Consider the following 115,343-nt stretch of genomic DNA (forward strand, 5'->3'; position numbering starts at 1 on the left):
CAGGCAATGGAGAAGCTTCGCTCCTTCTCTATGAAGGTTGGAAGATTATTTTACGCAATCAGTTCCATGACATCATCCCGGGTTCGTCGATTCGAGAGGTCTACGAGGACAGCAGGGTTGAATACGCAGAAGCGCGTGCCATTGGCGAGAAGGTGTGGGATCAATCCGTTTCCTATCTCACAGACGGCAAACAGGGGCGTGAAGTGGTGGTGTTCAACAGTTCGCCGTGGGAGCAAACAGATATCGTATGCTTGCCGCAAGAAGCATCTGCAGAAGAATGGTTGGATGCTCATCAACGTCCGCTTGAAGTGCAGCGGGTGGATGGGGAGATGTGGGTGAAGGTTGAGAACGTCCCATCGATGGGTTACACGGTGATTCGTCAGGCCGATCAAGCGGACACGTATATGCAAAAGGTTAAGGAGAATCCATTCCAAAAGCTGGATCAGGGGTTAATCACTCCTTTTTACGAAATTGAATGGGATGCTCATGGTCAGATCGAACGACTCTATGATCGCATAGAGAAGCGGGAAATCATCGCTCAAGGCCAACGAGGTAACCGATTTGAAGTGTTTGAAGACAAGCCGAAAGGTCGGCACGAGGCGTGGGATATTGATATTTTTTATACCGAGAAAAAACAGGAAGTGACTTGTGTGACTCGGATGGAAGTGACGGGCACCGGAGCTTTGGCTGCTATCGTTCGATTCGAATGGTCCTACATGGATTCGACCGTTGTACAAGATATGGTGCTCTACGCGCATAGCCGCAGAATAGATTTCAAAACGCGTGTGAATTGGAATGAGCAGCGGAAACTGTTGAAGGTAGCATTTCCTGTGCGCATCCGGGCGACAGAAGCGACTTATGATATTCAATTCGGCAATGTAAAGCGGCCTACGCATTGGAATACGAGTTGGGATTACGCACGGTTCGAGACGGTTGGCCATCAGTGGGCTGATCTATCCGAACGGGGGTATGGCGTCAGCCTCTTGAATGATTGCAAATACGGCTATGATATCAAAGATCATGTGATGAGACTCACGCTGATCAAGTCCGCAAAGGTTCCTGACGCTACGGCTGACCTTGGCGAGCATCACTTCACGTATTCCCTGCTTCCGCATGCCGGCGATTGGTACGATGGTCAAACGATGCAATCCGCATGGTCGCTTAACAATCCATTGACATCTGCATCTGGCGCGCCTGATCAAGCATCATTCAGCCTGTTCCAGCTTTCCCGCGATCATGTCATGATCGATGCAGTCAAACAAGCTGAGGACCAAAACGCGGTCATTCTACGCGTACACGAATTCGCAGGTATAAGCGGGCAAGTGGACATTACGAGCGATGTCCGGATTGCGTCCTGGCAGGAATGTGATCTGCTCGAACGCCTGGAAGGCGAACAGCAGCATGACGCTAGAATAAGCGTTCAGATGAAGCCATATGAGATCAAGACATTTATGATCCATTTTAATTAGCATGCAGGCAAATGAGGCCGCGATTTTTTCGCGGTCTATTTGCTTTTGCCGTGCATTTGTGTGCATTTGCCATGAATCTGCCGCGTATGTACAGCAAATTTCCCGATGTCCTTCCCCTGGGAGGAAGACAGTTGATTTGTCACACGGACATAGTTGGATTACCACTCCCGCCTGCCAGCGCGGTTGTAATATGCTTAATCTACTAATTAAGTCTAAGGAGTAGATCACATATGCGCAAAAGGAACTCCCTTTTCAATTCCTATGTTTTTATTTTTCCAAGTCTGTTTTTAACTTTGGCGTTAGGCATCTATCCGCTTATATGGGCGTTTCGCTATATGTTTTACGATTATCAGGGATATGGCGAAGAGAAATTTATCGGTATCGATAATTTTGCAAGATTGCTGCGCGATACGGAATATTGGCATTCGGTATATAACACGATGATCTATGCGGGTGGCAAGCTGATTATTGTGCTGCCGCTTTCGTTAATCCTTGCCGTTATTTTGAATCGGGGGATCAAAGGGAAGGTACTGCTGCGCGCCGTGTATTTTATGCCGACGATCATAAGCACATCCGTCATGGCGATTGTATTTTTCACCATTTTTAACTCGTATAACGGACTGCTCAATCAATTTTTGCTAAAATACGGCTTAATCTCCAAAGCGATTGATTGGCTGGGACCGGATTACGCCATGATTACGGTAATTATTATGGCCATATGGGGGGCAATCGGAAACTATATGCTCCTTTTCATAGCCGGATTGCAAGGGATTCCAGATGATTTATACGAAAGTGCATCCATCGATGGAGCGAATGTGGTCCAAAAGTTTTGGTACATTACCATTCCTATGCTCGGACCTGTCTTGCAGATGATCGTTATGCTTGCCATTATCAACTCCCTGAAAGGGTATGAAAGTATTATGGTCATGACCGAGGGAGGACCTTTCGGCAAAACCGATGTCATGTATCTATATGTGTACAAGCTATTTTTCCCAGTTTCGGCTGTTTCTCCGACCGTCCAACAAATTGGCTACGGCAGCGCCGCCGGTTTCGTAACAGCCCTGATCGTCGGGTTGATTACCATTGTTTATTTCGCGATGTCCAAACGATTGAATCAGGATTAACAGAGGAGGGTATACAATGACTACTAGCACGAAATCAGGCGGTCATCTCAGCGGCCGCATTATCGGGCACAGCATCAAATGGATTTTTTTGATCGCAGTCGCCTTTTTCACGATATTCCCTATTATTATGGCGATGCTGGGCTCCGTAAAAACGAATGCTGAATTGACGACCGGTGCTACGCTATTGCCGAGCGTCTGGAAGTTCTCCAACTATGCTACAGCCTGGAAACAGGCCAATTTCGCACAGTTTACGTGGAACAGCCTCTTTATCAGCGTAATCGTGACGATCGGCACGCTACTCGTTGCAACAATGTCGGCTTATGCTGTGGACAGAACGAGGTTCCCGGGTAAAAAATTGTATGTAGCCCTGCAAGCGAGCACGATGTTTATCTCGATTGGCGCCGTGGTATTGATGCCGCAGTTCAATCTCATGGTTAAACTTGGTTTAAACAAATCCCTTTGGGGCGTCATTCTCATTCTGATCAGTTCCCACGCGGTCATTTACTTTATGTTGATCGGCTTCTTTAAGGCTATACCGAAGGATTTGGACGAAGCGGCTTACATCGACGGCTGTAATTTCTTTACAGTGTATTGGCGAATTATTCTTCCGCTCTTGAGCCCAGCACTAGGCGTCACTGGACTGTTCACGTTCCGCGGCGCTTGGAATGAATATATCTTGCCGCTGGTCTTCACGATGACGAACCCGAAATTGCAAACACTGACGGTTGGGCTGGCTAATTTACGCTACGGCATTGGCGCCGCGGCCGAGGCACATCTGATGATGGCTGGAGCATGTTTATCTTTCCTGCCCATTCTGGTCGTCTATGTATTGGCGAATAAGTCATTTATTCAGGTGACGGCAGGAAGTGTAAAAGGATAATTGTTACAGGAACATACAAAAGAGTTATTTTCCCCCACCTGGAAAGTTGATTTGTCCTTCACGGTCAAAACGAATATAGCGTTATTATGAAAACAGTTACATGAGGCATGGTTCAGACATTTGAAAGAGAAAAACGGGAGGGTTAACAACATGAGTAAAAAAGTAGTAATGAGCGCAATGCTTGGCGTTACACTGGTAGCTTCACTTGCAGCATGCGGTGGACAAACCAATCAACCTACGAATAATAGTGGCAGCGCAAGCAGCGCACCTGCAGCAAGCGGGCAGAAGACGAAGCTTGCCTACTGGACGATTGACCGTCATGACGCTGACTATATGAAGGAAGTTATCAAAAAGTTCAATGAAACCAACAAGGACAACATTGAAGTTGAGATGACGGTTATGGCGGACAACTTTAACCAGTCGGTCGATATTGCTTTTGCAAGTAAACAAGCACCTGATATTTTTCGGACCAATGATTTCCCCGGCTTTGTGAAGAAAGGTTATCTATTGCCCCTGAACGATATGATGACAGAGGATATGAAGAAACGGTATAATAATCTACTTGTTGAAGATAGCAATATGGTCGACGGAAAAATTTATTCGCTTCCGAACACAGGGCAATATTGGAGATTAATCTATAACGTTGATCTTTTCAAAAAAGCAGGCATTACGGAACCGCCGAAAACGATTCAGGAAATGGTGGAAGACGCCAAGAAAATTACGGAAGCCGGCAAAGATATCGGAGCTTACGGTTTTGCGGAAAACTTCAAGAATCCAAGCTCTGCCTTCTCACGGATTGCCAACCCTATCGGATCCTTCAGCGGAACGTCCGTGTTGGACGGCTATAATTACAAAACAGGCCAGTACGATTTTGCTGCTTATAAGCCTATTGTTGAGGCGCTTCGCCAAATGAAGCAGGACGGCAGTATGTTGCCTGGTGTTGAATCGCTTGACATTGATCCGCTTCGTGCCCAATTCGCAGCTGGAAAAATCGGCATGTATTTTAACCACTCGGGTGAACCTGCTGTGTATCAAAGCCAATTCCCGACCCAAATTAATTGGAGTGCAGCTCTGCCCCCAACGATTGACGGGAAACAGCAAGGAACTGTAGCGGTTGCCAATACGGGGAATTATATTGGAATCAACAAAGACACTCCGAACAAAGATAAAGCATGGAAATTCTTGGAGTACATCTATAATCTGGACTTCCAAAAGGCATACCACGAAAAAGGTCTGGGCATCTCGATTGTGCCGGATGTGAACGCCACTGCGAATAAGCCGGCTATGCCAGGTATTGAAGGTTTCTTGCCTACGAAGTTCGACGCTTTATATGCAACGACTCCGACTGGCGTAGCAGAAACAAAGGTGGAAGGAACAAAATTAGGGAACGTCATCATTAAATACATGCTTGAGGGCGGAGACTTGGACAAGCTTTTGAGCGATTTGAACACTCGCTATAATGCGGCTTTGGACAAAGCGCGTGCCGCGGGAGAAACCAAGATGAAGGCGGATCCGAATTTTGATTCGGGCAAACTGCAGGGTAGTCTTGCCAAATAGGCGTAAAGTTTAATGGATACAATAGGTAAGGGGCGCGCGGCCTAAAGCAGCGCGTCTCTTCCTTATTATTGTGCGGAGAAGGGGGAAACAGCTTGAACAAATGGTATTATCGGCTTTCGCTCCGCCGGAGGTTATGGTTCTTGGTTCTGATACTGACTGTCGTTTCCATCGCAATCACAGGAATGATGTCGTATTGGATTGCTTTCCGTTCAACAGAAAGTGAAGCCTTTATTTCCAGTCAAAATACACTCAATAAAACAGCGCGCGTGTTTGACGAGAAGCTTAGACACATCATTGTTACGACTTCTTCCATGATGCTCAGCGACCCCTTCAAGAACACTATGGAAGATGTTGTTTCGAATCATTCGGCTTCCTATTATACGCGGTTATCTTCTTTGCAAACGCCTCTAGGGCAAATGAAACTCATAGAGCCTTCGATTCAGTCCGTTTTGATTTACACACCTGTTGGCGAGATGTATGCCACGAATGATCTTCGTAACGGACAGATTCGTTTCAAAGATACGCTATTCTCCCAATATCTGAACACAACCGAGCGTGTCGTATGGCTGGAAGATCACGAGGATCCGCTTTTTTCAGGAAAGTCGAGGGTAATTTCGTTGATCATGAAGCCCGTTACGGAAGCGGACGTTCGTGATGTATATGTCGTCGTTAACGTCAAGGAAGAGGCCATTAGCAAGGTTGTCACAGATGGTTTATTGGATCAAACCAAAAACTATTATCTCATATCAAACAAAGGTGAAACTGTCCTTCCGCTAAGCGGCAATACACTTCCCTTTCAAGGTGACTCTTCTTTTTTAGAGCAGCTGAAGAACCAGGATCGTGGATTTTTCAAGCATGACATCGCTGGTAAAAAGTATTTGGTTAACTATTCGAGGCTGACACTGGCGGACAATTGGACGATGGTCAGCGTACAGACGCAGTCGGATTTGCTTCATCAAGTGAATCGCATTAAAACAATCACCCTCTGGATCATGTTATGCTGCGCTATATTGGCTTTCGTGTTATCCAATGTCATCTCGAGCTTTCTCCTGAAGCCGCTCCACAAACTGCAAGGTTTAATGAAGAAAGTGGAACAAAATCAACTCGATGTGCGCTTCACCAGTAAATATGAAGATGAAGTGACGCAGGTCGGGCTGAAGTTTAACCGCATGCTGGAGGAAATTTCTTCGCTGATTGAGGACGTCAAGGAAGCCGAATATGAGAAACGCAAAATGGAGGTCAAAGCGCTTCAGGCGCAAATTGATCCGCACTTTTTGTATAACACATTGAATACAATCATTTGGAAGTCGGAAACGTCTCAAAACCGGGACGTCACGGAGATGATTACGTCACTGTCTCTCTTGTTCCAGTTTGGCTTGAACGGCGGGAATGAGATGACCACTTTAGCGAAAGAGATGGATCACGTAAGGCAATATTTAATGCTTCAGCAAAAATGTTACGAGGACTTGTTCGAGTATTCGATTGAGCTGACGGATCAGACACTACGGGATGTCCCCGTTTTGAAAATTATTTTGCAACCTTTGGTAGAAAACTCCATCTTGCATGGCTTTCAGAGTATGGAAGGGATGGGGAATATTCGGATATCCATCTCCGAATCCGAGTCACATCTCATTCTACTGGTGGAGGACAACGGTGCAGGCATGGATGTCCCATCCGTCGATGCGGATATGCGGAGTGAACAGCCGTCGAAGAAAAGCTATGCGCTTCGCAATGTGTATGGGCGACTGCGGCTTTACTACGGCAATAAAGCAGATATTCGTCTGAGCAGCGAGCCTTATGTCTCCACCACGGTGAAACTAACTATCCCATTGACAGGCGAGTGATGAAGCAATGACGACTGAACTTAGAATGTGTGTGATCGACGATATCAAAACCGTCGTACAGGGCATTGCCAATCAAATCGATTGGACGTCTTACGGTGTGTGTATTTCGGGTACTGCGAGCAATGGCGAGCAGGGGATTGAACTGATCAAACAAACGGAGCCGCACATCGTGCTGACGGACATTCGAATGCCCAAAGTTGACGGGCTGGAGATGACCAGACAGATCCTGGCTTGGTTTCCACGAACGAAAATTGTCTTTTTAAGCGGCTATACGGATTTCGAGTACGCGCAGGAGGCGCTTCGCCTAGGTGCGTTCGATTATATTGTCAAACCGTATACTCCCCAGAAGATTATCGATGTTGTGTTGAAGGCGAAGCAGTCCATTGAAGAGGAAATTCATGAAACACAGCGTTATCGGGAAATGGAAAGAAAGCTCCGGGAGAGCTTGCCATTTTTGCGGCAGGAATATTTTCAACTGCTACTGCAGTTCCGTACGACCCCTGAACAGGCCCAAAAGCGTTGGGATTTTCTGAATATTGGACTTGAACGAGAGCGTTTCATTGTGATGTTGACAGAAATCGATCAGTTCAGCGAGCAAACGGATACGCTGCCTGTCCAGGAGGTCGAACTCATCCGGTTTACCGTTCACAATATTTTGGAGGAAAGCTTGAGGGAGCACACCAAAGGTTTTGTATTTCGGGATCATACGAACCGATTTGTGGCGATATTCAATCCTTCGGATGCTTATCATGCAGACGTCATAGCGGAAAAATGCCGCGAAAATGTCAATAAATACTCCCGATATACGATATCGATTGGACTTGGAGAAGAAGTGCAGGAGATCCATCAGATCTCGTATTCGTATTCCCAGGCGTTCGCGGCCATCTCCTATAATTTCTATACGGGAGGCAATACCGTTTACACGTATCGGGATTTGAGCCCAGTCCATCAAACGTTGCCCCGCTACTCTCCCGAGAAGGAGAAGGAGCTTTTTTACTGCTTGAGGTCGGGTAATTTGCAAAAAGCGTGCAGCCTTGTAGATGAACTGTTTGAGGAAGCCGTTCATGCCTCGACGCCTCCTGCTCCTGAGGTGGTGAAAGGAATGTGTGATGAGCTGGCCTTTCTAATCAATCGGGTTTTTTCTGAAAAGCTAACGCGCGATGAGATGGAAGGGATTGAACGTTATTTGTATTCCATCAAAAATCTCTCTTCCTATAAGCTGAAAGAACTTCAAGAAAACATTAAGGAATTGTGCAGGCTCGGCTGCGAATTCATTCAGAAACGCCACGTTGAAGATGTGAACCAAGTTGTCGAGCAAGTCATTGCGCATATCCGGCAGAATGTCTCTTCCAACATGACCGTTAATGATTATGCCAAATTGGTTTATTTGAGCGGCAGTTATTTTGCCAATCTATTCAAAAAGGTAACGGGGATGACGGTCACCCAATTCGTAACGACGGAGCGGATGGAGCAGACGAAAGCTATGTTGCTTGAAGGAAAGCAGGTTCAAGAGATTGCTCAGGCTCTGGGGTATGAAGACAGGCGGCATTTCAGTGAATTGTTTAAGAAACATACGGGGATGACACCCTCAGAATTTAAACAGCTGTATATAAAATAAAAGTCTAGCAAAAAGAGGTGCTTGATATGCGTCAAAAATATTCCTATCTTCCTCCGAAGAACGGGTATCCCGAGTGGAACAATAATCCGGAGATTTTTCAATTGAATCGAATGAAAGCTCATGCCACTTTAATGCCCTATGCTTCGGTAGAAGAAGCTCTTAAAGGGGAAAGAAGCGCATCCAGATCCACGGTTTCACTTAATGGCATGTGGCAATTCAGCTTTGCCGAAACCCCGGACCAGCGTATTAGGAATTTTTATGAAACGGGTTATGATACCAGCGGCTGGGATACGATTCAAGTTCCGGGGCATTGGCAGCTTCAAGGTTACGATTACCCGCAGTACACGAATGTTAGATATCCTTGGGAAGGCAAAGAGGATATTAAGCCCCCTTTTGCACCGACGAAGTATAATCCCGTTGGCTCTTATACACGAACGTTTACAGTGCCAAGTGAATGGAATAATTTACCTATTTATATTAGTTTTCAAGGTGTGGAATCAGCCTTTTACGTCTGGGTGAACGGTGAATTGGTCGGGTACAGCGAAGACTCGTTTACTCCTGCGGAATTCGACCTGACCCCTTATGTACACGAAGGCGAAAACAAATTGGCTGTAGAGGTCTATCGCTGGTGCGACGCCAGCTGGTTGGAGGATCAGGATTTCTGGCGGATGAGCGGGATTTTCCGCGATGTTTACTTGTACAGCACGCCGAGAGTGCATATTTACGATTTTAGTGCTGTAGCGGATTTGGACGACGAATATCGGCATGGCCTTTTGCACATAAAAGCAACAGTGACGAATGCGTTCAGTGAGCATTTAGACAGGCACACGCTGGAAGTCAGCCTTTATGATCAGGATGGGAATCTTGTACAAGCATCTTTGTCCGCGGACGTTAAGCTGGACGGTGAGAATGAGCAGGAACTTCATCTTCGCACAATGCTGAATGACCCAATGAAGTGGACGGCTGAGACTCCAAATTTGTACCATTTGGTTCTATCGTTGAAAGATTCATCCGGAGATTTAGTTGAAGCGGTGAGCTGCCGCATCGGTTTCCGCAGATTTGAGTTGATCGATGGGCTGATGAAGATTAACGGCAAACGAATCGTGTTCAAGGGTGTAAACCGTCACGAGTTTAACTGCGATACAGGCCGCGCCATTCACTACGACGATATGGTTCGCGATATTCAGCTGATGAAAGCCTATAATATCAACGCTGTTCGTACTTCACATTATCCGAATCATCCGCTTTGGTATGATCTATGCGATGAATATGGGCTGTATGTCATTGACGAAACCAATCTTGAGACGCATGGCAGCTGGTCCAATTTCCAAGAGGAGGAAGGCTGGACCGTCCCTGCGAGCAAGCCGGAATGGACGGCTAATGTCTTAGACCGGGCGAATTCCATGCTGCAGCGGGATAAAAATCATCCTTCAATCATCATCTGGTCGCTGGGCAATGAATCCTGGGGCGGAGACAATTTTATTAAAATGCACGATTTCTTCCGGTCCAACGATCCAACTCGGTTAGTTCACTATGAAGGTGTCACGCGCTGCCGGAAATCCGATGCAGCTTCTGACATGGAAAGCCAAATGTATACACTTCCTAGCAAAGTAGAGGAGTATGCACTTACTAATCCTAAGAAACCTTTTATTTTATGTGAATATAGTCACGCGATGGGGAACTCGAATGGGAATCTCTTTAAATATTGCGAGCTCTTTGATAAGTATCCCATTCTCCAGGGCGGCTTCATCTGGGACTGGATTGACCAAGCCATCCGTACGAAAACCTCAGAGGGTACCGAGTATCTGGCCTACGGCGGGGATTTCGGTGACACTCCTAATGATGGGACCTTTTGCGGGAATGGTCTTATTTTCGCGGATCGCCGTGTAACTCCTAAATTAGTTGAAGTGAAGAAATGCTATCAGAATGTGAAGTTTGAGATGGTAGATTTGGAGCAATGCCGCATTCGTGTAAAGAACAACTTCCTGTTTACGAACTTAAGCGATTATGATTTGAAATGGGAATTGGCGAAAAATGGTATAGGCCTGGATGAAGGGCTCGTTCCGCTAGCGGTGGAAGCGGGTGACACGGCAGAGATTACACTTCCTATTGGGCTGCCAATGAACGTGAACGATGGTGAGGAGTGTACATTGACGATTCAATTGCTAGAGAAGGAAGATAGAGCTTGGACGGATGCCGGGCATGAGGTTGCATTCGAACAGTTTTTGCTGCCCGTTGTGACGCAGGCTGTGCCATCTCCAGAGGCAGGGGAGTTGCGTACGGAGGAGTCGGAGACGTCTTTTACAGCGTTAGGTTCCGATTTTAGCGTTTCGTTCAGCAAGTTGACCGGAGATTTGAGTTCCTATTCGTATAAAGGCGTCGAGCTCATGAAAGAAGCTCCGAAGCCAAACTTTTGGCGTGCCAGTATCGACAATGATAAAGGGAATAAGCTCCCGGAACGAAGCAGGACTTGGAAGGAAGCCGGACAGGAGCGTAAGCTTCATGTCATGCATATACATGCCTACGCGGATAAGGTAGAAATAGCGGTTGAGTACATTTTGCCAACTACACACAGTTCGTCTTGCAAACTGTTCTATGTCGTGAGAGGGGACGGTACGATTCAGCTGAGTGAGGAACTGCAGCCTGGTCCTAACCTGCCGGAAATTCCTGAGATCGGCATGCTGTTTCAGCTGGATGCCAGCTTTGAGAACCTGGCATGGTACGGCAGAGGCCCGCATGAAAATCATTGGGACCGTGCGGAAAGCGCAAGGTTGGGGATCTATCAAGGGAAAGTTGCCGACCAGTATGTACCGTATCTGCGCCCTCAAGAGTGTGGGAACAAAACCGATGTAAGGTGGGCTGAGCTGACCCGTGCCGATGGACTTGGCTTACGGATTGAAGGGGCCAGAGCTGTGGAGCTGAACGCGCTGCCTTACACACCGTCTGAGCTGGAAGCGCACGATCATATGTATAAGCTGCCTCCTAGTGACAAAATCGCGCTGCGAGTGAACTACCGGCAAATGGGGGTCGGCGGCGATGATAGTTGGATGTCGAAGACGCATCCGGAGTTTACCCTTTATGCAAACCGCAGTTACGCATATAGCTTTTCTTTTAAAGGTATAACGCACTAATTGAATAGGGGGAAAAGGCAATGACACTACAAGCATCTATGATTGTCGACAAAGACTTTATTCTCGATGAGGTTGATCCACGGATTTACGGTTCTTTTATCGAACACTTGGGACGTGCGGTATATGGAGGTATTTATGAACCCTCCCATCCAACAGCAGATGAACGCGGATTCCGCCGGGATGCCTTGGAAGTTATTCGGAGATTGCAGGTTCCAATTATTCGATACCCTGGCGGAAACTTCGTATCCGGCTACAACTGGGAGGACGGCGTTGGCCCCCAATCGGAGCGCAAACGGAAGCTGGAGCTGGCTTGGTGGACGACAGAAACCAATCAAGTTGGAACGAATGAATTCGCCGATTGGGCTAAGCTTGCGGGTACAGATGTCATGATGGCCGTTAATCTTGGCACGCGTGGTGCAGATGATGCGCGCAACCTGGTGGAATACTGCAACCACCCGTCTGGCTCCTATTGGAGCGACCTCCGAATATCCCATGGCTATAAGGAGCCCCACCGGTTCAAAACATGGTGCTTAGGCAACGAAATGGACGGCCCATGGCAAATCGGCGCCAAGACGGCGGTAGAATATGGCCGACTGGCCAATGAAACGGCGAAAGTCATGAGATGGGTAGATCCAAATCTTGAGCTTGTCGCGTGTGGAAGCTCCAGCAGCGGCATGGCGACATTCGCCGATTGGGAAGCTACGGTTTTGGATCTGAGTTATGATCAAGTGGATTTTCTATCCTTGCATACGTATTACAACAATAACGAAAACAATTCGGAGAATTTTCTTGCCCGTTCACTGGATATGGATCAATTCATCAGCACGGTTGCTTCCATCTGTGATTATGTCAAAGCCAAGAAGCGGAGCAAGAAGAAGTTATACCTGTCTTTGGACGAATGGAACGTATGGAATTCGATTGGCACCAGCCGTGCTACGGAGCGCTGGCAGATTGCGCCGGCTGAATTCGAGGACACTTACACCCTTGAGGATGCCCTTGCCGTCGGCTGCTTTTTGATTACCATGCTTAAGCATGCTGATCGGGTGAAAATGGCGTGTATGGCACAATTGATCAATGTCATCGCGCCTATTATGACCGAGAACGGCGGGCCAGTTTGGCTGCAAACGACGTATTATCCTTATCTCCATGCTTCCCTTTACGGCAGGGGAAAGGTGCTGCATCCTGTTATCCGATCGCCGAAATACGACTCCAAAGACTATACGGATGTTCCGTATTTGGAAGCCATCAGTGTTTATAACGAGGAACAGAGTCAAATTACGGTTTTTGCTGTGAATCGTCATCTGAGCGAAACGCTTGATCTGGATATCAATCTTCGCAGCTTCCGTGAAGTTAGGTTAGTCGAGCATTTGGTGCTTGAACATGACGATCTGAAAGCAACCAATACCAAGCTTCATCCGGAAAATGTGATCCCTCACAACCAAGGAACTGCAAGAATGGAAGAAGGTCATGTTCAGGCTAGGCTATCTAAGCGTTCATGGAATGTGATTCGTTTGGACGTTATAAAGGAATAAATAAACAAGGTCAGTCGATGTAATGTCGATTGACCTTGTTTGTATTAGCCGTTTGTGAGAAGGATAGTAAGCCTGCCGGCTTCCACCTGGATGTGACATTCTCCGTTATGGTCGGGGAAATAGGTTGTCTTGTCGTGGGGATTCAAAAGTGCTGCTCCAGCTTGGCAGTGGAATGTGTGCGGCTGTTCTGTCCCGTTCACCAACAAGTAGAACATGGTTTGTTCATCCCGGAGTATTTTGTACATCCGTAATTCAGAGCAATCGGCATCCGTTGGCAAAGATTGTATGACCAGTGCGGATGCTTCCCGGGTTTTTGGATAGAGCAGAGTTAGATAATCTTGATTGCAATTAGAGCTGTTATATCGCCCGGCATCATCACCGCCACCGCTGCTGCTAACACCGCCACCCTCACCCCCAAAATCGCTGCGAATTCGGAAGTGTTCTTGCACGGTTAGGGGATAGGCGCCGGATACGGCTCCGTGATCCTTAGATACTGAAATGCCGCTTGGCTCAAGGAAAGTGACTTCCAATTTCATGTCATTTAAACCATGGGCAGTAATCCGATTATTCTCTATATCCGACAAGGTGCTCATCGCATGCAGATTCCAAACGCTATTGTTCTCACTGCGAATACGATCCCAAACCACATAAACATCAACGCCGGCTTTCACATAGGCAAAGTGGCGATGGTAAGTTTCCGCATGGACATCTGGAATTTTACTCCGAACATAATCGAGTTGATTCGAAAAGAAAACTTCCTCACAGAGGCTTTTCAGCGGGCCATTTTGTATGGTTCCTGCCACGTCTATGAATTGAACCACGTTATGCGCGTGTCCGTTTACATACCAGTGACGGTCCCCATTGTAATACCCACCCGTCCCAGGGTCCAGGGTCAGCGGGGTACCGTTCGCCCAGATGGCGAAATGCCCCTCATCGTGATGGGCATGATAGGTGAGCGGCGAAGATTCAAAAATGGCATAGTTCTCACGACCCCAAACACCGGAATGTTGGCGGAAAATAATATAGCCCATCCCTGGATAGTGGACAGAAGTCAGCGCAGGTGCTTCTTGAGGAAGCTCTGGCTGTGGGTAGAGAAGTGCGAGCAGGGTGCAAGGATAAGCACCCGTATCTCGGACCACGCCACCCCCATGCTGCCATGCCCACATCATTTCCCTACTAAGCTGTGAATCCGTTGTGGTATAAAAGGGCGCTACGTAAGCAAACATACGGAACCATTGGTCGTCAACCGTTGAATCGCCAACAGCAGGAGACAGCAGTTTAGGCTCCGAATCCGGCCCACCCTGAATGGTATCCTTCGGAGTCACTGTGTCGATTAAGAAGCGGTACATCTTTTTTATCTTGTCTTGTGACCAGTAATCCACGCCCTTAAGTCGCTGCAGCAGCGTGAAAAATAGAAAGTACCTATGCAGCACAGCGCCATGGTAACGGATATTTTCAGGCCATGCGCCGTCCTGGTCTACGACATGTTCCAGCTGCCAATCGACGACAGCACAGGCATGGGCTAGATAGTCATCAGCGAACTTCTCCTGGGGGAAAATGAGCGCGTAGATCCCGAGGCCTGTAGCGCGGTCCGCGTTCCAGTTGCTCCGTTTGCCTCCCTTTTCATCCGGAAACTGCTCCAGATCGAACCGATAATATGCAGTGTCCATCATCATTTCAGCTATATAGCGGAAGTTAGCATGAATGTCTGCGTTCTCATGTGGAGGGATGATGCCTGAGTCAGCAATCTGGTCGTATATGACCGATAACACCGCGATGCCTCGGCCTATATGAACGGCTCCGTAAGTATCATCCTCATGCCAGCCAGTCGCTTTTAAAATATCCATGCCTTGGCACATATCGGGCAGCATGTACAACATCTTTCGTTTGGCCTGCTCTGCGTACTCCGTATTCCCCGTTACCATATAGACGTTTGCATCCGCTCCAGCTGTCTCCAGCAAGGCAGCCCAATTGGTCGGTGTTTTGCGGTTATAGGAGGGAGAAATATATACCGCATCCACAGGCTGACCGGCAGCGTCCTGGAACTCCACTTCGATCGTTACACCGTCATCCGAGAAGTGTTGATCCAATCGAAGATTCGTCTGAATATTATAGTGCTCCTTGGCATGCACAGGAATCGGATCTGTAATTGACAGTTGCATGTGGTCGTTATTTGACAAGTTCTTCACGTGCAAACATTGCCCTTGTCCGGGGTTTTCGGAAGGCTCAAGGGAGGCTGAGCTTGTGACGGAGTGCGACGATGCTGCCCATCCGAGTAACCCGTGATCGAACCTGCCGTTCTCGAGCGGAATAGGCAGCCCTTTTTCCGAATGGGTAAGCTGCACTTGGTTGATCCAAACTTCCCCTGTTCCCCGAATATGTAAATTGAACTTTAGATAGGCAGCGTTCTCCGGCGTTCGGAACACAAAAGGAACGGTTCGGAAAGCGTATATCCGTTGAATAGGCAAGGACAATTCCTCATTGGCAAATGCGTCGGACAACTTCCATTGCCGCTCATATTCCTGCCGCAGCTTAGGCTGCATGAAAATCCGATTGCGAATACTCTCCAGCTGCTCCGCACTGTAGCAGGCGAAAGGACGATTGGCCGTCGCGATCTTAGATTGGTTTGTCATTTCAAGTACCCCCGAGTGGTTAATGCTTACTTATATAAACACTATATCACCTGCTCTTTTTTTAGTGAGGGGGACAATTCATGTTAGGAAGGGGGGCAAATCAACTGAAATGATAACGTCAATAATTTCATTAATTACATATCTATCAATGTTTAATATAATGAACTATAAATAGAAACAGGGTGGGATAATTTCACTAATGAGCACGAATATTGAAATTCTTGAAACAACAATATGCCCAAATTGTATGGAGATAACTCCCGTTCTCAAAGGCTTTATGACTTGGTGCGATAAATGTGAGTGGAATTTGAAGGCCGATGATAAAAAGGGGAAACCAAGAAATGTTTTTGAACGAACCTATTTGCAGGTTGGCGAGAAAATGGGTTCCGATTTACTACAGACTTTGATTCAAAAAGGTAGTTTACACACAACGTTTTCATGGATGCGCCTGTTTACTTATCTTGCCGCTTCTGCTGTTCATTTGTTCAGTTTGTTTCTTTTTGTAAGTGGGATACTCCTGGTCGTTTTCAATGTTCAAAATATCATTATTCTGATTCTTGGTTGTATATTATTGCTATTTGCATGGGGGACTAGACCTCGCTTCCATAAGTTGAATGAGAAAACATTGGCGAGAGAGGCATTTCCAGCCCTATATCGCGCGATGGATGATATCGCTAAAGCAATGGGATCAGATCGTGTGGAAGGCGTTGTGATAAACGAAAAGTTTAATGCTTCCTACAGAGAAATTGGCTTGGGCCGGAAAAAAATCATTACATTAGGACTGCCGTTAATTCAAATTCTTGATGAGAAGGAATTAACTGCATTAATTGCACACGAGTTAGCTCATGGTATCAATGGGGATCAAAATAGAAGCTACTGGGTGGGGGCCGCTTTTTATACTTTAAATTACTGGTATTCCGTTATTCGGCCTGATCGGCTTTGGGATCCTGGTTATCGGCTTCTTGCTTTTTTCATGTTTTTTGCGAATGTGGTTCTGTTAGCAGTATCTCAATTCATTTATTTCCTTCTTTATGTCCTTTGCCATTTGTTTTGGCAAGATTCGCAGCGTGCTGAATATTTAGCCGATCAACTCGCGGCTCAGACGGCAACTCCTAAAGCCACGATATCCTTGTTAAATAAACTGCATCTGGACGCCATGTTCGAATTTACGATTTTAAAAGTAATCAATTCAAAGAGAATAGGTCATTTCTTCGAAGATTTTCAGGAGCAAATCAGGATTTTACCGCTTCGGGAAATGGAAAGGTTGAAACGAGCTTCCGTAAAAGCTGGGGCACGGCTAGATGCTTCACATCCTCCGACTGCAAACAGAGTCTCTTTCATCTCCAATTTAGAGCAAGATGAGCCGTTATACAGAATGGATAAGGAAACTTTTGAACAACTGAATGCTGAATTAGATCAACTAAAATCATCTATGGAGCAGAAGCTTATCGATTATTATAAAAGATATGTATTATTGCAGTGATGGTTATTGTGCGATCAGGGGAGTCATTTCTAATGTCAAAGAGACCCATAACTCATTGTTGTGGGTTTTTATTTGCAATTATAACTTCACAAACGAACATATATTCGGTATCATAGAGGTGGATTATTATTCCAAAATGAATTGGAGACTTCGCTATGATTAGCTTAGATAGAAGTACGATTCTTCAGTATAAGAAATTTACAGAGTGGACGGATACCTTACATGATTTAAACGGAAGCATCTGGTTACAACCTATCGCTGAAAGAAAAGCATCCGTAGGAGAAATCATTTCGCACCTAAAAAATTGGGATAGTTACCTCATCACAACGGTTATACCAGCAATTAAAGCTGGGGAAGGCATCGTATTTCCGGATTTCGATTCATTTAATCATTTAGCTTATGAATATGCCAGATCAGGAATTTCCCAAAATCGTCTGCTCGATGAATTTAAGCTAACTCGTCTTCAGTTAGTTGAAATTCTTTTAGCTGAAACAGAAGTTGTACTTAAACATGTTACAGTGAATGGAGTAGAAACTTGCCCGCATACAGGCACACCCTATTCTTTAATTTACATCATTCACGAATTTAATGATCATGACAAGCACCATAAAAATCAAATTTTAACGGTAATATAATTTTATAAAGCAAACATGTTAAAGGGTGGGGTAAGTGGAGATATACCTAATTGCCGCAATGGACAAAAACAGAGTCATCGGTAAAGACAATGACATTCCATGGAGGATCCCCAATGACTGGCGGTATGTTAACAAAATAACAAAGGGGCATACAATTGTATTGGGGAGAAGGAACTTCGAATCCATTGGAAAGGTACTTCCCGATCGTAGAAATATCATATTAAGTAGAGATACAGAGTTAAACATAGAAGGTTGTGAGATGGCGCATTCCATCCAAAAAGTTTTTGATCTATGCCAGCATGATGAGAAGATATTCATTTTTGGAGGAGAACAGATTTACAAATTATTTATGCCATATGTTAAAAAAATGTATGTAACAAAAATTCATCATGAGTTTGATGGAGATACCTATTTTCCGGAAATAGATTTTAGTGAATGGAAGGAAGTATCCGTTGAGAAAGGGATAACTGACAGTAAGAATCCTTTCACTTATTTTTTTCATATTTATGATAGAAATTAGGGAGGAGTCAAATATGATTCAATCAATAGTTCATATTGCTCTAGTGGTAAAAGATTATGATGAAGCAATAGACTTTTATACAAAGAAGCTGAACTTCACTTTAGTAGAGGATACCTATCAACCTGAGCAAGATAAACGATGGGTAGTAGTATCCCCGCCAGGTTCAGTTGGCACCACGTTATTGCTTGCGAAAGCATCGAAAGAGGAACAAGATAGGTTTATCGGAAACCAGACGGGTGGTAGAGTTTTTCTGTTTTTAAACACGGATGACTTCTGGAGAGATTATAATGACATGTTGGCAAAAGGAATTGAGTTCGTTAGAGAGCCCAAAGAACAATCCTATGGAATTGTCGCCGTGTTTAAAGATCTATATGGGAACCTATGGGATTTGCTTGAATTAAATGAGGACCATCCTATTCATAAGAGAATAAAATAATTTCCATTGGGGCTACCTGCTAGTGAATAGCGTTAGTTCAAATAAACCAGAGCAGATCGCCGCGGCAACTGCTCTTTTTGTCATTGAGGATTGCAGGGTCAAACTCAACGAAGGGACGAAGCTTTTAATTTAAAGCCGTTCATACACGTATCCCAAGCTTGGTTAGATCCTCTCCAGTCTTCCCCTTGTGGTAGGAGCACCGAGCTAATTCCATCTAGCCCCCAAGACTCGTAAATCACATCTTTGCTGTCTTTCTGGTGGTTATTCACGATCAGAAGGTGGAATTTTCCATGTTTCAGCCTTTTTAATGCGGCATGCAGCTCTTGTGCTTCCTTTTTTGTAGCATTGGTTCTAATAAAAAGAAGGGGTTGACCTTGCATAGTTTTCATAAACCGATCTACGCGTCGATTGAGCTTTTCTTTAAACGCGGGATAAGCATCACGCCATCGCTCCGCAGTAAGAGAAAGAGGGAAGTCATGGAAAGATGTTACGCCACTTGCGTTATCTCTTATAACAAAGCATTCATAGGTAGTGCCAATGAGTTCAAGCTGGCTAAGTTCCATAAATCCTTTGAAACGATGATTTATCAAACGAACCACTTCCCCGCTCGAATCGGAAATAAACCAATCTAAGGGCCCCGCATATTTTCGTAAGCCCAGTCTTCTAAGCTGATGGGCTGTTTGACATGTTGAACCTAGACTAATGTAGGCTTTATAACCACCTAGGGAATCGCGCGATTTCATAACTTTCACTCCCTTTTCAACAACGATCTCCTTCACCATGATGAGTAGAATTAAATTATGCAAAAATAAAATTTCCGCTTGGGCAAACGTGTAGTGCAATTTGTTATTTCACTACCTCAGAACAATAATTGAAAAATGAAGCAGAATATAGACTTATGCCCAAGCAATGATCACGTACCCAGCGTATGATTATACCGTAGTTAAAATTCACTTGAGGGGAATGACTAGATATGAGTGGTGCAAGTTGTGCTGGATATGGTGTTAACAACGCAGCAGCTGTTCTGGTTCTTTTTATTCTTTTGGTTATTATCTTGATGACTTTTGCAATCTAACCTGACATCGCAAAAAACAAAAAGCGGTCTTATCGCGAGATAGAAGCGATATAGACCGTTTTTTTGTCGTTTAAATAAAGCTGACAGGTGAGTTGGGTACTGGCTGGAAATATCAAAAAGGCCGCCCTTATTTTTTATCGAAGGGTGACCTTTTTATGGCTAATGAAGGTGAAATTTGAGTTGCTGTGGTGGGGTAATATATAAGATTCAACTTTAAAAATAATGCGTGGGCACATGGCTGGAATTTACACTATTTTCTGGGATGTTTTAAAAAAGGATATGACCCGAAAATCTTTATTATAAATGCCGGTTATTTATACTCAATTTGGTACATACGTCCAATCAATCATTACGTAACCAACATATTTTATACCGTAGTGACATTTCACCAGAGGGGAATGAGTACACATGGGAGCAGTAGGTTATGGTGGTAGTTGTGCAGGTTATGGTAACAATGCAGCAGCAATTTTGGTTCTCTTTATTCTTTTGGTAATCATCACATCCGCATTTGTATGGTAATTTCTTAATTTAATTGAGAAAAACAAAAAAAAACGGCCCATTCGCGATACAGTCGCGAACACGGGCCGTTTTTTTTGTTGTTCACCCTTAATTTTAACGGGAGCCTTGAGACAAGAATGTATGCCCGGAAAATAAAGGAACCTAGAGCCGTTATTCTGGGAAAATCGGCCGTTTCCGCGTGTTGAGGGAACTACAGGGCTCTATTTACCTGCCAATCTCCATTTTCCCTGCCAAAACGGAGAAATAACGGACGCTAGTTCCCTTTAGCTCCGAAATGGACACTTTACAGCAAAATAGGGGCCTGTAGTGGCGTTAATTGTAAGTACACGGTAAGATTCGAAAGCTTCTGTGTAATTCTCATTAAATTCTCATTTTTTATTGTTAAAGTCGTTCAATGGGATGATACTGTATAGAAAAACATCTTGATCTTCAAACTACTTGGAGATACATGCACTGGTAAACTTTAACTTATGGATCAGGGAGATAACGATGAAACGAATATTGCTCATTGAAGATGAAAAAAACTTAGTCCGATTTATTCAACTGGAGCTGGAGCATGAATTGTTTGAAGTGCAGGCCGCTTATGATGGGAAAACCGGATTGGAATTAGCGCTTCAAGAAGAGTGGGACTTAATATTGTTGGATCTCATGCTGCCGGGACTTCATGGCATTGAGGTGTGCCGACGGATACGTGCAGCCAAGAAGACACCGATCCTGATGTTGACAGCCAGGGATAGCGTTGTGGATCGTGTATCTGGCTTAGATAGCGGTGCAGATGATTATATGCCCAAACCATTTGCCATTGAAGAATTATTAGCTCGAATAAGGGCTATTTTTCGACGCACGGAGTTAGAAAGAAACGACACGCATGAGAAGCTTTCTTTTCAGAATATTACTGTCGATGTGGATGCCCGTATTGTATATAAGGATCAACAAATTGTTGCGCTTACGAAACGCGAGTTCGATCTATTAGTTATGTTCATGAAGAACCATAATCTTGTATTAACACGTGATATGCTTTTGGATCAAGTATGGGGGTATGATTCTTTGGTTGAGACGAATGTTGTCGATGTCTATGTGAGGTATTTGCGAAACAAACTGGGTTATAACGGTGAAACAAATTTAATTCACACAATAAGAGGAATAGGATATGTAATGAGATGATAGAACGTCTAACCGTGATGATTCGGCGCCTTCCGATCAAGTGGAAGCTCATGTTTGGGGCTACCGCGTTAATCTTTTTGATATTTGTTACCTATAATTTTGCTCAATACATAGTGCTTAAACAATGGATGCTGAAACAAGAGAAAGATCAAATTCAAGTGAGTATGATTCAGCTTGAAGACTATTTTAACGAGAAATTGACTAGGACAGAGACTTTGCAAATTTCAGATAGCCGATCTTATTTAGAGAAGATTATTGGAAAAAATCAAATGATACGCATCCTTGATAAGGAAGGGACATCATTACTGACTGTTTCAAACCATTTTGACGAGAACTGGGTTTCACGGAAACCAACTAGCTCTCAAGAGCTAACCGACATTACCCATCAGGAAGAGCACATTTTAATTTACAGGAGTCCACTGATTACCTCTGCCTTTGTTGGGACTATTGAGCTGGCAAGTAATTTGGAAACATTCGATCATTTTAGCGAGACGATTTTGTGGGTAATGGCAGTCGGGGGGGTACTGGCTATTTTTATTAGCGGACTCGGTGGTTTAGCCATTGCGCGGCAGTTCATGCGTCCGATTCGAACGTTGGCATCAACTATGCAGAACGTCCAAGAGAATGGGCTTAAGGAACGAGTTGTGCAGATAGAAAATGGGGACGAATTATCCAGTTTGGCGAAACTTTTTAATGAATTGATGGATCAACTGGAAGTTTCCTTTCGTCAACAGAAACAGTTTGTTGAAGATGCTTCCCATGAGCTTCGAACGCCCATAACCATTCTGGAGGGGCATTTATCGCTCTTAGATCGCTGGGGCAAATCCGATCCTGTTGTGCTCGACGAATCATTGTCAGCATCACTGCAAGAGGTTAGGCGTTTGCGAGGTATTGTTCAAGAATTACTGGCATTAACGAGAGCAGAGTCTCAATTCTCATATGAAAATAGAGAGCCAACCCAACTTGAACCTACTATTCATGAGACGATAAAAAGATTGGAGCTACTCCACCCGGATTTTGTATTTGAGATGAATTTGGTGAAAGTTAGAGATGTTTTCATATCAATAAACCCACTGCATATGGAGCAGATTCTCTTAATTATTTTGGATAATGCCGTCAAATACACGAAAGAAGATAAAAGAATTTTAATTGAAGGAACAACATTTAAAAATGAAGTTGAAATAACCATCGTAGATCATGGAGTCGGTATTCCCAAGGAGGATCTGGCGCATATCTTCGATCGATTCTACCGTGTGGATAAAGCAAGAAGCCGTGAATTAGCAGGAACTGGACTTGGGTTAAGCATTGCTAAGCGTCTCGTCAATAATTATCAGGGAGAAATAAAGGTCAGCAGTCAGGAGAAAGTTGGAACAAAAATAAGTGTGAAGTTTCCAAGATTGTAAATTTATATAGGGATGTTTCTCATTTTCCTCTCATTTTCATCATGTAAAGTTATTGTAATGTCGTCTATGCGGCATCTACTATAATTAAAGGATTGATGAAAATGAGTTTCGCTCAGTTGGATTATCAGTTGTTTCAGATGGTTAATGGATTAGGACGCACGATGGATGTTCTAAATCCCGTTATGCGTATGTTTGCTTCTTATGCTGAGTACGTATTTTACATTGGCATAGTGATTTATTGGTTTACTAGGCATCGATTCCAACGCCAAATGGTTGCGCAATCGCTTCTTTCTGCCTGTGTAGCATTTGCATGCAGCGGAATTATCGGACATTTCTTCTATCGAGACCGTCCTTTCGTAACGCATACGGTGCTTCAATTGATTGAACATCCAGCGAATGCTTCATTTCCAAGTGACCATGCAACCGGGGCTTTTGTCATTGCGGCTTCCATTTGGATTTTCCGTAGAAAAGAAGGAATGGTTTGGCTTGTCTTAGCGGCGTGCATTGCTTTTTCGCGAGTATGGACAGGGGTTCATTACCCATCAGACGTTTTGGCGGGAGCAGTGCTTGGCATAGCTGCCGCGGCTGTTGTACATCAATTCTTAAGCAGGGTTCCAAAAGCGCAAAATATGCTATTCCGAGTTATTCATTGGTATGAAGTTGTGGAGAACAAAGTTTGGAAGAAGAAACTCGTAAGCGAATATTCAACGAAACTATAAGTCTCTATAAATCCGTTCAAGTGATGAGCGGATTTTTATTTTTTTGAATAAATGGATAGTTAAGAAAGTTTTAAGAATTGGTTCATAAGCGTTTCATTTTTGTTGCCTATGATTTAGTTGTAAGCCCAATACCAAAAAGGAGAGACTTTGAGCTCCACTCAAAGATCGCTCCCTATATTAGGAGGAAATCATGAAAAAAAAGTGGATCATGTTTGGCAGTGCTGTTGGAATTAGTAGCATCGTTATGGTGACAACTGGGTTTAGCGCAATGGCGAGTACATCAGGGTATGAAGCCTATAAATCAGCGCTTAAAAATACCAAAACGGTGCAAAATGTTGCTGTACAAGCAGAAGCGGCGTTACAAGATAATGGAGCAGTGCTTGCTAGTGCGAGTGGAAATTTTAAAGTGAGTCTAGATTCGAAAACAGCAAGCGGAAACGCAGATGTTGCAGTGGGCGGCACACAGCAAGCACTTAGCTTTTATAAGGAAGCGAACCAAACAGTACTTAAATCAGCTGCCAGTGATGTGTATTTCGTGAAACAAGAGAACGAGAAGAAACATAAAACCGAGAATAAGCTGAATGAAACGGAAATACCTCAGCAAGTTGAAACGGTCATTGATGCGTTAGTCGGGAATCTGAAAGATTATGTAGCTGTTGATACGAAGGATGATGGTTCCAAAGACATTTCGATACAACTGGATAACGCGCAAATTCCAACTGTAGTCAATGCATTGGCGCCAATCGCAATTAAAGAAGCTACTAAGAGCGAACACGACGGCGAAAAAAGTGATGATGCTGTTCAGGCGAATGCCCTACCATTTCAAGAGGATTTTCTGAAAAATGCAGCTCCTCAACTGACCCAAGACATCAAAATTGAACATGTATCGATTAAAGCAACAGTTAATTCAAGTAATTATCTTACTCATCAAGAAGCAGATCTAACCGTATCTGGCAAAGATGATGCCGGCACAGCACACCAAGTGACTCTGCACCTTCAAGCGAATCTATCAGATTATAATCAAACAACACCCGAAACCGTTGATCTTACTGGAAAAACGGTGCAAACGTTGAAGCACGATCACCAAGGTAAGCAAGAACATTAATAATTTACTAGGTTAGATGCTTATGCAGACAGGCTTCCCTGTTGAAGCTTGTCTGCTGTTCATGAATGGGGGAACCAAATGGATATTATTTTAGAAACAACTAATCTATGTAAAGAATATGGCAATAAACGCGGAATTCGCGATATGGCGCTTCGGCTATATGCTGGTGATGTGTATGGTTTGCTCGGGCCAAACGGTGCAGGGAAAACGACTTTTTTAAAATTGATAACGGGTTTAATTCGACCGGATCAAGGAACAATTACTTTGTTTAATAATAGAATCCCCGAATATTTTGAAGCGGGTATGCAGCATGTAGGCACGATGGTTGAATCGGCGGATTTTTATGATTTTCTTACAGCAAATCAGTATTTAGCATTAGTAGCTCGTTTCTACCCAGCTGTTGTATCGAGACGAATCGAAGAAGTATTGGATCGTGTAGGCTTACTTAAAGTACGCAAAGAAAAAATTAAAGGCTATTCAACAGGGATGAAACAAAAATTAGCGCTTGCCGCGGCTATATTACCTGAACCAAAACTCGTCATACTAGATGAGCCTACGAATGGATTGGATATTGAAGGAACCGTGATGTTTCGGAAATTAATCAAGCAGTTGTCCACGGAAATGGGAACCTCATTTCTAATTTCGAGCCATATGATTCACGAGTTAGAACAGTTATGTAATCGAGTTGGGATCGTTATAGGGGGGCAGTTGAGAAGAGAAGGATATGTCTCTGACTTATTGCAAAAAAACCAATCCTTGGAGCAATTCTATATCGATGAGCTTCAGCTTCCAAAGGAGGACAACGCGAGTGCATAGATGGCGTGCTGCTTACCTTAATGAACTTTACCTAATGTTTTATCGAAAAAAAGTCGTGATGTTTGCTATTTTTTCAGCTCTATTGCCGATCGTACTCGCTGTTTCACTTCAAGCATTACAGCCTTTTCTTGGACTTTTTGCAGTTAGCCAGTCTTTTCCGATTGAGATGCTATCGATTTACACGAGCATTTGGATCCCGCTCTTGATTTTAACCATTACGGCTGATTTATTTCCTGGCGAAGTAGGATCCAGAACGATGAAACTTGCTTTACTACGACCCAATTCACGGTTTCAAGTCTATGGAACAAAAGCGGCTGCTCTTGTCACCTGTATGGCTGGAATCCTGATTGTACTTGGTATCGTAACCTCTATTTGTAGCTTTTTTGCTGGAACAACATCTAGCTTCACGGAAACATTGGGAATGTTGAAAGCCTATGTAGCTGCTTTTGTTTCTATGGTAGCCATATCGTCCTTGTTTGTATTTGTTTCCCAGTTTTTCAAATCAGCCAGCGGATATATGGTTTTTGCACTCATTCTTTTTGCAGCAGCTAAAATAGCACCCTTCTTACTGCACAATTTCGCTGCCTTTTCACCAACATCGTATACAGATTGGCATATGTTATGGTTAAGTCCGTCCGTTTCCAATAGTAAATTAGTAACGACTTCACTTTTCCTGATTTCAAGTTGCATGTTGTTTATGGCACTAGGTTACTATAAATTCGATCGAAAAGAAGTATAAATAAACGGGGTCTGCACATGTCAATTCGTCTGAAATTATTACTTTCCTATGCAGCCATGCTGCTAATTCCACTCGTAATGATGATGATCACAGCCATCTTATTAATCGTGGTATTCCGTGGAGACTTCCAAGGTATTCGCGAACAAGTGAGTTCCGGGGTCGGACTATTCGAGAATCAGAATCTGGAGCATACGTTCAAGGAGATGAAACGAACCTCGGAGAAAAATCCGGCCATGCTTGCCGATCTGACTTATCTGGCAGACATCGATCAAGAACTGCAAACCAATAACTCAAGGATGATTGTACGAAAAGATAATACGTATGTGTATGTATCTCCAACCTTAGAAAATTCGGATGTCCTTCAGCAATTGCCCGCATTTAAGCATCCTGGCCATCCGGAACACGAAGATGCCAAACATATTGGGAATGAATTACTGGAGATTAGTTCTTTTGATTTTTATTTTACTGGCCAGCAGTCTGGAAGTGTCTTTATTATTACGACTGTTAATCCGTTAGTTAATTTTGTACAGAAATTTTTCCCGGCTCTTTTTATAACGCTCCTTATTATATTAGTTCTGACGCATAGCTCATTAACTTATTTTGTTTCTAGAAGTATTATTTCACCGCTAAGCAAGTTAAAGAATGCAATGAAAAGGATCCAATCCGGTGATCTGGATTTCCAAGTTCAGATAACAAGCACGGATGAGATCGGGCAGCTCAGTATAGCCTTCGAACAAATGCGTAAGCAGCTGAAAGAATCGATTCAAACGCAAGTTCAATACGAAGAAAACCGAAAAGAATTGATTTCTAACATCTCGCACGATATTCGGACCCCGCTTACGGCGATTAGAGGTTATATCGATGGACTAGGTGATGGAATTGCGGATACCACGGACAAAAGACAAAAATACATCGAAATCATTTCATCCAAAGCGGAAGAAATGGATCATTTAATCGATGAATTATTTCTATTTTCTAAACTGGATTTAAAGCGAGTGCCGTTTAACTTTGAAGTCGTCAACTTCTCCGATTTTCTAGTGGATTGGTCGGACGAACTTGAATTTGAACTCCATAAAAAAGGAATTCATTATAAGTCAGATATCACAGTTGACCAGCAGACACTGGTTTCCATTGATCGAGACAAAATAAGACGTGTTTTTTCTAACATTGTAGACAATTGCTTAAAATATATGAACAAAACGGAAAAGTCCATCACTTTGCAAGCAAAGAATGCAGGGACAAGTGTCATTATAGAAATTAGGGATAATGGGGCTGGTGTAGAAGCAGAAGCACTCCCATACATTTTTGATCGCTTCTACAGGGCAGATCCTTCTAGGAACAGCAACAATGGGGGAAGCGGGTTAGGGTTAGCGATTTCCAAACAAATGATCGAGGGGCATGGCGGCGCCATTAGCGCACACAGTATGAAAGGCGAATGGACTTGTATTACGATAAAATTACCGCAAAAGTTGCGTAAAGACGGTGGAAATGAATGAAACGGGTACTTATTGTTGAAGATGAACAGCTCATTGCAGAACTTGAACGTGATTATTTGGAGGTAAATGGGTATAAGGTCGATATCGCAACTGACGGTGAACAAGGACTTAGATTGGGTCTTAGTGGAGAGTTCGACTTAATCATCCTGGATGTCATGCTGCCTTTGTTAAATGGATTTGAAGTATGCAAGCAAATTCGTGAGAAATATCAGATTCCAATCTTGATGGTAACCGCCAAAAAAGAGGATATCGACGTTATTCGCGGACTAGGTCTAGGGGCAGATGATTATATTACGAAGCCCTTCAAACCCGGTGAATTAGTAGCAAGGGTTAAAGCACATTTAGCACGATACGAACGATTAATTGGTACCAAAGAAAATAAAGATGAGATTCGCATTCAGGGACTTTTAATTGATAATAGTTCCCGTCGGGTATTTGTTCATGATCAGGAAGTCAATATAACAACCAAAGAATTTGATTTGCTCTATTTTCTAGCTACGAATCCAAATCGAGTATTTAGTAAAGATCACCTATTTGAACGGATTTGGGGATTTGATGCTATGGGAGATGCCCAGACGGTTACGGTCCATATCCGTAAATTAAGAGAAAAAATTGAAGTCGATCCATCCAATTCGCAATACATTGAAACGGTATGGGGAGCAGGTTATCGGTTCCGGTTATAAAAGTATGTGATGAAAGGTGGTCGGCATATGATACCATTTAATCCTCGTGTTTTAATCCTTACGGCTAATTATGGGAATGGACATCTCCAGGCTTCTAAAGCATTGTTACAGCAATTCAATCAGCAAGGTGTGGAGAACGTGAAGATTGTGAATCTAATGAAAGAAGGCCATCCATGGATTCATTCGATTACATCTACGTTGATTAGCAAAAGCACGAAAGTTTCGCGGCTAGGAATTGACTATTATGGTTGGAGCTATTATTTGACACGGGAAACCAAAGAAACGGCCTTATTTCAGAAGTCGATGACCTATTTAGGGCAAAAGAAGCTGAGAGAGATTATACACGAAGAACGTCCGGATGTAGTTGTCAATACGTTCCCCTTCGGTGCATCTCCAATCGTTTGTAGTTCCATGGGGATTAAGAATTATACCGTGCTTACGGATTATGCATTACATGCTAGTTGGCTTCACCCGAAAGTCGATCGATATTATGTGGCAACGGAAGACCTAAAAAAGCAAATCATTGAAAGAGGAATTAGCAAGGACCGAATAGATGTTAGTGGAATTCCGCTCAGGCAAGAGTTCGCCAATACGAGGATTCGTGCAAGAAATCAGCCGAAGAAAATCATTCTTATCATGGCCACAGATAGCGGTGTAACAAGTTATATCGAGGAAATGATGCGCACGCTTTTTCATTTGGATAATTGTCAATTGGTTGTTGTTTGTGGTCATAATGAGAAGTTAAAACATAGATTGGAAGTGGAGTTTGCAGCTTATAACGGGATAACCATTCATGGGTTTGTTGATAATCTTCATGATTGGATGGCGCAAGCTAGTTGTATGGTAACGAAAGCAGGCGGACTAACGTTGACAGAGGCCATAGCCTTAAGAGTGCCGGTTTTCGTCTTCAAGCCTAATGGCGGTCAAGAGAAGGAAAATGCTCTATATTTATCACGCCGCGGCGTAGCATCAATCTCAAATAAAATCGAAGAACTTTCGAAAAGCATTCAATATTTCATTCATCATCCTCAACAATATGAAGAAATTCGGGATCATATGGAGGGATTGCACCGAAATCATGCAGCAGCTCATATCGTAAAAGATATGATGCATCATTGGAATGGCCAGTTCATGTTAGCGTCAATTTAGGGGAGATAGGATCCAGATGAAAGTCCAAACCAAAACCTCCAAGTCCTAAAACGGGTTGGAGGTTTTCAATTTGGGGATGGTAACGATGACTTCTGTTCCGTTATGCCTATCGCTGGCTATTTGAATTGTGCCATGATGCAAACTGACAATACATTTAGCTATGGCTAGACCTAAGCCTGAGCCGCCGGTTTGTCTGCTTCGGGATCGATCTACGCGATAGAATCGTTCGAAGACGAAAGGCAATTCTTTTGTGGGAATGCCAATGCCATCATCAACAATGCGCATACAATGATTTGAATCTGTTTGAGAGAGGTAGATCCGGGTGTGATGTTTCATGTATTTCATCGCATTATCCAAAATAATGAAGAGGACTTGTTTGATTTGCGGCCGATCTGCTTCCATCATGATGCTGCTTTCGGTGGGGATAAGTATGAATTCTTTGTCGGAGAGTGGCTGAAGAAGTTGAATGTTCTCTTTACATAGTGTGACAAGATCAAATAAGGACAGCGTTAATTTAGGTTCGTGGTCGAGTTCAGCCAATTCAAGCAATTGATAAGTAATGTGTTTCATACGCTTGCTCTCGTCATGAACAGCATTAAGAGCTTCCATATGAAGGTCTATGTTTTCAAACCCCCATCTGCGAATGAGAGACGAGTAGCCTTCAATAATCGTAAGTGAAGTCTTAAACTCATGTGAGGCATCAGAAATAAACTGCCGCTGTTTCTTCATACTTATCTCGATCCGGTCCATCAAATGATTAAATGTCTCAGATAATTGATAGAGTTCATCCTTTGACTTTCGATTCAAAGGTAGTTTGGTAATCGCAAGACTCGTTTCGATCTCTTTCATCGTCTGAATCATACGGGATAGCGGTAAGAATAACAGTTTGGACAATAAAAAACTAGCAGATAGAGAGAGCAGCATAGCAGCAAGCGTTACGATGCCAATAATACCAACCAATCGGTATAAGCTTTGGTCAAGCTCTATTGGTTCCGTAATGATTTCTAACGTTCCGATGACTTCTGTTCCTTGGCGAATAGGTGTTCGAACAATCATAACGGTCTGTTCATTAAGTTTTTGCGAATAAGCCTCTTGTGTATCCATGTGTTTTGGCGGAATAACGGCTAGTTCGTCATTGTTGGCTGTTTGGTTTATCACCTTAGAAGAAAGATTAAGTGAGCGAATCATAGAGTGATCGGGTAGATACCTTCTTAATATTCGGTAGTTATCTTCTTGAAGCAATTCCATAGGACTTATATGTGTTAGCATTTGATTAGCTGTAAATTGAAGCGTTTCGAGCTCTTCCTCTTTTTCATACTGTGCATAAAGATAGTAAATAATGAAGGTAAGCGGTATTAGAATGCTAATTAACCAAAAAAATGAAAGCAGAGAAGCTTTAGTCTTGATTTTCATATCAATTAGACCTCCAAGAGGTACCCAATACCACGGATTGTGCGAATGTTCGGGGAAGGTGCAAGAAGCTTTTTGCGGACATACCTTATATATACATCTACCAGATTTGAATTTCCTAGAAAATCGTAACCCCATACATCGTTCATGATTTGTTCCCGACTAAGGATTTCATTTTGATGTTCGATCAAATAGACGAGGAGTTCAAATTCTTTTGGTGTAAAGTCGATCTTAATGTCATTCTGTAACACTTCTCTGGAGCGAAGATTCACGTTTGTTCCTTTCACCGTATAAATCATGGAGTCGTGCTTATTAAGCTCATCATCGGGTTGTTGGAATTGATTTTGGCGGCGTATACAAGCGCGAATCCGAGCAAGCAGCTCTTCCAAGTGAAAGGGTTTCGTTATATAATCCTGGCCCCCCAAATCAAGTCCATTCACAATATCCGCGGGGGTGCCGCAGGCAGTTACCACAATAATAGGAGTTTCAGAATTCTGCTTGCGGAAGGATTTAATCAGTTCAAAACCGTTGCATACAGGGAGCAGAATATCTAGAAGAATGAGGTCCCACTTAGCATTCAATGCTTTTCGTAGTCCTTCTGAGCCATCTGAAGCTAGTTCCACATTATACCCGGCATGTGTGAGTTCTAATTGCAGCAGCCTTGCTATTTTCTCTTCATCTTCGATGACAAGTAATTTATGTGACATGAACAGCTCTCTTTTCAAGGTATTTGAAATGAATCACCTTACATCTTATGTACCTAGAAAGCTGGATGTTCTGGCATAGGAAAAGGACCTCCTTCAGTTGGAGAACTGAAAGAGGTCTTCTGAGCTTTCAAATAAAGCTTTAGTGAATCACACGACGGGCTGTTTTGTAATTTTTGCTCCACCACCCAGAGTTCATATCTGAAATCGTAACACCAGGGCTGCCGTAGGTGTGCAAAACCTTTCCATTCCCCATGTAGATACCAACGTGATGAATTGGTGAGTAGAAAAAGACAAGATCACCCGGTTGAAGCTGATTTCTAGCAACAAAAGTTCCTACTTGTGACTGCTGCTTTGACGAACGGGGAAGATTAATCCCATTTTTGCCATAAACATATTGTGTAAAAGAAGAGCAATCAAAGGCGCTAGTGCTGCCTTTTTGAGAACCGAATTTATACCTGACACCTAAATATTGTTTACCAGTTGTAAGGATACTATTTGCTTTCCCGGATATCGATGTTGATGTCGAAGCTGAAGCTGCTGTTGTAGAAACATTGCTTGCAGCATGCGCGGATTGCGGCGCCAACATTAGGTTAGCAGATGCAAATAAGGATACACTAAGTGTAATACCTAATAGCGATTTGCTTAGGCGGTTCGTTTTCATGTTGTTCATGATTGGATATCCCCCTTCAGGATCGTGTTTTAGGTTTTCACCTGAGATAACCTTAACATATCCGGAATTCCCTATAGATTACCAAACATGCGGGAATGCTAGGTCCTGTGAGGCTTACAGGACAATTATTAGAAGATCATGAGAATCGGATGAACGGAAATACCTTGACAATCCAAAGACAAGATATCTTCGTTTTCAAAGAATTCTCTCATGTGATTTTCACATTCCTATGATAGGATCAATTCGAGGCAGGTGAAGAAAGATGAATCATCATTCAATGATCTTGTTTATCACGCATTACGGTTATGCCGGTATCTCTATAGCACTTTTCCTTGGCATTGTTGGCATCCCGTTACCGATTGAAATTATCCTGCTAGGTGCAGGCTATATAGCCGTTAAGACGAATTTACATTTAGGTGGCATTATCGGCTTCGCTTGGCTAGGAGCGTGTGCTGGAATGACAGTTAATTACCTCTTGGGGAAAAGTATAGGGTTGAAGCGGATTAGCAAAGTAACCAAGTGGATTAAGCTCTCTGAAAGCAGATTAGAAAATTGGGCAGAGCATTTCAAGAAGCATGGAGCTATCTTACTATTAGTAGGCTTTTATGTGGCTGGTCTTAGGCATGCTGCACCGTTTATTGCAGGGGCAATCAAATTGCGGTTCACTAAATTTATAAGTATCTCGTATTTGGGTGCAATGGCCTGGATTTTAGTTATTGTTTTTCTAGGTCAAAAGCTTGGTAAAGCGTGGGACCACATGTTTATGCATTTCCATCATCCAATATGGCTGATTGTCGCGGCTGGTGTAGTCGCTCTGGGTTTATTAGGAGTTAAAATGATGATACGTCAACAAAAATTGCCCTCTTAAAACGAAAGCAGCTCCAATCCCCTGTTTAAGAGAATTGGAGCTGTTGTACGCTGATCAAGGAATAATGACTATTTGCGTTTTGCACGGAGGAACCGTCCGTTTGCTCTCGCATACCGTAGGACTTTGAAGAACATTTTTTTATCTTTTAATTGGTTGAAAATAAAAGGGTCAGGCGCTGTATTGACTTCCAGCACCCACGGTTTTAAATTTTTATCAATTCCAATATCGACACCAATTTCTTTAAATCCGGGATAACTCTTCTGATAGTGCGTAGCAATTCGATACCCTAAATGCCTTAAGCTTTGGATATAACCACTTTTCTGTGGATTCTTTAAATGGGAAGCAAGTAATAATTCTAAAGGCAGCGGTTTGCCGCTATTATGAAAGTTCGTTACGATCTTGCGAGGATGAGCAACTCGGCCAATATAACCAGTTGTTTCCCACTTCTTATGAGGGTTTTTTTGAACCATGATACGTGTGTCGAAGATTCGCTTCTGGTGCGTTAAGAGATGAATACCTTGCTGTACAAGATAGGATCTGTTTAACTTGGCTTTGCTTAGAGCAGCGAATAAGCCTTGAAACGTCCTAAATGATTTGGCATTTCTGCCAGCCTGATAACGGTATTTATCATTTTTCTCTACACGAATAACGCCTTGTCCGCAAGAGCCATTGATTGGTTTGACATAAACCATTTTATGCTTATTCAGCATTTGAAGAAGGTTCGTTTGACTGTAGACTCTTGTTTCCGGTACAAATCTGCGAAGTTCCTTGTTTAATAAGAGCACCTTTGTTTTGACCCATTTGCTGCCAACTGTTCGAGCTCTATTCACCATTCCAGCACCTCTTGTTTTCGATATCATTCGATTTATCATATTCAAATGAAGTTGAGGGACTTGGAGTAGAGTTTAGTTCAAAAATTAAATTTCTTTAATTGATAAGGGGGATTAATTCATTAGTGAATTTGAAAATACAACTTACCTGGGCTTTTTTTATAAGCCTTTTGAGTGCAATTAGTTTTGGAGCCATAGCGCTCTTGGTAACCGATCATAAGGCAGCTCAATTCGACAAGGTGATCATTTCGTTTGTTCAAGGGTTAGAAACACCACTTCTAACAAGCATAATGAAATTCTTTACCTTCCTAGGAGGAGGATTTCCAGTTGTCGTTGTTACGCTAATTATTTTGTTTTTCTTGTATAAGGTTCTACATCATCGAAGTGAATTGATTCTATTTATAAGCGTTGTCATCGGATCGGTGATTTTAAACGAAACTTTAAAACTTATCTTTAAACGTGCAAGACCAGTATTACACCGCATCATTGATGCAAACGGTTTTAGTTTTCCAAGTGGGCATTCAATGGCCGCTTTTAGTTTATACGGTGTTGTTGCTTTTTTGCTTTGGCGGCATATTTCAACTGCTCTTGGTCGTAGCGCTTTAATTGTAATTAGTATAACTATGATTATGGCGATAGGAATCAGCAGAATTTATTTGGGCGTACATTATCCAAGCGATGTTCTTGGCGGTTTTCTAGCAAGCGGTAGTTGGTTAGCCCTCTCTATTTGGTATTATCAGCGATATCAGGAAAGACGGTATGAAGATATGAAGATATTGGAGGAGTTAAGATGAACTCTCAGCAAAATCTAAAAGTGAAACAACCGTGGATTCCTGAAAAAGAACGCATATGGGTATTTGGTGCGATGGCAGTGTCCACAATCTATCTAATATGGCAGCTTTGGAGTCTTATTCATTTACCATCAACAACATTGCACAGCCGCCTTTTTGAGCGTACATTCAAGGCTTATGGCTCCAATGCCCGTATAGCTCTATTCGTGGTCGTATCGAATTATATTTTAGCTTTTATCCTTAAACAAGGCATATTAGGGAAATTCGCTCATCTAAAAAAAGGCTTGGTTATGCTGCTTCGTATTGTCAAGAAATATCATGTTACAATTGCTATTCTCGCTATCGCACTTATAATACTCCATACGGTTGCTGTGTTTATGTTTGGTTTTAAATGGGATTTCAACAATATTAGCGGGCTGCTTGCATTAATTGTCTTATTACCGGTACCGATTTCGGGTTTATTCCGCTACAGAAGGCTCGATAAGAAATGGCATTTAAGATGTGGACTAGCGTTTGCAGTGTTATTTTTGATTCATGCATTTTTATAGTGGTTGCTGGTTCTAACCTAGTTGCCGCAAACCTTTGAACCACACGGATTTGATTGATAAGGTATCCGAAATATTAGCAGTCGGATCACCGTGTATGAGAATAAGATCGGCGCGCGCACCTTCGGTAATCCGGCCGCGATCATGGAGACCAAAGCAACGGGCCGGTTTGGTTGTAGCCGACTGAAGAGCTTCGATCGGAGTGAAACCGGCCTTTACCAGAAGCTGCATTTCGTGGTGGACACTGGCCCCATGAGCAAGGCCACCAAGGTTCGGAACGGGAACCGGCGCGACATCTGTTCCTACAAGAATATCAACTCCAGCACGGTGAAGATCCATCACATTCTTAAAGCTGTTTTCCATTTTGCCTTGTGGGAACGTATTGAAGCTTGAGTTCAAAATATCGATCCAATCCGGACTTAATTTGGCATGAACCCGCGGGTCATTCGCCAATTCCGAAGCTGGATTTCCGATAATCGATGAATTCAACACCAAACATGGTATAACAAAAGCTCCTGAATCCGCTATGGACTTAACTAATTCGGCCGTGCTATCGGGTCTGTCGATAAACAAGTGGCCCAAACCGTCGACACCAAAATCGATGGCTGCCTTCGATGAAAAAGCTGTCAAGACGTGGGCGATGACCAATTTATCGAACTTGTGGGCTTCAGTCACAGCTGTTTTTAGAATCTCATCGCTTAGAAGAGGCAGGCCAGGTGCACCCATGACCGTTCCTTCTTCAATCATGATCTTAATATAGTCGGCTCCATTCTCCACTTGGGCATGCACATGTTTGACCGCTTCTTCAACCGTCGTCACTTGAGGGATTTCATCGTGATCGTGAGCGTATGCGGCCAGCATTGCCTCCCTGTCTTCCTCGGATAACTTCTCCAGTTCCTTTAATATGAATTCCGGTATTTCATCTCCATCCGGCAATAATTCATCAGGGTGTCCGCCAGGAGCGGTAATCGCTGTACCAGCAGAACGGACGTCCGCGGCGTCATCCACATTTTTCAACTGAATTTCGCGACCTCTTTTAGTAAAATCGCCGTTCATTTCGAGTTCCGTTGTAACGCCGAATTTTAAGGCATCTTGTAATCCGCCGATTGAGGTATGGACATGTGCATCAATCAGACCAGGTATTAGTGTCATATTTTCGCCATTTATAATTGTTGCATCGACTGGAATGTCTCCGCCCACGGAGATAATGGATTCCCCTTTAATGATAATGTGTCTGGGAGCAATAATTTGATAGCCATCAAAGATTCGTACATTTGTAATCGCCGTAATTTGTTCTAATACAGCATTGTGGTTTACTTTCTCCATTTTAATTTCCTCCCAATGTGTTTGTGACTCAACACTTCGGAGTATAACTGTTAGAATTCTAACTGTCAATGTGCTAATGTTTAGTTGACAATCCAATAGGATCACTGTATATTTTAGCTACTTACAATTAGTTTCCTAACAATTACAGAGGGGACGATGGACGATCATGCATTCCCGAAAAGATACGCCTTATATGGATTTGTTTCAAATTATCGGTCTTAAATTAAAGAAAAGAGCGGACGAGAGTATTAAAGAGCTAGGATTAAGTTCTCAACAAGGAAAAGTAATCGATTACATTTATGAGAACCAAAATAATCAGATTATTCAAAAGGACCTTGCAGATCGGTTTCATTTACGCGGGGCAAGCATTACAAGCATGCTTCAAGGTCTAGAGCAAAAAGGGTTCATCGAGCGCAAAATTCCGGCCAATAATGAACGGCAAAAAAATATATATGTATTACCAAAAGCGGTTGAATTGATTGAAGGCTTTAATGACTCCTTCCAAAAAGTGGAGGATGAAATCGTTCAAGCCCTTAGTGACGAAGAGAAGATGATCTTAAAGAAATTACTGATCAGAATTAATGAACGCATTTAAAGGAGCCTTTGGGTTGGATGCCGCGGAGGAGCTTAAGGGATGGGGTTGCAAGGGGAATCTATGCCTTAGAGCTTGTAGACGAAACTTATAATGAGGAAAACATGAAATGCCGCGCGGTTGCGGTATTTTTTTATTTTAAGATAAATATAAATTGTTGTTAAAAGTGTAAAATCGCAAAAGAGGCGTTCGGATTAACTGATGCCTCTTTTTACTGGTTGACGGAAAAACCATGCATAATGAACCTAAACTATAATCATCCTAGGGCAGATCTTTAGGTACCAGGTTAAAAATTTCTTCTGTTTCAAAACTGTCAATTAGCCGATCCAGCCATTTGTAATATCGAATAGCTTCGTCGATTTTATTCATATCTGTTTGTAGAATGCCTTGCAGCGCAGTATCGTCAGGATATAGCTGACTAAGTTGATTAAGCTCAACTTTTGACTTGCGCAAAGAGCTGAGATTGATTTCCAATGCTTTACGCCACTTCAGTGAAAAATAATCCGAGAAAGTTTGGAACCAATCCATTTCTACTTCATAAAGGTCTTTCCGCGATCCTTTCTCCCAAACTTTATTGACCATTTTCAAATCAACCAGCGTACGCACGCCAGTGCTCATGCTGGTTTTACTCATTTCCATGGCTTCTCTCATCTCATCTAGGGTCATGGGCTTGTTTTGGAAAAAAAGCAATCCATATAGATGGCCGATCGATTGAGTTATGCCATAGAGTTCCATATTTTTGCCCATAGATTCAATGATGCGTTTGCGCGCTTTTTGAATAATCAACTCTTGTTCGGAGCTTATATTGTTTAGTTGTTCCATTCGAAGTTCACCCTGCCTTTATGTGTACAACGTTATTGTAAGAAACAATTTCGATAAAGTAAAGAAAGTCATTGAATAGGATGCTTAAGTATGTAGTAGCATTCAAAATGTTTCGTACAGTTTTTACTGTATAAACAGATTAAACAGAATTTATGGTTGACATAACCCGCTTTAGTTCTTTACACTTAAAAGGCAAGAGGGCATTAACGCATACAGAAAGGAGTGAGCGTGTGGCAATTATTGATGTGCATCAGGTAACCAAGGTATTTGGGCCTGATCCCGAGTCTGTTCTTCCGCTATTGAATAGTAAGGTCTCCAAAGAACAGATATACAGGGAAACGAAACATACAGTGGGGGTCAACGAAGTCAGCTTTTCCGTAGAACCTGGTGAAATTTTTGTCATTATGGGACTGTCAGGCAGCGGGAAGTCAACACTTGTCCGGCTGCTAAACAGGTTAATTGAACCTACGAAGGGGATCATCAACATTCACGGCAGAAATATTGTCGAGATGAGTGAGGAAGAGCTCCGCCTTGTTCGGAGAGAAACGATCAGTATGGTATTTCAGAAATTTGCCTTGTTTCCGCATAGAACGGTTGCTCAAAATGTGGAATACGGGCTTGAGATTCAGGGGAAAAGTAAGGCGGAGAAACGAGTAAAGGCCTTGGAGGCCTTGAGTCTTGTAGGATTGCAACAGTGGGCGGACAGTATGCCGTCGCAATTAAGCGGCGGTATGCAGCAAAGGGTAGGACTTGCCAGAGCGCTGGCTAACGATCCTGATATTTTATTGATGGATGAGGCGTTTAGTGCACTAGATCCATTAATCCGTAAAGATATGCAGGATGAGTTGTTAGAGTTGCAAGATAAAATGAAGAAAACAATTATTTTTATTACACATGATTTGGATGAGGCGCTTCGTATCGGTGACCGGATCGCATTGATGAAAGATGGCAGTGTCGTTCAGATTGGGAAGCCGGAAGAGATTATGATGAACCCCGCTAATAAATATGTTGAACGATTTGTCGAGGACGTAGACCTGTCTAAAGTACTGACAGCCTCATCGGTGATGCGAAGGCCAGAAACGGTTGGCCTTGACAGGGGGCCGAGGGTAGCTCTTCAGCTTATGCGGGAAAGCGGCATATCCAACTTATTTGTAGTTGATCGTGGGAAAAAACTGCTTGGTGTAATCACAGCTGAAGATGCTTCTGAAGCAGTAAGAGTAGGAAAAACACTCGAGGACATCGTCATCCGAAGTGCGCCTACGGTGGCGCCGGAGCAAATGCTATATGAGCTATTCGAAATATGTGGAAATTCAAAATATCCGGTAGGCGTTGTTGATGAGAACAATCGTATTATCGGTGTCATTGTTCGCGGTGCCGTTCTTGGAGCACTAGCTGGACAACCCATTGCTAAAGAGGAGGTGCATAAGGATGATTCCCAAGATTCCTCTAGATGAGTGGGTAGAATTTATCGTGGATAAACTGGAAATTAATTTGGCCGTACTATTTCAATTCTTCTCGGTTTGCATTGAGGGATGCGTGAATGCCTTGTCTTTTGTTTTCCAAGGTGTTCCGGTTTTATTATTCATCGCAATAATTTGTGCATTAGCCTTTTATTTGGGCCGCTGGTCATTTGCGCTATTTTCAGCGCTAGGTCTTTTATTAATAGATAATTTAGGGTTTTGGAGCCATACGATGGACACCTTAGCGCTTGTTCTGACTTCTGCGTTAATTTCTATCATCATTGGTATTCCAATAGGAGTCTGGTGCGCTCAAAGCAATAAATTTCGTGACGTAATTACGCCATTATTGGATTTTATGCAAACGATGCCTGCTTTTGTGTATTTAATACCAGCTGTAACGTTCTTTGGATTAGGTGTTGTTCCTGGTGTTATTGCTTCTGTGATCTTTGCAGTACCTCCAACAATAAGGCTTACGAATTTAGGAATTCGGCAAGTTGCAGAAGATTTAGTAGAAGCTGCCGATGCATTCGGTTCAACAAGAACACAGAAATTGTTCAAATTGCAATTCCCATTAGCAATGCCGTCGATTATGGCGGGAATTAATCAAACAATTATGCTTTCATTATCAATGGTTGTTATTTCCTCTATGATTGGGGCGCAAGGTATAGGGGCGGATGTCTACCGTGCAGTGACACAGATTAAGACAGGACAAGGGTTCGAGGCGGGCTTATCCATTGTCGTATTAGCCATACTTCTTGATCGAATGAGTCAGTATATTCTGAAAAGAAAGAGGAGCGTGTGAATAAATTGAGGAATAAAATCAGAGATTTGGTATTGGTAAGTTTGGCTGCAGTAACCGTGATTACAGGTTGCTCCAAACAAGTATCGTCCGAAGGAAACATTGGAAGCCAGGTACATCATGAAATCATTGGGATTGACCCTGGAGCGGGATTAATGAAACAAGCTGCCCAAGCGATCAGTGATTACGATCTGAAAGATTGGAAGTTGGTAGAAGGCTCAAGCGCCGCAATGACAGCCGCTCTCGACAAAGCCTATAAAGCTAAGAAGCCAATCATTGTAACGGGTTGGACACCTCACTGGATGTTTGCCAAATATGAGCTTAAATATTTGAACGATCCTAAAGGTGTGTTCGGAAAGGATGAACAGATTCATACCATTGTGAGGAATAACTTGAAGAAGGATGCTCCTTCGGCTTATACCATGTTGGACAGGTTCGAATGGACCCCGGAAGAGATGGCCGTCGTAATGTCTGCGATCATTGATGGGAAAAAACCGGAAGAAGCAGCTGCCGCTTGGGTAAAGGATAATGCCGATAAGGTTGATGGTTGGGTAAAAGATCTAGCTCAAGAAAAAAGCAAAAAGCTAAAACTCGCCTATGTCGCATGGGATTCCGAAATTGCCAGCACGAATGTCGTGAAAGCTGTTTTGGAAGAAAAGCTAGGATACAAAGTGGAAATGCTGCAGGTAGAAGCCGGACCGATGTGGGCAGGAATTTCAGATGGAAGTGCGGATGCAATAGTAGCTGCCTGGCTTCCAACGACGCATAAAGATTATTATGATAAGTATAAGGGAAAATTTGAAGATCTGGGGCCGAATCTGAATGGTACTAAACTAGGATTAGTAGTTCCCACATATATGAATATCAATTCAATTGAGGAACTGAACAGTAAATAAGGAAAAAGATGAGAGCTTTTCGATTGATGAACAAATGAGGATATAAACATATAAAAAATATCAGCCGCGAATTTCGCGGTTTTTTTTATGAACACAACTTCGTGTTCGACCCCATTCATTCCTTCTAATTAATAAGAATATAACTTGAAATGCGTTGGAATAAATAAAAGAGATCCAGTATGATGGCATTATTAAATTTCGGGAAGACAGAAATGGGGAATGTGCGCATAAATCGAAATTGACAAACTGATTAATAAAAGCACTTTACTATATAAAAGGAGAAATAAAAATGATCCTTATAACTGGAGCAAACGGGAAAACTGGTCGTGCAGTCATTAAAGCTTTGCTTTCTAAAGGAGAGCGGATAAGGGCTTTTGTTCGAAGAACCGAACAAATCGAGGATATTAAATCATTAGGTGAGATGGAAGTCGTTACAGGCGATATGCTGGATCAAAATGCTGTAAATGAGGCATTAATCGGAATTAGGGCTGTATACCACATTTGTTCAGCAATGAATCCCGATGAGGTTCAAATCGGACAAGTAATCATACAAGCGGCTCGCTTGGCCGAAGTTGAACATTTTGTATTCCATTCCGTCATACATCCCGTCATTCAAGAAATGCCGCATCATCAGAAAAAACTTATGGTTGAGGAGCTCCTGGTGAATTCAGGTATCCCATATACGATTATTCAGCCAGGCATATTTATGCAGAATATACTCGAGTCTTGGAAACTGCTTAGTGAACAAGGTATCTTTCAACAAAAGTATTTTACGGCTCAAGAAACTCGCATATGTATGATTGACTTAGAAGACTTAGCCGAGGCAGCTGCAATCATTCTTACTCGTCCGGGACATACAGGAGCTTCATATGAACTTTCTGGACCTGAAAATTTATCATTGTCTGATATGATAGCAGTAATGGAACAACATTTTGGCCATGAAATCAAAGTTGAAACGCCGCAAGACGAAATGTTTGCAGCACAATTAAAAAAGCGTGGACTAGGTGAATATCAAGTAAATACAATAGTAAAGATGTTTCAACATTATAATGAACATGGATCTATCGGTAATTCTAATGTTTTAATGTGGATATTAGGACGAAAGCCAAATGATTTCTCATCCTTCATTCTTAGAACATTAAAAAGCAAGAACTGATACTGGAAGAAAGCAAAGTTACTCGACCTAATGTAACTCGCAAAGGCTCATTCGTAATAGGAATGAGCTTTTTTGTTCGAATTAAGCCTATACTAAGAAGCAAGCCCCACTTTAAAATATATAAGTTAGACTCGCGGCCCGTTGTAACGGGAGGATAGTTATATACAAAATAATTCAAATGCGTTACTATGGTAAAGTGATAAAGTAATAAAAATAAGGTAATAAAGAAATAAATAAAGGACGTGTTGGAATATTATATACAAAGCAGTGTTTCTTGATTTCTACGGCACACTCGTACACGAAGATGATGTGTTTATTGAGGAAATATGCAGTAAAATTTTAAGATCAACTTCAACTGTTACTACAACCAAAGAGATCGGAAAATACTGGTGGAACTCTTTTTCAAAAACTTTTAATTCATCTTATGGTGATAGCTTTAGAACTCAGCGCGATATTGAACTACATTCTTTGGAGGATACAATTGCTTTTTACAACTCGTCTGAAAATCCTAGAGCGCTTAGCGAAATATTATTTGATCACTGGCAAGCTCCCCAACTATTTGAGGACACAAATGTATTTTTGAAGAATATCAGTAGTACCCCGAAAATAATCCTCTCCAACATCGACCGAAATGACATTCAATCAGCAATTCATCATAATGGATTATCATTGGAAAATATTATTACCAGTGAGGATGTAAAATCATATAAACCAAGACCCGACATGTTTCAGCAAGCCCTTGAGGTATATAATCTTAGCCCCCTAGAAGTTCTACATGTTGGTGACTCACTCTCTAGTGATGTTGCTGGTGCCCAAAACTTAGGAATTAAGGTTGCTTGGATTAATCGAAAAAATAAAGTATTGCCAGAAAATTATTCTCCAGATTACATCATAAATTCGTTACAAGAATTGATATCATTGTTTACGCCATGAAGAGGGAAGTGAAATATTTGAAGATAACCTACGATTGGTATCTTATTTGTTATCTTTCGCGTATTGGACATACAGATTGGCAACATAATTTTGAAAGATGAGTATTTTAATGAGGAACATTAGTTCAATTGGTGAAAGCGTGTCCTAAGCTCACTGATCTTCACTCTCTTGCTGCTTACCTGAAAACGAACAAAAAGGCGCCTTTTACAGCGCCTTTTTTTGTTCAATAATTCTGGTAGGTATTTATAATTTCGACAAGAGTATTGAAACAAGTATTCCTAAAATTGAAATCCATACGAAAACTGATTTAAATATATTTTTGATAATCGAATCCTGACTTTTCAAATCATTACCATGGTTTTCATGCATGGCTAAATCAATGTTCCCCATTGGGTTAGAAGAACCTTTAGAGCCTACTCCTTTAAAAAGTAAGGTCAATATAAGCAGAATTATAGAAAACATAAAAAGATAATCAGAGATTTGTTGCATTTTATTAACCACCTCCATATTAACAATATTAGCATATTTTAACGCTTTCCATTCTATCAAGTGCCTTATCAACCCAAATTATGGTAGTATGAATTGAATCATGAGCCAAGCTTTTTTGTATCGGAGGATCGTTAAAACAATGGAAATCGAATTAAATTCAGTGTATATAGAGGTTATTAAGGAAGATATAACAAAGTCAAAAATGGAATGCATAGTTAATGCAGCAAACACAAGTTTACTCGGTGGTGGTGGTGTGGATGGTGCTATCCACAGAGCAGGAGGAAAGGAAATTCTTGCAGAATGCATGAAAATAAGAGAGAAACAAGGAGGATGCCCAGTTGGCGAGGCCGTAATCACTACAGCGGGGAAGTTAGATGCAAAATTCGTTATTCATACGGTTGGACCTGTATGGAATAATGGAAAAAATAAGGAGGAAGAGAAACTTAAAAGCTGCTATATAAACACCCTAGATCTTGCTAACCAATATGATATTAAAAGTATCGCGTTCCCCAACATAAGTACAGGTATTTATAAATTCCCAAAAGAGAGGGCCGCTGAAATAGCCATTAGCTCATTACGGGAATTTATGGAAGGGAATAATTACTCTTTTAGAAGAATCCAGTTCGTTTGCCTCGATGATGATAATTATCAGATATATTTAAAAACAATTAAAGGCTTTGTTTAAATTGTATGTTCTGCAAATTTAGATTATTCAGTTCCTTATTAACATTAACGGGACATGATTGAAAACCATAACTGGGAGCAGAACCTTCGGCGCTGCTCTTTGTTCCATTGATGTAACGGGAGATTAGCACAAAAAAGCTTAAATAACCACTCTTCAAGGAGGAGACAATGTTTATACATAAAATTGATGAGGACTTATCTTTAAAACTAATAGAATTAAGGGATGGAGAGAGGCTATTTGAATTAACAAATAATTCAAGAGGTTATCTAAGAGAATGGCTTCCTTGGCTTGATGCAACAATACAACTTGAAGATACAATAGACTTTATTAAAATATGTCTAAAAAGTTTCGCTGAAAATAAGAGCTTGAATACAGTTATATTATATAAAGATAAAATTGTTGGAGTTGCAGGCTACAATAGTATAAATTGGTCAAATAAAACTGCATATATAGGATATTGGCTTGGAGAAGAATTTCAAGGGAATGGAATTATGACCAGGGTGGCTAGTGCATTGACCGATTATGCAATTAGTGAGTTAAACCTAAATAAAGTTGAAATTAGGGCTGCTGTAGGGAATCAGAAAAGTAGGAGTATTCCCGAAAGATTAAATTTTGTAAATGAAGGATGCATTAGGCAAGCAGAATGGTTATATGACCATTATGTAGACCATATTGTTTATGGAATTTTGGCAGAAGAATGGAACAGAAATAGTCGGAGTTTTGATATTGAAAAATACATTGATGGTGATTAAACTGATGGAAATCGATAGTCGAAATTCTTATTATGAACCCAAAGCAGGCAAATAAATGACTAATATAATAGCAAGATCTATTCCATCAATGGTACACCTAATATTAACATTACTATATTTTAAATATTTATTTGGATCTAATGGAGAGTATTTAGATTCAAGAGTATCTTATGGATTTATAGTGTTATTTCTAACAAATACCATTAGCAGTTTGATTGTTTCACTTGGTCAGTGGAGGCAGTTGTTAATTTCTTTAATGTCTTTCACTATCTTTTATGTACTCTATCTGTTTTACATGCTAGCAACTGGTGATCCTAATCGTGGTGTTGATGATAATCCTGCAAATGGTTTAGTGTTAATTGGACTCGGAATCCCGTATTCATTAATAAGTCTTTTTATTGGAACAGTTCTAGGAATAATAATAATTAAATTAAAAAAGCAAGTTCATAATATTTACATGCAGAGGAGAGAGACAAATGACTGAGAGCATAGAAACAGATATATATATTCGTAATGAACGAGAGGCGGAGATTGCGCAACGTTCTGATCGATTAGCAGCCATCTTCGCGAGTCGTGCGGCACATCATGATACAGAGGGAAGCTTCCCGTTCGCTAATTTCGCGGATCTTCGTGAATCAGGCTACTTGCAGTTGACAATACCGCGAGCTTACGGCGGAGAGGAAGCATCGCTGTACGAATTGGTACTTGCCCAGGAACGACTCGCGCGAGGCGACGGGTCAACAACGCTTGCTGTGGGCTGGCACGTTGGTTTGATGCACCAGCTACGCTTTACGAATGCTTGGCCGGAAACGTTGTATGCACGTTTTTGCCGAGAGTCGGTGGAAACAGGTGCGTTAATTAATAATTTGGCGACGGAAAGGGCAACAGGGAGTCCGAGTCGGGGGGGAAGACCGGAAACGAAGGCCGTTGCCACAGAAGGCGGATGGCTGATCAGTGGACGCAAAACCTACAGTACTTTGAGTCCTATACTCACATGTTTTACTGTTTCGGCAGCGATTGAGGGCACGGAGGAAACAGGGGATTTTTTTGTACGTTCCGGATCTGGCGTACGTATAGAAGAAACATGGAACACACTTGGTATGCGTGCTACGGGGAGCCACGATGTGGTGCTTGAAGACGTATTCGTGCCAGATGATCAGCTTATTCATCGTTCGGGAGCACCACGCAAGGAGCGCAAACCCGACGAAGGTGGGTGGCTATTGCATATTCCCGCTTGTTATATTGGGATTGCGCATGCGGCTAGAAGCTTTGCGATTAACTATGCACAGCACTATCGACCGAACAGCCTGAATACACCGATAGCTGAATTACCGAATATTCGACGTCAAATCGGCGAAATGGAAATCGCACTTGTAACGGCGCGCACGGTGCTTTACTCGGTTGCCGATCGCTGGGACCGGGAACCTGAACGGCGCAAAGCGCTAAAACCGGAGCTGGGCTTGGCCAAACATGTGGCCACGAATCATGCGATCTCGATTGTAGATACAGCGATGCGCATCGTTGGTGCTGCGAGTTTGTCACGCACTTTACCATTGGAGCGGATGTACCGCGACGTGCGTGCAGGGCTGCATAATCCGCCGATGGACGACATTGTGGTTAACGGATTGGCACAGAGAGCTTTGGATGAGGTGAAACTTACGAATTCATAAAAGCCGATGGCAAGGGGATGTAAATTAAGCCAACCTTCTTCAACTCCATTGCCAAATCGTCAGGAGGTTATCCGATGAAGGAATCAATTTTTAATTATGATGATGTCTTGAATATGCTGGACACGTTGATAAAAGAACAATCACGTTTCAATTGGGACAACTTTTATTCTGACAAGGAAAAGGAAGTCCCTTTTTTTGTGAATTTACCTGATGAAAATTTAGTCCAGTATTTTAATCGAGGATATTTAAAGTCAGGAAAGGTGTTGGAACTAGGTTGTGGTCCTGGGAGGAATGCAATCTATTTTGCTGAACAGGGCTGTAGAGTTGATGCAGTGGACTTATCCCAAGAAGCTCTTGATTGGGCAAAGCAGCGTGCTGAGGATAAAAATGTCTCAGTTAATTTTATAAAGCAAAATATATTTGAATTAGATATTGAAGAAGGAATATATGACATAATTTACGACTCGGGTTGTTTTCACCATATCGCACCTCATCGAAGGATGAGTTATCTAAAATTGTTGAATAGAGCGCTTAAACCAAATGGTTTTTTTGCAATAACTTGCTTTAAGGTTGGTGGGGAACTTGGGGGTTCGGATATATCTGATTGGGAAGTGTATAGACTAAGGAGCCTCAGAGGTGGTTTAGGTTACACGGACGAAAAATTAAGAGAGATATTTAATGCTTTTCAAGTAATCGAATTACGGGATATGCTCGAAATGGAAGCTTCAAGTGCAATGTTTGGTGTTTCAGGTTTACTTACTGCTTTGTTTAAAAAAATAAAATAACTCATTAAGCTTACGGTTAACGTTTAGGGAATAAATGCATATACACCGAATGTATTGCCAAATCAATTGTAAAGAGGTGTTGTTCGTGCAAGTTGATAAGGTTATTTTACCTTCATATTGGGGAGCGGAACTATCACACAAACACATAAAAAATGATAACACCTCAGTTGCCGTGCTTTTCCCAGGACAGAATTACTCATGTGAATTGCCTCTTTTATACTATACGGGTAAATCAGCATATGATGCGGGACATGATCTGTTACTACTTGAGTATGGCTACCAATCTGCAAGACGAGCATTTGAAGAGTCAAACGTCGATAAGGTGATTCAAGAATGCTACAACTCAATAAACCAGGTAATTAACGATTATTTAGATGTTGTTTTTGTAAGCAAGAGCCTTGGAACTTACATTGCTGGAAAAACGGCTGAACTATTTGCAGATAGAAACATAAGACATCTATTTCTAACACCTATCAGATCAACGATACCAATAATTGAGAAATTTGGTGGATTAGTTGTTTGCGGCACAAACGACAGACTTTTTCATGAGAGCGACATTGAACGAATAGATGAATTTCCAAATACAGATGTAATTAGAATAAAAGATGCTAACCATGCATTAGAGGTTAATGATTTACTTCAATCTTTGGAGATAATGAAAACATTAGCGGAGGATTCTAATCGCTTCTTCAAATATAAATAGCGTCTAAGCGACAGCTCTTTTTCAAAGTAACGGGAGTTGAAGCAGGCGCTAGAAATGATTTTAAAATCAATTAAATAGTAGGTTTACTATTAATAATAGGGAGCAGAATGCCGCGGCAACTGCTCCTTCAAATCCCCTTAATAATACGGATTCATCATTAAGAACACGACAACCCCGGTTAAGCTCACATATAACCAGATCGGCATTGTCCAACGGGCAATTCTACGATGTTTATGCAATTGGTTAGTCCAACCCCATACCAGAGTGAACAAGGCAAGTGGCACGATGATGGCGGCAAGAATGCTGTGAGAGATTAGTATGAAAAAATAGATCGGCCTGATAATTCCTTTACCACCGAACAACGCCGTCTCCGAGGACATATAGTGAAATGTTAAGTAGGAGACAAGGAACAACAGGGTAGAAGAGAAGGCAGCTAGAATAAACCCTTTGTGAAGCTTTACGTTCTTCCGTAGGATTGCGATCAAAGCGGCTAGCAGAAAGATGAAGGTGAAGCTGTTCAACACCCCATTGATTCTTGGAAAGATGGTAAGGTCAAAATTTATCTCGCCCTTGTAACCAATCGGTGAGAAGAACAAGAGTAATATAACGATATTTGCGACAAGTGAGATGGTAACAATGGCAGCCGTATAATTTTTGTTGCTAGCTTGCCTTGGTACATGGTTATTATTGCTCATTTAATCAAAAATCTCCTTTCGTACCACATGGTAATGGCTTCATTATAAGCCGTTTTGTCGAAGTATAATCAGCCTTAGATGTCAAAATAGCGAAATCTTATTGACGATTTATAGTCTTCAAAAGGTATTGAAGTAAGGATGTTGCTAAATGGCAAAAATAAGGTTAGAATATGCACTATTAAAAATTTTAATGCGATATTATTTTTTTTAAGGTGTGTGGTGTGATTGGAACATATAAACGATGAACTTGGATCTTTAAAGCAAATTATCAAAGGAATTGCAGCTCAATTCGGGGATAAATGCGAAGTTGTCCTTCATGATTTGACTGGTGATTATGAGCATACAATTGTAGGTATCGAGAACTCCCACATTACTGGAAGAAGAATTGGTGATTGTGGGAGCAATTTGGGGCTGGAAGTTTTGAGAGGTTCTGACAAAGACGGTGATCGCTATAACTATATCACGCAAACGAAAGATGGAAAAATTCTTCGATCATCGTCTATTTACCTCAAAAATAATAATGAGGAGATTATCGGAGCTATTTGCATAAATATGGATATCTCTGATTTAATTATGGCTGAAAAAGCACTTAAATCGATCACGATGCACAGCATAGAACAAGAAACGGAAGAAGTATTCGTTAATGATGTGAGTGATTTACTGGATTATTTGCTTCAGCAATGCCATAACGAGATAGGAATACCCGTTTCCCATATGGGGAAAGAGGACAAGAAGAAAGCAGTCCAATTTCTCGATAGACGAGGAGCATTTCTAATTAAGAAAGCTGGAGATAAGGTGTGCCAGTTTCTGGATATCTCTAAATTTACTCTCTATAGCTTACTGGATGAAGTCCGCGTGAAATAAATTGTGCGAAAGCATATGAATAAAAAAACCAATCAACTTACTTATGTTGGTTGGTTTTTTTGCATTAATCTAAAAACAAATAGAATGAAATCTAACATGTTTTTGGCGGGTACATGAAACGTCGCATTTGATGCGGCTTTTTTGGCATATTGACTTGTGTAGAGCACGCAATCGCTTGAGTGTTTTCTCCCTGTTCCTCAGGCGTAAATGGTTGATGAACTTAACGCTAGGATGAGGTTACGCCTTCACCAACTGTCTCAGTAATAGCGTTCTCCACCCTAAAAATTCGCTCCTACCGGGCTGTTAACAAGCCAAACTACGGAGGAGGAATTAACTCCTCTAGTCAAAAATCAGATGAGAGGAACAAGATGACATTTGGGCAGGATACTTCCAATATGTGTTAAGATATTAATGACACTTCGGTATGAGAGAGTGTAAGAGCATGGCTGCATGTGCACGAGGATTTTATAAAAAAAATTTCCCCTATGTCGATTTCACCATTGTTTATTCGTTGTACTCTTAGAAAGACAAAATTTTAGTGAATCAGTTAAAGGAGAGATGGACAATGACAAGAACAATTTCTAAAGGACGACTATGGACGGCGAGAGTGATGAGCGGAATAGCCATTTTATTTATGTTGCTTGACAGTATCATGAAATTATTTAAACCTTCATTTGTTGTCGATTCTGTCAATTCGCTTGGTTTCCAGGAGCATCATATTTATGTGATGGGCATACTCGGACTTCTTTCAACCGTTCTTTATTTGGTGCCACGTACAACGATCCTGGGTGCTATACTGTTGACCGGTTATTTTGGAGGTGTAATGGCGACTCAGATTCGTTTAGATGCTCCGCTTTTTTCCACGACTCTATTTCCTGTCTATCTCGCAGTGCTGGTTTGGGGAGGTCTTTGGTTGAGGAATGAGCAAGTACGCAAGATCTTTTCCATGCAACAATAGTGTGGGCGGGGCAAAAGAGGAACATGGTTACATGAAAAGTCGCAGGTAATGCGGCTTTTTCATTTTAAATTAGGGCAGATTTTATAAGAAACTAATGGAGGTTATGCAGATGGAATTGAAACCGGAATGGGTTAATAAATATTTGATCCCCGATGAACGGAAAACGATGCGTAATCTGGCTGTAAATTCATATTCACAAGAGGCGTTAAAGAAGCTTGCAGACCAGGAGTTCACCGAAGAATCGCACCTTCAATATACTCTGTTTCGAGCAGAGCTCAAAAGGCTTGTGGCAGCAGATGCCGATCCAGGTAGCTTGGAAGCGCAGAATCTGGCACGGTCCTTAACGGAACTAAATGCACAACGATCGCAGGGAGACCCAGATATCCTTAAAGGAATGGAACAGGCCTGGCATAGCTTTAACGCGCTTCCTAGCGATAAGAAGCCGCAGATTTACACGCTGTCTATGGAAGAGAGGGATTTTATTAAACAGGTGTTTATCATCATGTACAAGCAATCCGCCGAATAATGAGAGGGGGAGGAAAGTTTGAAAGTTAAATATCGAATCAAAGATAGTGATCTTATAACGAAGCTTCATAAAGAATACGGGATACAAGTTGAAAGCGTTAACTTCATACCTATGGGGGATTCAGCTTACTCTTATTGGTTGAAATGCACAAACGGGGAACGATACTTTCTGAAATTATTTGACCATCATAATGACAAACAAAGAAGTAGTGTTGAGCGCCTTCCATACTACTTACCATTAACTTGGCAAATGTATCATCAAGGACTTTTTCCGAACATCGCATATCCTATTAAGAATCAGAGTGGCGGTTTTAAAACGACTTTCATTGACATCACGGTAGTCTTGTTTAACTTTATTGAAGGGCAGACATTGGCGGAATCATATCCGTTTTCAAAGGAAATTTTTGAAACCATTGCTACATCGGTGGCATTGTTTTGGCAAAGAAAGAACAGGTTATTGTCTTGTTGAATCTCGTGCGTAAACTTCGTGGCACAGCCATAGCTGATACAAAAGTGAAAGTACTGTGCCACGGTGATATTTGGGGAGGGAATTTGATCCGTTGTGAGTACGGTTTGTATTTTATTGACTGGGAATCAGCGATGATTGCGCCTCCGGAATTTGATTTGGTAGGCTATATAGGTGAGGAATTCGGTGTTTTTTTCTCTACGTATGAAAAGCATACAGGTACAACTGTGACGATTAATCCTGATTTATTACGCTTTTACGCTTATCGTCACCATCTCCGGAATCTAACCACTTGGTTAATGAATATTCTGTATCGCAACACGGAAGAGGCGCAGAATGAAAATGATCTGGAAATGATTCTTTATCATTGCATGAACCATTGGGATAGTATCGAACCAAGGGTTAGGGCTGTGGAGGCTTGGTTGGGGAAACGAAACGAATGAAACTTTTTCCAATTTATTCACTATAAAGATATAAAAGGATAATTGGAGGCGTGTATGAAGAAATATACAATTGGGTTTATTTGTGGGTTTGTATTATCCATAGCCACGGCTGCCTATGCATCAGATACATTAGACAATCTTCTCTTTCACGGGCGGATAGTGATCAATGGGTTGCCCAAGACACTGGATAGCCAAGAATACTCAACTTTGATGTACAATGGACACGTTTATGTGCCTATACGCTATGTGGCAGAGAACATGTCGGCAAATGTTGAATATGAAAATGCGACGCAAACGGTTACCATTCAGCAAACGAGCGTAAAGTTCGACGACGAGGTCATGGCACCAGTCCCGACGGTTTTGTTTGGGTCCGATAAGAAGGAAATCCCCACATTGCAGGGAAGTACCTGTTGGCAGGTGGTGTGCATAAATAGCTTGCTTCCAGATCAGCTTCTTAAGGTTCATCGTTATAATTCGGTCGGAGCCTATCCGAATGCCAAGCTTGTCGTCAAATACCCGAGGGCACTAGAACCACAAAATATATGGATTTCTGACTATAAAAGTAAGCAACGCTTAACGTCAGAAGTAGACGGGTCTTTTCGCCTTCCAGAAGAACCTGGAGTGTATACGTTGGAACTAGGCTCAAATTGGAATGAAGTAGGTAATACAATGTATTATTTTCAGGTAGAGGTGAAAGACAACAGAGAACTGGACGAAGCAAAGATCCGGGAGTTCCGGAGGTACCACATTGATACCGAAAGTGAGCTTGAACAAATGCCAATCCGGTATTTAGGTGAAGTAGACGGGGCAAGAGTTTACGAGGTGCCGCCAGTTGCCAGTAATATTATTGGGAGCCCGTTCTATAATTACAACGGATATGTTTTCTCTGATAAAAGCCTTTCTTCGATCATCGGAATTAAAGATGGACGATTGTATACGTTTGTTGCGCTTTTAAATATAGAAAAAGTGAATGTCAACAAGTTGTATGATCTTATGCCGGTTGAGCTGAGAGTCAAGAAACCTGAATAATTATTACATAACTGATAATGAACTTATTTGAAGGTCACGCAGATCGGGGAGAATCATCCATGGCAACACCACACCCATTCGTCTCAACGCACCAAGGACTTATGAAACCCCTCAGGGTTGTGTATCATCAAACAATCTTCACCAAATCGGTGAGGATTGTTTGACGTTACACAACCCAATATCTAAACATCTAAAAATTTTATCCATTTTTGCAATTTTGCTGGCTGCAAGAGTGACAAGGAGTCATTATAATAGGGGGAAGCCAATGTCTGTTATTGCGGGAAGAGGAAACAGCTATGATGAAGCATACCAATGTGCTCCAATACATCAATCAGCACTTCAAAGTGAAGCTAATATTGTCGCTTTCGGTTATTATTACGATTTGCTCGCTCGTCACCGGCTATATATCGTACAAAATGAATTTGAACTTGTTCGAAAGTGAGATCAGCAAGCAGTACTTGAAAACGAGCGAGCAAACGATTGAACAGATCGGCTCCAAAATACAGGATATTTACCGCATCACGGACTTCGTGATTTTCAATTCTTATGTCGAACGCATTGTGCAAAATATGCACGCCGAACCGGCACCCGGAGAAAGTGTCGAGTATCGCAACTTCATGCTGGAGCGGAACCTTGAGAACGTTCTGCTGCCGCTCAAGAATGAAACGACGCACATTCGTGCCGTCTACATCGTTGATTTGCAAGGCTACAACATGTATTTCAGCCAGGCGAACCCATCCATTCAGCTTCAGTTCCCGGATTTTTACGAGCGAGTTAAAAAGGGGATGAACAATGCTTCAGCAGAAATCGTCTGGCAGCGGATGAATATTCCCGATTTCTACGAGCCGACCGGGGAGAAGAGCAGTCTCGTCGCTGCGCGTTGGCTGAAGTCGACCGAGCAGCAGACGGTATACGGCATGCTGATCCTCGTTATTGACGAACAATACTTCGGCAGTTTGTTAGATCCGCTCATGGCGGGACAAACAGCCGGAGCGTATATTTACGATAAATACGATCGACTGTTGTATAGCCGGGAACCCGAAGGCAGTCCCGGTTTCGATCCCGCCCCGGGCAAGGGGCCGGGCAGCTTCATTGAGCATCGCGGCGGCAACGATTATTTGTTCGTAAAAAGCATCTACGAACCTCGTTCGTTGAAGCTGGTCAGCGGCATTTCGCTCGTTGATATTAAGGACAAGGGGCGCACGGTCTATCACTTGGCTCTTGCATTCGGGCTTGTCAGTATCGTGTTGATGGCGGTAAGCGTGTCGTTTTTTAGCGGCAAAATGCTGAAGCCTCTGCATGTGCTCGTGAGGGCGATGCAGCGGGTGCGCGAAGGCAACCTACGGACGGTCCTCCCACGTACGTCCAATGATGAGTTTGCTTTTCTTACTGATAGCTTTAATAAAATGGTCGCTGATATTCAGTCGCTCATTCAGGAAGTATACGTCAGTAAACTGAGCGAGCAGGAAGCCGAGCTCAAGGCTTTGCAGGCGCAGTTGAATCCACATTTTTTGCACAATGCGCTCAATTCGATTTATTGGAAAATCATGCTGCTCTACGACGATGAGGAAACGGCGGCGCTCGTCACCAGCTTGTCGGATCTGCTGCGCTACTCGCTCGCTCCCGTATCGACGTCAAGTACTCTGCGAGACGAGCTTGCGCAAATCCGCAACTATATCAGGATTCAGGAAGCGCGGCATGGCGATGAGTTACATGTCAGTATCGAAGCTCCGGAGGAGCTATTAGGCTGCCGTATGCAGCGGTTGCTGCTGCAGCCTCTTGTCGAGAACGTATTCGTTCATGCGTTTTTGGATCAAACAGCGAGCAAGCGGCTCGCGATTCGTGTCAGCCGCAGGGAGACCGAAATGTGGGTTGAAATTGAGGATAACGGACACGGGATTTCTCCTGAAATGATTCATCAATTGCTCGACGACCGGACCTTGTACGACGAGAGAGGTGAGCGGGAACGGCTCGGAGTGCGCAACGTGCTGCGGCGTATTTACTTGGTGCACGGCGAGTCGTATGGAATGGATATTCGGCGGTTGGCGCAAGGGACGCTCATTCAAGTCAAACTACCCTATGAAATGGAGTACACAGAGGAAAGGAGGATGGTTCCTGATGCGCATTTTGTTAGTTGAAGATGAACCTTTATTTCGCAAAGGCCTCGCCAAGATGATCGCAGGCAGCGAAGCGAGCTGGGAAGTTTGCGGCGAGGCGGAGAACGGCTTGGTGGCGGAGAGTCTCATCGCCGAGCTTCAACCTGATCTCGTCGTTACCGATATTCGGATGCCGGTCATGGATGGTCTGGAACTACTGAGAAGCACGAAGGCCGTCTTCCCGGACATCGAGTTCATTGTCATTACGGGGTTTCAAGATTTTCATTACGCGCAAACAGCGCTTCGCAGCGGTGCGCTCGATTTGCTCGTCAAGCCGTGCAGCAAACCTGACATGCATGAAGCCCTTTCTAAGGCAGATGAATTTGTGCAAAAGAAGCAGATGGCCGCACGCAAGGAGGCGAGTGAGCGTCAGCTCCTGCAGGAAAACGCGCTGCGCGCCGTGTTCCTGCGTTTTCCGTATCGCCAAGAAGCGGTTCCCGAGTTGGAAAGGGAGCTGCGCTGCAGCAGGTTGTTCGTGTTGCATGTTGCCGATTTTCTCCCTGATGATCGTGGGTATATGAAAAGAGATGTGCCGCTGTTGCAATACGCTGTCCTTAACATTATAGGTGAGCTTCTAGATGTGTATGAAACTTGGGGCAGGCTGCTGTTAATCGAAGCCGGACGCTTCGCCTTGCTCCTGCCTGCCGAAGCTAGTGCTGAGGAAGAGCGGCTTCTGGACGCAGCTTGCAGAACGGTGCGGCAACTGCTCGGTCTGTCGGTCCTCGTACATGGTGCCGGGCATGTTCGCAGTCTCAGCGAGCTCGCCGACTTATACGAGGCGGCACTGGCAGAGAGTGCGCAGAGCCACGTCTCTGTAAATCATGGCGGCAAGCCGGAAGTTGAGCTGCCGGTCAACCGCATCCGGCAGCAGCTCATTGGCGCTCAGGCAGCGGCATTAATTATGGCTGGACAAGCGGAAGCACTGCAGCATTACTTGGATGAGCTGATAAAAGAAATGAGAGCTATAGATGCAGAAGCCCTGCCGATTGAGGCAATGTCGCTCAGCTTCGCCCTGCAGGACGTGGCACGTAAGCAGTTGGAGCGGGAGTATGACGCTCGCGCTTTGACGGAGCGTATCGGAAAGCTGAACGAATGCCGCAGTGGAAACGAAGTGTGCGCTTGGATGAAGGCGGAGACGGAGCGGTTTATGCAGGATTATCTGGAATGGCAAAACCGTTACAGCTCTAACGCAGTGTTGCGGGCGGTCCGTTACATCGAAGAGCGCTATGCTGAGCAGCTATCGTTACAGCAGGTCGCCTCGCACGTTCATTTGAACGCCGCTTATTTCAGTCATCTGTTTAAGAAAGAGACCGGCCGAAGCTTCGTCAATTTCCTAATTGACGTGCGTATGGACAAAGCGAAGCTGCTGCTGTCCAATACGAATCTAAACGTTACGGAAGTTTCGGGTAGAGTTGGATACGATTTACCCAATTATTTCGCTAAATTGTTTAAAATAAACACCGGCTTATCGCCAAAGGAATACCGCAAGCACATTACCATATAAGGGGGAGCCGAGATGCTGCATGTGCTGAAGCGTGCGGCCATGCCGCTGCTGGCGGCTGGTGCGCTGATTGTTGCCACAGCTGGTTGCTCGGCCAGCCCGAGCTATTACCGTGCCGAAGACGCGCCGAAAACTTCGACGAAAGAAAAAATCACGGTGACCATCTATGACCGTGGCAATATCCCGTCCAGCGAAGGGACGATTGAAACTAACAAAATAACAAAGTGGATTAACGAAACCGGAGAGGTGGAAGCGAGATTCGTGGCTGTACCGCGATCTCAGTCGGAACAGAAGCTGAACGCGCTGTTCGCTTCGGGGGAAGCGCCGGACCTTATTTTGGAGTATGCGCCGCAAATTAAAAATACGTTGATCGACCGCAAACTGTTGCGACCGATCGACGACATGATTGAGAAGTACAGTACGACCTATAACGAACTGTTGAGCAAGTACCCGGTACTGCGCAAAGCGGGCACTGGAGCGGATGGGAAATTATACCAATTCGGGCGCATTAACGAGACAATTCCGACAAGAGGAATCTTCATACGCGCAGATTGGCTGAAAAAGCTTCATCTGGCTGTCCCCACGACGACAGATGAGCTTTACGAAGTGGCTAAAGCGTTCACGGAGCAGGACCCCGATGGAAACGGCAAAAATGATACGTACGGTATTGCTTTACCCTATAACTCGGGTTATGTCCTAAGCGAAATGTTTGGCGTCACGTACCCGGACTTCGTCGTCAAGGATGGCCAGCTCGTGCATGGATGGGATAATATCGAGGCGTTAATAGCGTTCAAGCGGAAGTTGTTCAGCGAGGGGCTGGTGGATCGGAACTTTTTGAGTGACAAGAACGGCGCACGGGCGAAGCAGGATTTTCTAAACAATCGAATTGGCATCTACATGGATCAATTCAACGTGCCCATCACTTTCTATACGGACACTTACGCGCCTCTGAAGCGGAACGTGCCGAATGCCGAGCTGACGGTCATCCCCTATCCGTCGACACCGGTGGGGAGGTTTAACTCAGTTTTCGTCAATCCGATTCAAATGACAGCAGTCGTCAATGCCGACACGAAGCATCCAGAAGCGGTGATGAAGTACGTCGACTTCGCTTCCTCTGATAATTTTATGAAGACGATGTACTATGGTTTTGAAGGCGTCCACAGTAGGACTGAGCCGGGTAAATGCCCGGTTGTGACGGATCTGGACAAATGGAGGACGGAATTCAATTATGCCACCGGTGATTTCGCGATGTTAGCTTCACCAATCTTGGCCGGCAATTGCTATTACGCCACCGAGAAGCTGGATATGCACGATCCGCTTCAGCGGGAAGTCAAGAATATGTTCGAACTGAACTCGGAGTACGTCGATTTTTCCCTGCCAATCGCCGGTCCGACGAACGCCGAGCAAATGCCGCAGCTGCCCAAGGAGCTGCAGGCGATTTTGAATGCTACGAAAAATCAGGTCGATGTGGATACAGGCGATATCTGGATCAAGGCGATTGTAACGCCGGACTACACGCCGGAGCAGGCGAAACGGGATGCCATTGCAGCGTGGGAGCAGGCCGGGGGCAAGCAAGTTGATGATTGGTACCGGGACTTTTACGCGCACGACAGAGACAGCATCATCTTGACGAAAGACATTTATAGCATTTTTAAGGAGCAGCGTGTCGCACAGGGAAAATAAATGAACTGGAATCAGAGCAGCAGCTCGGAAGCCTTCGCTTTCGGGCTGCTGCTCTTTTGTATTCCTATCAAGCGAACTAAAGATTTTATCCAGATTCCCATAATTCCTAGATGTTGCGGGGGTGCGTAAGGATTAAACTGGTCAAGACAAAACAAAAGTGGAGGTGATAGCTGTGCTTAGTTATTTGAACAAGAAGAAATATTTGTATTTGCTGTTGCTGCCTTGCGTCGTTTACTTCCTCGTATTCAATTATGTGCCGATGTACGGCGTGCTAATGGCCTTCAAAGATTTTGATTTTTCCAAGGGGATTATCCATAGTCCATGGGTCGGGTTCGACAATTTTAAGTATATGTTCGGACTTAGCGATTTTTACAAAGTGTTCTGGAACTCCTTTTATTTAGGCGTCCTGCGGATCGTATTTGGTTTCCCGCTGCCAATCATTTTGGCCTTGCTGCTGAACGAGATGCGCAATATGGCGTACCAGCGTCTGACGCAGACCATCATTTACCTCCCGCATTTCATCTCTTGGGTGGTGATCGGCGGTATTCTCGTTAACTTCTTGTCTCCGGCATGGGGGCTCGTCAACATTTTTCTGAAGCAGCTGGGTATCGATCCGGTGTTTTTTCTCGCCGATCCGCATTATTTCCGCCCCGTCGTCGTGCTCAGTAGCATCTGGAAGGAATCCGGATGGGGCAGCATCATCTATTTGGCGGCGATTGCCGGTATCAACTCGGAGTTGTACGAATCAGCCAGCATCGACGGCGCGAGCCGGTTGCAAAAGATATGGTACGTGACGCTGCCAGGCATCAAGTCAACGATTGTCATTTTGCTGATCTTGCGGCTTGGGCAAGTGATGAACAACGGTTTTGAACAAATATTCGTGCTGCAAAACCCAATGAACCTGAATGTGTCTGAAGTGTTTGAGACGTATGCGTACCGGGTCGGCATTCTCGGCGGAAGGTTCTCGTTCGGTACAACTGTCGGACTCTTCACGTCTGTGATCGGGCTCATCTTCCTGCTCGCCGGTAACCGTATCGCCAAGTGGCTGAAGGAGGACGGTATATGGTAATCCGTGCTGCAGATCGACGAGGAGGGTGCTTATGATGAAAATCCGATCGATTGGCGATAAATCGTTCGATGCCATCAACTATTTGTTCGTTACATTGTTCTCTCTAGCTTGTTTGTTCCCGTTTATTTATGTAGCTTCGTTCTCCGTTACGCCTTATTCCGAATATTTGGAAAATCCGATGAAGCTCATCCCGAGCCATATTGAGTTCGGTGCGTACAAGCAAATTTTGCACATGCCTTTGATGTGGACCGGTTACAGGAACACGATCTTAATTACGCTCATCGGCGTGGCGATAAACATCGTTTTGATGCTAGTCTCCGCTTATCCGCTGTCCAAAACGGATCTGAAAGGCCGAAATGCTGTGCTTATGCTCATCACGTTCACGATGTTTTTTAACGGTGGGCTTATCCCGAACTTTTATCTGGTGAAATCGTTGCATCTGTACAACACGCTGTGGAGCTTGATTTTGCCCGGAGTACTCAGCGCTTACAATCTTATTTTGATGAAAAATTTCGTCGCCGCCATCCCGCCTAGCCTGGAGGAGGCAGCGTTCATCGACGGCGCCAACGAGCTGAAAGTGTTATCGCGAATCATCGTGCCCCTGTCGAAGCCGGCCATCGCTACGTTCGTCATTTTTCACGCGGTGACGCAGTGGAACACGTTTTTCCCAGCGGTTATGTATACGTCCAAGCGGGATTTGTGGCCTTTAATGCTTATTTTGCGCGATTTGGTCGTGGACGACGGCGGGCTCGCCAAGGATGCGATGGACGCCAGCAGCGCCGGCGTGACTGTTTTTACGATCAAGATGGCGATTATTATTTTCGCGTCGCTGCCGATTTTGCTCGTGTATCCGTTCCTGCAGCGGTTTTTCATGCAAGGTCTGCTCGTCGGCTCCATTAAGGGGTAGAAGGGCGTGGACCGGCAATGCTTTTCGATTATAGCTGTATTCTCATGCAGTTGTAATATAACTTTCTACGAAGGAGTCTTGGAAAATGAAAATGAAGCATAAACGCAAATTTAGCGCCTTCGTCAGCGTGTCGCTACTGGCGGCCGTCGTCGCAGGCTGCGGCCCGAACTCGGAAACGTCAAGCAGCAGCGGGGGCGCATCGTCTGGCACCAATGAGCCGGTCAGCATCAGCATGTTCAATAGGGTCAATGCGCAGATCGTCGTTGACAATAACCCGGTTATCGCCGAAGTGAACAAGTTGGCTAACGTCAAGCTTTCGGTGGAAGCACCACCGATCAACAATTACAACGACAAGTTGCAGGTTCTCATGGCTTCCGGTGATCTGCCGGATCTAGTCTACAATTGGGGCGGCGCCGATTCCAACATGGAAACGTGGATTAAGAACGGTTTGCTCACCCCGCTCGACGACAAAATTGCTCAATATCCGAACCTGACGAAAAACATCACGAAAGAAATGTGGGATAGTGTTAAATCGGTAAACGACGGCAAAATTTACATTGTTCCACGTACGAACGTCGTCAATCACTGGGGGTATATGATTAACCAGACGTGGTTGGATAAGCTGAATTTGAAAGCGCCGACAACGATCGACGAGTTTACGAACGTGTGTAAGGCGTTTACGCTGGGCGATCCCGACGGCAACGGCAAGGCGGATACGTATTGTGTCAGCTTCTCCAACCCGACGCTCGGCGGCAATACGATTTGGAACTCGTCCAACTTCCTGACCTCCGCTTTCAACTTACCGATCCAGAACGGATCGAAGGATACGGACGGCAATTACAAAATCCGAGAGAAAATGTCCGGTTACATCCCTTTCCTGACGTATATGAAACAGTTGAACGACGATAAGTTGATCGATCCGGAGTTTCTGGTCAACAAGATTTACGTCGATCAGGATAAATTGAACCAGAACCGCGTCGGTATCAATTACGCTCATCAATATACCGTCATGGGCAACCTGTCCAAAGACAAGGATTCGGATAAGAAGTTTACGTATCATGCCGTTCTGAAAGATAGCAAAGGCGTAGCGAGCGATTGGGTGACACCGGCGACGTGGGGCGGATGGATGATCCCGAAATCGACGAAGCACGTGGATGACGTCTTGAAGTTTTTGGACTGGGGGAATACGGCCGAAGCGAACACATTGTTCCAAATCGGGATCAAAGGCCTTACCTATGACAGTTACGATCCAGCAACGAAAAGTATATCGCGTACCGCCGACGAAACGACGAAACTGGCCAGCACGACGAGTACGTACATGACGCTCGCCAATGCCGTCAATGGAGAACCGGCACTCATCGAGAACGCTGATACACCGGAACGGCTGAATAAATACAAGACGCAGTTTGACGATGCGATGAAGCAGATGACGGTCATCAACGTACCGGCTGTGCGGTCTCCGAAAATTTCAAATTTGAGCAAAACGATTCCCGATCTTATGAAGAAAAAGGACGATCAGGAGATGAAGTACATTCTCGGAACCATTTCATTGCAGCAATTCAAAGATTTCCTGGAAAAGGAATGGTATCCTGCCACTGCTGATGCCGAGAAAGAATACATCGACTATATGAACAAGTTGGGCAAATAAAAGCGACATTACAAAGGAGAATCTGCTATGTCTTTGAACACGAACCAAACCATCATCGGACAGTTGCATTCCAGTCCGGTCATTCGCCGTCATCCGGCTAATCCGTTGCTATCGCCGAAGGATGTACCTTACGGTCCGGCGATGGTGTTTAATGCGGGTGTTGCCAAATACGAAGGGAAATACGTAATGGTATTCCGCAATGATTACGGCAATGCCGCAGCGGAAACCATCGAGCCTGCCAGCACAACGAACCTGGGGCTGGCATTTAGCGATGACGGTGTACATTGGAATGTGCAGCCGCAACCAGTCTGGTCATGGAACGATGAAGAAGTCGTTCGCGTTTACGATCCGAGATTAACCGTTATCGACGGCAGATGTTATATGTGCTTTGCGGTTGATACGAAGCATGGAGTACGAGGCGGCATTGCCGTCACGGACGACTTCAACCGCTTTGACGTGCTCAGCATGTCCGTGCCGGATAACCGGAACATGGTGCTGTTTCCGGAACGAATCGGCAGCAAGTACGTTCGGTTAGAACGACCGTTCCCGGTATACGGGCGCGGCGGCGTTGACCGTTTTGATACGTGGCTGAGTGACTCGCCCGACCTGCGCTATTGGGGCAACTCTAAGCTCGTGCTCGGCGTGGAGGATGTGCCGTTCGCCAACGATAAAGTCGGCCCGGGTGCGCCGCCGATTAAGACCGCGAAGGGCTGGCTGACGACGTTCCATGCCGTTGATATTGACCGCGCGCGCGGCAAAAACGGTTGGGAGCCGACGTGGAAAAAACGCTATTCAGCCGGCATTATGCTTCTCGATCTCGATGACCCGAGCCGAATTGTGGGCATGAGTAGGACGCCGCTGCTTGCTCCGGAAGCGGAGTACGAGACGTCCGGCGGGTTCCGCAACGATGTGATTTTCCCGGGTGGCATGATTTTGGAGCCTTCAGGTGAAGTGAAGATTTATTATGGTGCGGCAGATACGGTGGAATGCTTGGCGACCGCCGATGTGGACGATTTGCTCCGTCTGTGCTTGTAGGCGAGTCTAACTAAGTATATGGATAAACAAAGGCAGGTGTGGTGAAATGACTCTGAAGGCGCAAAAATTAGCTTTTGAATCGGCAAAAAAGATATATGAAAGTGCAGCTTTGGTATTTCATGGCGTGGACGGTTTTGATGTCTACAATGTTTCTATTCCGTTCATTCGCGATGGAAAACGTTATTTGTTCGGGCGGATAGAACGTCGCGAGGAATGGGCGCGCTCTTGGGTCCGCCTATTTGAGGAGACGGGGCAGGATGAATGGGCTGTAGTGAAAGACAGCATGATCTATACGCTGGAAGATCCTTATGTTACTGAAATCGGTGAAGAGTTGGTCATGGGCGGGACTCATGTGCAATATGAGCGTGGCAAATACAGCACATTTTTCGGATATTTCTTCCGGGGCACTGATCTGAACAATTTGTACTATTTCACTACCGGACCTAACAAAATGAAGGATATTCGTCTTGTTCCGCTGCAGGACGGCAAGATCGGCGTGTTCTCGCGCCCTCGCAGAGCAGATATGAGTGTCAAATACGGAAGCGAATCCATGATTGGTTTCACGGTCATTGACAGTCTGGAGGAGCTGACTGCGGAAGTTATCGAAAACGCACCGTACATTTACGGCATTTTTGGGAAAGGCGAATGGGGAGGCGTTAATCAGGCTTATCTGCTTGATAGCGGTAAAATTGGCGTCATCGGCCACATTTGCTACAAGGATAAGGATGAGAACGGAGGGGAAGTGAAGGTGTACCTGAACATGGCCCTCGTCTTCGATCCAACTACCCGGGAGTCATCCAACCTTCATTTGATCGGAAGCCGTTCCTGCTATCCTCCGGGACCTGCCAAGACGCCGCAGTTGGTCGACTGCGTGTTTGCTTCTGGAATTGCCATGCGACCTGACGGGAAAGCCGATCTTTACAGCGGCATTGGCGACTGCCACACGGGGCGTATTACGATTGACTATCCATTTGAGGGATATGGGCGTATTGTTTAGATGTATTAAAAGTCTTAATTGCTGCTGATCAGGCCAGCTGGTATGCTTTGTTCAATCGTTCGGTCTATAGCCTTCTATTAAAGTTAATTGGCGTTTTAGCTTTAATAGGAGGCTTTGTTAAAATCTAAGTATGGAATCGAATCTACTCAAACAAATATTTTTCGTTGTAAAGACGGCTGTGCAGCAAAGTTGAAGGGCTACGTTGCAGTAAATACAACGTAATGGTGTGGTCAGACCGCGATTGCGGTCTTTCGTTGCACATCATACAACCATTTGTTGCAAAAGGTGAATTGTAAGCGTTTTAAATGCAACAATCGTTGTATAAAGTGCAATATAGAGGCGAAGTGAGGCTCCTTTACGGCCAAATGGTTGCGCAAAATACAACATAGCTGTCACAGTCGCTGCCATCGCTCCAGCGGTTCCTCTCTGAGGGGAACTACAGGTCCCTATTCCATCGAAATAGGCTCCTCGTCACGTGGAGGGGAACTGACGTCCTCTATTTGTCCGTTTTCTTGAAGAAATCGGGTTAGGCGGTCAAATAGGGCCTTGCAGTTCCGCTTGAACGCGGAAACGGGCTTAATTTGTTAGAATAGTGCCCTGTAGTTCCTCCAAGTGGCCAGCTAGTGTTAACTCTCTTATGAGGATGCCCCTTCCGCCAAATGTCTCAGTAAAGCGTACTGGCAGTAATTCAAATTTTCCTACTTCGCCGCAAATCGCCGAGCAAATGCCACGCACAACACCACACCCATATTGACCATAAAGACAGGCCATCCAATGGACTCGTGCAATAATAAAGCGGATAATAAAAGACCAAAGAAAGGCTGAAGGAGCTGCAACTGCCCGACGGCTGCTATTCCCCCTAGAGCAAGACCGCGATACCAAAAAACGAAACCGATGAGCATGCTGAATAAAGAGACGTAAGCAAGGCTCAAGAGAGACGTAACACTGGTACTAGACCAAGAATCCGGTTTGAAATAAAACGAAAGCAGCGCCATAACGGGAAGCGACAAGATAAGCGCCCAAGAGATCACCTGCCATCCCCCTAATCTCCGAGAGAGTCTAGCCCCCTCCGCATAACCGTAACCACACGCGATAATAGACGCCAGCATGAGCCCGTCACCAATAAACGAAGAGGAAGCCCCATTTGTTAAAGCGAATCCTACGACAAGGAAGCTGCCCAAGACGGATAGCATCCAGAAGATCGGTCGTGGACGTTCACCGCCTCGCCATACACCGAAAATCGCTGTCGATAGAGGCAGAAGCCCCACATAGATAATCGCGTGCGAGGCCGTAACATATTGGAGCGCTAGGGCAGTCAGCAGGGGGAACCCTACAACCACACAAAGCGCTATTAACAATAGAGGAACGATATCGCTTTTGATAGGCCGTTGCTGCCTGAAGATGAGGAGTAATACGCCTGCCAATACACCAGCTATGGCGGCTCGGCATACGGTGAGAAACAAAGGATGGAAATCCATGACGGCCAAACGTGTTGCCGGCAATGATCCACTGAAGATAAGTACGCCTAACATTCCGCTAAACCAGCCATTTGCCGTTTTATTCATTTTAAATCACCTCGAATAGATCTTTTACTTGGTGATTTGTATTATATTAGGTACAATGGGCAGTGTACACTGAGGTTATTTCAGTTTGTATGGGTACAGATTTTGTTTGGAGGTGCATGTATGACAAGTAAAAAGGAATCCATCATACAGAGCATCCGCTCTGACATCGTGGGTGGTCTCATTAAACCAGGCCAAAAACTGCCGTCAATCCGGAAGCAGAGCGAGAAATATGATTGCAGCCTTAACACCATCATTAGCGTGTATCAGGAACTTGAAAACAAAAATCTGGTTTATTCCCGTCCGAAGAGCGGTTACTTTGTTGTTGCCCAAGAAGGGCTGCTTCCTTTGATTCAAACAAAACGAATCGATTTTGCCTCCGCTGCTCCAGATCCATCCTCGATCTCACAAAGTGACTTTCGTCAATGCATGAACAAAGCGATGGATCTATTTGAGGATTCGATTTTCACGTATCCCGATCCGCAAGGTTTACTTTCGCTTCGCCAAGAGATTGTGAAACTGTTTCAACAGCAGCAGGTGTTCGCTTCCGAACAGCAAATTTTTGTCTTCTCAGGCGCGCAGCAAGCTCTTCATCTTCTATCCGGGATGCCTTTTCCTAACGGAAAAACGAACATTCTGGTTGAGCAACCAACCTATTGGGGGATGCTGGCTGCATTAAAAGCCCAAAAGCAAACGGTCATCGGCATCGAAAGAACGCCTGACGGGATGGACTGGGCAGCCTTGGAGCGCCATTTTCAAAGCAATATGATCAAGTTCTTTTATACCATTCCGCGGTTTCATAATCCGTTAGGCACTTCTTATACGCAAGAAGAGAAGCAGAGACTAGCAGAGCTTGCCAAAACTTACGACGTTTATATCGTTGAGGATGATTATCTTGCTGATCTGGAAACAAATTCGAAAGCTGATCCAATTCGCGCTTATCATGGCGCCAGTCATGTGATTTATCTGCGAAGTTTTTCCAAAGTGATGCTGCCTGGTTTAAGGCTTGCGGCGGCAGCGGTGCCGGATTCGTTAATTCCTTTGCTCCACTTGCATAAACAAACCGCGGATCTGAGCACCTCTGTTCTTTCTCAAGGTGTATTGGAGATTTACATGAAGTCCGGGATGTATGCGCATCATGCCAAGCAAATGAAATCTTTGTACCATCATCGCATCAAAACATTAGGTGAAATTGCAAAGCGACTATTGCCACGGGAATCTTTATATTCCGTACAGTCTAGCGGAGGGGTTTTCGCTGCAATACGCCTTCCGGGCTCTCATACAGAAGAAATGGTGAGGCGGTTGGAAATTCGGGGAGTTGATGTGGTGCCTTCCGATCAGCAGTATCTTTCTTCTTATCCGAAAATGAACTTGCTGCGGCTTAGCATCATACGGACGGATGAACAGGATATGGAAGAGGGCATTCGCATCATTGCCGAGGAAGTGGAGCGTGCCCAACCTATAAGCAGTTCCCCTAAGCCATTCGCATGGATTTGAGAACTTTTGAGCACTTCCTAAGAATCGAGGCGTAAGAAACATGCAAATACGAGAGTTAAAAAAGAAGGAACAACCGCCATTAGAGCTGCTATTGTTAGCGGATCCCTCACAGAAGCTTGTCGAAGGCTATCTTCAAAGAGGGCAATGCTTTATTGGCTTATTGCATGAGCAGATTGTAGGTGTCTATGTGTTGCTGCCAACAAGACCCGATACAGTAGAGTTAGTAAATGTAGCAGTAGATGAACGGCATCATGGCAAAGGATTCGGAAAACAGCTAGTGAAGCATGCCATACAAACTTCCACGGGACTCGGATTTAAAACCATCGAGGTAGGCACCGGAAATTCGAGCGTCGGGCAGCTGGCCCTTTATCAGAAATGCGGTTTTAGAATAACGGGCATAGACAAAGACTTTTTTATTAGACATTATGAGGAAGAAATTATTGAAAATGGGATACAAGTCATCGATATGATTCGGTTATCTCAAGATTTATAAAGGCTAGATGGCTCCATCTAGCCTGCTTCCTCTCTGGTGACCAACACTTTGTTCTCCCAGGCCCTGCTTTTCCAGCGGAATAATAAGAGAAGTCCCCGCAAGCCTTCATCCATGATGAATACGCCCCACATCCCTACGAGTCCGTACCCTAGACGAATGCCTACCCAATAGGTCAACGGGACACACAGTCCCATGATGACACCCACGCCAATAAGAAGAATGAATCGCGCATCACCGGCAGCCCTGAGGGCTTCACCTATCACAATGTTCAGACAGCGTATAGGCTCGAGAAGGAAACCAAATGTCAGTAAAAACGCCCCCAGTGTAATGATTTCGACGTTATCCGTAAACATACCGATCAACTGTTTTCTGAACAAAACGGTTAAGGTCACCGCGGCAAGTGAAAGCAGTAAGCTGAGCAGCAAGCTGCGAAACAACTGCCTGTAAGCCTCCTCCTTTTCCCCGGCGCCGACGAGTCGGCCGATAATAATTTGAGTTCCCCGTCCAAGGGAGATGGCCAGCACCATAATGAATGTCATGATATTTTGGGTATAAATCCGGGTGGAAAGCATCTCAGCGCCCAGCTGCGTGATGAAATAGGTCGTCATCAGTTGGCTGATCGAATAGACGAGGGAGCCCCCGGCTGTCGGAATCCCGATGGTCAAGATTTTTTTTAGATCTGCGAATCTAGCTTTGTAGAAATTGCTGAAGGATAAATTCAATCGAACGATTTTCCTTAAAATGATGCTGTACACCAGGAGTCCAATGAATTGGCTGACGATTGCTGAGATCGCCACACCCGGCACGCCAAGTTTGGGAAAGCCGAAAGGGCCGAAAACAAATAAAATACTGCCCGTCAAATTGACGAGGTTAACGCCTAAGCTGACCGCCATTGTATATCTTGTGTACCCATGCACCTGCGTGATAGATGCAATGGTCAGATTAACGGCCTGAATAAATAAAGAGCCGCCTACGATTGAGAAGTAGATGCGGGCCTGCTCCAGTGCAGCTGGCTCCAACCCGAAGGGCTGCAGCAGCTGTCTACTGAAGCATACGATACACAGGCTGACCAGAAAGCCGAACAGGAAATTAAGCGCGATGGCTCCAGCGGCAAACTTCTTGACGTCTCTGCTTTTATTCGCGCCCAAACATTGTGAAATCACGATGGCTGAACCGGTTGAGATGACTTGCAACAGCAAAAATAAAAAAATAATGAGCTGATTGCTGACGCCAACCGCTGCAACGGCTTCATCCGAAATATGACTCACGATGAACGTATCCGAAGTTCGCATAAACACTTGCAAGGATGATTCAATAAATAAAGGCCACGTAATGGCAAATAGGCCTAGTCTTTTTGGAGTGGTCATGGCTAGAAGAGCTCCTTCGATGCTGCGCAATATGAATCTTCTCTTTATCTTGGGGGATGATGAAACCGTTTTCTTTGCAAAATGTGGGCAAATCATTGCTTATATTGACTCCGTCAAAGAAGAATATTGCGTGTTAATGATTTATTAACATAATCCATAGTGGTATGATAATCGCAACCATTTTGTAAAGGGAGGAATCCAATATGGTACAAATCGTTGTTGCTGAAGATGAACTATGGTTGCGCAGTGAGCTGGTTGAAATGATCGAGCAAATCGGTGAAGGTTTCGAGATTGTCGGTGAAGCCATGGACGGCGAGGATGCTTGGAATATGATTCACGAGCTGTGGCCTACGATACTTGTGACTGACATTCGGATGCCGAGACGGGACGGTTTAGAGCTCATTCGTGATATAGAGGAGGCGGGGCTTCCTATCGTTTCAATCATTGTAAGCGGTTATGACGATTTTTCTTATGCTCAGCAAGCCGTACGGTACGGCGTTTCGGAATATTTGCTGAAGCCGCTTATGAAGGAAGAACTCGAGGATGCGCTGCATCGGTCGCTGAACCGGATGGCTATGTTTAAAGAGATGCAAGGTTATCTTAAGCAAATCGTAAGCTTTCTTGAGCAGATGCATGAATGGGATGCGAAGAAACGGCTTGCCAAGCTGACGAGCATACTGAATGAAATTCGCAAGCTGCAATCGGCTCGCCCGGGAACACGTAGAACGATATTGGAGATTTTTGCGGGAAAATTAACGGAATTGATTAAGGGAGATAAGATGAGCTGCGAGTTGCCTGCTCGACCAGCTTGGGATCATCATGACGACATTTTGCGTTATTTTCAAAACCTGCTGGAGACGTTGACTCTGCAGTCCAATCAATCGGCTAACGCAGAAATACGCGCTGTCATCCGTAAGGTGACTGAATATATTGAAAGCCATTACATGCAGCAGCTAACATTGGTCAAAATAGCTCGGGTTGCGAATTTGAGCCCGTCTTACTTCGGTTATTTATTCAAGCAGCATACGAATCAATCATTCGTTAACTATCTGAACGGTGTCCGCATTCAGAAAGCGAAGGCGCTCCTGGTGGAGGATGACATTAAAGTTTATGAGGCCGCTGAGATGGTTGGATTTATTTCACTTCCCTATTTCAATAGAGTGTTCAAGGCATTGACGGACATGACGCCGAATGATTTTCGGAAAGGAATGGGTTTGTAACGTGCAGCTAAAAACGAAAATGCATTCGATTAAAACACGTATGACAATTGGCTTTTTATTGCTCAACCTGCTGTCGTTGCTTGTTGTCCTGCTGATATCGAATCAAGGATTTCAAAAAGTGATTGAGCGTGAATTTGTGGACGCATCCAATGATGCCGCTTCGCGGTTCAGCTTCCGAATGAACGATTATATCGAGCAAATCATTCAGACATCTGCGCCTATGCCTGCGAATGCACAATTCCAAGCGTTTCTGCGCGGCCAGTCCTTATTGCCGGAGCAAACTGAAGCAATTGAGAAAGAAATGCGCAAGTTTACTGCAATGAACCACCCGGAAATCGTCGGTATGTTTCTGATGTCCACGAATAACCAGATGGTGTCGATGAACAGCTTTTTTTATTCGCAGTCGTCCTATTACTGGCGGGAGCCGTGGTTTTCGCTCGATTATGACCAACAGATCCAAATCATTCCTACTCATTTGACCAACTATCCGCAACAACCCAGATATGCGGTGATTTCTATTGTTAAGCCCGTCTACGACACCGTGACGATGGATATTATCGGCAGGTTCGTCATTGATGTGATGCCCAAATACATCAGTGCTTCCTTCGGAGACGTGCGGATCGGAGATACGGGTTACTTCTTTGTCGTATCGCCGGATGATACCATCATTTACCATCCGAATGACGAATGGCTTGGCATCCCTAGGGCTAATACGCCACTGTCCAGTCTCCAGCTGAATGAAGGGAACGAAACTTTTAATCAGAATTGGAATGGGCAAAATTGGCTGATATCCGTTAACAAAACGAACCGGATGAACTGGCACGTCGTTTCCATGGTGCCTAAAAGTGAGCTGGAAGTGGGAGCCAAAGCTGTGGAGCGGTCGATTATTATCGCGTTTCTAGCCGTAGCCATCATTATTGTGACGATTATTCCGCTCATGACTAGTCGGTTTGTCAAACCGGTTATTACCTTGCGAAATTTAATGGCGAAAGTGTCGACCGGTGATTTGAATGTCCGGGCGTACCTATCCAATCAGCAGGATGAAATGCAGAGTCTGAATGTGGGCTTCAACCACATGGTTTCTAGGTTGGACCAATTGATGACGACGGTCACCAATCTTCAAATGAAAGAGATGAAGCTAGAGCTTAAGCAAAAAGAAGCCTTGATTCGGGCTTTGCAAAATCAAATAAATCCCCATTTGTTATACAACACGTTGGGGATTATCAAAAGTATGGCTTTTCTAGAAAATGTGCCACGAATTGAGACAATCTCGCGCAATTTAGCCGACGTTTATCGTTATACGGCAAGATTCGAAAACGAAGAGGTCACCCTTCACGACGAGCTGAAGATTATGGCGAAATATTTGGAAATCGTGAAGCTCCGTTTTCCTATGTCGTTTATCCGTACCATCTCGGTGAATGAGAAGTTTTACGATTGCTTGTGCATGAAGTTGACGTTGCAGCCAATCGTAGAAAATGCCGTCAAATATGCCATTGAACCCAATGGCGGAGAAGGGACGATCATCATCAACGCTTTTGAAGAAAGTGGAGATCTGATCTTGGAAATTGCGGATAATGGGAAAGGAATTCCCGAGGCTCAGCTAGAGGACATTCAAGATTTGCTGCGCAAGGAGTCTGAGAGTCCCAACGGCTTCCCGTCTGCCAGCGGCTCATTAGGTCTCTCCAACGTACATGCCCGGCTTGTTCTGCGATATGGCCGTAAGTACGGGATTCGAATTGATTCGTTTCCAGGACAAGGAACGGTTGTATCCATTCGATTACCCTATCGTAGAATAGCAGACGCAGGATAGATTCGTGAAATTGGATAGGAAATCGTGAAAACGGATAAGGAGCGTTTTTCTCTTCTGCTCTATACTGAGGATGTAAAAACTTACTTGACGAGTATGAGGGGGAGCAAAGCATGAGGAAAATGTTGACGCTTTCAATGTCAATGATTGTAATAGCAGCTGGGCTGGTAGGCTGCAGCACTAGCAAAGGAACTGTCGGCAAAGAGGAGTTTACTCAGCCAACGGCCAAACAGAATGCGAATGTGGATGACGGTTCGGAGAAAATGGATATCACGATGCTCGTCAGCACAGCTGCCGGCGGTGGCTGGCCGGAGAACCATCCCATGATTAAGAAATTGAATGAAAAGCTGAACATCAATTTGAAGTTCCAATGGGTGCCTGGGGATAACTATGAAGAGAAAATCAATGTAATGGCAGCCTCGAACGCATTTCCTGACATCTTCCAAATCTGGAATGCAACTTCGTACAATAAATGGCAGGAGAAAGGTGTCTTTCTCGACTTGAAACCACTGCTCTCGCAGTACCCGAACTTGACAAAAGAGATCCCGGAACACGATCTGCAAATGATGAATCCGAAGGATCATATCTATGGCTTGCCGATGTATGCGCCAAGCTTCCGAAGCAATTTATCGATTCGCAAAGATTGGTTGGATAAATTGAATTTAAAGATGCCTACAACGGTAGATGAGTTCTACGATGTAGGCAAAGCGTTCGCTGACAGGGATCCGAACGGCAACGGGAAGAAAGATACGATTGGCTTCAGTATGACTGTTGGTGTCAACGGCGGCTTAGGAAACATTGATTACTTGAAAGGCGCTTTCGGACTGGCGAATAACTGGAAGACAGTAGACGGCAAGCTTGTACCGATGCAATCGCAAGCGAAGGAATGGAAAGATCTTGCCGGATTCCTGCGCAAAGCGTATGCGGAAGGCGTGTTGGATAAAGATTTTGCCGTAAATAAAGAACGAGATCCGTGGAATAAATTGGAGGCAAACACGAACGGGATGGCGGAGGTTAATCCGAATGAGTTGTATACAATTAGCCTGCCAAGTGTTCAAAAGCTCGACCCGAAAGCGGACATTGTCCAGCTTGCACCACCGAAAGGACCGACAGGATTACAATTTGCTAATACGGTGATCAGTACGACGAAGATTGTCGTGAATGCCAAAGTCGATGTGAAAAAGCAGCAGCGAATTTTGAAGTTACTCGATTACATGCTTTCGGATGAGGGATATACGTTAATCAAGAACGGTATTGAAGGTGTGGATTACAAAAAAGAAGGCGACAAATTCACTGTGCTTCCAGCCTTTACTACGAATCGTCCGCAAATATTGTCTACGTGGTTTATCCGTCGCTATGATCCGGGCATCCAGATTCGCCTATGGGATGACAAAGCTTATGCGGACAAGGTTCTTACCTGGTTTAAAAATACAGAACCCTACCGATACGATAATCCTGGGGCAGGTCTTGTCTCGGAAACGCAGACGAAGGTCGGCAGTGAACTGGAGAAAAAGTTTACAAATGCCATTGTCAAAGTGATTGTCGGTCAAGAGCCTGTAGAAAGCATCGATAAAGCGGTCGAGCAGTGGAAATCAGGCGGCGGCGACCAAATTACGAAAGAGATCAATGACATTTATGCAAAAATGAAGTAGATCTTCTACTGGGGAAACCACGGTTTCGTGGTTTCCTTCTTTGTTAAACAGAGACTTATCCTTATGGAAGGAGGAGCGACAATGACGGCAACCAAGAAACTGCTCCGCCGTGGATTACCGCTTTATGCGATGATTGCACCGGGCGTGCTTTTTTTCATCCTATTTCGTTACTTACCAATGTTCGGCGTCGCCATTGCCTTTCAGGACTATGATCCATTTGATGGCTTCCTGCATAGTGATTGGGTCGGCTTAGAGCATTTCCGCCGCCTATTTACGGAGGCTGATTTTTGGTTCTTGATGCGCAACACGTTGATCATGAGTTCTTTGAATTTATTTCTCTTTTTTCCGGCTCCAATCATTGTAGCGCTGCTGCTGAACGAAGTCAGATTGAAGGCCTACCGCCAATCGGTGCAGACCATTACGTATTTACCTCATTTTCTGTCCTGGGTTGTCGTTGTCAGTATGACCGTAATCTTGTTCTCAACCCAAGACGGAGCGTTGAATAAGCTGCTCATTTCCTGGGGCTGGGAGCGGTTCGATCTGTTAACGAATCCCGAATATTTCCGGTTCATGTATTTGATTCAAAATATTTGGAAAGAGACCGGCTGGAGTGCAATCATTTTTCTGGCGGCACTTGCTTCTGTAGATCCGACCTTGTTCGAGGCGGCAGTCGTAGATGGCGCAAGCCGATGGAAGCAAATGCTGAATATAAGTCTTCCGGCACTCAAATCCGTCATCTTCATCATGTTTATTTTACGGCTTGGGCAGGTGCTGGATATTGGCTTTGAACACGTGTTATTGCTGCAAAATCCGCTTAATATGGACGTTTCCGATGTTTTTGATACGTATGTATATCGGTCGGGTATCCTCTCGGCACAATTCAGCTTTACAACGGCAGTGGGGTTATTCAAATCAGCTATCGGCCTTGTGCTTGTGATTACGGCGAACGCGCTGGCGAAGCGCTTTGGGGAAGAGGGGGTATACTGATGGCTGCCAAAGGAACCGATCGGCTGTTTGTTTGGATCGTATACACTTTATTAGCGTTCGCATCGCTGCTTGTTATTGTGCCTTTCATTTATGTTGTGGTCGTTTCGTTTGCTACAAAACATGAAGTGTTAGCAAGAGGATTCTTCTTATTTCCAAAGGAATGGACGCTCAACTCCTACCAGTTTCTGCTGCGGGAGCAAAACTTCATCACTTCTTTTAAAAATTCGCTCGTGATTACGATTATAGGAACGGCGATTAATATCACGATGACCAGTTTGATGGCATATGGCTTATCGAAGGCTTGGTTACCCGGACGTAAAACCATCAATTTTCTAGTGCTTGTCACCATGCTGTTTAGTGGCGGGATTATCCCGACCTACCTGGTCATCAAGGCGTTCGGACTTTTGGACAGCTATAGTTCACTCTGGCTCTCTGGGGCGATTGCGCCGTTTCATTTGATTGTGATGAGGAGTTTTTTCCAAAACTTCCCGGCCGAACTGGAAGAATCATCGCGAATGGATGGCTGCGGGGAACTTCGTTTGTTCTGGCAAATTGTACTGCCGCTTTCGATGCCGGCGGTGGCGACGTTCACTCTATTTTATATGGTTCAAAATTGGAACACGTATTTCTCGGCATTGTTGTATTTGAACGATACGCAGATGTGGCCTCTTCAAGTCTATTTAAGGCAAATGCTTATTGAATCCAGTGATTCCTCAATGATGCTTGTCGTTGAAGGCTTCGAGTACGGTCCACCGGTCAAAATGGCTGCTGTCGTCATCGTTGCGGCACCGATGCTGCTCGTCTACCCATTCATGCAAAAACATTTTAACCAAGGAATGCTGTTAGGTTCCGTTAAAGGCTGAATATAAATAGCTACAAAGCACGAACAAAAAACGATGAGGAGTTGGGGATCAAATGAGTAAGGAAAACCAAAATATCTTATTGATTTTGACCGATCAGCAACGTGTGGATACATTAAAGGCTTACGGCGGAAAGGTGTGCCAAACACCCAATCTCGATCAGTTATCGGAAGATAGTATTGTATTTACGAATGCCTATACGAGTTGTCCGATTTGTACCCCGGCAAGATCCTCTTTGCAAACCGGGTATTACCCGTTTAATGTGGGCATGCAGGCGAACTCATATGGATCGCATTGCTTGATCAGGGAGCTGCCGGATCATCCGGACCTGCTCAGCCGACAATTGCAGAAGCAAAATTACAGTGTTGGTTATACCGGAAAATGGCACTTGGGTCAAGGCAATGATTCCGCAGAAACGAAACATTACTTGAGCCAGGGCGAGCATGTCATTCAATTTCCGGAGTTTAAATACGATATGCGTTCACTCCCTTCGGATGTAGGGTATGAAGCGGACGATTTCCCGGGTCATGGGATTGGCGGTTATCACTATAAACAGTTCAAGGACTACTTGGAAGAAAATAACCTCTCGTTCGAGACGAAAAATAAGTTATCCGGCAATTTCGATGTTCATACCGCTGCGGAAGTGGTCTCACCTATTGAATCGACGGTGGAGTACTATTTGACAGAACGGGCTATTCATTACATGGATCGATTCCGTAAACGTTCGAAGCCGTTCTTTTTTGCGCTTAACTACTGGGGACCGCATGAGCCATATATGGCACCGACCAAGCATCTCGATCTGTACCGTGACATGGAACTGGAGCCTTGGCCTAATTTTTATGATGAGGGGCATAAGAAACCGTCGATCCATAAAGCGAAAAGCGCGAAATCGAAGGAATGGGAAGCTTTTGCTCCATATGTGAAGCATTATTATGGCTTTATGAGCTCTATTGATGAGCAAATTGGTCGAATCATCGCTTATTTAAAAGAGCATGATCTTTATGACAATACGACGATTATTTTTTCGGCGGATCATGGCGAATCACTGGGTATTCATGGCGGATTAAGCGATAAAGCATTTTTCATGTATGAGGAAACATGCCGTATTCCTTTATTTGTAAAGCCGGCAGGAGAAAGCGTGCACCGTGCAGAAAATCACTTTGTTGGCACATGCGATCTGTATGCGACCATTCTTGAGTTGGCCGGTGTAGAGCGGGAAAAAGCGGAGAACCGGGATGGACGTTCGTTTGCGCCTATGCTGCGTAATGACAATGAGCCTTTGGCTTCATGGCCGGATTGTGTTGTAACGGAATGTTCAGGACTTGAGAGCGTGATGTATACGCAAAGAATGATTCGTTATGAAAAGATGAAGTATGTGTTTAATTGCGGTGACCTCGATGAGCTCTATGATTTAAGCAAGGACCCTTACGAATTGGAAAATCTGATTGATCATGCTGACTATGCGGAGAAACTGCGTTTCCTTAGATTAAGGCTGGCGGATTGGATGGTTCAGCATAGAGACGGAGCCTTGAAAATATTTAAGCGCATGCGGGATCTCCCTTAGAAAGATGAATGAAAGGCAAATTTGGGGAAGGTTGGTGCTGCATCATGCAGGCTAAAAGACCGAATGTCGTTTTTCTTATTTCAGACGATCATCGCGATGAGGCGATAGGTGCTTTCGGAAACGCGGTTCTACAGACTCCCGTATTGGATGGATTAGCGGATAGTGGCGTCTCGTTCAGGAATACTCATATTTTCGGCGGATTAACGGGAGCTGTCTGTGCCCCAAGCCGGGCGTGCGTTAATACGGGAAAATCCATTTTTCACACCATGGTCGGACAGGAACTGCACAAATGTGTGCACTCTTCAGACATTCGTCCCGACATCAAATTAATGCCTCAAACGCTGCGGGAATCGGGTTATTACACGCATGCGGTCGGCAAATGGCATAACGACAAAGCGAGTTTTGCGAGAAGCTTTGATGGCGGTGACAAGCTGTTTTTTTACGGCATGAGCCCGCATACCCAAGTGCCTGTCCAAGACTTCGATCCAACGGGCGCGTATGCTAAGGAGCGGGAATATATCGAAGAAACGTTCTCGACGCAATTATTCACCGATGCCGCCGTGCAGTTTGTTGAAGCCTATGAGGACGAGAGCCCGTTCTACCTGTATGTGGCGTATACGGCACCTCATGATCCACGAACAGCGCCGGAGCCTTATGCTTCCATGTATCATCGGGACGATATTCCGCTGCCTGCTAACTTTAGCCAGGAACACCCTTTTGACAATGGAGAAATGTCAGTTCGTGATGAGAAGTTGGCCTCTCTGCCTCGGGATGGGGAGGAAATTCGCCAGCATATCGCAGATTATTATGCGATGATCACTCACATGGATGCGGAGATCGGGCGGATCGTGGAAGCTCTGAAAGTGAAGGGCATCTATGAGAACACGCTTATCGTGTATACCGCAGATCATGGGTTAGCCCTTGGGCAGCACGGTATAATGGGGAAACAGAATCTGTATGAACATAGCGTTCGAATTCCCCTCATTATGTCTGGGCCTGGCCTGCCGCAAGGCAGACAGCTCACGGGACTTTCCAGTAATATTGATATTTTCCCGACGGTGGCTGCAATGACTGATGTGGAGCTTCCGGAAGGAACGGAGGGCCTATCATTGCTCCCGCTCGTCTCAGAGGAAGGGGATTCCATCCGAGACGTTGTATGTTCGGTGTACAAAGATGTGCAGCGCATGGCGATGGATGGGGAGTGGAAGCTCATTCGTTACTACCGTTCGCCCCTTACGGGATTAGGAACCAATCGCGTACAGTTATTTAATCTGATTGACGACCCTTGGGAAACGACGGATTTATCCAACGATGCGATCGGCGAAGAACCGATGGAACGGCTTAATGCTGCACTCGAGGACTGGATGCGAGTGACCGGCGACTTTCTCGCAGGCAGCCCTGGTTCGCTAATTGATTAAAGCTCTAGTTCGGATAGGCTCGGATACTTTATTCCACTTTCTCGTAAGAAACTCGATGATCTCTGCTCTTCCTACAGGGAATTCGACTCGGTTCCGCCAGCGGCAATCCTCGGTGTAGTCTAGTGCGACCAGTTGAGGATTGCGTGTATTCCAGTCATCTTCAGCTTTTCGAACTTTAGCCGTTGCCGTTTCCAATGTAAATGGTGTTAAAAAAATTCGCATACAAGTTCTCCTTTGTAATATTCCCTTCTCAAAAGGGGGCATAGTCATATGTGCCAGTATATGTGGCTGTGATTTAGGTGTGTGACATTAAAACCTCTTATTCTTCTTCCGAGTGAAGGTGAATGGGAGGTTTTTTTGGTGATGCTAGTGCTCCCGCATGGGGTGAGGGAACTAGAGTCCGTTATTTTACTGAAAAGGCACCTCTTTCACTTGCAGGGGGAACTGCGGTCCGCTATTTTGCCCAATTCTGTCGGAAAACGTGCTGTGGCGGCCAAATAAGAGCCTGTAATTCCCCTCCAATGAGGAAATAGCTTGTTTTGCTACAAATAGAGGACTCCGGCTCCCCTCCAATCAAGAGTTAACGGAAATCTTAATTCTCGCTAACTTCCTTGTGATATAATGGGAGAAAAAATGGTAGGGAGCGGTTTGATGAAGCATTCATACTCGCCCGGCGAACTGAAACAGGAAATTATTAAGATCTATAATTCTATCAATCAGGAAATATTCGGAACCGGCATCAAATCGCAAAAGGTTGACATCTCCGGGGACAAGGTGTTTATTTTTGCCACGCACAAGCGTATACCAGCTTTGAAAATATTGGATGGTTCCAATCGGAGTTTGACCGCTAGCGTGGACATTCTGCTTATGGAAGCCAACAAGCGCATGCTCAAGCAGCAGATTGAGAGTAAGCTTGGCCTGGAGGTTAAGCTGGTGCTCAAGGATTATGACCCTGAAACGGAATTATCGGGTACTGTGATTTTGTTTAAAGAGCCTTTGGAATAGTTGTGTTATATAACATGACGTGAATTGGCGTTTTGAATGGAGGTTTTCAACTTTTCATTGACATTAACTTTATTTGTTGTTATATTTACTGACATAAATATCCGGAAAATATTTTTGTATACAATGTGCAATTATCAGAGTATTTTTCGCAAATTTATGCTATGATGGCAGTGTAAGCGTTTTACAGGAGGAAGCATTAAGGGTCGAATCCTTGTGTGAACAAGAGATCAGATGCCATAGTGCTGCTCTTTACAAGCCTATTTTCATGCAGGTGCTAAGGAGCTCCGATTTCTGGAGAGCTTTACGACCGCTACTAATGACACTATCGGATTCTTTAAGTCCGTATGCTCATAAGTAGCGGTTATTTGTTATTTGGCAAGTTAGAAAAAGCATCAGGAGAAAGGAAGGGCACAAATGAAGCAAATCCAAAAGCAATCGGATGTAGGACAAGTACTTGAGGCACTGAATACCATTTCTAGAGGCAGGATGGTGATGGATTGGAATGAGATTACTTCGGGAACGAACCCGTACGTTGTTATGAAAACCTCGAATATCCCGGGCAAAAGCGTCATTGAAATTCCTGGTCTCATTTTCGGCGATAAAAAGCAACCGGTCAAGAAAATCGGTGTGGGCATGACCCTGACCGAATCGGTGATCGAGCTGGCCTCAGCTATGAAACTTGACCTCATTGTTGTGCATCATCCCGTAGCAGACGCCGCCAGCTCAGGGGGAGTGCCATTCTCGGATTATTTGCCTTTATACAATTTGGCTCTGATCGAAATGCACGAAGCGTTCCACGGACTGCATCCCGGCATGACATTTCTGCATGGTCATCGCAAATTGAAGACGGACATTGCTTTCGGCGGCGTTCCGGGCAACATTTTACATAAGGGAATAGCTTTGGATGGGATTAAGACGGCGGGGGACATCCTGGAACGTATCCATCGTTTGATGGGGAGAGAAATGGATGGTGACATTCTTGAAGCAGAACGGGCGATTCGCGGAGAGCATTCCCTGCAAGAAGCGACGCTTGCGAATCCGGCACAGCTGCTAAGCGGCACGGTGAATAGTCCCGTAGAGCATGTCCTGCACTTTTTTCCGCATACCGGATTTTCCATGAGCAATCTGGAAACGGCCTTGGATATGTATCCCGAGACCGATACCATTATTGCGAGCATCAGCCGGGTGAGAGATGATCATGCTTTTGTTGACCTGGCCAAACGGCGTGGGCTTAATTTTATCGTCGGCAATTCGCATTCCGTTGAACTTATGGAGAATGGGCTTCCACTCGCGTATGCCTTAGAAATGCTGCTCCCCGATGTTGAAGTATTTTTACTCAGAGAGCGTATAACCGCTGTTCCCCTGAAGGATGTAGGACACAAGGTGATGGTTGATTATGGGAAAGAAATGGCGGAGACACATTTGGTGACAAAACAGCCCCAGGCTGTACAATTCCTATAAACATTTTTGAAAGGATGATTGCTCATGCTAAAAATGAAGAAAACCGCCATTATTTTATTTGCCGCTATGCTCCTGACAGCTGCCACTGGATGTAGCTCGACAACGTCTTCGACAACTGCGCCAGCCGCAGCAGCGGACAAGAAGAAAGAGGAAGCTCTGCAAACCGTCAAGTTTTCTGAGGTTATCCGTTCCGTTTTTTATGCGCCGCATTACATTGCTATGGAAAAAGGATTTTTTAAAGAGGAAGGGCTGAACGTGGATATGAATACCGCGCAAGGCTCGGACAAAGGAGCGGCTGCACTGATCGCCGGCGTTGCCGATATTTCGCTTGTCGGGCCCGAGACTGCCATCTACATTTATAACCAAAAAGGAGATAAGACACTTAAAATCTTTCACCAACTCACGATGAAGGATGGCTCTTTTTTACTCTCGCGCAATAAGGTAGATAATTTCAAATGGAGTGACTTGGGAGGCAAGTCGGTGATTGGCTGGAGGCCTGGCAGTGCACCGCAAATGGTGCTGAACACGAAATTGACGCAAGAGAAGGTTGCTCAGACGGACGTTGTGACGAATATCGCCTCGACGGCCATGGCGGGAGCTTTCACAAGCGGCAAAGGGGATTACATTCAAGTCTTCGAGCCTATCGCGTCCAGCTTGGTGAAGGAAGGTAAAGCTCATTATGTTGCTTCGGTTGGACAAGATTTTGGTGCTTTCCCTGAAACTTCTTATGTGGCCACCTCCGATTACATAAAGAAAAACCCTGTCATTATCCAGAAATTCGTCAATGCCGTAGCCAAAGGTCGAGCATGGATGCAAACCGCATCTCCGGACGATATCGCTAACTCATTGATGCCGTTTTTTGATGGAACGCCCAAAGATATTATTATTCAATCGGTTGATCGGTACATGAAGCAGGATACTTGGCCGGCCGTGCCGGAATTGAATGCCCAGCAATTTGACACGCTGCAAAAGGTGCTGATCGAGAACGGTGTGCTGAAACCTGAACAGAAAGTAGCTGACATCGACGCCGTTGTGGATATGAGCTTTGTGAAAAAAATCGGGAAGGCGGAATAGACAGATGGCGCAAATTGAATTGCAGGATGTTTGCCTCAGCTATTTTACTTTGAAGCAAGAGACCGAGGCGATACGCAAAATCAATATGTCGATTCAAGCGGGTGAGTTTATTAGCATTGTTGGTCCAAGCGGTTGCGGGAAGAGTACGATGCTCTCTCTGATCTCCGGCATGTATAGACCAACAAAAGGCAGTGTGATGATTGACGGGCAGGAAGTGATCGGCACTTCGCCCAAGGTGGGATATATGCTGCAGCATGATCATTTGTTTGAATGGCGCGATATTTTGAGCAACTTGCTCGTTGGCGCTGAGGTACGCAAGATGGATTTGCAGAAAGCGAGGCGGAAAGCCATGGAGCTTCTGGACCGCTACGGGTTGGGCGGCTTTGCCCATCATAGTCCGGCACAGCTCTCGGGCGGGATGCGCCAAAGAGTCGCCTTAATCCGTACGCTCGTGACGGAGCCGGACATTTTGCTGCTCGATGAACCGTTTTCCGCTCTCGATTATCAAACGCGGATCACGCTGAACGATGAAATTTTCAAGATCATCAAAGATCAAGGGAAGACCGCCGTGCTTGTCACTCACGATATCTCCGAGGCCATCAGTATGGGAGACCGGGTCATGGTCATGTCCAAACGGCCGAGCACGATTTCATCCGTTTATAATATTGAGCTTGGTAAGGGAGAAACGTTGACTCCGTGGAACAAACGAGAAGCAGTCGGTTACAATGAGTACTTTAATCAAATTTGGAGGGAGTTGGAAGGACATGTCGTCACTGCCGGTTAGTGAGCCCAGTATAGGTTCAGAAACGAGAAAGGAACAATCGATTGCCTTGGTTGCGGAAATTCCGGAAAAGGCAGAGTCAGTTCAATACGCCCAATATCTTCGGGTACAAAAGCGCAGGCTATGGGCGGTTCGCCTCACCCAATTGTTGGTACTCGTCCTGTTCCTGGGGCTGTGGGAACTTGCCGCGAATATGAAGTGGGTGGACTCCATGCTAACCAGCAAACCCTCGCAAATTGTCCACTCCTTTCAAGAGCTTGCCTTTCATGGCGATCTGTTGAAGCATACATGGACTACAGCCATTGAAACCTTCATCGGTATCGTCGTGTCCATGCTGTTCGGTACGCTCGTAGCAGTTGTGTTCTGGTGGTCAACCTTTGCTTCCAAGGTATTGGAACCGTACGTCGTCGTATTGAACGCATTGCCAAAGGTTGCGCTTGGGCCTATCTTTTACATCTGGCTCGGAGATAAGTACTCGATTTACGGGATGGCTATGGCCATATCGGTCATCGTCACTATTATTATGGTGGAGAGCGGGTTCAAAGAGATTAGCAAAACGAAGCTTAAACTCATGGAATCCTTCGGTGCAACCAAGGCGCAGATGCTAAGGATGGTGCTGCTGCCGGCAAGTATTCCTAACTTGATTGCAACGCTAAAAGTCAATGTCGGTTTGACGCTGGTCGGCGTCATTATGGGAGAATTCCTGTCCTCTAAAGCGGGACTCGGTTATTTGATTATTTACGGCGGCCAAGTTTTCCAAATGAACATGGTCATGGTGAGTATAGCGATGTTGGCGCTTCTATCCATTGTTATGTACGGATTAGTGAATGTCATTGGACGATTTGCGAAGAAAAAGTACCACTTTGAAACGTAGTTTGTTAATCAGTTTCGATAAAGCAAGAGATGCATAGCGTGAGGAGGCTTCGAGTGATAGCTCGGAGCTTTTTTTGAAAGATAAGAAATTGAGTCTACTCAAACAAATATTTCTCGTTGTAAAGACGGCTGTGCGGCAAAGTTGAAGGGCTATGTTGCATTACATACAACGTAATGGTGTGGTCAGACTGCGATTGTGTCTTTCGTTGCACATCATACAACCATTTGTTGCAAAAGGTGAATTGTAAGCGGTTTAAATGCAACAATCGTTGTATGAAGTGCAATATAGAGGCGAAGTGAGGCCCCTTTTGGCTCCCTGAGGGGAACTATAGGGCCCTATTTCATCGAAATAGGCTCCTCTTCACGTGGAGGAGAACTGACGTCCTCTATTTGTCCGTTTTCTTGAAGAAATCGGGAGTAAGTCGCCAAATAGGGCCCTGGAGTTCCGCTTGAACGCGGAAACGGGCTTAATTTGTTAGAATAGCGCCCTGTAGTTCTTCTAGGTGGCCAACCAGCCTTAACCAGCTAAATTACGGAGGGGAAGTAACTCTTCCAACGATTCCTTTCGCATCTACCTTGACAAACGCGCTCGTCCTAAAAGGACGACGAAGTCGGTTATCCTTGTTTTATGGGGCGGGGATGCTGGAGGCGGGCGGAGTATAGGTAACTCCAGCTAAAAAAAGAGAGGCGCTGAACGCGTCCTCTCTCTGCAGTCATGTATCTTTATTTATTGTTCGGCAGCGCTTTGACAGCTGCAACAGCATTGTTTGCGATTTCCGTTGCATCAACACGGGTAATGTCAGCTTTTGGATTAAAGGTGGCGTCTGGATTTAATTTAACGATTTTAAGAGCGATCGCTGTTTGAATGGAACCTGAGTGTAAAATGTCGATCTGGTCATTGTCTTTAATATCAACTGGAACGACCTTGATCATAGGCAGTTTGCCGCTTGACTGAAGCGTCTGAACGAGCAGGTTTGTGAATGACTCACGCGTCATTTTGGAGTTCGGGTCAATCTTGATGTTAATGTCTGTATCCACGAGTCCAAGTGTTTCCGTGATCAGTCTTACGCCTTCCGTTGCAGTAATGGCTGCACCTGGATCTGAATGTACTTGGTGAGATTTCAGATAGTCAACAACGTTAGTTGCAATTTCGGTTGCATCAGCACGGGTAATCTCAGCTTTAGGATCGAACTTGCCATCCGAATTTAACTGCACGGCACCAATGGCAATCGCTGTTTGGATAGCGCCTGTATTTAAGATGTCGATCTGGTCGTTATCTTTGATATCAACTGGAACGACCTTGATCATAGGCAGTTTACCGCTTGATTGAAGCGTCGTAACGAGCAGATTCGTGAATGACTCACGAGTCATTTTGGAGTTCGGGTCAATCTTAATTTTAATGTCTGTATCAACAAGTCCCAATGTCTCAGTAATCAGCTTCACACCTTCTGTTGCTGTAAGGGCTTCAGTTGGAGCCGCTGGCGCTTGGTGAGCTTTCAAATATTCAATGGCGTTGAAAATTTCTTCTGCTGCATCCGCGCGAGTGATTTCAGCTTTTGGATTCATTTTTCCATCTGCACTCAATTTGATCACCCCATAGTTAATTGCGCGCTGGATGGAGCCGGAATATTCAACGTTAATTTGATCGTTATCTTTAATATCTGCAACAACCGGATTAATCAGCGGCAGCTTACCGTATGTTTCCATCGCGTGAATGAGCTGATGTGTGAACTGTTCACGAGTTAAGGTTGCATTAGGGTCTAAATCTTTTGGGAGCTCAACATTATTGACGGCAGCCGTGATAAGCGCATTGGCATACCAAGCATCATTAATAGCTTTAACGAAATAATCAGTTGCTTTTGGCTCTTTTACGAATTTCACCAAATCCAGATTGAGTTTGAATGCATTAACAAGCAATTGAACGCCTTGTGCTTCTGACATCGCGGCTTGAGGAGCAAACAACTCAGGCGTGATGCCGGATACGATACCGCTTTGTTGTAGGGCCATGATTTTGTCCTTGGCTGCAACTTTATCCAAATCTGTAAAGCTCGGCGCTGCTGCGAAGCTTTGTCCTACAAGTGTTAAAGAGAAAACAGCAGTGGCTGCTGATAGAGTCATCGTTTTGAATATTTTTTTCATAAATTTCACCTCATAATAGTTTGTTTATTTCTTTCACAATCTCATAAACGGCGGGTTGAAAGAAAAGGTTGCAAACTTTTTTAATATTTTTGGATAATTCTCAAATGATAACGGATATAGAAGGTAACGAATGGCCTGTCCAATACGTTGGTGAAAACGGATTTTCGGAGGGGTGAACACATCACATCATCGGTTTCTACAACAACGAACTGACACAACACAATCAGCCGCGCCACGCCTAATGAAACAACAGCGGCTTTCTAAGACTTTTTCAAGTCCTAGACGGCCGCTGTTTGGTTTGTGATTAAAAATATACAATATTTACTTAATATAACATATTTATAAAAGTGGCGTTTACATGCGCCTATCGGTAAGATTGATTAGAACCAATACGGGCGCTAGCCCAAGGGTCTCTAGCAGTATACATGCTATTAAAGGCATTAACTGCGGCAGTGGCTACTTCAATATCTTGCGCGCTTGTGCCTCCGCTTACTCCGATGCCGCCGATGACTTTGTCGTTAAGGAGAAGAGGTATGCCTCCGCCCAGAATGGTCACTCTTCCATGATTGGTCGTGTTAATCCCGAATGAGGGAGATCCTGGGAGGGCCGATTGCGCAAGGTTGGCTGTCGGCATTTGCATGGCAACGCTAGTCCAGGCTTTGCCTTGCGAGATATCGATCCCGGCAATTCGCGCGCCGTCCATCCGATGGAAAGCGATCAGGTTCGCGCCTTCATCAACAATTGCGATATCGCTGTTCAGTCCCATTTGCCGGGCCTTCTGTTCGGCGACTTCCATAACATATTTTGCCGTTTCTAACGTTAGTCTGTACATCACGTTCACTCCTCAGAATTGGAATACTCCGATATTGTATGGTCATTCCCCCGGCGGGGTGAATTCAATTATAGGGGGTCCCAATTCGTGATATGATGAGAAGTAGAGTGAGTCTCATAAAATATGCAATTGCTTGAGACACTCGAGGGTGATCGTCTTAGCGGTCGTACCACTACTATCCACGTTGGTGGCGAATACCCATGAAGTTTTATCGGTCTCCACATAGCCGATATACCATCCGAGGCCCATATCGGAAAGCCTTGTCCCTGTTTTCCCATGAACGGTGTATGCGTCTTGTTCGTTATCGATCATAATGCGTTTGACCGTTTTCATCGTTTGCTTATGGAACGGCAGCGATTCTTCCACGAGATTCTCTATGAACTGAACTTGCTCTTGTGCGGAGATCGTTAAGCTGCTGTTCAACCAGAACGTATCGATGCCGCCACTTATATCTTGATTGCCATATCCAATTCGATTGAGATTGTTTTGCATCCGTTCAGGGCCAATGTCCCGAGCCATCGCTTGGTAATACCAGATAGCGGAATTTCGCATAGCGGAAGCTAACGTATGATCGCGATTCCAGACGTCGAATTCCCGAACGATTCCGTCCCAGCGTTTAACTTCGTACTCATCCTCTACGGCATGTTCCTCCAAGCCGATGAGTGCATTAGCAACTTTGAATGAGGATTCGGGTGTGAAACGCTGATTGCTCCTCTGGGGATTATAGGTATACAAGTTATCCGTCTTCAAATTTTTGATCACGATTGTCCCTGTTATTCCATGGAATAGTTCTTCTACATGAAGTTCCTTGTTGGCGGGCTTGGCGCTAGCTGAACTCGCGATACTGGCGAAAGAGCTTGTACTTGTAAATAGCATGGCAATAAGCAGTAAGACGATTACCTTCATTTTATTCATTTTTTTCATCATGCATCACTCCTTTTTGGTTTAAAATGGAAACAATTTACTTTCTTCACGTTGAGTATACGAGGAATGGCATGCATTTGATAGGGTAGTATTCTTGAATTGTACCCTTACAGTTGGGAAGAAGAGGGGATGAACCCTATGTTATATGAAGAGATTGTGGATCAGATAATGAAGCAAATTGAGGAAGGGACTTTGAAGCCGGGCAACAGGCTGCCTTCTATTCGTGCTTTAACGCAGAAATTCGCTTGCAGCAAAAATACGATTATGAAAGCTTATGGCGAATTAGAGAAGAGGCACATCATCTATTCGGTGCCCCAGAGCGGCTATTACGTCTTGGAGGGTTATCGAAGACGGGAAAAGTTGGAGGGAGTGCACGGTACAATTGACTTCCTTTCGGCTGGACCTGATCGGCATGCGATGCCTTATCGGGATTTCCAACACTGTATCAATCAAGCCATTGAACGCTATAAAGAAGAGATGTTCACGTACTCGGACATTCAAGGGCTTGGATCGCTTCGCGTCCAGCTGGCCAAGCATTTGCAAGAGCTTCAGGTGTTCACAGTGCCTGATAAGATTTATGTCGTTTCCGGTTCGCAGCAAGCTCTGCATCTGCTTCTATCCCTGCCTTTTCCGAATGGCAAACGCCATATCTGTCTGGAGCAGCCCACGCACGCTGGGTTTATTGAATCTATACGTCAGCATGGAAGCGAGACTTATGGCATAGAAGTAGGAAACGAGGGGATCGATCTAACGCGGTTAGAGCAGTTTTTCAAACATAACGATATCAAGTTGTTCTACACAGTGTCCAGATTCCACAATCCGACCGGCTACAGCCATACGAATGAAACAAAGCGAAAAATCGTCGAATTAGCGCAGCAATATGATGTGTATATTATTGAGGATGACTATATGGGCGACCTGGACTCGAATGCCAAGGCTGATCCGATGTTTGCCTACGATCCTTCCGGCAGAGTGATTTATGTCAAAAGCTTCTCGAAAGTGATGCTGCCCGGCCTCCGACTTGGCTTAGCCGTACTTCCTGATACCTTGCGGGAAGATTATCTGCGAGCTAAGTTCGCCGCAGACGTACATACGCCTATGCTGACGCAAGGCGCGCTTGAGATTTACCTTCAAAGCGGAATGTTCAGTGCTCACATTGAACGTATGAGGAAACTGTATAGCAAGAAGGCTGCACTCCTGCAGCAAGCTTTCCGGAAGTGGCTGCCTGCTATCGCCACCTACTCGGGTTCCTTATCCGGCTTCTATTCCACCATTGAGTTGCCGTTGCCGATGAAAGCGAAGATGCTTCAGGAATACCTGAAGCATCAGAATGTTTTAGTGGATCATGCAGAGCGCATGTACCTCCCTGATTTTGCTAAAGATAACGTGATTCGGCTTAGTATCTCTCAAGTGGATGAGGATTTGATTGAGCGAGGCGTTCAGATGATTGCAAAAGGGATAACTGAGCTGCTCAGCAGGCGGACGGAAGTGAGATTTGTGAGTGGAGATAAAAAAAGATGACACCTATACTTATACGAATCATCTATGCTTGGCTGTCAATTATCCTTGTTCATGCTGTTGAACGGCTCGAGCTACGCGCTCTCCTAGTTCGGTAGAGGCATTGTAGAGATAGTTCAGAACAATGTTTTGCGTATTCTTGGATATGCCGGACAGATCGCCAGAGAGATTAGCAACCAAGTGATCTTGCTGCACAGGAGAGAGTGAGTAGTAATACTGGCCCGCTTGCGTAAAATCATCCTGCTTCGGGATATCCGATCGCATGAGATGGCCTTCTACGTATCTTCCATTCCCGCTGGTTACCAACGAATCAGGGGACCAGTTGGCCTGGTGGTTAATAGGAACCTTACGGAAATCCGGCCCCATTCGCCGGCGCTGAGAATCCCAGTAAATATTGTTGCGTCCTTGCAGCAGCTTGTCGTCTGACATTTCGGCACCTTCCAATAAATTGGCGGGTGAAAAAGCTATTTTCTCCACTTGCTCCATGTAGTTATCCGGATTACGGTTCAACACAAGCCGGCCTACTGGCTGCAGCGGATATTGCCGTTCATCCCAAACTTTGGTATCATCCAATGGATCAAACGGAAGAGATGTTTCATCCGAGGGGTTCATCAACTGTACGTAAAGTCCGTATTCAACCGTGTTTCCCGCTGCTAAATGATCGTATAAATCTTTGCCAGCGAAATCCGGGTTCTCCGCTGCAAGCTGAGTGGCTTCGCGACTGTCTATGTACTGCACGCCGGCAAAAGGAACCCAATGATATTTGACATACGTACGGGCGCCTGTTGCATTCTTCCAAACATAAGTGTTAACACTGTGTCCAGGGGTGTGACGAAAACTCTTAAGCGTACCGGCGTCGGAATAGAGCCAAAGAAGAAAATGCGTGGCCTCCGGTGTTCTCGCTATGAAGCTCCATAACCGCTCGGGATCGATGAGATTATTTACCGGTGAGGGTAAGGAGGCTTTAATAAACTCTGGAAAGCGCATGGCGTCGCGTACCGCAAAAACGGGGATGTGATTGCAAAGGAGATCAAAAACACCTTTTTCCGTATAAAACTTGGTGGAGAAGCCACGTACATTGCGGGAAGTGTCCGGGGTACCCTTGTTGCTGACAGCAAACGAGAACCTCACCGTGATAGGGACCTGCTGACCTGGACTTTGAAGAAAACAAAGCTGAGTGTATGCCGCCATGGAATGGACGGTCTGAAAGTACCCGAAAGCGCCGTATCCTTTGACGTGTACCGGCCTTTCAAGCATCTTTTCATGGATAAAAGTTTCCAGTGTTTCATGCAGAACGCTGTCCTGTTCCAGTACGGGACCTCGGTCACCGACAGTTTGCGAATGATGGGTAGCCGGTTTAACAGTTGACCATTGTGTAGGGGAATGACCATGAAGCTGCTGATCATTTATCATAGGCTGCGATGGCTGGATGGAAGGTCTTCGGGGAAATTCTTTATTATCTTTCATCATTGTACCTCCTGTATCAAACCGTCAATTCTCCCTGATCTCTTATTATTTATGTTGAACATCCCTGCACTTATGACAATCCTTTATGGACGAAATCGCTTACGTAGCGGGAGATTGATCTTTGACAATTGTAATTGAAAAGTTACAATGTGTATGTTTTGCTCTGGCTGAAAGGTTTACAAAAATCACATATTCGGTAGTAGACTTAATGGGGGAACCGGATTTGTACAAACCATCCTGACCTGGATCAGGGAGGATAGGAGGTCTTTGACAGCACAAAATCGACATATTTACTAAAACGTCTGCAGCGTTTAATCTTCAATTTGTAAGCGCTAGCAGCTTTCAAAGATGACCATAAGGGAGGACATGCAATGTTGAAGAGAAAGAAGCAAGTCGTGGCGTCCGCACTCGTGTTAGCGGTATCACTTTCCGTATTAAGCGGTTGCGCAACTAAAAAAGAGAATGAAAGCGCCGCAAGCGGAAGTGCAAACTCGAAGGCAAGCTCAGTGAATAAAGAAGGGTTCCCGATCGTGAAGAATCCGCTGACTTTATCGATCATGGCTCCGGATATGGGGATTCAGAACTGGAAGGATATGCCGGTCATGCAAGAGATGGAGAAGCTTACGGGCATCAAGATCGATTACCGGAATGCTCCTCGTGACAGTTTTGATACGAAGAAAAACCTTGTTTTTGCAAGCGGCGATTACCCGGACATTTTCTTCGCATCGAAACTGACACAAGCGGAAGAGCTGAACTACGGAAGCCAAGGCATCTTGATTCCTTTGGAGAAGCTGATCGATGAGTACGCTCCGAATATTAAGAAAGTGTTGGCCGATAAACCGGATATTCGGAAGTCAATCACAGCACCGGACGGACATATTTATTCGCTTCCACGCATTGAACCGTTCCAGCCGTGGTACCGAAATCCGATGTGGTACAACGGCAAGATGCTGAAGGAGCTCAATGTGACGAAGCTGCCGGAGACGACGGATGAGCTGTATGATTTGCTGAAGCGCGCCAGAGATGAAGATCCGAACAAAAACGGCAAAAAGGATGAGATTCCGTTGTCCTCTTCCTCAGGCATCAAGCTGAGAGATATCCGTACGTGGCTTCTTGGCGCATTTGGAGCCTATGAGGAAGAATTGTACGTGGATGATAAAGGAAAAGTTCACTATACACCGGCTGAAGACGCTTATAAAGGCTACGTAACGTACCTCAACAAGCTCTGGGCCGACAATCTGCTGGATCACGAATCCTTCTCACAGACGGATGACCAGAAGAAAGCGAAGATTAAAAACGATCAAGTGCTGCTGTTCTCCGACTGGCATGCTTACATGTCCCATGGCGGGAAGCCTAACACCGAGGACGTTATGTTCAGTCCGGTTCGCAGTGACAAGGTAAGCGCCCCAGCCATTGCGAGCAATAAAGGTTTCTCGACAGGCACATTTGCAATCTCCAAATCCAATAAATCACCGGAAGCGTCGATTCGTTGGGTAGACTATATGTACTCACCGGAAGGCCAAATGCTGTTCAACAAAGGGCCAGAGGGCATTCTGTGGAAATATACGGACAGCACCAAGAGCAAAATTGAGTACCTGCCAGTGCCGAATGGTGAAGATAGAGAGACATATCGCTCCAAGATTACACCTAACTTCGGTATCGCTTCACCAATGGTTGTACCGGATGAGCCTGTGAAGGACGATTTCGCGAAATGGGTGGAAAATGAGTCCAAAACCAAACTGCTGGACCGTGGCGCACGCGTACCGTTCCCGGCATTATACTTGACGGAAGCGGAATCTGGTGAAGTTGCGGCACTGCGCTCCGATCTCACAACTTATGTTGCGCAGATGGAAGCAAAGTTTACTACTGGACAAGAATCGCTGGACGGCTGGGACAAGTATGTACAAACCCTGAAGAAGATGGGGGCGGACCGTTTCCAAGAGATTTATCAAAAAGCATATGATCGTTGGAAAAACAGCTAGTGAATGACTGAACGAATAGAAGCGGGCGTAGAGGTGAGATTGACCTTTACGCCTTTTTTTTACGTGAATCTTTAAATTTTGAGGGGCGAGTTCTCCCGTATGAACGAAAGAAAGGAACTACGAGCCGTTATTCTCCTGAAAAGGCAGTTTTTCCATCTGGAATGGGAACTACGGGGCGCTATTTTGGCAATTCCACCTGGAAAATGTGGTGTGGTGGCCAAATAAGATCCTGTAGTTCCGCTCGGAGAGGAAACTGTTCATTTTTAGTTAAATAGGGGACTCTAGTTCTTTTAAGGATAGCCTTGGCAGGATCTCCGTTGGTTAATGAAAGTTGTAATAGGCAGGTGCGGCGGAGGTTGGTTGTATGGTGAATAGTGTGATGGGATGGAGCGTAGATGGCAGGTAACATTGAAGTGTGATTGTAGAACCTGGTGTGTGTGAACGCGGATAATGGCGTTGGCGTTGGCTAGAGTATGGGTATGAATTTAGCGCAACTAAAAAGCTCCCCGCAGCCGGTAAGGGCTAACGAGGAGCTTATTATGCTACTAGACGAGTCCTTCGTCCATAGCCTTGCAAATCAGAGAGGCGAAAAGACTATTTGACCAAGCGAACCATGGTCTCGAGAAATTGGAAGGATCATCCGGATGGAATCCTTCGTGCATGTAGCCTGTGTCCGCATCCGTATTGATCAGCGTCTGGATAAGCTCCTTGATCTCGTCGACATTGTTGGAAGTCAACGCTTGCACAGACAAGGCCATATGCCAGACGTAGCCGCCAGGCGTATGAGGGCTGCCGATGCCTTTGGCGTATTTGCCTTCGAAATAATACGGATTATCGAAGCTAAGCGCGAACTTGCGCGTATTCTGGTAGATCGGATCGTCGATGCCGGTGTACCCGATGTAAGGGATGGTGATCAAGCCAGGTGTCCCTGCATCGTCCATCAGGCAGTAGTTGCCGTAACCGTCCGTTTCGTAGGCATAAATCTTGCCGTATTTCGGATGGTCGACGATGCCGTATGTTTGGATGCCGAAGTCGATCTCTTTCCGCAATTTCTCTGCGCGTGCAGCTAGGCGTGTATCGTTGTAGATATCCGCAGCCATTTCGATAATGTGGCCGAGAATCACGACGGCAAACATGTTGCCCGGAATATTGTAGCCGTACAGGTTGGCATCGTCGCTCGGACGGAAAGCGGACCAGGTCATGCCGGTGTAGTTGGACGGAAGACCACGCCCGTTATTTTGGAGCGTTTCTGTATGCTGCTTTGTTTGGCGCGTAAAATGATACAGTGACTTTTGATCATGATACTGTTCGGTAATCATCAAGTTCACGATGGACGTCAGCGCCTGGTAAACCGAATGGGTGAAAACTTCAGTAATCCCGGTTTCCTTCCAGTAAGAGTAAAGAAGCTGCACAGGGAAGCAGAGAGAATCGATTTCATATTTCCGCTCCCACATCCACGGGTTCAGATCGCAATCGTCTGTATCTCGGTAGTGCTTGTCACTTGCAGTTTCATTAAAAGCATTGGTGTAAGGATCAATGTTGATGTAAAACATTTGGCGCGCGATGAGACCGCCGATGATGCGTTGCAGGTCCTTATCTTGCTTGGCGAAAGGAATGTAGTGGCGAACCTGCTCCGTAGAGTCACGCAGCCACATGGCTGGAATATCTCCTGTAAATACGAAGGTGGTGCCATCGTCAAGGAGCTTGGTTGTTGTTTCCAGCGTGTTCGGGAAGCAGTTTCTGAACAGCTTTTGCAGCTTCGGGTTGTGTGCGAGTTTAAGATCGGCTTCGTTCAGAAATTCGGTAATGGAAGCGGGTAAATTCATGATGAATATTCCTCCTGGGATATAAGGTTTAGGATAGTTTGTGCTGAAACGCATAAGTGATAATTTCAGACTTGCCTGCTGTAGTGCGGATTAACCCGTTTGTGAGTTCGACCGAATCGTGATGGCGCTCCAGAATGTCACTCTGATAGCCTGCAGCGACCGGGAAGGAAGGCTTCAGCGTCAGCTGCTCCGCCTCGTTGGCGAGATTGTACAGTCGGACAATGACATCGTCATGGTCCAGGGACATCTTGAATGCCGACAAAGCAAGCGATGAGCCACTCCATTCCAACGCTTGATAACTACTCGGCAGCGTGCCTTGCTGTTGTCCCATCGCAGTCGTGTGGAACCACGGCGATTGGAATTGGTACGCCGAGGCGAATGCGCCGGATTCGATCGCGTTGCCCTTATGCGGATAAATCGCAAACTCGACCGTATGATCGCCAAGACATTGGGCTTCCGGTGTCGGGAAAACGCCCCAATCGCCCAACTCGGACACACTGCGAAGCAAGGTGACGGCAATGGTGTTCTTGCCGTCGCGTAAGACCTCGTATTCGTTCAGCCCTTTATTGGCGATCATCAGGCCTTGCGTGCCATCCGATACGCTGATGAAAGCCTGTTGATGCTGGGCGTTGCTCGGATTGACCCACTCCGTGGCCGGCACTGTATCGCGTTCAGCAGCTTCAAAAATCGAATCAGCCAGATGCGTCGACGCTGTCAGTCCGGTAGGGAACAGCACCCGGAGGCGGTGATCCTTGGCTTGGTTATTGTAGGAAGCCGATACCTGAACGCCTTTCCTGGACTGCTCGAGGCTGATACGAGTGATCAGCTCGAATGGCACCAGCTCGCTTGAGCGCGAAACCGCACGCTTGCGGAAAGGAACCATTTTCCGCTTCTCATCTTCGAACAGCTCCGAAGCGGAAGCCGGGATGAGCCAAGTATGCTTGATCTCATAGGTCACTCGATAAGGCTCATTTTCAACCAGTTTTACTTGAGCCGGCAAACCTTTGGTTGTCAAAGCTATATCTCCGTCAGGTTGACGGAAAACGTACTCATTCCCGAGATCGCCGCAGTTTTCATATACGCCCATGCCTTCGTAGGTGAAACCTGTCTCTTTGTCGGTAATATCATAAGAGCCGTCTGCGTGAATACTAACCGCTATATGCGCGTTGGCCATGCCGGAATCCGTCGCGATTAGCGGACTATTTACTGCCTCAGCTTGCACTGTAGGATCGCTAACCCAGGCCCACGTTTTGAAGCCCAACGCCGGAACCTGCTGCGCTTCGAAAGTCAACGCGATTCTGCGCGCCATATAAGGCTGCCGGAATTTATCCTTCGGCAATTCGTAGCCAAAGTGCACGCCCAGATCCTCCGCCTTGGCCGAAATAGCCTGGCCGTGGTCGTCCAGCAACACGCCATTGTCCAAGTTCAATGGCAGTTGGGCCAGCCTCTCCGCAATGGCCGGCGGGTTCGGGCCTTCTTTGAAGTAAGATTTGGCGACGAGTAATTCAATACGGACAGTGCCTGTACGTTCCCAGCCAGTCATGTTGTAGATCGTGACAGGCAGGCTGTCTTTCGGCCAGGAGGCAACACGGGCTGTATCGATTTGTCCTGCCAACACCTGCAAGCTTTCGTCGATGATGGTTTCGGTCAAGTGCCTGCTCTTGTCGAAGCGCGTGACCATCTCGCGATGAACCTCGTCCACGCTGCATCCGCAGATGCTGTCATGCGGATGGTTCTGCATCAGCGTCTTCCATGCATGGGTGAGCAGCTGATGCGGGTAGGCTTTGCCAGCCGCCAGATGAGCTAGCGTCGCCAGAGGTTCAGCGCCCTTCTCTAGCAGCGTCTGTCCAAGTTGGTTCAGCTGCTTGAGATAGACACGGGCGGATGCGGTATTGACCAGCGTGCCCCAGCCGTCAGTGTGCTGGCTGCGCAGCTCGCCTTGGATGGTCACCATGTCATCGGGCAGCTGCTTTTTGAGCGCATCGATATACTGCTCGAAACTAGAGTGAATGAAATCGACATCAGGGTAGAGTGCTTTGGCGGTGTCGATAGCTTCGCTAAGATCGCGTTGGATCGGCTGATGGTCACAGCCGTTCATGAACAGCAGCTCCGATGTAGACGCGTACTTCTGTGCATCGCCCAGCCGTTTGTCCCAGAATGCCTTGGCTGCTTCCGCTTCGACCGGAACCTCGTTGCCATTGCTGTACCAGTTGGCGAACAGGATTCCGATAACTTTGGAGCCGTCCGGGGACGACCAATACATCTCGGAATAGGGAGATTCGTAGCCGGAGCCGTGCGCGTCAATGACAACATTGTCGAAACCGGTTGGTTTTACACCGCGTCCGAACACAGCCGTATCAATGTCCGCTTGTTTTAGCAATTGTGGCGCTTGGCCCATGTTACCAAAGGAATCAGGAAAGTATCCCAGCTTGGAGATGACGCCGTATTTGGCCGCATCCTGATGTCCGATCAGCAAATTCCGGACATTCGCTTCCGAACTGGTCAAGAATTCATCCTGCAGGACATACCAAGGACCAATAATGATGCGGCCAGCTTTGATGTAGGCTTCCAATTGCTCTCTTTTTTCAGGATGAACCTGCAGATAGTCTTCGATAATAATCGTTTGTCCGTCCAGATGGAAATAACGGTACTCAGAGTCACGCTCGAGCGTGTCTAGCAGATCGTTCATCAGTTCGGTTAATAGATAGTGATGGCGCTCGTACGGCATATACCACTCACGATCCCAGTGACTATGTGAGATCAGATGAGCTGATTTTTTAGTCATAGAATGAAAACCCTCCTTTTATAAAGTAAAAATGGGGACCAAAAATCAGTCATTTTTATTTTACTTCGTAGACAGATTCACACATATCGTCGGGAATGACAATATGTATGATTTGCTCATGATAATTCCTTGCCTATCAAGGCTTAGAGGGGCTGAAGAATGACAATGCAGATTTCACATATTTACGAATACGCTCGGTTTTTCTACACTTTAAAAGACGGATGTAAGCGTTAGCAGCAACCAACATGCAGAGAAAGGAGAGGATGGAGGAAATGAGTACAATGAGTCAACAAACAGCAAGTAACACGAAGGTGTCAAGCAGCAGTTCGCTATTTTTGAGAATGAAGAAAAACTGGGAACTGTACTTATTTATCGCCCCGGCCTTTTTGTATTTCCTGATCTTCCAATACGGACCGATGTACGGGATTCAAATTGCCTTTAAAAATTTCACGCCATCTAAGGGGATCTTTGGGAGTGACTGGGTAGGATTCGCACATTTTGAGCGGTTTTTTCATTCCTATTACTTCTGGGATTTATTGTGGAATACGTTTAGCCTCAGCCTTTATGAGCTAGCGATCGGATTTCCGCTTCCCATTATATTGGCTCTTGCTTTTAATGAAGTGAAGAATGGTTTTTTCAAGAAAGGTGTCCAAACGATTACGTATGCACCACATTTTATTTCTGTCGTGGTCATGGCGGGGATGGTGATTACCTTCCTGTCTCCATCAAGCGGAATCATTGTGAAGTTGATGGAGCTGTTCGGTATCCATGCTCCGGCTTTCTTGACGGACCCGGGCTGGTTCAAGACGGTGTATGTCTTCTCGGGGGTTTGGCAGAACACAGGTTGGGGGACGATTATCTACCTGGCGGCGCTGTCCGGTGTAGACCCGCAGCTGCATGAAGCGGCCATTGTGGATGGAGCGAGCCGGTTCAAACGTGTTCTTCATATTAATCTTCCGACAATTGTGCCGACGATTACCATTTTATTGATTTTGAATGTGGGCAATATTCTTGGCGTGGGTTATGAAAAAGTATTACTGCTGCAAAACCCGCTGAACATAAATTCGTCCGACGTGATATCTACATTTGTCTATCGTACGGGGCTTGTCAGCGCGCAATACAGCTTCTCCACAGCCGTAGGCCTATTCAACTCGCTGGTCAACGCGATTCTGCTGATTACTGTTAACAAAATTGCCAAACGAACAAGTCAAACGAGCTTGTGGTAGACAAGAAGAAGGGAGGAGTCATTTATGGCTGTTGCCACTGCAGTTAAGGAGACGAAGGGTGACCGGATTTTTCTCATCATGAACTATGTGTTTTTAAGCTTGGCTTTGATCGTGGTGCTATACCCTGTGTTATATATTATTAGCGCTTCAATGAGCGATCCCAAGTATGTAAGCACCGGAGAGATGTGGCTGTTTCCAAAGGGGCTTAATTTCAAAGGATATGGGCTTGTGTTCGATAATATGAAAATTTGGAACGGCTATGGCAATACACTTTTGTACACCTTTATCGGTACATTGCTGAACCTGGTCGTTACGCTGCCTGCCGCCTATGCGCTTAGTCGAGCGGACTTTGTCGGCCGCAAGTTTTTCATGGGGATGTTCCTGGTCACGATGTTCTTCAATGGCGGCCTCATTCCGACCTATCTATTGGTGAAAAACCTGGGATTGATGAACTCCATCGGTGCACTCATCTTGCCGGTAGCTGCTTCGGTGTGGAATATCATTGTTGCTCGTACGTTTTTTGAGTCCAGCATTCCCAAGGAGCTTCATGAGGCTGCTTATATGGATGGCTGCACGAACTTTAAGCTGTTCGGGCTTATTATCATTCCGTTATCTGCGCCAATTATTGCGGTGATGGCCCTGTTTTATGGCGTAAGCCATTGGAACAGTTATTTCCCTGCGTTAATTTACCTGAATGACGAGACGAAATATCCGTTGCAAATGGTGCTGCGCCAAATTCTCGTCCTGCAAGAAATGACGGCGGAGACCACAGGCGCTGCGATTAGCGGCGATATGGCTATCGCGATGAATAACAAGGCCGAGATTGCTGCACTTGTAAAATATGTGGTGATCATCGTGTCTACCTTGCCGATTGTTGTGGTGTATCCTTTCTTGCAGCGTTATTTCGTACAAGGCGTCATGATCGGTTCCGTCAAAGGCTAGTTGCAATTTACCCCATCTATCTAGGAGGCAATAAGTATGAAAATTACAAGACATCCTAATAACCCGATTGTCGTTCCGGGAGGCTACGAATGGCGCAAAGTGACGGTGTTCAATCCGGCTGTTATTATTGACAATGACAAATTCTACATGGTTGAGCGTACGGCGGGCTCCTTGACCCCGTGCAAAAATTTCCTGGGCCTTTTGGAAAGCGAAGACGGCGTGAATTTCACGCATGTGAAAGATGAACCTGTTCTGACGCCTGATGAGCTCGGATTCCCTTATGGCAGCGTTCAGGACCCGCGTGTTGTCAAAATTGACGGCACGTTCTACATGAACTATGCGCTGCGTCCGTGCGCCATGAATTATTACCCGACGAATCGCGGTGTTCCGGAGAGATCGTTCCCATCGTATCCAGACGGTTGGGGGGAGCAGGAAGTCCATTGGCGGACGCGCTCTTCGATCGCCAAGTCGACGAATCTGATCGACTGGGAATTTGTGGCTGACACGACTCCTCTGGAGATCAATGATCGCGATAACATTTTGTTCCCGGAGAAAATTAATGGCAAGTTCGTTATGCTGCGCCGTCCTGAGGAATATGTAGGGGAAGAATACGGCACGGAAAAGGCAGCCATGTGGATTACATATTCGGAAGACTTGATTCACTGGGAGGAGCCGAAGCTGCTGGCCAAAGGCGAGAATCCCGCATGGGAATCACGGAAAATCGGAGGCTCCACGCCGCCGGTAAGAACGGATAAGGGCTGGCTGGTGCTCTACCATGGTGTCGATGACGAGATCGTCTATCGCATGGGGGCGCTGCTGCTGGATCTGGAAAACCCGGAGAAAGTGATTGCCCGCACGAAAAACTTCATCATGGAGCCGGAGACGTATTATGAGAAATTCGGTTACCAAATTCCGAATGTCATCTTCCCTACGGGGAATGTCGTGAAGGATGGACTGCTTTATATTTACTACGGGGTGACGGACACGGCTATTGCTTTGGCCACCGTGCCTCTGGACGAGCTGGTAGCGTACATACTTAACGAGCCTCAATAAATTTTTAAAAAACCAAGGAGCTAAGCGGCCTGTTTTCGCTTAGTTCTTTGGTTTTTACTTCCACATAAGATAAGCTGCCCTCGGTCATTTCATGACTTTAGGGGCAGCTTTGTGAAAGGAGCAGGTTATTCCTGCTCTTTTTTGGCATATAGTTTCCGATATTGTCCCGGCGTATAGCCCGTTTCTTTCTTGAATTTACGGATAAAATTCGGTGCGTCCAAGTAGCCTACCTGCTCAATAATATCCTTAAGTGGTGCGGTCGTATGGACCAGCAGTCGAATAACCTCTTCCATTCTTCTTTGCCAAATATATTGCGTGAAGTTATGGCCTATTTTCTCTTTGAAGGTGCGGCTCAAGTAAGAGATCGAGATGGAATATTTGAGAGCCACATGCTCAAGACTGAGCGTGTAGTCAGCGAATTTCTGATCCACATACGCGACGATATCTTCAATTAACGAAGGCTGCTCCGTTTCCGTATTCCGTTCGACCTGCTGGCAGATGCTGACGGCCAGGGAAGTTAATCGGTCTTCAAGCTCCTCCAGCGTTTCGAAAACGGAGAAGTTGTGAATCCCGGCGAACACTTCGCTGACCCCCAACTCATGAGCTGTTTTCAGCAAGGAGTTCAATAGATCGAAGCAGATGCAGCGCAGTAATGCGGCAGGGACGGCGGCCTCCTTAATTTCGGCGATCAGATCAATAATTACCTGATTGGCTACCGTTTCGTTGCCCTGCTTTAAGCTTTGCTCCAGCTTGAGCATCGACTTCTTCGGCAGCCAGTAGGCTTCGGACGAAGTTGAAGCAATCATATCCTGCAGCTGCTCAAAGTAAGTCACTCGTCCGTTAGAGCCCAGAATTCGATTATCAATCGCCGTAGCTGCTTCGATGAATGATTGGTTGATCGAGGCGAGGTCTGGATACGGCATTCCTACGCCGATGTACGGCATAATTTGAATGCTGTTGTTCATCATGATTTTAATCGCCTCGACAACATCCTCGATCCGCTTCTGGGCGGACTCTTGAGCTTCCGCAGGGACGGAGACGAGCAAGGCCAGTTGGTCTTTTGCCGAGAATTCTACGCCGTAAACACGAGCTTGAAGACTCGGAAATTCCAATTCATTAAACATCTCCTGCAGATGCTGCCGAATGTTCGAGGAATCCCCGCCCTCAAGATTGTCATCCCACGCGAGGATAAGGGAGACATACAATCCTTGCCCGTGCGGATATTCAAGTCCGGCGCTCGCCACCATACGTTCAATTTCCGGATCATCCGGCTTGCCGTGCTTGAACAGCATCAGCAGGCACTGGTTGCGGACGAATGGCTCCTGGGTGTCGATGCGGGCGCTGTAATCATGAAGCGTTTGCTTAATCCAGTCCCACTCGTTCCGTGTCATGTCGTAATTGGAGCTCTTCATCTTGGTGAATTCAATCAAATCCCTAATCGGGTGGTACTGCCGCTTCGCTAAGATCACGGCTACGATAATGCCGAATAAAACGGTGATACAGAACACCAGGAGGAATAAGGTCTGGATATGGACCACTTTACTGAAAAATTGATGGCTTGGGATCGCAGTTACATAATTCCAATTGTTCTCCTTGGATCTTACCGAAACTACGGAATGCTCTACGCCGTCGAGCTTCATGTTATGTATGCCGGGTTCTAGAGAGGCTAAGGACCCAACTGCCTGTTCCGGAAGTGCATTTCCATGATTATTGGAAGTAAGAAGCTGTCCGTTCTGATTGAAAATGTAGCTGCTCCCAGAAAAATTGTTAAGTATCATGTCCATAACGCCGGTCAGCTTCTCCTCACTGACCATATAAACGACTGTGGCCGTGGGATAGAGATCGTTCGGCTTGATCGGGAAAAGCATCGTCAGCATGGAGTCATTCCGCGAGTTAACGGTTACATTCTCGGCTGGGCGAATCATCGGCTGCTTGATTTTATTCAAATCGCTATAGATTTGGTCGCTGGTCCAATTGCTATAGTGGTACCAATCTCCAAATGCTACATGCACATTCGTTAAACCACGATAGGAGTAAATATTCTCATCGTTATGGAAATACAGAAACAAATCTTCCAGAATGCTGCTGTTCACTTTGTAATTGCCCAAGGTGTCGATAGCTTCCATCTCATAGTACGGATGATGTACCATGTAGGAGCTGAGCTGCTTGTCATAAGCAATGCGGCTTGTAATTTGCTGCAGTTCACTCATGCGTTCATCAATCGATAATTTAACTTGAATGAGTTGGTTGACGTTCGTCTGCTCAATTTCTCTGCGCAAATCATTGATTGCGTTTTCATAGATGAAAATCGTAACACCGGTCAAGGGAATGAGGAACATCAGTATGTAAGATAAGGCATATTTAAGAAGCAATTTCGATTTAAAGCTGTTCCAAGACATTCGGAAGCTGGACACAACGGATGACTTTAAGGATGATTTCGACATGAATGCGCTTCCTCTCCATACTAGACTAACATAGATCAATTAGAGGGTATTAATTGTTTGCATCTCCTCATTATGGCTGAAAAATAAGCCGGTGTAAAGGAAAGGACAGGCGGTCTGAAGGTCAGGCGAATAATGGGACTATCATGAGTCCAATAGCCGCCAATACGAACGAAAACCAAGAGAACCCAAGAAAATTATTCCTTGAGTTCTCTTGGTTTTTTTACATAAGTCGACATATAGAGATTAGCTCCCTGCTCTTGGTTTGGCAGGATTACATTCAGGGCAGGGTATGCCTGCAGCAGATTGCGAGAGTTTGTACAAATAATAACATTCTTCCCGAAACATATGATCGGGCATGAGTTCTGTTAATGTGCTAAGTAATTCTCTTCCTGTTGTAAACTCCTGTACTTCGGATAGAAATTTCATGAACAGGAGCATAACGCTATTGGCTTCTTGGTTAAACCTGCGCAAGGCTGGGAAATCCGGTAACCCAGTACGCATGTAACCTGCGAGTTCAATCGCTTTCTGATAATAAGCCAGAAAATAACGTTCAAACTCCTCGCTCTTGTTTTTCCAGTTCTTCTCTACCAGATCAAATTGGCCTGACAAGATGCCACTGTGGCCGCTTGCATCCAAAAGCCAAACTAAATGATGGTGAATAGCCGGTCCTGCTGGAGGGAGTTGGCCGCTTGTAAGTGCCGCAAAAACGCGTATCCCTTCCTCGATCTCATCGACCATATGATTGATAAATGTCGGAGACAAGTGAATGACAATATGCCCCGTTATCGACCGTTGCAGCAAATGAAGTTTGTAGGCTCGGAATTGTGAGAGGCAAGGATTAGCAGTCTGAAGCAAGGCGGCGATATTCGAACGATCCAAATTCTGCTTTGCTGAATCCTTGAGCTGATCAAATGCGTAAACAAACTGTTCTGCTCTGGTTATTTCGGTATCCTCTCCTGGAGCCAGCCCATCTCTGATAAATCTAGCATGATCCCCAAAAACTTGAAGCCAAAATCGGAGCTCAAAGAGTGCACCGTCCTCGAAGTTCATTGCCGTCATCCTTCACAGCTCCCTTTTTACATGGAATTCTCTCCTTGTAATACATTATGTGAGCATTGGCTTGTCAGATGATAACACATGATATGCCCGTTGTTTGCATTATAATGCCCGTTCTGACAACAGTGAATAACGAATTGTGTAAACATCGGTAATATCGGCAACAATTTCTTAAAGCATCTATAACTATCAGCAAACAATTGCTGGCTACAATAAGTGAAGTAAGGTGAACAAAAAGGCAGATAAGAGAGGAGATTCCAAGTGATAACGAAAGAAGCCGCTGCTTATGACAACAAGCCTATTCCAAAAATGCGGGAGCGCACCATCGTCAAATCGCGTTCTCGGAGAAAAGCCATAGAAGCGTGGACGGGATTGTGTTATGCCCTTCCGGCGCTGGCTCTGTTATTGTTGTTTCGTTATTGGCCGCTGCTATTCGGCATGTGGATGAGTTTGTGGAAGTGGGGTTATGTGCCGGAGCGATTTGTAGGATTCGATAATTACCTTCGTATTTTTACAGAAGACCTCGTTGTGCAAGACCCAACCGTCGGTTTACAGCTGGGCCCTGTCGGACAAGGCTTCATGGTTACCGTTTTTTACGCCATAGGCACGATTCCCTTGTCATTGCTGCTTTCATTTTTTGTTGCCTATGTCTTGTTTCATATAACGAAAGGCAGAACCTTGTTGCGCGTCCTTTTCTTCCTTCCGTACATTACTTCACAGGTTGCGGCGGCAATTGTATTTAAATGGATTTTCCATCCAAGCGTGGGCCTCGCGAATTGGGCTGTAAACAAGGTGGGAGGAACGCCGCAGCAATGGCTGACGGACCCGGATCCCATTCTAATGAAGCTGATTCAATCGCTTGGCGGACACTGGCCATCTTCGATTCCATCGGCATTCGCGGGTCCGACTTGGGCGCTTGGTGTCATCATGTTGTTCACGATATGGGGTAGTCTGGGCTTTCAAATTGTTGTGTTCCTATCAGGGTTGACGCAAATTCCTCATGATCTGACGGAGTCGGCCCGAATTGATGGGGCCAGGACGTGGCATACGATCCGACATATTACGCTGCCATTGCTGTCGCCGACTTGGTTTTTACTCATCATTGTCTCTGTGATTGGCGCTTTCGAATCGTTTAACGCGTTTTATGTGTTCTCTGGTGGAGAAGGCGGGCCATTAGGTTCCACGATGTCACTGCCCTTGTATATTTTCAGAAGCTTCTATGTGTACGGTCAAGTTGGTTACGCATCGGCTGTCTCGATGGTATTATTCGTACTCTTGCTTGGATTAACTTGGCTGCAGCTGCGTTACGGCGAGAAAAAGGTTCATTATATGCATTAATGCAGGATGGAGGATGAAAAGAATGTTTGGCTCAGTAGGATCAAGCCGCTCTTCCCGAATAACATGGTTAATCGTGTGGATTTGCACGGTATTGTTAGCCTGCTGTGTGGTGTTCCCTTTCGTATGGATGATTCTGACTTCGCTAAAAAGTGCGGAGGAAATTAATCGCATGCCGCCAACATGGCTGCCGGATGTATGGCACCTCAAGAACTATGCGGAAGCATGGTTAAAACCGGAATCCACCTTTCAGCGCTATTTTGTCAATACGGTGATCATCGCTGGCGTTGGCACGGCTCTTCAATTACTCGTGTGTGTGCCGATTGCTTTTGCCATTACCCATTTTACATTTCGCGGTCGTAATCTCATCTTTCTGCTCGTGGTAATCACGATGCTCATTCCCTTTGATGTTACTTTGGTTCCTAACTTCGTGACGATGCGGCATATACCTTTTGCCGGCGGTAACGATTGGGCGGGGAACGGGGGGCAGGGTTTCTATGACAGTTATATGGGCATGATGCTGCCGTTTTTGGCGGAGGCTTTTACCATATTTTTGTTAAGGCAAGCTTTTCTATCTGTGCAAAAAGAGTACTGGGAAGCTGCCCAAGTGGATGGCATGTCGAGCGCCAGATATCTGTGGTCCGTACTGCTGCCACTCGTTCTGCCCTCCTTAATTACGACAGCATTACTTGCCTTTATTGGAAAATGGAACGGTGTCCTATGGCCATTGTTGATTACATCTAGTGAAGCGCTCAGGCCACTGCAAGTAGGTTTATTGTATTTCGTTAGTGAAGAAGGGCCAAATTATCATCATTTAATGGCGGCGGCTACTTTTACAATCGCTCCTATTGTCGTGCTGTACTTGGTCGCGCAGCATTGGTTTCATCAAGGGATTACCTCAGCTGGGCTCAAAGGATAAGCCAAAGCCCCAACACTTTAGAATTTTAAAACAACAAAGAAACACACTGGAGGAACATCAGATGGATTGGCTGCATGAGATTGAAGTCGTCTTATTCGACTTGGATGGTACGCTTTATCAGGATGGCACGTTTTACAAACGGTATTTGGAATTGTTGTTTCAAGAGGGAGATTATGCGGCAAGTTTGGATGAGATTCTGGAAGAAATGGAGCGTTTGCTTGCAGGCCGGGATACAAGCCGTATAGGGGACTGGTATCATCCGAGCACGGATACTTGGACACGGGTAACTCCTGGGGATGTATCGGAATTATCACAGCAAAATTGGAACACGCCAGCTATTTATGCCGGCGACGCATGGAGCTTGGTTAGCATGTTTACCGTCAAGCATGGGATCGGCGAAGCCAAACGTCAGGAAGCTTTTCAGCAGGTGCGCAAGGAAATGCTTCAGGGCTCGTCGAGTTTCGAACGCCATGCAGGTTTATATGAGGCTATTCGTCAGTTGAGTGGAGTCCGCTCGAAGCTGTTGCTCACGAATTCGCCGGAAAATACAGGTCGTGAATTTATTGCTGCACTCGGCGCAGGCGAATTGTTTACAGATATTAAGTACGGAGCGGGGAAACCGGCTGGCTTGGAACATTTCATGAGTGAGCTGATGGAACGAGAGGGGCTGCGGCCTGAACAAATTCTCTCGATCGGCGATCACGCTTGGAACGATCTGTATCCGGTGCGTAAGTTAGGTGGTCGCACAGCGTGGATATCCGCGTACCCATCGTCCGACCCGTCGCCGTGGGATGTACGACTGACAACGCTGGATGAACTAGCATCCCTTTTAATGGATATTCAAGATAGCAAACTTAAACACGATTAAAGGAGGTAATGTGTATGAATCAGCAGCTTCAATTGGAGGAACGCATAACGTTTTATGGCGGGTTGACCACGATTGGCGGAGTTCACATTTTATACAGCTGTGGAGACACGGGAATTGTGTTTGATCTTGGTATGGCACGCGCATTTTTCAAAGGCGAAGTCAGCGTCCGTTCTGACTTTGGGATCCGAAGCAGTTTGCTGACACGGATGGCGCCACCTGTATTGGGGTTATATGATCCTGCTTTCCTGGGCGATGTTGGGGAAGCTGAGCTTGCGCAAGTGTGGGGCCAAGATCACTTTCCTCAGGTAAATAACCTGCATGGTTTTGTAAGCCACATCCACCAAGATCATATGGCTTTGCTTCCTTCCTTGCGCGAAGGACTTCCTGTCTGGATGCATCGTGACGCTTATGCGGTGTATGAAGGTGTTGTAGCTGCAGGCGAGTATGAAGGCACGAAAGCAGATATTCGTCTCATTGAGGACGGACAGATCGTAGACTTTGGCACTTTCCGCATAGAGTTCATCGAAGTAGATCATGATAGTCCAGGGGTTACGGGCTTCATTATTCACGGGCCGCAGCACAAAATCGCATTCACGGCCGATTGGCGCCGCCATGGCCGGAATTCGCATCGCTTGGATCACTTCATTGAACGCTGTCAAAGCGCTGAAGTTGACCTGCTCATCACCGAAGGCACAAGGATGCGCCCAGACACGTTGTTCCGCAAGCCGAAGGATCGACTTGAAGTTGAAGTGGCTGTCGAGTGCCGCCGTGCGATGGAAGACACGGAGGGGTTGGTGTATGCTAACATTCTCGCTCGCAACGTGGAGCGTGTCGCTGATTTGATTATCCGCACCAAGGAAGCGGGTCGTCAGCTTGTGATGGACGAAAGTACAGCCGTTCTGTGGAAGGAGGCCTCCACGAGACTATCGGTGCTAGCCGGGCATCCAGCGCTTGATGTCGATCAGGATGTCATTCGACTTATGAGCACACCGCAATGGTCCAAGGGGCCGCACCCTTCCAAGGAGGTTGATCTTCTTTATGCGCCTATAACGCTGAATGAAATTACGGCTAATAAATCGGCATATGCCGTCTATCTTACTTATCCGAACACACCACTTATAGCGGAAATGGAAACCTTCGGCTTACGCGCTTCGGCATCGATTTACGTTCATGCTGACGGTAATCCGTTGACGCCGTCGGACGAAACGCTGCTGAAGTGGCTCACGGAATTTGGTGTTCAGTATCGCTATTGTGCAACAGGAGGCCATGCCTCCCCGCAGGAGATATCCGAATTAACTACGCGGATTTCCCCGAAATTAGTTGTTCCTTTGCACAGCTTACACCCGACATTGTTTAATAGCGGTGGCATAAGGAAGTATTGTCCGGCTCCTGGAGAAAGCTTTGAACTTTCAGAACTCGTTGGTAAATAGATGCTTCATGCAACATACAAATCGAGGGAGTGATAACCATGAATTTGACGAAACGTTTTCCCGCTTGGAAAGCTTCGATGGCGAGCCTTTTGCTTCTCGCAACCATCGGTTGTGGAACACCGCAGCAAGCAGCGCCGGCCAGCACGCAAACGGATAAAAAAGAGGAATCTAAAGTAGCGCAAGGGATTGAGCTTGGGAAAAACGGGCCGATTACGATCGATTTCTGGCATATTCAAGCAACGATCTATGGCGATGCAATTAAAGAGATGGTCGCAGCTTTTAATAAAGAGTATGAAGGTAAAATTATTGTCAAAGAAGTGTTCCAGGGTTCGTATGACGATTTGAATAAAAAAGTGCGCGCTGCCCTGCAAGGCGGGGGCCTTCCGGCCGTAGCCATGTCCTATGAGAGCGATACGCTGGAATATATGAAAGCAGACAAAATTGTAGCGCTCGACGACTACATCAACGATCCGGTTAACGGATTGAAAAAGGCAGAGCTGGATGATATCATGCCAGGCGTATTGGCTCGTCAGCGAATCCCGGAATACAATGGGAAAACGATGAGTTGGCCGCACGGCAACTCCTCCATGGGCGTGTATTACAACATAGATCTGCTTAAGAAAGCAGGATATGAGAAGCCGGCAGCCACCTGGAAGGAATTTGAAAAGATGGCGCTGGACATTACGGAAAAAACAGGTGTTCCCGCCCTGGTTATGGGGAATGCCAATAATGGCGGAACATTCCGCACCTGGCTGCGTACTTACGGCATTGATCCCATTAATCTGGATCAAAGCGGTGTGAACTACGATAATCCACAGGCATTGGAATTGGCTGGTATCATCAAGAATTTGGTGGATAAGAAAGCGATTCTGTTCGCCCAGGACACGGAGCAGGAGTTTACGAACGGTAGAGCTGTGATGGAAATCGGTACGACGGCTCGTACAAGCTCCAAACTTGATCTGGTGAAAGATAAGTTCAAATGGGGCATTACGCTAATCCCGCAGGGGAAAAGTGGAAGCAAAGTGACGGAATTATACGGGGGCAATCAAGTCCTGTTCAAAACAACGCCAGAGAAACAGCTCGCAGGTTGGTTGTTTATGAAGTATTTCGCTGAATCTAAAGCGCAATCGATTTATGCTGCCAAAACAGGTTATTTCCCAGCAACGTTATCCGCACAGAATACAGATTTATTGAAGAAAAATTATACGGATAACCCGCAGAAGAAGCAGGCTTTCGATGAAGTGTTCCCTTTTGCGCGAATCGATGTCTCCAGTGCTGCGCGCAACAAGATGGATACGGCGGTTGGAGAAGCTTTGCAAGCGATGACTGCCGGTAAATTATCTCCGGCCGATGCGCTGAAGAAGGCGCAAGATGATTCCACGAAAGCGCTCAAAGAATTCAAATAAGCTCTAAAACAATAGGTAACAGGCTTCCTGCGTAAGCGCCATTAGGGCTTATGAGGAAGCCTTGTTTTACTAACGTCAGGGGAGGTTACAGGTGTGAACTCAGTCCGTCGAAGAAATGAAATTATTATGGATGTGCGGCGTACCGGCAGCGTTTCTGTCGATGAATTAATGTTGGCTTATGGAGTCTCGGTGGAAACAATTCGCCGGGATTTACGTATTTTGGACGAAAAAGGCATTGTTCGAAGAACGTACGGCGGTGCGGTGAAAAGAGAGCAGACAACGTGGGACATGCCGTATTATGATCGCATGCAGCTGAATCTGGAACGTAAAGAGGCTATTGCCCGCGAGGCGGTGCTCTTATTGGAGGATGGCGATAGTGTTTTCGTGGATGGCAATACGACCGGGCTTGTGCTCTCGCGCTTGATTCCCGCAGATAAAAACCTGACGATCGTGACGAACTCGGCGATGGTCGCCTTGAATCTTGTTCAGAAGAAAGGAAAGCTGAGTGTCTATCTGGTTGGTGGCGAGGTGGGCGAGGATGGGATGACATTCGGCTATAAGCTGCACTGCGAGCTTCGTCAATATCGCTTCGACAAAGCGCTTTTTTCCTGCATGGGGTTTGGTACACAAGGCATTTATTATTCCAAATGGGAGCCTCTGCAAATTGCGCAGATGATGGTTGAGCAGAGTAATCACCTCATTCTCATGGCGGATTCGTCCAAAGCCAACCGCAGCGGATTTCTATTTGGGATGGAGCTTAATCGGATTCAAACGCTAGTGACCGATGAAGGGACGCCGCACGATATGCGCGAGAGTCTGCGGGAAACGGTCCGTAACCTGATCGTTACCAGCGGTGATGATCAGAGTGAAAGGTAAGTTTGGCATTGGAGAACTACAAGCCGTTATTTCTTTGAAAATGCATGATTCCAAGATTAAGGGGAACTGTGGTTCCGAATAGAGGACTCCAGTTCCCATTGAGTGGGCACGAATACAAAAGTTTCGTAAATACGTCCAACCCAAAAAGGACCGCCAGGCAATTAAGCCTGACGGTCCTTTCTTATTATTCGTATACTTCTAGCTCAAATAAGGAGTAGCCGTATTGCGTATTGCGTTGTGTGCCAGCGACTTTCACGTAACGAGCGTCAACAGGGCTGAAGAGAATGTTGTCTTTACCGCCGTCTCCGTACGTTGTCGAGGATACTGTCGTCCAGTTCTCGCCGTTCGTGGACACTTCAATGGTGTAAGCCTTCGCTGAAGCATTTTCCCAGTTCAGAAGGATGCGACCGATTTTGTAGGATTGCCCAAGATCAACGCAGATCCATTGCGAATCACTGAATGGCGATTCCCAACGTGTGCTTTTGTTTCCATCCACAGCGAACTGCGCACTTTGAAGCGGCGTTTCGGAAGTGGTGACTTGTTTGTTAAGCGCAAGATTAGCTGCAGGAATAATGGCTTGTACAACCGTATCGTCGTCATAGCCAGTTGACCGCACCTTCACTTCGTAAGGGCGAGCTTCCGTGAACAAAGCAGCGTTAAGTGTAATTTTGCCTGCAGATACTTTGTATTGATCAGCGCGAAGGGTAACGCCGCTCAGTTCAACTGCGTTAATTGCGTTTCTCCAAGCGCTATTGTCCTCAAACGTGATGTCGATGGTTTGACCAAGAATGTTATCGGTCGTATCGGCCGTCAATACAGGTCCTGCAAGCGGAGCTTGATTACCGGCGTAAACTTCGAACTCCCATAACGAGAAGCCGTATGGTGTTCCACGTTTGATTCCGTTCATCTTCACATATCTTGCACTAACTGGAGCAAATGTCAGATCGTCAACGTCCCCGTTGCCATTCTCTGTTGCATATACCGTTGTCCATGTTTGCCCATCCAGGGAGACATCGATGGTATAGGCTTTGCCATAGGCATTCTCCCACGTTAGAACGACGTTGTTAATCGTTTTTGGAGCTCCTAGATCAACACTCATCCATTGGTTGTCTTCAAAAGCGGACTCCCAGCGGCGATCGAATCGGCCGTCGACGGCATCTGCGCTGGAACGGTGGTAGTCCGGCGACGAAGCTGTCGGTCTGTCGTAAGCGAGATTTAACGGATTAGGATTCGTCGGATTCGTCGGATTTGTTCCATGGCCTTGATCTGGGTCCGGATCTGTATTCGGATTCCCCGGAATATCTTTCGCTGCGACGGTTTGCTGTACGGATGCTTCCGTGTACCCTTTCGCTTGAACCGAAATTCGATACGTTTTTGCATCTTTGAAAAGCGAAGCGTCTAAAGTGATTTTGCCTGCAGACAATGTGAATTGGCCGGAGCCAACCACTGTATCGTCAACTTTGACAGATTCAATCGTGCCTCTCCATGTAGCATCATCGTCGAAAGTGATGTCGATCGGCTGACCGACTTTCGCATCCGTTGTATCTGCTGATAACTCCGGCGCGCTCGGCAAGCTGGAAGCATTGCCATACACTTCAAATTCCAAAAGCGAGAACCCGTAGGCTGTCGTGCGCTCAGTTCCGTTTACTTTCACGTATCGTGCTTGCGTTGGCAAGAATCCGATATCGTTGATGCCAGGTTTGCCTGTTGTTGTCGCATAGACCGTCTTCCAGTCTTTACCGTCTGAAGAGGCTTCAACCGTGTAGCTCTTGCCGGCCGCATTCTCCCAGTTCAGAAGCACACGGGAAATAGTGTTATCTGCGCCAAGGTCGACCGTTAGGTACTGCGGATCGCTGAAATCGGACTCCCATCTCGTAGCGGTGTTTCCGTCAACGGCATTTTTGCCGGGTTGTTTTGGATTCGCTGAGGTGAGTGTCGGTTTGCGCAAAGCAAGGTTGACGTTCGAGTTCGTCACGATTGTTTGCTGAACCGCAGCATTGGCAAAACTTTTAGCCTCAACGGAAATGTCGTAGCTGCCGGCTTCAGGGAACAAGGCGCCATTCAGTGTAATTTTACCTGGTGAAACGACGTATTGTGCAGCAGATGCCGCCACGCCATTCACTTTCACGCCAAGGACCGCGTTTCTCCAATCTGCGAAGTCATCAAAGCCGATGTCGATTGATTGACCTGCACGATTCATGGTCGTATCCGCCGTCAACTTCGGAGCGTCAAGATCGCCTGCCGGCGTACCGAACACTTCCATCTCCCATAGAGAGTAACCGTAGTTTGTCGTCCGCTCTGTGCCTTCTACTTTGACGTATCTGGCATTCACGGCTGGGAATTTTATGTCGTCGAGACCTTCATGACCACGTGTGGTCGTGTATACCGTTTGCCAAGTTTGGCCGTCCACAGAAGTTTGAACGGTATAGCTTTTACCAGCTGCATTCTCCCAGTTCAAGCGGACATGACTGATTTTATACTCCGAGTTCAGGTTGACACCGATATACTGCGGATCGCTGAAATCGGATTCCCAGCGTGTATCCTGCTTGCCGTCAACCGCGTTGGAGCCAGGGTTTTTCGCTTTATCCGACGTAAAGGTCGGTTTGTTCAGCGCAAGATTTACCGTTGAGTTCGTGATGACGACTTGCTGAGCGCTCGTATCCGGGTAGCCAGCAGATTGAAAGGTAATTGTGTAGCTGCCTTCCACTGGGAAGGTGCTGCTGTTTAAGGTGATTTTGCCGCCTTGTACACTATATTGCTTGGCATCAATGGCTGCTCCATTGACAAGTACGGAGGAGATGGACTCGCGCCATTTTAGATGGTCGGCAAACGTAATGTCGATCGGTTGGCCAATCGTGTTTTGTGTTGTATCTGCCGCAAGCTGCGGTGGTGTGTTGCTATCAAAATCCGTCACTTTCATCGGATCTACTTTCACGAGTGATTTCGGTCCAACTTTTGCGGAGCCAGTTACGCCGGCTGCATTGTGGAAGGTCACCGTAACCGCTTCGTTCTTCGGATTCCAGATCAGTGCGGAGTATACCGAATCTTTCTTATAAATGGAAGCTCCTGTCCAGCCGCTTGCCCAAATGTCATTGGTACGTGTTCCGAGAGTCGCCATGTTGTGAACGAACCAGTACGTGTTGAAAATCTCATTCTTTTGCGTATTCTCGGTCGTAAATTTATTAAGTACCGTTTGCGGCTCGCTTAAGGATTCAATTGGCCAAACGATGTGCTGCCATGCGTTTTCCGGGCCTTTGTTATCCTTGACAAGACCGTTATACAGGTCTGCAGCTTTCGCAGGATCGAAACCATAGCTTGTCAGGTATTCGCCAGTCGGTAACCAGTGGATGCCGTAAATGTTGACAGGGTCGCCACTGAAGAACGTTCCGAAGTTGTACGCGCTGCCGTATACTTGGCCAACGGATTTGTGAGCAAATCCAGGCAGCCAGTTGTCGTTGTCATAGTTGAACCAATATTGTTCAACTGCTTTCAATTCTGTCGTGAAACCATAGATGGAGATATCACGGAACTCCTTGTCGCCGGACATCAGGCTCCACATGTATTCGCCAACCCAGCCGAACAAGGACTCGCCCGCTGCTTCCTGATTGTTCCCGTTGTTGTTATCCCCGTAACCGCCAGCCCATGAATGGCCCTCGTACGGATCGAAGTTGCGCAGGAACGGATACATCGGATCGCTTTTCGACGGATTCGCGTAGTCACGGATCAGTTGCTCAACCATCTCGCCGTAATTGTTTTTGAAGTCCTGATCGTAAGTGGCAAGTACTGCGGAAGCGAAGACATAATAACCATAGGTAAAATGATGGTCCGTCAGGCCAGTATTAGCACCGAATTCGCTGTTCTTGTAATACATTGTCCCCCAAGTTGGGTCGTAGTACATGAAGTAATCCGGCTCTCCCTTGGTGTAAGTGTACCAGTCCGTCAAGATCGTTCTGAGTCGCTCCAAGAACACAGTTTTGTATGCTTGGTCCCCGATCTGATCGGCGATCAGGACGCCCATTGCCAGCGGATGAAGCACTTTGCCTTGCCAATAAGCATCGCCAGACATGATGTTCTTCGAGGTTGATTCGTCCAGATAACT

The 115,343-nt window shown here is 45.3% G+C and carries 100 protein-coding genes (2 of these 100 only partly in view); 78 read left to right on the forward strand and 22 right to left on the reverse strand.

The window, feature by feature from the left end; translation table 11 throughout:
- From AC3WTJ_RS04300 to arfA, 8 genes are all read left to right on the forward strand, one after another.
- A protein-coding gene (locus tag AC3WTJ_RS04300; RefSeq protein WP_492520724.1) for an alpha-mannosidase crosses the window boundary here: on the forward strand, nucleotides 1-1,469 show its 3' portion. The gene continues 1,681 nt to the left of window position 1, outside the view; only the last 1,469 of its 3,150 coding nucleotides appear in the window; its start codon lies beyond the left edge, outside the window; its stop codon occupies nucleotides 1,467-1,469.
- A gap of 230 nt (nucleotides 1,470-1,699) precedes the next feature.
- Nucleotides 1,700-2,593: a carbohydrate ABC transporter permease gene (locus tag AC3WTJ_RS04305; protein ID WP_492520725.1), complete on the forward strand. Its 894-nt coding sequence runs from the start codon at nucleotides 1,700-1,702 to the stop codon at nucleotides 2,591-2,593.
- A gap of 16 nt (nucleotides 2,594-2,609) precedes the next feature.
- Nucleotides 2,610-3,473: a carbohydrate ABC transporter permease gene (locus tag AC3WTJ_RS04310; protein WP_492520726.1), complete on the forward strand. Its 864-nt coding sequence runs from the start codon at nucleotides 2,610-2,612 to the stop codon at nucleotides 3,471-3,473.
- Between the two features lie 150 nt (nucleotides 3,474-3,623).
- Nucleotides 3,624-5,030, forward strand: a complete 1,407-nt coding sequence (locus AC3WTJ_RS04315) for an ABC transporter substrate-binding protein (protein ID WP_492520727.1) — start codon at nucleotides 3,624-3,626, stop codon at nucleotides 5,028-5,030.
- A gap of 92 nt (nucleotides 5,031-5,122) precedes the next feature.
- The gene (locus AC3WTJ_RS04320; protein ID WP_492520728.1) at nucleotides 5,123-6,874 is read left to right on the forward strand and encodes a sensor histidine kinase; all 1,752 of its coding nucleotides are present in this window, start codon (nucleotides 5,123-5,125) and stop codon (nucleotides 6,872-6,874) included.
- 7 nt (nucleotides 6,875-6,881) lie between these two features.
- Nucleotides 6,882-8,492: a response regulator gene (locus tag AC3WTJ_RS04325; RefSeq protein WP_492520729.1), complete on the forward strand. Its 1,611-nt coding sequence runs from the start codon at nucleotides 6,882-6,884 to the stop codon at nucleotides 8,490-8,492.
- Between the two features lie 26 nt (nucleotides 8,493-8,518).
- Entirely contained in the window at nucleotides 8,519-11,623 is a 3,105-nt protein-coding gene (gene lacZ, locus AC3WTJ_RS04330) for a beta-galactosidase, LacZ type (RefSeq protein ID WP_492520730.1), read from the forward strand.
- A 20-nt stretch (nucleotides 11,624-11,643) separates the two neighbouring features.
- Entirely contained in the window at nucleotides 11,644-13,155 is a 1,512-nt protein-coding gene (gene arfA / locus AC3WTJ_RS04335) for an arabinosylfuranosidase ArfA (RefSeq protein ID WP_492520731.1), read from the forward strand.
- A 44-nt stretch (nucleotides 13,156-13,199) separates the two neighbouring features.
- Here arfA and AC3WTJ_RS04340 read toward each other — a convergent pair whose 3' ends face one another.
- Nucleotides 13,200-15,788: a heparinase II/III domain-containing protein gene (locus AC3WTJ_RS04340; RefSeq protein ID WP_492520732.1), complete on the reverse strand. Its 2,589-nt coding sequence runs from the start codon at nucleotides 15,786-15,788 to the stop codon at nucleotides 13,200-13,202.
- 379 nt (nucleotides 15,789-16,167) lie between these two features.
- On the opposite strand from AC3WTJ_RS04340, the gene AC3WTJ_RS04345 reads away from it, so the two are divergent.
- The 4 genes from AC3WTJ_RS04345 to AC3WTJ_RS04360 all read left to right on the forward strand — a co-directional run bounded on the left by AC3WTJ_RS04345 (nucleotide 16,168) and on the right by AC3WTJ_RS04360 (nucleotide 18,862).
- Complete coding sequence (locus tag AC3WTJ_RS04345) at nucleotides 16,168-17,271, forward strand: M48 family metalloprotease (protein ID WP_492520733.1); 1,104 nt, start codon at nucleotides 16,168-16,170, stop codon at nucleotides 17,269-17,271.
- Nucleotides 17,272-17,426: 155 nt separating this feature from the next.
- Nucleotides 17,427-17,906 (forward strand): DinB family protein, encoded by a 480-nt coding sequence (locus AC3WTJ_RS04350; RefSeq protein ID WP_492520734.1) that lies wholly within the window; start codon nucleotides 17,427-17,429, stop codon nucleotides 17,904-17,906.
- Between the two features lie 34 nt (nucleotides 17,907-17,940).
- Nucleotides 17,941-18,426 carry a dihydrofolate reductase gene (locus AC3WTJ_RS04355; protein ID WP_492520735.1) on the forward strand — a complete coding sequence of 162 codons (486 nt, stop codon included), beginning with the start codon at nucleotides 17,941-17,943 and terminating at the stop codon, nucleotides 18,424-18,426.
- 13 nt (nucleotides 18,427-18,439) lie between these two features.
- Nucleotides 18,440-18,862: a VOC family protein gene (locus AC3WTJ_RS04360; protein ID WP_492520736.1), complete on the forward strand. Its 423-nt coding sequence runs from the start codon at nucleotides 18,440-18,442 to the stop codon at nucleotides 18,860-18,862.
- 104 nt (nucleotides 18,863-18,966) lie between these two features.
- Here AC3WTJ_RS04360 and AC3WTJ_RS04365 read toward each other — a convergent pair whose 3' ends face one another.
- Nucleotides 18,967-19,704 carry a DUF1796 family putative cysteine peptidase gene (locus tag AC3WTJ_RS04365; RefSeq protein ID WP_492520737.1) on the reverse strand — a complete coding sequence of 246 codons (738 nt, stop codon included), beginning with the start codon at nucleotides 19,702-19,704 and terminating at the stop codon, nucleotides 18,967-18,969.
- 641 nt (nucleotides 19,705-20,345) lie between these two features.
- On the opposite strand from AC3WTJ_RS04365, the gene AC3WTJ_RS04370 reads away from it, so the two are divergent.
- The 10 genes from AC3WTJ_RS04370 to AC3WTJ_RS04415 all read left to right on the forward strand — a co-directional run bounded on the left by AC3WTJ_RS04370 (nucleotide 20,346) and on the right by AC3WTJ_RS04415 (nucleotide 29,730).
- The gene (locus AC3WTJ_RS04370; protein ID WP_127455728.1) at nucleotides 20,346-20,456 is read left to right on the forward strand and encodes a YjcZ family sporulation protein; all 111 of its coding nucleotides are present in this window, start codon (nucleotides 20,346-20,348) and stop codon (nucleotides 20,454-20,456) included.
- Nucleotides 20,457-20,945: 489 nt separating this feature from the next.
- The gene (locus tag AC3WTJ_RS04375) at nucleotides 20,946-21,620 is read left to right on the forward strand and encodes a response regulator transcription factor (RefSeq protein WP_157317369.1); all 675 of its coding nucleotides are present in this window, start codon (nucleotides 20,946-20,948) and stop codon (nucleotides 21,618-21,620) included.
- On the forward strand, nucleotides 21,617-23,023 hold the full coding sequence (locus AC3WTJ_RS04380) for a HAMP domain-containing sensor histidine kinase (RefSeq protein ID WP_492520738.1): 1,407 nt from the start codon (nucleotides 21,617-21,619) through the stop codon (nucleotides 23,021-23,023). Before AC3WTJ_RS04375 ends, AC3WTJ_RS04380 begins: the two co-directional genes overlap by 4 nt.
- Nucleotides 23,024-23,124: 101 nt before the next feature.
- Complete coding sequence (locus AC3WTJ_RS04385) at nucleotides 23,125-23,742, forward strand: undecaprenyl-diphosphatase (protein WP_492520739.1); 618 nt, start codon at nucleotides 23,125-23,127, stop codon at nucleotides 23,740-23,742.
- 190 nt (nucleotides 23,743-23,932) lie between these two features.
- Complete coding sequence (locus tag AC3WTJ_RS04390) at nucleotides 23,933-24,847, forward strand: hypothetical protein (protein WP_492520740.1); 915 nt, start codon at nucleotides 23,933-23,935, stop codon at nucleotides 24,845-24,847.
- A gap of 78 nt (nucleotides 24,848-24,925) precedes the next feature.
- A complete protein-coding gene (locus tag AC3WTJ_RS04395; RefSeq protein WP_492520741.1) occupies nucleotides 24,926-25,663 on the forward strand; it encodes an ABC transporter ATP-binding protein in 738 nt (245 codons plus the stop codon).
- Entirely contained in the window at nucleotides 25,656-26,402 is a 747-nt protein-coding gene (locus tag AC3WTJ_RS04400) for an ABC transporter permease (protein ID WP_492520742.1), read from the forward strand. The genes AC3WTJ_RS04395 and AC3WTJ_RS04400 overlap by 8 nt, the downstream gene beginning before the upstream one ends.
- 17 nt (nucleotides 26,403-26,419) lie before the next feature.
- Nucleotides 26,420-27,898, forward strand: coding sequence for a sensor histidine kinase (locus AC3WTJ_RS04405; RefSeq protein ID WP_492520743.1), 1,479 nt, complete (start codon nucleotides 26,420-26,422; stop codon nucleotides 27,896-27,898).
- Complete coding sequence (locus AC3WTJ_RS04410; protein ID WP_492520744.1) at nucleotides 27,895-28,581, forward strand: response regulator transcription factor; 687 nt, start codon at nucleotides 27,895-27,897, stop codon at nucleotides 28,579-28,581. Before AC3WTJ_RS04405 ends, AC3WTJ_RS04410 begins: the two co-directional genes overlap by 4 nt.
- 27 nt (nucleotides 28,582-28,608) lie before the next feature.
- A complete protein-coding gene (locus AC3WTJ_RS04415; protein WP_492520745.1) occupies nucleotides 28,609-29,730 on the forward strand; it encodes an MGDG synthase family glycosyltransferase in 1,122 nt (373 codons plus the stop codon).
- Nucleotides 29,731-29,775: 45 nt separating this feature from the next.
- Here the strand turns inward: AC3WTJ_RS04415 and AC3WTJ_RS04420 are convergent, their stop codons facing one another.
- The 3 genes from AC3WTJ_RS04420 to AC3WTJ_RS04430 all read right to left on the reverse strand — a co-directional run bounded on the left by AC3WTJ_RS04420 (nucleotide 29,776) and on the right by AC3WTJ_RS04430 (nucleotide 32,517).
- A complete protein-coding gene (locus AC3WTJ_RS04420) occupies nucleotides 29,776-31,143 on the reverse strand; it encodes a HAMP domain-containing sensor histidine kinase (protein WP_492520746.1) in 1,368 nt (455 codons plus the stop codon).
- Nucleotides 31,144-31,148: 5 nt separating this feature from the next.
- Nucleotides 31,149-31,847 (reverse strand): response regulator transcription factor, encoded by a 699-nt coding sequence (locus tag AC3WTJ_RS04425; RefSeq protein ID WP_492520747.1) that lies wholly within the window; start codon nucleotides 31,845-31,847, stop codon nucleotides 31,149-31,151.
- Nucleotides 31,848-31,986: 139 nt separating this feature from the next.
- Nucleotides 31,987-32,517, reverse strand: coding sequence for a C40 family peptidase (locus tag AC3WTJ_RS04430; RefSeq protein WP_492520748.1), 531 nt, complete (start codon nucleotides 32,515-32,517; stop codon nucleotides 31,987-31,989).
- A gap of 262 nt (nucleotides 32,518-32,779) precedes the next feature.
- On the opposite strand from AC3WTJ_RS04430, the gene AC3WTJ_RS04435 reads away from it, so the two are divergent.
- Complete coding sequence (locus AC3WTJ_RS04435) at nucleotides 32,780-33,385, forward strand: DedA family protein (RefSeq protein WP_492520749.1); 606 nt, start codon at nucleotides 32,780-32,782, stop codon at nucleotides 33,383-33,385.
- A 68-nt stretch (nucleotides 33,386-33,453) separates the two neighbouring features.
- Here AC3WTJ_RS04435 and AC3WTJ_RS04440 read toward each other — a convergent pair whose 3' ends face one another.
- Nucleotides 33,454-34,218 carry a YheC/YheD family protein gene (locus AC3WTJ_RS04440; RefSeq protein ID WP_492520750.1) on the reverse strand — a complete coding sequence of 255 codons (765 nt, stop codon included), beginning with the start codon at nucleotides 34,216-34,218 and terminating at the stop codon, nucleotides 33,454-33,456.
- Between the two features lie 122 nt (nucleotides 34,219-34,340).
- On the opposite strand from AC3WTJ_RS04440, the gene AC3WTJ_RS04445 reads away from it, so the two are divergent.
- Complete coding sequence (locus tag AC3WTJ_RS04445) at nucleotides 34,341-35,009, forward strand: phosphatase PAP2 family protein (protein WP_492520751.1); 669 nt, start codon at nucleotides 34,341-34,343, stop codon at nucleotides 35,007-35,009.
- Nucleotides 35,006-35,554: a hypothetical protein gene (locus AC3WTJ_RS04450; protein WP_492520752.1), complete on the forward strand. Its 549-nt coding sequence runs from the start codon at nucleotides 35,006-35,008 to the stop codon at nucleotides 35,552-35,554. The genes AC3WTJ_RS04445 and AC3WTJ_RS04450 overlap by 4 nt, the downstream gene beginning before the upstream one ends.
- 12 nt (nucleotides 35,555-35,566) lie before the next feature.
- On the opposite strand, the gene AC3WTJ_RS04455 is transcribed toward AC3WTJ_RS04450, so the two are convergent.
- Complete coding sequence (locus AC3WTJ_RS04455) at nucleotides 35,567-36,877, reverse strand: amidohydrolase family protein (RefSeq protein WP_492520753.1); 1,311 nt, start codon at nucleotides 36,875-36,877, stop codon at nucleotides 35,567-35,569.
- A 166-nt stretch (nucleotides 36,878-37,043) separates the two neighbouring features.
- On the opposite strand from AC3WTJ_RS04455, the gene AC3WTJ_RS04460 reads away from it, so the two are divergent.
- Nucleotides 37,044-37,472: a MarR family winged helix-turn-helix transcriptional regulator gene (locus tag AC3WTJ_RS04460; RefSeq protein WP_492520754.1), complete on the forward strand. Its 429-nt coding sequence runs from the start codon at nucleotides 37,044-37,046 to the stop codon at nucleotides 37,470-37,472.
- A gap of 258 nt (nucleotides 37,473-37,730) precedes the next feature.
- On the opposite strand, the gene AC3WTJ_RS04465 is transcribed toward AC3WTJ_RS04460, so the two are convergent.
- Nucleotides 37,731-38,291: a GbsR/MarR family transcriptional regulator gene (locus tag AC3WTJ_RS04465; RefSeq protein ID WP_492520755.1), complete on the reverse strand. Its 561-nt coding sequence runs from the start codon at nucleotides 38,289-38,291 to the stop codon at nucleotides 37,731-37,733.
- Between the two features lie 230 nt (nucleotides 38,292-38,521).
- Here AC3WTJ_RS04465 and AC3WTJ_RS04470 point away from each other — a divergent pair, with 230 nt between their 5' ends.
- The 5 genes from AC3WTJ_RS04470 to AC3WTJ_RS04490 all read left to right on the forward strand — a co-directional run bounded on the left by AC3WTJ_RS04470 (nucleotide 38,522) and on the right by AC3WTJ_RS04490 (nucleotide 43,535).
- Nucleotides 38,522-39,745: a quaternary amine ABC transporter ATP-binding protein gene (locus tag AC3WTJ_RS04470; protein ID WP_492520756.1), complete on the forward strand. Its 1,224-nt coding sequence runs from the start codon at nucleotides 38,522-38,524 to the stop codon at nucleotides 39,743-39,745.
- Nucleotides 39,720-40,553 carry an ABC transporter permease gene (locus AC3WTJ_RS04475; protein ID WP_492520757.1) on the forward strand — a complete coding sequence of 278 codons (834 nt, stop codon included), beginning with the start codon at nucleotides 39,720-39,722 and terminating at the stop codon, nucleotides 40,551-40,553. The genes AC3WTJ_RS04470 and AC3WTJ_RS04475 overlap by 26 nt, the downstream gene beginning before the upstream one ends.
- 5 nt (nucleotides 40,554-40,558) lie before the next feature.
- Complete coding sequence (locus tag AC3WTJ_RS04480) at nucleotides 40,559-41,446, forward strand: glycine betaine ABC transporter substrate-binding protein (RefSeq protein ID WP_492520973.1); 888 nt, start codon at nucleotides 40,559-40,561, stop codon at nucleotides 41,444-41,446.
- Nucleotides 41,447-41,735: 289 nt separating this feature from the next.
- Nucleotides 41,736-42,602 (forward strand): SDR family oxidoreductase, encoded by an 867-nt coding sequence (locus AC3WTJ_RS04485; RefSeq protein WP_492520758.1) that lies wholly within the window; start codon nucleotides 41,736-41,738, stop codon nucleotides 42,600-42,602.
- A 267-nt stretch (nucleotides 42,603-42,869) separates the two neighbouring features.
- Nucleotides 42,870-43,535 (forward strand): HAD family hydrolase, encoded by a 666-nt coding sequence (locus AC3WTJ_RS04490; RefSeq protein ID WP_492520759.1) that lies wholly within the window; start codon nucleotides 42,870-42,872, stop codon nucleotides 43,533-43,535.
- A 243-nt stretch (nucleotides 43,536-43,778) separates the two neighbouring features.
- Here AC3WTJ_RS04490 and AC3WTJ_RS04495 read toward each other — a convergent pair whose 3' ends face one another.
- Nucleotides 43,779-44,024, reverse strand: coding sequence for a hypothetical protein (locus AC3WTJ_RS04495; RefSeq protein WP_492520760.1), 246 nt, complete (start codon nucleotides 44,022-44,024; stop codon nucleotides 43,779-43,781).
- Between the two features lie 160 nt (nucleotides 44,025-44,184).
- Here AC3WTJ_RS04495 and AC3WTJ_RS04500 point away from each other — a divergent pair, with 160 nt between their 5' ends.
- The 6 genes from AC3WTJ_RS04500 to AC3WTJ_RS04525 all read left to right on the forward strand — a co-directional run bounded on the left by AC3WTJ_RS04500 (nucleotide 44,185) and on the right by AC3WTJ_RS04525 (nucleotide 48,619).
- Entirely contained in the window at nucleotides 44,185-44,709 is a 525-nt protein-coding gene (locus tag AC3WTJ_RS04500; RefSeq protein ID WP_492520974.1) for an O-acetyl-ADP-ribose deacetylase, read from the forward strand.
- 167 nt (nucleotides 44,710-44,876) lie between these two features.
- Complete coding sequence (locus tag AC3WTJ_RS04505; protein WP_492520761.1) at nucleotides 44,877-45,461, forward strand: GNAT family N-acetyltransferase; 585 nt, start codon at nucleotides 44,877-44,879, stop codon at nucleotides 45,459-45,461.
- Nucleotides 45,462-45,516: 55 nt separating this feature from the next.
- Nucleotides 45,517-45,945, forward strand: a complete 429-nt coding sequence (locus tag AC3WTJ_RS04510; RefSeq protein ID WP_492520762.1) for a hypothetical protein — start codon at nucleotides 45,517-45,519, stop codon at nucleotides 45,943-45,945.
- Complete coding sequence (locus AC3WTJ_RS04515; protein WP_492520763.1) at nucleotides 45,938-47,131, forward strand: acyl-CoA dehydrogenase family protein; 1,194 nt, start codon at nucleotides 45,938-45,940, stop codon at nucleotides 47,129-47,131. Before AC3WTJ_RS04510 ends, AC3WTJ_RS04515 begins: the two co-directional genes overlap by 8 nt.
- 74 nt (nucleotides 47,132-47,205) lie before the next feature.
- Nucleotides 47,206-47,916 (forward strand): class I SAM-dependent methyltransferase, encoded by a 711-nt coding sequence (locus tag AC3WTJ_RS04520; protein WP_492520764.1) that lies wholly within the window; start codon nucleotides 47,206-47,208, stop codon nucleotides 47,914-47,916.
- Between the two features lie 85 nt (nucleotides 47,917-48,001).
- Nucleotides 48,002-48,619: an alpha/beta hydrolase gene (locus AC3WTJ_RS04525; RefSeq protein ID WP_492520765.1), complete on the forward strand. Its 618-nt coding sequence runs from the start codon at nucleotides 48,002-48,004 to the stop codon at nucleotides 48,617-48,619.
- 137 nt (nucleotides 48,620-48,756) lie between these two features.
- Here AC3WTJ_RS04525 and AC3WTJ_RS04530 read toward each other — a convergent pair whose 3' ends face one another.
- On the reverse strand, nucleotides 48,757-49,314 hold the full coding sequence (locus AC3WTJ_RS04530; protein WP_492520766.1) for a DUF420 domain-containing protein: 558 nt from the start codon (nucleotides 49,312-49,314) through the stop codon (nucleotides 48,757-48,759).
- A gap of 225 nt (nucleotides 49,315-49,539) precedes the next feature.
- Here AC3WTJ_RS04530 and AC3WTJ_RS04535 point away from each other — a divergent pair, with 225 nt between their 5' ends.
- The 14 genes from AC3WTJ_RS04535 to AC3WTJ_RS04600 all read left to right on the forward strand — a co-directional run bounded on the left by AC3WTJ_RS04535 (nucleotide 49,540) and on the right by AC3WTJ_RS04600 (nucleotide 64,595).
- Nucleotides 49,540-50,178, forward strand: a complete 639-nt coding sequence (locus AC3WTJ_RS04535; RefSeq protein WP_492520767.1) for a helix-turn-helix transcriptional regulator — start codon at nucleotides 49,540-49,542, stop codon at nucleotides 50,176-50,178.
- 565 nt (nucleotides 50,179-50,743) lie between these two features.
- Nucleotides 50,744-51,136: a DoxX family protein gene (locus tag AC3WTJ_RS04540; RefSeq protein ID WP_492520768.1), complete on the forward strand. Its 393-nt coding sequence runs from the start codon at nucleotides 50,744-50,746 to the stop codon at nucleotides 51,134-51,136.
- A 109-nt stretch (nucleotides 51,137-51,245) separates the two neighbouring features.
- Nucleotides 51,246-51,662 carry a hypothetical protein gene (locus tag AC3WTJ_RS04545; protein WP_492520769.1) on the forward strand — a complete coding sequence of 139 codons (417 nt, stop codon included), beginning with the start codon at nucleotides 51,246-51,248 and terminating at the stop codon, nucleotides 51,660-51,662.
- 18 nt (nucleotides 51,663-51,680) lie between these two features.
- Complete coding sequence (locus AC3WTJ_RS04550) at nucleotides 51,681-52,130, forward strand: hypothetical protein (RefSeq protein ID WP_492520770.1); 450 nt, start codon at nucleotides 51,681-51,683, stop codon at nucleotides 52,128-52,130.
- Nucleotides 52,097-52,570 (forward strand): phosphotransferase family protein, encoded by a 474-nt coding sequence (locus AC3WTJ_RS04555; RefSeq protein ID WP_492520771.1) that lies wholly within the window; start codon nucleotides 52,097-52,099, stop codon nucleotides 52,568-52,570. The genes AC3WTJ_RS04550 and AC3WTJ_RS04555 overlap by 34 nt, the downstream gene beginning before the upstream one ends.
- 54 nt (nucleotides 52,571-52,624) lie before the next feature.
- Nucleotides 52,625-53,599: a stalk domain-containing protein gene (locus AC3WTJ_RS04560; RefSeq protein ID WP_492520772.1), complete on the forward strand. Its 975-nt coding sequence runs from the start codon at nucleotides 52,625-52,627 to the stop codon at nucleotides 53,597-53,599.
- 296 nt (nucleotides 53,600-53,895) lie between these two features.
- Nucleotides 53,896-55,737: a sensor histidine kinase gene (locus AC3WTJ_RS04565; RefSeq protein ID WP_492520773.1), complete on the forward strand. Its 1,842-nt coding sequence runs from the start codon at nucleotides 53,896-53,898 to the stop codon at nucleotides 55,735-55,737.
- The gene (locus AC3WTJ_RS04570; protein ID WP_492520774.1) at nucleotides 55,718-57,259 is read left to right on the forward strand and encodes a response regulator transcription factor; all 1,542 of its coding nucleotides are present in this window, start codon (nucleotides 55,718-55,720) and stop codon (nucleotides 57,257-57,259) included. Before AC3WTJ_RS04565 ends, AC3WTJ_RS04570 begins: the two co-directional genes overlap by 20 nt.
- A gap of 12 nt (nucleotides 57,260-57,271) precedes the next feature.
- The gene (locus tag AC3WTJ_RS04575) at nucleotides 57,272-58,939 is read left to right on the forward strand and encodes an extracellular solute-binding protein (RefSeq protein ID WP_492520775.1); all 1,668 of its coding nucleotides are present in this window, start codon (nucleotides 57,272-57,274) and stop codon (nucleotides 58,937-58,939) included.
- A gap of 172 nt (nucleotides 58,940-59,111) precedes the next feature.
- Nucleotides 59,112-60,008, forward strand: coding sequence for an ABC transporter permease (locus tag AC3WTJ_RS04580; RefSeq protein ID WP_246069180.1), 897 nt, complete (start codon nucleotides 59,112-59,114; stop codon nucleotides 60,006-60,008).
- A gap of 31 nt (nucleotides 60,009-60,039) precedes the next feature.
- On the forward strand, nucleotides 60,040-60,915 hold the full coding sequence (locus AC3WTJ_RS04585; protein WP_492520776.1) for a carbohydrate ABC transporter permease: 876 nt from the start codon (nucleotides 60,040-60,042) through the stop codon (nucleotides 60,913-60,915).
- Between the two features lie 85 nt (nucleotides 60,916-61,000).
- Complete coding sequence (locus AC3WTJ_RS04590) at nucleotides 61,001-62,563, forward strand: extracellular solute-binding protein (protein ID WP_492520777.1); 1,563 nt, start codon at nucleotides 61,001-61,003, stop codon at nucleotides 62,561-62,563.
- Between the two features lie 27 nt (nucleotides 62,564-62,590).
- Complete coding sequence (locus tag AC3WTJ_RS04595) at nucleotides 62,591-63,598, forward strand: glycoside hydrolase family 130 protein (RefSeq protein ID WP_492520778.1); 1,008 nt, start codon at nucleotides 62,591-62,593, stop codon at nucleotides 63,596-63,598.
- 46 nt (nucleotides 63,599-63,644) lie between these two features.
- A complete protein-coding gene (locus tag AC3WTJ_RS04600) occupies nucleotides 63,645-64,595 on the forward strand; it encodes a DUF1861 family protein (protein ID WP_492520779.1) in 951 nt (316 codons plus the stop codon).
- Nucleotides 64,596-65,293: 698 nt separating this feature from the next.
- Here AC3WTJ_RS04600 and AC3WTJ_RS04605 read toward each other — a convergent pair.
- Nucleotides 65,294-66,160, reverse strand: coding sequence for a DMT family transporter (locus AC3WTJ_RS04605; protein WP_492520780.1), 867 nt, complete (start codon nucleotides 66,158-66,160; stop codon nucleotides 65,294-65,296).
- Between the two features lie 120 nt (nucleotides 66,161-66,280).
- Here AC3WTJ_RS04605 and AC3WTJ_RS04610 point away from each other — a divergent pair, with 120 nt between their 5' ends.
- A complete protein-coding gene (locus AC3WTJ_RS04610; RefSeq protein ID WP_492520781.1) occupies nucleotides 66,281-67,654 on the forward strand; it encodes an aminotransferase-like domain-containing protein in 1,374 nt (457 codons plus the stop codon).
- Between the two features lie 40 nt (nucleotides 67,655-67,694).
- On the forward strand, nucleotides 67,695-68,147 hold the full coding sequence (locus tag AC3WTJ_RS04615) for a GNAT family N-acetyltransferase (protein ID WP_492520782.1): 453 nt from the start codon (nucleotides 67,695-67,697) through the stop codon (nucleotides 68,145-68,147).
- A gap of 17 nt (nucleotides 68,148-68,164) precedes the next feature.
- On the opposite strand, the gene AC3WTJ_RS04620 is transcribed toward AC3WTJ_RS04615, so the two are convergent.
- Entirely contained in the window at nucleotides 68,165-69,514 is a 1,350-nt protein-coding gene (locus AC3WTJ_RS04620; RefSeq protein ID WP_492520783.1) for an MATE family efflux transporter, read from the reverse strand.
- Between AC3WTJ_RS04620 and AC3WTJ_RS04625 the strand changes: the two genes are divergently transcribed.
- The 8 genes from AC3WTJ_RS04625 (at nucleotide 69,513) to AC3WTJ_RS04660 (ending at nucleotide 79,022) form a co-directional block, all read left to right on the forward strand.
- Complete coding sequence (locus AC3WTJ_RS04625) at nucleotides 69,513-69,662, forward strand: hypothetical protein (RefSeq protein WP_492520784.1); 150 nt, start codon at nucleotides 69,513-69,515, stop codon at nucleotides 69,660-69,662. The two genes, AC3WTJ_RS04620 and AC3WTJ_RS04625, sit on opposite strands and share 2 nt — an antisense overlap.
- A 55-nt stretch (nucleotides 69,663-69,717) precedes the next feature.
- A complete protein-coding gene (locus AC3WTJ_RS04630; RefSeq protein ID WP_492520785.1) occupies nucleotides 69,718-70,734 on the forward strand; it encodes a response regulator transcription factor in 1,017 nt (338 codons plus the stop codon).
- Between the two features lies 1 nt (nucleotide 70,735).
- Nucleotides 70,736-72,544, forward strand: coding sequence for a sensor histidine kinase (locus tag AC3WTJ_RS04635; protein WP_492520786.1), 1,809 nt, complete (start codon nucleotides 70,736-70,738; stop codon nucleotides 72,542-72,544).
- 110 nt (nucleotides 72,545-72,654) lie between these two features.
- Nucleotides 72,655-74,193: an extracellular solute-binding protein gene (locus AC3WTJ_RS04640; RefSeq protein WP_492520787.1), complete on the forward strand. Its 1,539-nt coding sequence runs from the start codon at nucleotides 72,655-72,657 to the stop codon at nucleotides 74,191-74,193.
- Nucleotides 74,194-74,274: 81 nt separating this feature from the next.
- On the forward strand, nucleotides 74,275-75,180 hold the full coding sequence (locus AC3WTJ_RS04645; RefSeq protein WP_492520788.1) for an ABC transporter permease: 906 nt from the start codon (nucleotides 74,275-74,277) through the stop codon (nucleotides 75,178-75,180).
- Nucleotides 75,180-76,043 carry a carbohydrate ABC transporter permease gene (locus tag AC3WTJ_RS04650; protein WP_492520789.1) on the forward strand — a complete coding sequence of 288 codons (864 nt, stop codon included), beginning with the start codon at nucleotides 75,180-75,182 and terminating at the stop codon, nucleotides 76,041-76,043. The genes AC3WTJ_RS04645 and AC3WTJ_RS04650 overlap by 1 nt, the downstream gene beginning before the upstream one ends.
- A 52-nt stretch (nucleotides 76,044-76,095) precedes the next feature.
- Nucleotides 76,096-77,604: a sulfatase-like hydrolase/transferase gene (locus AC3WTJ_RS04655; RefSeq protein WP_492520790.1), complete on the forward strand. Its 1,509-nt coding sequence runs from the start codon at nucleotides 76,096-76,098 to the stop codon at nucleotides 77,602-77,604.
- A 44-nt stretch (nucleotides 77,605-77,648) separates the two neighbouring features.
- Complete coding sequence (locus AC3WTJ_RS04660; protein ID WP_492520791.1) at nucleotides 77,649-79,022, forward strand: sulfatase family protein; 1,374 nt, start codon at nucleotides 77,649-77,651, stop codon at nucleotides 79,020-79,022.
- Here the strand turns inward: AC3WTJ_RS04660 and AC3WTJ_RS04665 are convergent.
- On the reverse strand, nucleotides 79,011-79,244 hold the full coding sequence (locus AC3WTJ_RS04665) for a DUF1348 family protein (RefSeq protein WP_492520792.1): 234 nt from the start codon (nucleotides 79,242-79,244) through the stop codon (nucleotides 79,011-79,013). The two genes, AC3WTJ_RS04660 and AC3WTJ_RS04665, sit on opposite strands and share 12 nt — an antisense overlap.
- Nucleotides 79,245-79,382: 138 nt before the next feature.
- Here AC3WTJ_RS04665 and AC3WTJ_RS04670 point away from each other — a divergent pair, with 138 nt between their 5' ends.
- The 6 genes from AC3WTJ_RS04670 (at nucleotide 79,383) to AC3WTJ_RS04695 (ending at nucleotide 84,217) form a co-directional block, all read left to right on the forward strand.
- Complete coding sequence (locus tag AC3WTJ_RS04670; protein ID WP_492520793.1) at nucleotides 79,383-79,523, forward strand: hypothetical protein; 141 nt, start codon at nucleotides 79,383-79,385, stop codon at nucleotides 79,521-79,523.
- Between the two features lie 150 nt (nucleotides 79,524-79,673).
- Nucleotides 79,674-80,027: a Na-translocating system protein MpsC family protein gene (locus AC3WTJ_RS04675; RefSeq protein ID WP_127455782.1), complete on the forward strand. Its 354-nt coding sequence runs from the start codon at nucleotides 79,674-79,676 to the stop codon at nucleotides 80,025-80,027.
- Nucleotides 80,028-80,441: 414 nt separating this feature from the next.
- Complete coding sequence (locus AC3WTJ_RS04680) at nucleotides 80,442-81,488, forward strand: Nif3-like dinuclear metal center hexameric protein (RefSeq protein WP_492520794.1); 1,047 nt, start codon at nucleotides 80,442-80,444, stop codon at nucleotides 81,486-81,488.
- A gap of 24 nt (nucleotides 81,489-81,512) precedes the next feature.
- Nucleotides 81,513-82,562 carry an ABC transporter substrate-binding protein gene (locus tag AC3WTJ_RS04685; RefSeq protein ID WP_492520795.1) on the forward strand — a complete coding sequence of 350 codons (1,050 nt, stop codon included), beginning with the start codon at nucleotides 81,513-81,515 and terminating at the stop codon, nucleotides 82,560-82,562.
- A 4-nt stretch (nucleotides 82,563-82,566) separates the two neighbouring features.
- Nucleotides 82,567-83,346 (forward strand): ABC transporter ATP-binding protein, encoded by a 780-nt coding sequence (locus tag AC3WTJ_RS04690; protein ID WP_492520796.1) that lies wholly within the window; start codon nucleotides 82,567-82,569, stop codon nucleotides 83,344-83,346.
- A complete protein-coding gene (locus AC3WTJ_RS04695; protein ID WP_492520797.1) occupies nucleotides 83,327-84,217 on the forward strand; it encodes an ABC transporter permease in 891 nt (296 codons plus the stop codon). Before AC3WTJ_RS04690 ends, AC3WTJ_RS04695 begins: the two co-directional genes overlap by 20 nt.
- A 722-nt stretch (nucleotides 84,218-84,939) precedes the next feature.
- Here the strand turns inward: AC3WTJ_RS04695 and AC3WTJ_RS04700 are convergent.
- The 3 genes from AC3WTJ_RS04700 to blaOXA all read right to left on the reverse strand — a co-directional run bounded on the left by AC3WTJ_RS04700 (nucleotide 84,940) and on the right by blaOXA (nucleotide 88,093).
- Entirely contained in the window at nucleotides 84,940-86,355 is a 1,416-nt protein-coding gene (locus tag AC3WTJ_RS04700) for an S-layer homology domain-containing protein (RefSeq protein ID WP_492520798.1), read from the reverse strand.
- Nucleotides 86,356-86,719: 364 nt separating this feature from the next.
- On the reverse strand, nucleotides 86,720-87,187 hold the full coding sequence (locus AC3WTJ_RS04705; RefSeq protein WP_492520799.1) for a GlcG/HbpS family heme-binding protein: 468 nt from the start codon (nucleotides 87,185-87,187) through the stop codon (nucleotides 86,720-86,722).
- A 114-nt stretch (nucleotides 87,188-87,301) separates the two neighbouring features.
- Entirely contained in the window at nucleotides 87,302-88,093 is a 792-nt protein-coding gene (blaOXA, locus tag AC3WTJ_RS04710; RefSeq protein WP_492520975.1) for a class D beta-lactamase, read from the reverse strand.
- A gap of 156 nt (nucleotides 88,094-88,249) precedes the next feature.
- Here blaOXA and AC3WTJ_RS04715 point away from each other — a divergent pair, with 156 nt between their 5' ends.
- The gene (locus tag AC3WTJ_RS04715; protein ID WP_492520800.1) at nucleotides 88,250-89,632 is read left to right on the forward strand and encodes an aminotransferase-like domain-containing protein; all 1,383 of its coding nucleotides are present in this window, start codon (nucleotides 88,250-88,252) and stop codon (nucleotides 89,630-89,632) included.
- Between the two features lie 39 nt (nucleotides 89,633-89,671).
- On the opposite strand, the gene AC3WTJ_RS04720 is transcribed toward AC3WTJ_RS04715, so the two are convergent.
- Nucleotides 89,672-91,042 carry a catalase gene (locus tag AC3WTJ_RS04720; RefSeq protein WP_492520976.1) on the reverse strand — a complete coding sequence of 457 codons (1,371 nt, stop codon included), beginning with the start codon at nucleotides 91,040-91,042 and terminating at the stop codon, nucleotides 89,672-89,674.
- A 425-nt stretch (nucleotides 91,043-91,467) separates the two neighbouring features.
- On the opposite strand from AC3WTJ_RS04720, the gene AC3WTJ_RS04725 reads away from it, so the two are divergent.
- The gene (locus AC3WTJ_RS04725; RefSeq protein ID WP_492520801.1) at nucleotides 91,468-93,078 is read left to right on the forward strand and encodes an extracellular solute-binding protein; all 1,611 of its coding nucleotides are present in this window, start codon (nucleotides 91,468-91,470) and stop codon (nucleotides 93,076-93,078) included.
- 545 nt (nucleotides 93,079-93,623) lie between these two features.
- On the opposite strand, the gene AC3WTJ_RS04730 is transcribed toward AC3WTJ_RS04725, so the two are convergent.
- Both AC3WTJ_RS04730 and AC3WTJ_RS04735 read right to left on the reverse strand, forming a co-directional pair.
- Entirely contained in the window at nucleotides 93,624-94,904 is a 1,281-nt protein-coding gene (locus tag AC3WTJ_RS04730; RefSeq protein ID WP_492520802.1) for a glycoside hydrolase family 125 protein, read from the reverse strand.
- Nucleotides 94,905-94,932: 28 nt separating this feature from the next.
- Nucleotides 94,933-97,689 carry an alpha-mannosidase gene (locus AC3WTJ_RS04735; RefSeq protein WP_492520803.1) on the reverse strand — a complete coding sequence of 919 codons (2,757 nt, stop codon included), beginning with the start codon at nucleotides 97,687-97,689 and terminating at the stop codon, nucleotides 94,933-94,935.
- Nucleotides 97,690-97,970: 281 nt separating this feature from the next.
- On the opposite strand from AC3WTJ_RS04735, the gene AC3WTJ_RS04740 reads away from it, so the two are divergent.
- From AC3WTJ_RS04740 to AC3WTJ_RS04750, 3 genes are read left to right on the forward strand one after another with little or no spacing between them, the layout of a single operon-like run.
- Entirely contained in the window at nucleotides 97,971-98,915 is a 945-nt protein-coding gene (locus AC3WTJ_RS04740; RefSeq protein ID WP_407868428.1) for an ABC transporter permease, read from the forward strand.
- Nucleotides 98,916-98,939: 24 nt separating this feature from the next.
- Nucleotides 98,940-99,857 (forward strand): carbohydrate ABC transporter permease, encoded by a 918-nt coding sequence (locus tag AC3WTJ_RS04745; protein WP_492520804.1) that lies wholly within the window; start codon nucleotides 98,940-98,942, stop codon nucleotides 99,855-99,857.
- Nucleotides 99,858-99,893: 36 nt separating this feature from the next.
- Nucleotides 99,894-100,910 carry a glycoside hydrolase family 130 protein gene (locus AC3WTJ_RS04750; RefSeq protein ID WP_492520805.1) on the forward strand — a complete coding sequence of 339 codons (1,017 nt, stop codon included), beginning with the start codon at nucleotides 99,894-99,896 and terminating at the stop codon, nucleotides 100,908-100,910.
- Nucleotides 100,911-101,035: 125 nt separating this feature from the next.
- Here AC3WTJ_RS04750 and AC3WTJ_RS04755 read toward each other — a convergent pair whose 3' ends face one another.
- Both AC3WTJ_RS04755 and AC3WTJ_RS04760 read right to left on the reverse strand, forming a co-directional pair.
- The gene (locus AC3WTJ_RS04755; protein ID WP_492520806.1) at nucleotides 101,036-103,354 is read right to left on the reverse strand and encodes a helix-turn-helix domain-containing protein; all 2,319 of its coding nucleotides are present in this window, start codon (nucleotides 103,352-103,354) and stop codon (nucleotides 101,036-101,038) included.
- 243 nt (nucleotides 103,355-103,597) lie between these two features.
- Nucleotides 103,598-104,413 (reverse strand): DUF2935 domain-containing protein, encoded by an 816-nt coding sequence (locus AC3WTJ_RS04760; protein ID WP_492520807.1) that lies wholly within the window; start codon nucleotides 104,411-104,413, stop codon nucleotides 103,598-103,600.
- A gap of 258 nt (nucleotides 104,414-104,671) precedes the next feature.
- Between AC3WTJ_RS04760 and AC3WTJ_RS04765 the strand changes: the two genes are divergently transcribed.
- The 6 genes from AC3WTJ_RS04765 (at nucleotide 104,672) to AC3WTJ_RS04790 (ending at nucleotide 111,244) form a co-directional block, all read left to right on the forward strand.
- On the forward strand, nucleotides 104,672-105,748 hold the full coding sequence (locus tag AC3WTJ_RS04765) for a carbohydrate ABC transporter permease (RefSeq protein WP_492520808.1): 1,077 nt from the start codon (nucleotides 104,672-104,674) through the stop codon (nucleotides 105,746-105,748).
- Nucleotides 105,749-105,770: 22 nt separating this feature from the next.
- Nucleotides 105,771-106,664: a carbohydrate ABC transporter permease gene (locus AC3WTJ_RS04770; protein ID WP_492520809.1), complete on the forward strand. Its 894-nt coding sequence runs from the start codon at nucleotides 105,771-105,773 to the stop codon at nucleotides 106,662-106,664.
- A 61-nt stretch (nucleotides 106,665-106,725) separates the two neighbouring features.
- The gene (locus tag AC3WTJ_RS04775) at nucleotides 106,726-107,532 is read left to right on the forward strand and encodes an HAD family hydrolase (RefSeq protein WP_492520810.1); all 807 of its coding nucleotides are present in this window, start codon (nucleotides 106,726-106,728) and stop codon (nucleotides 107,530-107,532) included.
- A gap of 14 nt (nucleotides 107,533-107,546) precedes the next feature.
- A complete protein-coding gene (locus tag AC3WTJ_RS04780) occupies nucleotides 107,547-108,962 on the forward strand; it encodes an MBL fold metallo-hydrolase (protein ID WP_492520811.1) in 1,416 nt (471 codons plus the stop codon).
- Between the two features lie 38 nt (nucleotides 108,963-109,000).
- Nucleotides 109,001-110,368, forward strand: a complete 1,368-nt coding sequence (locus AC3WTJ_RS04785; protein ID WP_492520812.1) for an ABC transporter substrate-binding protein — start codon at nucleotides 109,001-109,003, stop codon at nucleotides 110,366-110,368.
- A 93-nt stretch (nucleotides 110,369-110,461) separates the two neighbouring features.
- Nucleotides 110,462-111,244 carry a DeoR/GlpR family DNA-binding transcription regulator gene (locus AC3WTJ_RS04790; protein ID WP_157319384.1) on the forward strand — a complete coding sequence of 261 codons (783 nt, stop codon included), beginning with the start codon at nucleotides 110,462-110,464 and terminating at the stop codon, nucleotides 111,242-111,244.
- Between the two features lie 184 nt (nucleotides 111,245-111,428).
- Here AC3WTJ_RS04790 and AC3WTJ_RS04795 read toward each other — a convergent pair whose 3' ends face one another.
- Nucleotides 111,429-115,343, reverse strand: the 3' portion of a protein-coding gene (locus tag AC3WTJ_RS04795; RefSeq protein ID WP_492520813.1) for a discoidin domain-containing protein. It continues 2,046 nt past the right edge of the window; only the last 3,915 of its 5,961 coding nucleotides appear in the window; the start codon falls outside the window, past its right edge; it ends in the stop codon at nucleotides 111,429-111,431.

This window comes from Paenibacillus sp. FW101-FHT12H11, assembly GCF_058790355.1.

Bases quoted from the DNA above. Each gene is read 5' to 3' on its own strand.
- AC3WTJ_RS04305 (WP_492520725.1), top strand. From the start codon at position 1,700: ATGCGCAAAAGGAACTCCCTTTTCAATTCCTATGTTTTTATTTTTCCA.
- AC3WTJ_RS04310 (WP_492520726.1), top strand. From the start codon at position 2,610: ATGACTACTAGCACGAAATCAGGCGGTCATCTCAGCGGCCGCATTATC.
- AC3WTJ_RS04315 (WP_492520727.1), top strand. From the start codon at position 3,624: ATGAGTAAAAAAGTAGTAATGAGCGCAATGCTTGGCGTTACACTGGTA.
- AC3WTJ_RS04325 (WP_492520729.1), top strand. From the start codon at position 6,882: ATGACGACTGAACTTAGAATGTGTGTGATCGACGATATCAAAACCGTC.
- lacZ (WP_492520730.1), top strand. From the start codon at position 8,519: ATGCGTCAAAAATATTCCTATCTTCCTCCGAAGAACGGGTATCCCGAG.
- arfA (WP_492520731.1), top strand. From the start codon at position 11,644: ATGACACTACAAGCATCTATGATTGTCGACAAAGACTTTATTCTCGAT.
- AC3WTJ_RS04340 (WP_492520732.1), bottom strand. From the start codon at position 15,788: ATGACAAACCAATCTAAGATCGCGACGGCCAATCGTCCTTTCGCCTGC.
- AC3WTJ_RS04345 (WP_492520733.1), top strand. From the start codon at position 16,168: ATGGGTTCCGATTTACTACAGACTTTGATTCAAAAAGGTAGTTTACAC.
- AC3WTJ_RS04350 (WP_492520734.1), top strand. From the start codon at position 17,427: ATGATTAGCTTAGATAGAAGTACGATTCTTCAGTATAAGAAATTTACA.
- AC3WTJ_RS04360 (WP_492520736.1), top strand. From the start codon at position 18,440: ATGATTCAATCAATAGTTCATATTGCTCTAGTGGTAAAAGATTATGAT.
- AC3WTJ_RS04370 (WP_127455728.1), top strand. From the start codon at position 20,346: ATGGGAGCAGTAGGTTATGGTGGTAGTTGTGCAGGTTATGGTAACAAT.
- AC3WTJ_RS04375 (WP_157317369.1), top strand. From the start codon at position 20,946: ATGAAACGAATATTGCTCATTGAAGATGAAAAAAACTTAGTCCGATTT.
- AC3WTJ_RS04380 (WP_492520738.1), top strand. From the start codon at position 21,617: ATGATAGAACGTCTAACCGTGATGATTCGGCGCCTTCCGATCAAGTGG.
- AC3WTJ_RS04385 (WP_492520739.1), top strand. From the start codon at position 23,125: ATGAGTTTCGCTCAGTTGGATTATCAGTTGTTTCAGATGGTTAATGGA.
- AC3WTJ_RS04390 (WP_492520740.1), top strand. From the start codon at position 23,933: ATGAAAAAAAAGTGGATCATGTTTGGCAGTGCTGTTGGAATTAGTAGC.
- AC3WTJ_RS04395 (WP_492520741.1), top strand. From the start codon at position 24,926: ATGGATATTATTTTAGAAACAACTAATCTATGTAAAGAATATGGCAAT.
- AC3WTJ_RS04405 (WP_492520743.1), top strand. From the start codon at position 26,420: ATGTCAATTCGTCTGAAATTATTACTTTCCTATGCAGCCATGCTGCTA.
- AC3WTJ_RS04410 (WP_492520744.1), top strand. From the start codon at position 27,895: ATGAAACGGGTACTTATTGTTGAAGATGAACAGCTCATTGCAGAACTT.
- AC3WTJ_RS04415 (WP_492520745.1), top strand. From the start codon at position 28,609: ATGATACCATTTAATCCTCGTGTTTTAATCCTTACGGCTAATTATGGG.
- AC3WTJ_RS04420 (WP_492520746.1), bottom strand. From the start codon at position 31,143: ATGAAAATCAAGACTAAAGCTTCTCTGCTTTCATTTTTTTGGTTAATT.
- AC3WTJ_RS04425 (WP_492520747.1), bottom strand. From the start codon at position 31,847: ATGTCACATAAATTACTTGTCATCGAAGATGAAGAGAAAATAGCAAGG.
- AC3WTJ_RS04430 (WP_492520748.1), bottom strand. From the start codon at position 32,517: ATGAACAACATGAAAACGAACCGCCTAAGCAAATCGCTATTAGGTATT.
- AC3WTJ_RS04435 (WP_492520749.1), top strand. From the start codon at position 32,780: ATGAATCATCATTCAATGATCTTGTTTATCACGCATTACGGTTATGCC.
- AC3WTJ_RS04440 (WP_492520750.1), bottom strand. From the start codon at position 34,218: ATGGTGAATAGAGCTCGAACAGTTGGCAGCAAATGGGTCAAAACAAAG.
- AC3WTJ_RS04450 (WP_492520752.1), top strand. From the start codon at position 35,006: ATGAACTCTCAGCAAAATCTAAAAGTGAAACAACCGTGGATTCCTGAA.
- AC3WTJ_RS04455 (WP_492520753.1), bottom strand. From the start codon at position 36,877: ATGGAGAAAGTAAACCACAATGCTGTATTAGAACAAATTACGGCGATT.
- AC3WTJ_RS04460 (WP_492520754.1), top strand. From the start codon at position 37,044: ATGCATTCCCGAAAAGATACGCCTTATATGGATTTGTTTCAAATTATC.
- AC3WTJ_RS04465 (WP_492520755.1), bottom strand. From the start codon at position 38,291: ATGGAACAACTAAACAATATAAGCTCCGAACAAGAGTTGATTATTCAA.
- AC3WTJ_RS04475 (WP_492520757.1), top strand. From the start codon at position 39,720: ATGATTCCCAAGATTCCTCTAGATGAGTGGGTAGAATTTATCGTGGAT.
- AC3WTJ_RS04485 (WP_492520758.1), top strand. From the start codon at position 41,736: ATGATCCTTATAACTGGAGCAAACGGGAAAACTGGTCGTGCAGTCATT.
- AC3WTJ_RS04495 (WP_492520760.1), bottom strand. From the start codon at position 44,024: ATGCAACAAATCTCTGATTATCTTTTTATGTTTTCTATAATTCTGCTT.
- AC3WTJ_RS04505 (WP_492520761.1), top strand. From the start codon at position 44,877: ATGTTTATACATAAAATTGATGAGGACTTATCTTTAAAACTAATAGAA.
- AC3WTJ_RS04510 (WP_492520762.1), top strand. From the start codon at position 45,517: ATGACTAATATAATAGCAAGATCTATTCCATCAATGGTACACCTAATA.
- AC3WTJ_RS04515 (WP_492520763.1), top strand. From the start codon at position 45,938: ATGACTGAGAGCATAGAAACAGATATATATATTCGTAATGAACGAGAG.
- AC3WTJ_RS04520 (WP_492520764.1), top strand. From the start codon at position 47,206: ATGAAGGAATCAATTTTTAATTATGATGATGTCTTGAATATGCTGGAC.
- AC3WTJ_RS04530 (WP_492520766.1), bottom strand. From the start codon at position 49,314: ATGAGCAATAATAACCATGTACCAAGGCAAGCTAGCAACAAAAATTAT.
- AC3WTJ_RS04540 (WP_492520768.1), top strand. From the start codon at position 50,744: ATGACAAGAACAATTTCTAAAGGACGACTATGGACGGCGAGAGTGATG.
- AC3WTJ_RS04545 (WP_492520769.1), top strand. From the start codon at position 51,246: ATGGAATTGAAACCGGAATGGGTTAATAAATATTTGATCCCCGATGAA.
- AC3WTJ_RS04560 (WP_492520772.1), top strand. From the start codon at position 52,625: ATGAAGAAATATACAATTGGGTTTATTTGTGGGTTTGTATTATCCATA.
- AC3WTJ_RS04565 (WP_492520773.1), top strand. From the start codon at position 53,896: ATGATGAAGCATACCAATGTGCTCCAATACATCAATCAGCACTTCAAA.
- AC3WTJ_RS04570 (WP_492520774.1), top strand. From the start codon at position 55,718: ATGCGCATTTTGTTAGTTGAAGATGAACCTTTATTTCGCAAAGGCCTC.
- AC3WTJ_RS04575 (WP_492520775.1), top strand. From the start codon at position 57,272: ATGCTGCATGTGCTGAAGCGTGCGGCCATGCCGCTGCTGGCGGCTGGT.
- AC3WTJ_RS04585 (WP_492520776.1), top strand. From the start codon at position 60,040: ATGATGAAAATCCGATCGATTGGCGATAAATCGTTCGATGCCATCAAC.
- AC3WTJ_RS04590 (WP_492520777.1), top strand. From the start codon at position 61,001: ATGAAAATGAAGCATAAACGCAAATTTAGCGCCTTCGTCAGCGTGTCG.
- AC3WTJ_RS04595 (WP_492520778.1), top strand. From the start codon at position 62,591: ATGTCTTTGAACACGAACCAAACCATCATCGGACAGTTGCATTCCAGT.
- AC3WTJ_RS04600 (WP_492520779.1), top strand. From the start codon at position 63,645: ATGACTCTGAAGGCGCAAAAATTAGCTTTTGAATCGGCAAAAAAGATA.
- AC3WTJ_RS04605 (WP_492520780.1), bottom strand. From the start codon at position 66,160: ATGAATAAAACGGCAAATGGCTGGTTTAGCGGAATGTTAGGCGTACTT.
- AC3WTJ_RS04610 (WP_492520781.1), top strand. From the start codon at position 66,281: ATGACAAGTAAAAAGGAATCCATCATACAGAGCATCCGCTCTGACATC.
- AC3WTJ_RS04615 (WP_492520782.1), top strand. From the start codon at position 67,695: ATGCAAATACGAGAGTTAAAAAAGAAGGAACAACCGCCATTAGAGCTG.
- AC3WTJ_RS04625 (WP_492520784.1), top strand. From the start codon at position 69,513: ATGGCTAGAAGAGCTCCTTCGATGCTGCGCAATATGAATCTTCTCTTT.
- AC3WTJ_RS04620 (WP_492520783.1), bottom strand. From the start codon at position 69,514: ATGACCACTCCAAAAAGACTAGGCCTATTTGCCATTACGTGGCCTTTA.
- AC3WTJ_RS04630 (WP_492520785.1), top strand. From the start codon at position 69,718: ATGGTACAAATCGTTGTTGCTGAAGATGAACTATGGTTGCGCAGTGAG.
- AC3WTJ_RS04640 (WP_492520787.1), top strand. From the start codon at position 72,655: ATGAGGAAAATGTTGACGCTTTCAATGTCAATGATTGTAATAGCAGCT.
- AC3WTJ_RS04645 (WP_492520788.1), top strand. From the start codon at position 74,275: ATGACGGCAACCAAGAAACTGCTCCGCCGTGGATTACCGCTTTATGCG.
- AC3WTJ_RS04650 (WP_492520789.1), top strand. From the start codon at position 75,180: ATGGCTGCCAAAGGAACCGATCGGCTGTTTGTTTGGATCGTATACACT.
- AC3WTJ_RS04655 (WP_492520790.1), top strand. From the start codon at position 76,096: ATGAGTAAGGAAAACCAAAATATCTTATTGATTTTGACCGATCAGCAA.
- AC3WTJ_RS04660 (WP_492520791.1), top strand. From the start codon at position 77,649: ATGCAGGCTAAAAGACCGAATGTCGTTTTTCTTATTTCAGACGATCAT.
- AC3WTJ_RS04665 (WP_492520792.1), bottom strand. From the start codon at position 79,244: ATGCGAATTTTTTTAACACCATTTACATTGGAAACGGCAACGGCTAAA.
- AC3WTJ_RS04675 (WP_127455782.1), top strand. From the start codon at position 79,674: ATGAAGCATTCATACTCGCCCGGCGAACTGAAACAGGAAATTATTAAG.
- AC3WTJ_RS04680 (WP_492520794.1), top strand. From the start codon at position 80,442: ATGAAGCAAATCCAAAAGCAATCGGATGTAGGACAAGTACTTGAGGCA.
- AC3WTJ_RS04685 (WP_492520795.1), top strand. From the start codon at position 81,513: ATGCTAAAAATGAAGAAAACCGCCATTATTTTATTTGCCGCTATGCTC.
- AC3WTJ_RS04690 (WP_492520796.1), top strand. From the start codon at position 82,567: ATGGCGCAAATTGAATTGCAGGATGTTTGCCTCAGCTATTTTACTTTG.
- AC3WTJ_RS04695 (WP_492520797.1), top strand. From the start codon at position 83,327: ATGTCGTCACTGCCGGTTAGTGAGCCCAGTATAGGTTCAGAAACGAGA.
- AC3WTJ_RS04700 (WP_492520798.1), bottom strand. From the start codon at position 86,355: ATGAAAAAAATATTCAAAACGATGACTCTATCAGCAGCCACTGCTGTT.
- AC3WTJ_RS04705 (WP_492520799.1), bottom strand. From the start codon at position 87,187: ATGTACAGACTAACGTTAGAAACGGCAAAATATGTTATGGAAGTCGCC.
- blaOXA (WP_492520975.1), bottom strand. From the start codon at position 88,093: ATGAAGGTAATCGTCTTACTGCTTATTGCCATGCTATTTACAAGTACA.
- AC3WTJ_RS04715 (WP_492520800.1), top strand. From the start codon at position 88,250: ATGTTATATGAAGAGATTGTGGATCAGATAATGAAGCAAATTGAGGAA.
- AC3WTJ_RS04720 (WP_492520976.1), bottom strand. From the start codon at position 91,042: ATGATAAATGATCAGCAGCTTCATGGTCATTCCCCTACACAATGGTCA.
- AC3WTJ_RS04725 (WP_492520801.1), top strand. From the start codon at position 91,468: ATGTTGAAGAGAAAGAAGCAAGTCGTGGCGTCCGCACTCGTGTTAGCG.
- AC3WTJ_RS04730 (WP_492520802.1), bottom strand. From the start codon at position 94,904: ATGAATTTACCCGCTTCCATTACCGAATTTCTGAACGAAGCCGATCTT.
- AC3WTJ_RS04735 (WP_492520803.1), bottom strand. From the start codon at position 97,689: ATGACTAAAAAATCAGCTCATCTGATCTCACATAGTCACTGGGATCGT.
- AC3WTJ_RS04740 (WP_407868428.1), top strand. From the start codon at position 97,971: ATGAGTCAACAAACAGCAAGTAACACGAAGGTGTCAAGCAGCAGTTCG.
- AC3WTJ_RS04745 (WP_492520804.1), top strand. From the start codon at position 98,940: ATGGCTGTTGCCACTGCAGTTAAGGAGACGAAGGGTGACCGGATTTTT.
- AC3WTJ_RS04750 (WP_492520805.1), top strand. From the start codon at position 99,894: ATGAAAATTACAAGACATCCTAATAACCCGATTGTCGTTCCGGGAGGC.
- AC3WTJ_RS04755 (WP_492520806.1), bottom strand. From the start codon at position 103,354: ATGTCGAAATCATCCTTAAAGTCATCCGTTGTGTCCAGCTTCCGAATG.
- AC3WTJ_RS04760 (WP_492520807.1), bottom strand. From the start codon at position 104,413: ATGACGGCAATGAACTTCGAGGACGGTGCACTCTTTGAGCTCCGATTT.
- AC3WTJ_RS04770 (WP_492520809.1), top strand. From the start codon at position 105,771: ATGTTTGGCTCAGTAGGATCAAGCCGCTCTTCCCGAATAACATGGTTA.
- AC3WTJ_RS04775 (WP_492520810.1), top strand. From the start codon at position 106,726: ATGGATTGGCTGCATGAGATTGAAGTCGTCTTATTCGACTTGGATGGT.
- AC3WTJ_RS04780 (WP_492520811.1), top strand. From the start codon at position 107,547: ATGAATCAGCAGCTTCAATTGGAGGAACGCATAACGTTTTATGGCGGG.
- AC3WTJ_RS04785 (WP_492520812.1), top strand. From the start codon at position 109,001: ATGAATTTGACGAAACGTTTTCCCGCTTGGAAAGCTTCGATGGCGAGC.